This window comes from Pelagibacterium limicola (genome assembly GCF_015694405.1).
Lineage (GTDB): Bacteria > Pseudomonadota > Alphaproteobacteria > Rhizobiales > Devosiaceae > Pelagibacterium > Pelagibacterium limicola.
This window is the reverse complement of sequence record NZ_JADQDB010000001.1, coordinates 451,599-566,941: the sequence shown is the minus strand read 5'-3', so window position 1 is coordinate 566,941 and position 115,343 is coordinate 451,599. Positions and strand designations below refer to the sequence as shown.

Sequence of the window (115,343 nt, the reverse complement as noted above, 5' to 3'; positions counted from 1 at the left end):
GGCGCGAGCTCTTCCAGGCCCATGAACCGGCGTCCCATTTATCCGGGCGTTGGGTTCCGGTGGTGTAAATGATCGGGATGCCCTTGCCGCGGCAGGTTTCAATAAGGGTCTGGAGCACAGGCATCGCTTCCCAGGCATATTCGCCGCATGAGGTGCGCCACTTCTTGATGCTTTCGAGGATCGGTGTCGGTTTCTCGTCGCAAAAAGCGTAGTTCACATCGATGATGAGCAATGCGGGGCGCTTACCCCATTCGGCCAATGCGCCGAAACCCGATGCGGCAAACACCGCCTTGTCCTCTTCTTCGAGATATTTGTCCCAGATACGTTCAGTCATGGTCGTTCTCCTGGTTTGGTTGGGGTGGGAAAGTGCGTGCGGCCTTTTGAACAGCAATTCGCGTCCGGCAAGGATGAACACGGCGGCGAACGAAACGAGCAGGGCGGCGTTGAGAAGCAGGCCGCCGTCATAGCCGATGTGGCTGGCGCCAACGACAACACCGATGGCTAGCGGCCCGACGAGATATCCAAAGTCGCCGGCAAACCGCAAAACGCCCATTGTCATGCCTTGCTGGCCTGGTGGCGTGACGTCGACGGCGTAGGCTCCAATCGCCGGGCCACCGATACCCGTGGCGAGCCCAATCGCGACGAGGCCGACTAGCAGCATTGTGGGGTCGGGGGCGAGTGCGATCCCAACCAGCGCCGCCGCCGTGGCAAGCAGCGAAAAAGTAATGATTGCAGCGCGTGGCGCCCGGTCTACTAGCCATGCAGCAACCGGCAGGGCAGCAAGATTGGCTACTGCGGACATGGACATCGCAAACCCAAGTTGGTCGGGCCCTATCGCGTAGCGCTGATCGGCCAACAAGGGGATCATCTGCCACTGACCAGCCGTACGGGTCAGGAAGAAACCGAAATTGGCCAGCAGCACACAAAGAAATGGCAGGATGAGCATCAGGCGGAACATCGAACCCGTTGGTGGGTGAGCGGCGATCTGCTTATTCTCCACTTCTTTGAACAGCATGAGCGGCAGGAGGCCCGAGATCAGCCCGATCACGGCCGCCACATAGAAGGGGCCCGACAATCCAAAAAAGGCTGCCGAAAGTCCGCCCACGCTTGGCCCGAATGCCCCACCGATAAGCGTCGCACCCTGGAACAGGGACATCACCTTGCCACGGCTGCGGTAGTCGCTCCGCTTGGCCAGGTAGATCATGGCAGCGGTGATAAACAGGCCCGAGCCGATACCCTGAAGCGCGCGCCCCACCAGCAGGATCACATAGTCAGGCGCCAGCGCGCCCATCAACGCACCGACCGAGCACAGCAGCATGCCAAAGCCAAGCAATGGGCGGAAGCCGATGCGGGTCGTCGCGTGACCGGCTGGCAGATCTGCAGCTAGCCGTCCTGCTGCGAAAACCGTTATCATTAGTCCGATCTGCCAATCTGGTACCGCGAAGCTCTGGGCATAGAGCGCCATGACGGGCGTCAGCATGCCGAACAGCATCATGTGCCCGGCCACAGCAATCAGGGTGATCGGCAGATAGGGCATGCTTTCCAGCGTCTGTTTCCAGCTTGCAGGACCAGCCGCGGTATCGAATGACGCAGCGCTCATGGTTTATTCCGCCGGCTCGCCGGATTTCTCCACCGGCTTCAGCGGCCCGCGCCTGATCGTATAGGCGGAGAAGCCCAGCGCAGTGGCGACCAGCAACGCACCGCCGCTGTAAAATGCTGCAGTGAGGCCGAAAAGCTGCCCCAGAATACCGAACATCGCCGGGCTGAGGACCTGTGAGAAACGGTTGACGAGCAGCCTCAATCCCATGAGCTTGCCGCGTTCACCGTCCCCGACCGCATCGACCATGATCATGATGCTGACCGGAAGGTTGACCCCCACCGCGCCACCAATTGCCGTGGCGAGGATGAGCATGGCGGCCGGATGTGAAACAGCGAGGGGCGTCAGCACGACGCCGACGGCCGCAATCGTCCCGGCGGCAAGCAGGATGGCCTCAAGCGAATAGCGCTTCATGAGTCTGCCAAGGGCGAAACGGGACATCATCCCGGCAAATCCCTTGAGCGAGATTGTGAGCGATATGAGGAAAGTCGCAAACCCGGCCTGGGCAAGATAGAGCGGCAGAAAGCTCATATAGAGCGCCTGGATATACATGACGAGAAATGTGCCGGTCAGTCCGAACTGGATGGGGCGTGAGCCGGCAAGACCGATGCCACGCTTATAGCTTGCAACAATACCTGCAGGACTGAAGGTATCGCGGACCCGGATGCCGTTGGCGTCGGGATGAGGATAGCGGGCGCTGAGCCAGAACAGGACCAGTGTGAACACGATCGCTACAACCAGCGCCAGGGAAAAGGCCGCTCGGTATCCGTCAAAGGAGACCGGAAAAAGCGAGGCCACAACACCTCCGATGATGGGGCCGAGCATGCCTCCGCCCGACATCCACATCGAGTAGCGTTTAATAGCTTCGTTGCGCTCCGTGCGGTCACCCTGGGCGACGAGCACCTGGAAGGATGACGCCATGATGATGATAGAGGCACCGATCAGCATTTGCGAAATGGCCAGCATGACAATGCCGTTGGCAAAGACGATGCAGGCGAGCGACGCCAGCAGGAGCCACGACCCGAACTTGAGCATCTTCATCGGCCCGAATGAATCGATGAGCTGTCCGGACGGCATGGCAATGACAATAGGCAGCAACGCCTTGAGCGTTACCATCAGCCCGATGAGAAATGTCGATGCCCCAAGCTCGGTCGCATAGAGCGCGAAGAATGGATTGGCGAGGCCCTGAATGGTGAAATACACGCCGCCGCCGAAGACGCCGAACTGGGCGAAACGTCCGGCTCTATTGGCGTGGGTGGTCTCAGACTGCATAATGGCACGCTACCTGTCTGGAGAGTTCGTGAGTGGGCAGGGTTGGCTTTTCAGCCCGGCACAGATCGGTCGCGATCGGGCAACGCGAGGCAAAGGCGCAGCCCCTTGGCAAGTTGAGGGGGCTAGGCAATTCACCCTCGAGTGGCACACTGGAGCGTCGGCTTTCGATCACCGGGTCAGGCACGGGAACCGCATCGATGAGCGCCTTGGTGTAGGGGTGCCGGGGGTCGGCGAACACCTCCTCGGCGGCGCCATACTCAACCACTTCGCCAAGATACATCACCGCTATCCGGTCCGAGATATAGCGAACCGTCAGCAGGTCATGGGAGATGAAGACAAAGCTGATCCCCAAGTCATGTTTTAGATCGGCAAGCAGGTTGATGATCTGGGCACGCACCGACACGTCCAGCGCCGATGTCGGCTCATCGGCCACCACAACCGACGGGTTGAGCGCAAGGGCGCGGGCCACGGCCACGCGCTGGCGCTGGCCGCCGCTCAACTGATGCGGGTAGCGTTCAATAAAGCTCGCATCGAGCCCGACCTGGCCGATAAGGCGCCGCACAGCCTCGTCCCGCTCCAGCTTTGCGCCACGGGATTTTACGACCAGTGGCTCGGCCACAATGTCGCCGATCCTCATCTTGGGATTGAACGACGCCGACGGGTCCTGAAACACCATCTGGGCAAGTCCGGAAATGAAGATGTCGCCGGAGGTGGGCTTTTCCAGACCCAGAAGCAGGCGCGCGACCGTGCTCTTGCCGCATCCGCTCTCACCAACGATACCAAGGGTTTCACCCTTGTGAACCCTAAGATTCACGCCATTAACGGCGCGAACGGTGGTTTTGCGCGAAACATTGAACTGTTTCCACAGCGCATTAAGTTCGACAACCACGCTGCCATCCGGCTCGAACGGCTTGTTGGTGCGAGCTGATGATTTCGGTTTCAGGCTGATGCTGTCCGTTAGACCCTTGTCGGTCCAGCACGCCGCGCTATGGTCCGGTCCCCGTTCGCTGAGAACCGGCGGCTCAACGGCGCAGCGATCATGCGCCGCGCCGCAACGCTCCCTGAACGCGCAACCGACAATCGGCTTGCGCATGTCGGGCGGCAGGCCAGGAATTTGTGGCAACCGCTCGCTCTTGAGCATTTCAGTGCTGGGAATCGTGCCAAGAAGGCTTTGCGTATAGGGATGCGCAGGACGGGCGAAAATGTCTTCGACCCGACCGAACTCGACGATACGCCCCGCATACATAACCGCAACCTTGTGGGCGAAACGGGCTACCAACCCCAGGTCATGGGTGATGAACAGCATTGCGGCGCCAGCTTCGGCGGTGAGATTTTTCAGAACCTCAACGATCTGCGCCTGAATGGTAACGTCGAGTGCGGTCGTGGGCTCATCGGCAATGACCAGTCGTGGCTGGCACGAGAGGGCCATTGCAATCATTACGCGCTGACGCATGCCTCCGCTCATCTCGAAGGGAAAGGCTTCGATGCGCCGCTCGGGCTCCGGAATGCCGACCTTTCCAAGCCATTTGACAGCTTCGTCCCGCGCCTCCTGGCGGTTCAGCTTGAGATTGCGCATTATCGGTTCGATCATCTGCTTGGAGATGCGCATGACCGGATCGAGCGAGGACATGGGGTCCTGAAAGACCGTGCCGACAAGGCGCCCGCGCACGGCATTGAGTTGACCTTCGCTCAAGCGCGCAATGTCACGCCCATCGAGCCGGACTTCACCTGCCGCAAGCCTGCCTGGCCACGCGAGCAGACGCAGAATGGACATGGCCATGGCGCTCTTGCCTGAGCCGCTCTCGCCCACCACGGCGACGCGCTCACCGCGCTCCACAGAGAAGGAGACACCATCCACCGCGGTGACAGTTCCGGATGGCGTCTGAAATTCGGTGCGAAGATCACGGACTTCGAGAAGCGTCGTTCTGACGGGAGCCTGATAGTTCATTTACTTGCCCTCCTATTGGCGCGAACGCGGATCGAGCAGTTCACGCACGCCATCCGACAGAAAATGAAGTCCGACAGCGATGAGCAGGATGACCACACCGGGCAGGGTAGATATCCACCAGGCTTGTTCGAGATAGGTTTGGCCATCACGCACGATGTTTCCCAGCGAGGGTTGAGGAGGCATGATGCCCAACCCCAGGAAGCTGAGGCTTGCTTCAATCAGAATGGCATTGGCTGCAGCTATGGAGCCTGCCACGAGCATCGGCGCAATCGTGTTGGGCACGATATGCCGGGTCATAAGCCAGGATTGAGGAGCATTGATCGTCCTCGCCGCATCAATAAAGGCGCGTGAGCGCAGGCTGAGAACCTGTGATCGTTGTAGGCGAATGAAGCGCGGAACATCGGCGAGAGATATTGCGAGGATAACCGGCACCAGGCCCGTGCCCATCACCGAGACGAGCCCGATTGCGAGAAGGAGGGACGGAAAGGCGAGGAAAATATCCACCACGGTCATCACGGCCCGATCGATCATGCCGCCGTAGAACCCGGCAAGCGTTCCCAGAACCATGCCGGACATTAGCGCGATCATTGCCACGCTGAACCCGACGACGAGCGAGATCTGGACCCCCGCCAGCGTACGGCTCAAGATATCGCGGCCCATCTTGTCTGTGCCGAACGGATGTTCGATCGACGGCACCTGCATCATAGCGCGAAGATTGGTTTCGAGTGGCTTCTGGATCGGGAGAACCGGAGCCAGCGCCGTCAGGACGAGAATTGGGACAAGGATCAGCAGGGCCAGCCTGATCTTGGGGTGCCGCAGACCGCGATGCCGGCCAATGGCGGCAAAAAAGTCCTTGAAACCCGTCTTGCGTGTCGTTGTGGGGGGAGCGAGTGTAATGTCGGCCACGGGTCCGGTCCTTGCCTAGAATTGCACGCGGGGATCGAGGGCCTTGTAGACAAGGTCCGTCGCGAAATTGATGACCACAAAGATGAGCGCGTAGAGAACGATCAGCGTCTGGACGAGCTGATAGTCCCGGCTGTTGATGCCGGCGATGAGGAGATTGCCCAGACCGGGGATCGTGAAAATGAACTCCACGATCACGGTCCCTCCCAGAAGGTTGCCAAAGCTCAGCCCAACGATAGTTGCGACGGGGAGAGCGGCATTCTTGAGAGCATGTCGGAAAAGGACACGAAGTTCTGACCAGCCGAGGGATCGGGCTGTCCTCACATAATCCTCGTTGAGCACCTCGAGCACTGCGGTGCGTGTAATACGCGCAAGCATTGCGACCTGGGAGAGCGAGAGCACGATGATCGGCAGCGCGAGCCGCAGCGCCACGCCACCGGGATTGGACCAGTTGAGCTGACCCGAGGCCGGGAACCAGCCCAGTGCTAGCGAGAAGATCAAGAGCAGTACCAGTGCGGTCCAGAAGGATGGCATCAGGTCCACGACCATTGCCGTGCCGGTGAGAGCGTTGTCGAGCCAGCGCTTGCCCTTGTGCGCCATATAGGCGGCAAGCGTGCCGAGCGGGATCGAGATCAGAACCGACAAGACGATCGTGCCCAGCGCGATGGTCAATGTTATGGGCATCGCTCGCAGAATGAGTTCGGCGATCGGCACACGCGTCGTGATCGTCTCGCCGAGATTGAGAGTCGCAATGTCGAGCAGGAAGCCGAAATACTGGGCGAACAGTGGCTCATCGAGACCCATCTGTTCGCGCAGCCTTTGCAGCGCCTCACCCGAAAGGGTGTCGCCGGCCATGGCCGAGGCCGCGTCTCCGGGAATGAGCCGGAGGGTGAAGAAGACCAGAGTGATCACGCCAAGGACGGTAATCAGCATCTGAGCCAGTTTCTTTGTGGCGTATTCGGCCATGGTTGCGGCTCCTATTCCTCGATGTCGACGTCGTAGAAGTTGACCTGAGCGAGGTAATTGATGTTCACCCCGGTCACCTCCGGCTTGCCCGGCCAAAAGACGTTGTTCGAGTAGGTTGGCAGGTAGGGCAGTTCGGTTGCGACGATCTGCTGAACCTGCTTGTACATCTCGAATGCCTTGTCCTTGTCGGGCTCGGCCCGTGCGGCTTCGAGCAGTTCCGTAACTTCGGGATTGTCGTACCTAGCCCCGTTCAACCCATTCGGCACCATGTTGTCAGGATGCAGGTAGCTGAAGAGGATCATGTCGGGGTTGACCGCGGGGAGCAGGCGCGAGGCGAGGTCGAAATCGCCTGCATTACGGCGCTGGTTGAAGGTCGGTGTATCGACCAGTTCCATTTCCATGTTGATGCCGGCCTGGCTGAGGAAATCGATCTGGAACTGCTGAAGCTCGGTAACACCCTGGGCTGAGGTGCCCAGATTCTTGAACGTGAAGCCGTCCGGATATCCCGCTTCCGTGAGAAGCGAGCGCGCCAGTTCCGGATCGTATTCGTATTTGGGGATGTCGTCGGTATAAACGTCCATCCAGGGTAGCAGCATGGAATAGTGCGGCTGGGTCAGGCTGGGAGAAATCGCCTGCGTTATGGAGACATAGTCCACTGCATGAGCCATGGCGCGGCGGACAAGTGGGTTGGAAAAGGGCTCGAACTCTGGATTGAGCACCGCGAGTACCACCGCATAATCGGTGACCGTATTCATGGTGAACCCTTCGGCGGCCAATGTTTCGAGGTTCTCCTCGCGATTGGCGCGCATCACCAGATCGACTTCACCGTTGCGTAGTGCAATGGTAGCGGTCGCCTCGTCCTTGATGATGTTGAAAACGATCGTCTCTATGGGCGCCGGGCCCATGTAATAGTCTTCGAACCGCTTAAGCACGATCTGCGAGCTGACATCGATCGACTCAAGATAATAGGGGCCGGTCCCGACTGGCTGCCATCGCACCTGGTCGCCCGCGTCTTCGATTGCCTTCTGGCTGACGATCTGGCCCTGATGGTAATTGGCGACCGTGTGTAGGAAGTTGCCGTTGGGCGCATCGAGTTCGATGATGATCGTATAGGGATCAGGCGCCTCCATCGAGACGATGCCGGCCAGTTCGGCGGCATAAGGGGAGGCGGTTGCCGGATCCATTATGCGGTTGAAACTGTAGATGACATCCGCAGCAGTAAATTCCCCATAGCCCTTCTGGAAGATCACGCCTTCACGCAGCTGGAAAGTCCAGGTCTTGTTGTCGGCGGTTTGCCACGACGTTGCCAGGTCAGGGATGATTGCGCCTGTTTCGCCGTCATAGGTCGTCAGGCCGCTGAAGATGTTGAACGCGATGTTCTCGTTCTCAATGCGGAAAATGTTGGCCGGATCGAACCCTGCCGGATCGTCGTAGAACCGAACGGTCAGCGTCTTGCCTTCAGCAAAGGCCGGACCGGTCAACATTAATGTGGTTGCGAGACTGGCCAGCACGGCCACGCCGGTTATCAGCCGTCTGCGGAAATTCCCTGTCATTTTCTTTCCCTCGAAGAGGATGGAGTGCTTCTTGCGCCGCTCCCCCGCCTCCAGGGAGCGGCGGGTTTGAGTATCGATTAGCTGGCCAAGCGGGCCGGCTCTGCCGCCGTGCCGCAATCCCGCAGGTAGGCCTTGGCCATGTCGAGCGTGACCACATCCGCGTATTTCTGATGCATGTCGTAGAGGTTCATGTAGTGCGAAGCTTCGGTGCGATCGAAAACACATTCCGAGACCACACCCACCTTGAAACGGGCCGTCGCCGCATCTACGACGCTGGCGCGCACGCAGCCGCTGGTCGTCTCTCCGCACATGATCACGGTGTCGATACCAAGGGACTGCAGGTGAAAGGCGAGGGGGGTGCCCTGGAATCCGCTTGGCGCGGTCTTTTCTATCACGACCTCACCGGCAATCGGCGCCACTTCGGCGACGATCTCTCCGCCCTTCTTGCGCATTTCCGCCGACATGGTCGAGGGACCGCGCTTGCGGTGGACCCAGGGTTTGATGCCGCTGTCGAGGCCCTTGACATGAACGACCGGAATGCCGCTTTCACGGGCGACGGCCAGAAGCTCAGCTGTCTTGTCGACGGCAGCCCAGCCCTCGAGCCCGGTGCTTGAAGGCCAGGTTTTCATCGATTCAAAGATTGGCTGACGCTCCAGTCCGAGCACGCTGTAATAAATGTCGATCAGTATGAGCGCGGGCTTGGTGCCAAATCCCGAGAGCTCCTTCTTGCCCCACTGTTGATCGTGCAGCTTGTCGCGTTCGCTGAGAAAAGGTTCCCATCCATACATTTTCAGTCTCCTTGATCTGAACCGCGTTGCCAAATGCCGGTTTGCCTAAAAAATAATCAACACGATTTCAGTGATTAGACTATTGGCATTTCGGCTGCGATCAAGCAAAACTAACTACGCGTAAACATAAGTCGGGCTTATAGATGCCATTGCCGCTGCCTTCACTCGCCAGCCTCAGATCATTCGAAGCGAGTGCGCGCCTTGAGAGTTTTTCCAAGGCCGCAAAGGAGCTTAATCTCACGCAGGCCGCCATCAGCCAGCAGATAAGGATTTTGGAAGACCGGATTGGCGGTGCGTTGTTCTTGCGCGAGGCACGACAGGTGAGGCTGACGGAACTTGGGCGGCTTTATCTGAGCCTGACCAATGAAGCCCTGCAGGAAATGGAAAGCGCCTTTGAAACCGCACGGGCGCTCGCACGACCCAATGCGCTGGTCGTCAAGGCAACGCACACATTCGCGGCCTATTGGCTTCTGCCCAGGCTGAACCGGTTTCAGGAACTTTGGCCGAACGCCAGCCTTACCGTGACAGCCGTGGAATCAATCGCCCAACTCGACGGTGTTGGGGACCTCGCGATCACCACAGGTCAGGATCAGTGGCAGAATTTTATGTCCAGAAAACTTTTCGACATCAATCTCGTCCCTGTGGCCTCGCCGGAGGTCGCGCATCGCACCGATCTCGGACACTTTCTTGCCGGGCACACGGACGCGATCATACACACCTTGCGACGGCTGGATGATTGGACACTCTGGTGCAAGGGGGCAGGCGTACCCACGCTTACGCTTGATCGTGGTACGATCCTGTTCAATTCGGCATTGTCCTATGCGGCGGCCGAGCAGGGCATGGGTATCGTAATTGCGGAAGAAGCCATGATAGCCGACCGCCTTGAGAGCGGCGATCTCGTGGAAGTCCACTCAGCCCGTGTCGCGGCCGGACGGGGATACTTTCTGCTCGAAGCGCGGGACCGGGCACGAAAACCCATCGTTGATGCGTTCGTGAACTGGGTCTTTGAGGAAATGGCTCAGACCGAAGCGTTGCTGGAAAATCGGCGCGTGCTCGGGACAAGCATTCGAAGTTATCGAAGCTGACGCACAGCGGGTGTGGAGACGCTTTGAACGGCTTTCTGGGCTGCCCTGGGCGGCCTGGTAGCACCCGTAGCGCTGACCACTTGGTGCTTGCGGGCAGGTGCGAGGATTGGCCGCAGGAGTCCTCCGCCACCAAAAGTATCCGGCGAGCGCTTTTGGGGTGCGGCTATCGCGTTTCGACCGCGCTGATCCTGTCCTCGGCGCTTGGCCATGCGAGTTCCGTGGTCCGGGCGATGATTGCTTCGGACAACGCGAAGAGGGTCATGTTGGCGTCCCACGTCCGGTCGACCGAAATTGCGCAAGGCAACACGGTCTTGGCGACCCGAGAGATTGGCGAGAGCCATTCGTCGGTTATCAGGATCACATGGACACGGCGAGCCGCCAGGCTGCACGCCGTCTCAAAGAGCGTATCGTCGTATCGCCGCACGTCGAACAGCACGGCGGTATCGCCGGGACGAATATCGAGCATTTGGTCGGCGCGGCTTGCGGGCCGCCCGTCGAGCCGGCGGATTCCGGGGCGAATGATCCGCAGATGGGCTTCGAGATACCCGGCGATCCAATCGGTGAAGCGACCCCCGGCCAGATGTACCCCATGCCGCAGGTCCGCGAGGCGCTTGCAGGTTGACTCGAATTCGGAAACCGGCATGCCCGCTGCGGTCCGATGGAGATTTTGGCTGGTTTGCGCAAAATAGCGGTCGAGCAGGTGACCTTCTTCCCGTGCGGGCTGGGGAGCGCTGCGTTGAAGAGGGGATTTCGTGCGCTCCTCGAGTTCCTCACGCAGAGCGCGCTGGAAGTCGGGATAGGATTTGAACCCAAGGCGCGCGACGAAGCGCAGGACCGTGGCCGGGCTCGCTTCGGAAGCCTTCGCAAATTCGGCCACCGGCGCAAAGCCGAGTGTGGGATAATTGGCCAGCAACCCGCGCGCGGCGCGCTTCTCGGCCGAGGTCATCGTCTGCATGGATTCGTGAATACGTACCTCGACACCGGCTGTTGCCGCCGGTTCGGCTTCGTTTCTCGCCATCTTCTCTCCCGTCGGGGCCCGGCAATTTCTGAAACCAGTATTTCAGTATTGACAGATATCCCCATTCCCGAATTACTGTTACAGAAGTTAACGGCGATGTCACGAGGGGAATGTGATAGTGCCCGGCGATACGGCAGTGATGACCGTGAATGCGGAAGGCGGCTCTCCTTTCGTGCTGGTGTGCGATCACGCCTCCAACCGGCTGCCGGACAAATACGGCGACATGGGCCTGCCTGCCGAAGCCCTTGTCAGCCATATCGCCTGGGACCCCGGCGCCATGGCGCTCTGCGAGGCAATGTCGGCAATTCTCGACGCCCCCGTGGTGGCCTCCACGGTGTCCCGCCTGGTTATCGACTGCAACCGCGATCTTGAGGCTCCGGATCTCGTCTGGACCTTGTCGGAAGCAACCCCCATAACCGCCAACGAACACCTTGAGGTCGAAGAGCGCGCCTATCGCATCGCGCACTTCCATAAGCCGTTCCACGATGCCATCGACGCCCTGCTCGATCGACGGTCCGGCAGGGACACGGTGCTAGTGTGCATGCATTCGTTTACGCCCGTCTATCTCGGTATTGCGAGACCCTGGCAGATCGGGGTTATTCATGGCCGGGACCCGGCGTTCACAGCCCATCTGCGGGATACCGTAGCTGATCTGGCACCCGATCTCGATATCGGTTGGAACCAGCCTTATGCCGCGCAGGACGGGGTCACGCTGACCCTGGAGCGGCATGGCGATACGCGCGGCTTGCCTGCCACGATGATCGAAGTACGCAACAACGAGATCGCGGACGACGCAAGCGTTTCTCGCTGGGCGGGGCTGCTGTCCGAGGCGCTCATCGCTGCGTACGGCCGATACAGCAAGCTCCTCTCTCGACTGGCGGAGACGGGTCATGCCTAGGCCGGTCGTCCTTTACGTGCGTTATGTCGACGCCTTCAACCGGTTCGTCGGCCGGTTTGCAATGTACCTCTTTTTCGCGCTTGGCGCGGTGCTGCTCTATTCCACCGCTTCACGCGTCTTTCTCGGCCAGCCGGTCAACTGGTCGCTTGAAATGAGTCAGTTCCTTCTCTCGGCCTACTACCTCCTGGGTGGCGCCTATACGATGCAGAACGATGCCCATGTGCGCATGGACCTCGTTTATGGTCGCATGTCTCCAAGAAGCAGGGCCATCACAGACGCGGTAACGATCCTGTTCGTCATCTTCTATCTCGCGGTTCTGTTCAGGGGCGGGCTGTCGAGCACGGAATATTCGATCACCTACAACCAGACCAATTACACATCTTGGGCGCCGCCGCTCTGGCCGATCAAGGTGGTCATGACCGTCGGCATCTTCCTCATGCTGCTGCAGGCGATTTCCCAGTTTTTCAAAGACATCGCCCAAGCCCTCGGGAAGCCGATCACATGAGTTCGGAGTTCATCACGCTCTTCATGTTCTCGACCATGCTGGTGCTGCTTGTCACAGGCCAGCGCGTGTTCGGCATCATCGGGTTCGTCGGTGCGGCGGCCGCACTCTGGCTCTGGGGCGCCGGCAGCGCGGAACTGCCGTTCAATGCCGCCTTCAAACTCCTCAACTGGTTTCCGCTCATCACGGTGCCCTTCTTTGTCTTCATGGGGTTCATCCTCTCGGAAAGCGGCATCGCCTCGAACCTTTACCGCATGTTTCATATCTGGTTCGGCCCGGTGCGCGGAGGACTGGCGCTCGGAACGATAGGGCTGATGGTGCTGATCTCGTGCATGAACGGGCTTTCGGTCGCCGGCATGGCCATCGGCGCGACGGTGGCGCTGCCCGAACTTTTGAAGCGCGGTTACGACAAGCGCATGGTTACCGGCGTCGTGCAGGCCGGGTCCTCATTGGGCATTCTCGTGCCGCCCAGTGTCGTTCTGGTGCTCTATGCAATGATCGCGCGCCAGCCGGTGCTGCAGCTCTGGCTGGCCGGCATACTGCCAGGGTTGATGATGGCCGCTCTTTTTGCCGCCTATATCTACATCCGTTGCCGCATTCAGCCCGAACTGGCCCCTGCCATGCCCGAAGAGGAACGCGCCGCGATCACGCGTTCCGAAAAGATAAGAGCTCTGTCTGCAGGGTTGTTACCGCTCGGTGTGTTCGGCATCATGATGGGATTGTTTCTTGCCGGGGTGACCAGCCTTGTCGAAAGCGCGGCGGTGGGGGCCCTGCTCGCAACGCTCGCGGCATTCTTTTCGGGGCGTTTGACCAAGTTCGTCTTCGAGGAGTCCACGCGCAAGACCCTCAATATTTCGGCGATGTTCCTCTGGATCATCCTTGCAGCGCTCTGCTTCGGGGCGGTCTATGACGGGCTGGGCGCAGTGCGCGCAATAAGAACGCTCCTGCTCGATACTTGGGATCTGGAACCCTGGACCATCCTCATCATGATGCTGCTCAGCTTTGTGATCCTCGGGATGTTCCTTGACGACACGGCCATGCTCGTCATCGTCGCGCCGCTCTATATTCCGCTGGTCATTGCGCTCGGGTTCAACCCGATCTGGTTCGGCGTGCTCTACACCATCACCTGCCAGATCGCCTACATAACCCCGCCGTTCGGCTACAACCTGTTCCTGATGCGCGCGATGGCGCCGCCCGAAATCACGCTCGGGGACATCTATCGCTCCATCACGCCGTTCGTCGCACTGATGGTCCTTTCGATCATTCTTATCATGATTTTCCCCGACATCGCCCTTTGGCTGCCCAACCTCTATTCGGGCCGCTAGGGGAAGAAAGGAGGCCAGTCCGATCAGACCGAGACCGAATTGTGGATCACTGAGGGCCGGAGTGGGACCGGATATCCGGAATGGGCGCTCGAGGACATGTGAAATCCAAGTAAAAGGAAGGGAACTCCAAGTATGACCGACAAGATCATCAAGCCATCACGCCGCGACTTTTTCAAAAAAGCCGGCCTCGCGACCGCAGGTGCGGTCGGCACCACGACGCTGGCCATGCCGTATGTCAAGGCCCAGGCGCCGATCCGCTGGCGCATGCAGACCTATGCCGGCCCGGCGCTCGCCGAACATGTCATCAAGCCTTCGATCGATGCCTTCAACAAGGCGGCGAACGGGGAAATGGAAATCGAACTCTATACCGCCGATCAGCTCGTGAGCCAGGGTGAGCTGTTCCGTGCCGTCCAGCAGGGAACAATCGATGCTGCTCAGTCTGACGACGACTCGATGGCCTCGCCCGTCGATGTTTCCGTCTTCGGCGCCTATTTCCCGTTCTCCTCGCGTTACAGCCTCGATATCCCCGTGCTCTGGGAGTGGTATGGACTGCGCGAGATATGGGAAGAAGCCTATGCCGAAATCCCCGGGGTGCATTGGATTTCGACCGGCGCGTGGGACCCCTGCAACTTCGTCACCACCAAACCGATCCGCTCGCTGGCTGATCTACAGGGACTTCGAGTCTTCACATTTCCGACCGGCGGGCGTTTCCTTTCGCGCTTCGGCGTGGTGCCTGTCACCCTTCCCTGGGAAGACATCGAAGTCGCCATCCAGACCGGTGAAATCGATGGCGTCGCCTGGTGCGGCGCGACCGAAACCTATACGGTTGGATGGGCCGATATCACGAGCTACTATCTCACCAACAACATCAATGGTGCCTGGGCCGGATCGTATTTTGCCAACCAGGAGCGCTGGGACGAGTTGCCTGAGCATTTGAAGACAATCTTCAAGCTCACCATCGATTCCTCGCACTATTACCGTCAGCACTGGTACTGGTGGGGCGAAGCGCACTACCGCACCACTGGCGGCAAGCTCGAGTTGACCACTATTCCGGAAGCGGAATGGAAAACGGTCGAAGACGAGGCCCTGGCGTTCTGGGACGAGGTCGCGGAAACCTCGGACCGCAACCGGCGCGTCGTCGAGATCTTGAAGAAATACGCCGAGACAATGCGCGGTGCCGGCGCACCCTACCGCTACACCTGACCATCGGGAGACGGACGCGACGGCATCACACGTCGCGTCCGTTCGTCTTTCGCCAGAGGGGAACCATAAATGCCTGCATATTCGCTCGACGCTCTCAAGGCCGATATCGGTGCGGGAACCATCGATACGGTTCTTGTCTGTTTCCCGGACATGCAGGGGCGATTGATCGGCAAAAGATTCCAGGCCGAATTTTTCCTTGAGGGGGCGCTCGAAGAAACACATGGTTGCGATTATCTTCTGGCTAACGACATCGACATGGAGCCGGTGCCGGGCTATTCGGCAGCGAACTGGGAGAAGGGCTATGGCGATTTCGTCATGGTCCCCGATCTCGGGACGCTGATGAAAGCCGCGTGGCTCGAGGGCACCGCGATTGTTCTTTGCGATCTTGTCGATCATCACCATCACGAGCCGGTGCCGCACTCGCCCCGCGCGGTTCTCAAGAGACAGCTTGCTCGGCTCAAGGCGCTCGGCCTGTCGGCCAATTTCGCATCCGAACTCGAATTCTATCTGTTCGATGAGGACTACCGCACGATCTTTGAAAAGGGCTATCGCGGGCTCAAGGCGGCTGGCTACTACATCGAGGATTACCACATCTTCCAGACGACCAAGGAAGAAGGCGTCATCCGAGCAATGCGGCGTCAGTTGCAGGCTTCCGGTATTCCCATAGAGAATTCCAAGGGCGAATGGGGACCGGGACAGGAAGAGCTCAATGTCAAATATGCCGAGGCGCTCACCATGGCCGACCGGCATGTGGTGATGAAGAACGCGATGAAGGAAATTGCCCACGCCCAAGGCAAAGCCATTACCTTCATGGCCAAATGGGATTACGGGCTGGCCGGTTCCTCGAGCCACATCCACATGTCGCTGGCCCGTGACGGCAACAACGCCTTTATCGACGAGAGCGACGATTTGGGCATGTCGAGCCTGATGAAGTCGTTCGTCGCCGGCCAGCTCAAATATGCCGACGACATCACCGTATTCCTTGCGCCCTACGTCAATTCCTACAAGCGCTTCCAGTCGGGCACGTTTGCGCCGACCAAGGTCACCTGGAGCCGCGATAACCGGACAGCGGGCTTCCGGCTGTGCGGGGAAAACACCAAAGGCGTGCGCATCGAATGCCGGATCGGCGGCGCCGATCTCAACCCCTATCTCGCATATGCCGGGCTGATTGCGGCCGGGCTGAAGGGAATTGAGGAAAATCTGGTTCTCGAAGCCCCCTTTTCTGGCGATGCCTACGGGGCCGGCCAACTGCGCGATATCCCGAAAACGCTGCGCGATGCAATCGCGGCGCTGGAAGGCTCCTCGATGCTGCGCGAGGCGTTGGGAGAGGCTGTGGTCGATCACTACGTACACACTGCCCGATGGGAACAGCTTGAGTATGACCGCCGCGTCACCGACTGGGAACTCCGGCGCGGTTTTGAGCGGTACTAGTTTTTAACGACAGGAATTGGACATGGCCGACACGGTCAAGATCATCTCGCCCGTCAACGGGCAAGTTTATGCGGAGCGCAGGGTCGCCACCGGTAGCGAAATCGAGGCAGCGATATCGCGCGCCAGGGCGGCCCAGCGGGACTGGCGCCGGGCTTCGCTTGCCGAACGTGCTGATGCCGTGACAAAATTCATCGATGCGCTTGTGGCGGTGAATGACGAGATCGTTCCCGAACTCGCCTGGCAAATGGGCCGCCCGGTCCGATATGGCGGCGAGAAGCGAGGCGTTGAAGAGCGTGGGCGCTACATGATCGATCTCGCTCCTCATGCCCTGGCCCCCGTCGTTCCGGCGGAAAAACCGGGCTTCGTTCGGCGCGTGATCCGTGAACCAGTTGGAATCGTGCTGGTCATCGCGCCATGGAACTATCCCTTTATGACTGCGCTCAACTCCATCGTGCCGGGGCTGGTTGCAGGTAATGCCGTGATCCTCAAGCACGCAACGCAAACACTGCTCGTCGGCGAGCGCATTGCTGCCGCCGCCAAAGCGGCCGGGCTGCCCGAGGGGCTCTTCCAGAATCTCGTACTTTCCCATGCCGATACCGAGGCGCTGATCGGCTCAGGCCGGATCGATCATATCCAGTTCACCGGATCGGTCGAGGGCGGGCGCCGCATCGAGAAGGCTGCTGCAGGCACCTTTGCCTCCATGGGGCTTGAACTCGGCGGCAAGGACCCGGCCTATGTGTGCGCCGACGCCGATCTCGATGACGCCGTGAGCAACCTGGTCGATGGTGCGTTCTTCAATTCGGGTCAAAGCTGCTGCGGGGTCGAGCGCATCTATGTTGCCGCGCCGGTGTTCGAGAATTTCCTCGATCGGTTTGTCGAAAATGCCAAAGGCTGGACACTCGGCGATCCCTTCGACCCTGAAACGGTCGTTGGGCCGATGGCCCAGACGCGGTTTGCCGATCATGTACGCGGGCAGATTGCCGAAGCTGAACGCAAGGGCGCCCGCGCGTTGCTCAATTCGAGCGCCGGGCGGGGCGAGGGTTCACCCTGGCTTGCTCCGGAAATCCTTGTCGACGTCAATCACCAGATGTCCATTATGACCGAGGAGAGCTTCGGCCCGGTGGTCGGGATCATGAAGGTCGCTGACGATGAGGAAGCCATAAGCCTGATGAACGACAGCCCTTACGGGTTGACGGCTTCGGTGTGGACCGCCGACCTCGATGTCGCAGCGCGGCTGGCCAATGAACTCGAAACCGGCACCGTTTTTGCCAATCGCTGCGACTATATCGATCCCGCCCTATGCTGGACTGGGGTCAAGGACACTGGCAAGGGTGGTGCGATGGGCGAACTCGGCTATCACGCACTCACCCAGCCCAAATCCATTCACCTAAAATCCCTCTGAGATCCGCAAATGACCATCAAGGCCAATTGGAACTACCCGACATCCGTGCGCTTCGGCACCGGACGCATTGCCGAACTGCCCGAGGCACTCAAGGCTACAGGCATCGCCAAGCCGCTGCTCGTTACCGACAAGGGTCTTTCGGACCTGCCCGTCACGCAGAACACAATCAAGCTGCTTCGGGACGCAGGGATTGAGGTTAGGCTGTTCGCCGATGTCAAACCCAATCCCGTTGCAGCCAATGTCGAGGCCGGGGTCAAGGTGTTACGCGAGGGCGGGCATGATGGCGTGATCGCCTTCGGTGGCGGGTCGGGGCTCGACACGGCCAAGGTCATCGCCTTCATGGCGGGGCAGACCCGGCCGATGTGGGACTTCGAGGATATTGGAGACTGGTGGACCCGCGCCGATCCTAAGGGCATCCTGCCCATTATCGCAGTGCCGACGACAGCGGGTACGGGCTCGGAAGTCGGGCGCGCCGGGGTCATTACCGATGAGGAGACGCACACAAAGAAGGTGATTTTCCACCCCATGATGATGCCGAAGGTGGTGATCGCTGACCCGGAATTGACCGTCGGTATGCCGCGCTTCATCACCATCGGTACCGGGTTCGATGCGCTGGCCCATTGCCTCGAGGCCTATTGCGCGCCTGGATATCACCCGCTCGCGGATGGTATTGCGCTTGAGGGCATTAGGCTTTCGGTCGAAAATCTGCCAAAAGTTGCGGCCAATCCAAATGATATCGAAGCGCGCGGGCACATGATGAGCGCAGCGGCAATGGGTGCGACCGCTTTCCAAAAGGGACTAGGCGGCATTCATGCGCTCTCCCATCCGGTCGGTGCGCTCTATGACACCCATCATGGCATGACCAACGCGGTGTTCATGCCCTATGTGCTGGCTGCCAATCGGCGGGCCATCGAAGAGCGGATAGTTCGACTGGCTGCCTATCTCGGTCTCGAAGCGAGTTTTGATGCCTTCATGAAAGCTGTTCTGGATCTGCGCGCCGCGCTTGACGTGCCGCATACCCTGCCCGAGTTTGGAGTGGATTCCGGACGCCGCGACGAGATTGCCGACAAGGCCATCGTCGACCCCACGGCAGGCGGTAATCCGGTGGCGCTCACTCGCGAGTTGGCGCTCGATATCTTCGACCGGGCAATGGCCGGTAACTGACGTCCCTGCCCTTGGGAGCGTTGGCAATAAGTGCCGACCGGAATGCGATTGCGGTCACGTTTTCTGCGCCGCGGTGTCCCGACTTCTGGCGTGGCCGGGCGGATACCCCACGAAGCGTTTGTAGGCGCGGCTGAAGGCAGCGTGGGACTGATATCCGAGCCGCCGGGCGGCCTGATCGATCGGCACGCGGTCGCGCATGATCCATTGGGTCCCCAATCGCATGCGCAAGGCGGTCACATAGCGCAGCGGGGTATGTCCTGTGGCAGCCGCGAACCGTTCAACGAAAACCGATCGTGAACTGCCCATGAGTGCAGCCATATTCTCCAGCGTCCAGTTGTGCCCCGGATCACGGTGCACCGCGGAAAGGACGCGACCGAGCCGTTCGTCTCGCAGGGCGGCGATCCAGCCTGTCGAGTCGCCGCAATCACATTCGATCCATCCTCTTATGACGGACGCGGCGATCACATCGGCGAGGCGTGCGAGGATGCTCGCGGTACCAGCTCTTTCGGAAGCCATCTCGCGTTCCATTGCCGCAAGCAATGGCTGAATCTCAGGCTGGCGGTCCAAGAGTGAACTGACACGCAATACGTCCGGCATCAGATCGAGCAACGGATGCAGTGTTGCCATTTCAAATTCGAGGCGCGCGGTAAACATCAATATGTCCTGAGAGCGGCACGCCTCCTCCTTATGGGCATCGACCGTGCAAAATCCTTCGCAAAGCGACAACGACGGCAGACTCTCGAACGGCATCGGCCGGACGTCAGGACCTGACGCGATGGCATGCGCCCTGCCGCGCGGGAGCAACAAGGCGTCCCCGCACGAAATCGGCGTCGGTGACTCGTCCCCCTCAAGTTTGAGAAATGCCTTTCCGCTTACAAGAAAATGGAACTGGGCATCGCTGGTTGCCGGAAAGGCGAGACCAAATGGTGGAGAAAACAGGAGCTTGGAATAGCTGGCCCCCCGCAGTCGCATGCCGGAAAGAAGTTCACTGACGGGGTCGGCTGGGACGGCAACCATAGTTCCGGACTTTCAATCAAATAAAACGGAATTCATGTGATCGATCATCTGTCAGATTTTCCGTCCTGACAACCGCAAAAGGACGGACGTTGTTATCATGACCACCAATACCGACGCTGTGAAGGGTGAGGCCGTAACGGTTCCCGCCTGGGCGGCTGTTTTTTCACTCAGCCTTGGTGTCTTCGGCCTGGTCGGAGCAGAATTTCTGCCCGCCAGCCTTTTGACACCAATCGCCGCCGATCTGGGCATTACCGAAGGCCTCGCGGGACAAGCCGTGACCGCCACAGCAATAATGGGTGTCGTTTCCGGTCTCACCGTTGCCTCGGTTACGCGCTTGCTCGATCGTCGGCAGGTCTTGCTGGGCTTTTCCCTCATTCTTGTGATTTCCAATCTCATTGTCGCAAGTGCGCATACGCTGCCGGTCTTGCTGTTCGGACGCCTTCTGCTCGGCGTGTCGCTGGGTGGCTTTTGGGCCTTATCGACCGCACTCGTCATGCGGCTCGTGCCGCAGGCGAGCGTGCCGAAAGCATTGTCGATCGTCGTTTCCGGCGTTTCGGCGGCCACCATTTTTTCCGCCCCGGTGGGCAGCTACGCTGGCGACATATGGGGTTGGAGGACCGTCTTTGTTGGCGCCGCCGGTGTAGGCGTCGTCACTTTCCTCGTCCAGCTGGCTGTGCTGCCGTCCCTGCCTCCCAGGGGAAAGGTGAATTTGGGCACTCTGGTGCGACTGTTGGCCCGCCCCGGTATTGGCCTTGCCATGATTGCCGTCTTGCTCGTCTTTACCGGGCATATGTCCATGTTCACCTACGTACGTCCATATCTTGAGGACGTCACCGGGGCCGGCGTTGCCGCCATTGCAGCGGCACTGCTGGCATTCGGCATCGCCAACTTCGTGGGAAACTATCTCGGAGGTTTCCTTGTCGCGCGTTCCTTGCGCGCTACGTTGGCATCCATGCCTCTGGTCATCGCGGCAATGGCTTTTCTGCTCGCGGGTAGCGGGCCGGGCTACCCTACGGCTCTCGTACTTGTCGTCGTTTGGGGCCTGGCCTTCGGGACGGTCCCGGTGGCGTGGTCGGCATGGATCGCGCGGTCGGTGAACGATGAGGCCGAAAGCGGGGGCGGGTTACTCGTCGCGGCCATCAACTTCGCCATTGCGACGGGAGCTGCCCTCGGCGGCATTATCCTCGACCTAATTGGGATTGAAAGTGTCTTTGTCGCCAATGGGACGGTGCTGATCTTTGCCTCCGCTGTGGTGGCGCTGGGCGCCGGCGCAGCGCGTACAGCACCAGCACCGACCTGACGGTGCGCCGAGGTTGATCGGATAGGAAGGCGGTCCTTGGTCTTCGCCGTCTACAAAAGCAGCGGGGGGCGCGTTCGCTTTGGTGAAAACCCCCCGCAGCCAGTCCTTTGGAGCACATTCCAGACGGAGGTGCGGCTCGCCGCTTGGGGTCTTCGAACCAGCGGGCGACCTGGGGCCGCTCGCTGTTAGGCAGCGCTATATTAGCGGAAGACGTAGACGATCTGCCGGTCAGCCGGCGAGATCAGCACAGGTACACCGTTGATATAAGCGTAACTGTACTCATAGTCCGGAATGGGCGTGATGGTCACGGTTTCGGGAAGCCGGGCACCAACGACCACTTCACCTTCGAGATAGACCGTGGTGACGGGGTTGGAGGTCACATAGGTCCGCGCGGTTTCGGGTGGATCGATGACAATACCAGCGGTTGCTCCGATCGCCCCGCCTACAGCGGCGCCGATCGGTCCACCGATCAGGGCACCAGCCACCGCGCCACCGGCGGCGCCGGTCACTGCGGAGTTGGCGGTCGTATCGGCCTCAACCGGGCCAATCAATTCGGCCGGGCGCTGGGTCAGCACTATCGCCTGGCCCTGAGCATCGACGGTCAGATAATCGGAATATGCCCAACCGACAGTGCCGGCGTATTCCACCTGGCACCACATGCTTTGATCGAGGCACCCTTGGACAACGGCAGTGCTGCCGTTGGCGATTACGCCGACGACTGGGTGTTGCGGTCCAGGACCGGAGCGGATGTTGAGGTCGACCGTGGCGGTTGCGGTGGCTGTCTGCGCCAACGCTGCACCGGTCATGAGCAGGCCGGCAGTGCCGGCGAGAAATGCTTTTGCAAGAGCTGTCTTTTTCATTTGAGGTCTCCCTTTGCGGGGTTGGAGAAGAGCGGGAGGATAGTGCCGGTCGACGTGTTCGACGCCAACACGGTCGGCTATTCGCGGATCGTGACTTCCGGCAGATCGACCGTTACCGAGCCGTGCTCTCCAGCGCCGCCGATATACCAGAGCAGCAGCGATGCGAGCAGGATGGCCACTATGATGCCGGCGACGATGACGAACGGATCGGTGCCCGTCGTGACCACGGTCTCTTGCTCCAGTGGGCGTTCAACCATGGTTTCGTGTTCGATGGTCATAGCTATTCTCCCGTCTGACTAGGTGCGCACGGTGGCCGCGGGGGGCCAATTGGCCACCGTGCGCACATCGATCAATGTCGACCTCCCCATAACGGAGGCGCGCGCAGGCGGTTCCAATATAACTTGTTGATTTTACTGTGATTTTTCTGACGTGAATGTCAGCAGATTGTCAGGTTAGGCGCCGCCTTCGTCGGGGAATGCCCTTCTTTCCGGTGACAAGGGCAGCGCAAGGGTCGCCATGAGCCCTCCAAGCGATGACTTTCCAATCTCGAGGTGCCCCTCGTTAAGGGTGGCTATATCAAAAGCGATGGCAAGGCCGAGCCCTGTCCGGTCCCCTTTTTCGTCAAAGCGCACGCCACGCTCAAAGGCGGAAGCGATTTCTGCATCGCTCATGCCGGGGCCATCGTCGGCGATAACGACTTCAGCCATGGATTCTGTTTGCGACACGGCGATTTCAATTCTCGCCCGCGCGTGGCGGACGGCATTTTCGAGAAGGACGCCTATCAGCTCGATGAGGTCATGTCGGTCTATCCTGACCCAGAGGTCGATGGGACAGTCGATGTTCCATGCCAGCGCCTCGCCTTTCGTGGTTTTCTGCAACACGTTAGCAGCCTGGTCGATCGGTCGGCAGAGTTGGGTCTGGGCCTCTCCGGACGCCGCCCGGAGCCGCAATTGCGTGAGGCGGAGTTGATAATCTACGCGGTCCGTCATGACCGTGCACAAGGTCTCGACGGCGTGAGCCTCTTCGTGATCGCCTAGCCTTCTCAAGCGATCAGCCGTGGCCTGCAAGGCGGAGAGAGGCGTCCGCAGACCATGCGCCAAATCGGCGGCTCTTGCCCGCGCAAATTCCAGTGAGGTGCGCTGCTCGGCGAGCATGGCATTGAATTGGGCGGTCAAGGGCGCCAGCTCCAGGGGAAGACCGTCGTTTAGGCTCTGGGCACGGCCTGCCCTTATATCTTGCAATCCCACCCGCAACCTGTGGAGCGGAGCAAGGCCCAGGTGAACCTGGAGAAATGCGGCAACCAGCAGAAGCAGCCACACCAGAAGAATGGCGGGGACCATCTGGGTCGCAAAGCGCCGGACCGCCCGGTCGATGTCGGCTTGGTCCTGGGCTAGCGTTACCCGGAAAGAGGGCATGTCCGGATTTAGTGTGGATCGCACCACGCGGCTGAGGACAATCAGTTTTGAACCTGACGGGCCATCCAGCCAGGCGATTGTGCCATCCGCCGCTGGATCGGGAAACAAAGCCCAATCGAAAAGCGAGGGTGAGCGTAGCAATCTGCCGTCCAGCGTATTCTCGACCTGCCAATAAAGGCCGCCATAGGGTAGTTCGTATCGGGGGTCGGCGAGCGGCTGAACCAATGTGGCGAGAGCGGAAGGGTCGAGTTCGGCGACCACCCGGTTCAGGCTGGCCCGAAGATCTGCAGCGGCCCCGGCTATCACGTGTTCCCGGAACAGGCCGACCATGATCGCACCCAAGGCGATCAATGCCACTGCAATCCAGATGGCTGCCCCCAGCAGCAATCGCCAGCGCAGGGATGTCCCCGTCACCGCGGTCGCTCCTCGACATAATATCCAAAGCCTCTTTGCGTCTTGATTATCTCGGGTCCGAGGCGCTTGCGTACTCGAGCGACCAGCCGTTCGATGGAGTTGAAATCCCGGGGCGATTTGGTGTCGTGCAAGTATTCGGAAAGTTCGGATTGGGATACGACCTTTCCGGCTTTTTGGGCAAGATAGGCAAGCAGCCGGTATTCGAAAGGCGGCATGGGAACTAGGTCCCCATTGCGCCGAACCTCCTTGCCTTGCGTCTGAAGAACGAGATCGCCGATTTCAATCCTTGTGCGGGAGGGTTCGGCTGTTCGCCGCAGGATAGCCTTGATGCGTGCGAGCAGTTCTTCGGAACGGAAAGGCTTTACGAGATAGTCGTCCGCCCCCGCCTCAATGCCATCCACGCGCTCGGCCCAATGGCTGCGTGCGGTGAGCACGATAATAGGCGTGGACATTCCGCTCGCGCGCCATTGCCTGAGCAAGGTCATGCCATCGAGCCCCGGCAGCCCAAGATCGAGAACGATGATATCGAAGTTCTCTTCCATGGCGACCGGCCAGGCCTGTTCGCCGTTCGCGACTTGGCGCACGGAAAACTCAGCCTCTCCGAGGGCGGAAGTGACGGTGGCCGATATACGGATATCGTCTTCGACGATGAGCGCGCGCATTATCGCCTCACCACAGGGTTTCCCGTATTCGCATAATAGTAGAGGTATTCCAGGGTCCCGTCCTCAAGCAGCATAAGCACCTGATAAAGAAGGACACCCTCCACCGTGACGAGCCTGCCGTCTATGAAGTCCCCTCTAGCCGTTTTGCGGGCCTGATCGAGTACGACGCCGAAAGATACAGCTCGCCCGGTCTGGACCGCTTCCAACGCGAGGTCCTTCTGGTTGGGATTTCCAGCCTGGGGGAGCCCCGGGCCATCTTGGGCGGGTGGCGGACTGGCGGGCTGCGGCGTGCCGGCACCCGTTGCGTGGTCGGGCGGACCGTTCCCGCCGCTGGCTGCGTAGTCGGGCGGGGTCGCGGGGGAATTTTCCAATCCTGGGGGTGTCTCCGGAGGCCCGCCATTGCCGGGGTTTTGAGCGGAGGCCACCTCGGGGGCCAGCGTGGGCCCCAACAATGCCACCAAGATCCAAAATCTCGAAGTCACGTCAGTATCCAGATTTACCGTACACAGCCTAAAACGCTGCTGGCGCGTTTTTGTGCCCGCTATCCCCAACGGTCAGCTCGGTTGCCCGTTTGGAACACTGCCCTATGCTACCCTGTCGGCAAGTTGGAAGGCCTGGCCATTCCCGCGCGCCCAAAACACCGATGACCGCGACCTGACGGGCTTGCGCGAAGCTGCCGGGGAATTTCCTAGCTCGCCTTCCGAATCATGTCCGCAGCCTTCTCGGCGATCATGACGACCGGCGATGCGGTATTGCCCGAGACAATTTTCGGCATGACAGAGGCGTCGATAACCCGTAGCCCTGTCAGCCCACGCACCCGGAGCTCCGGATCGACGACCGCCCTGTCATCGGTTCCCATTCGGCAGGTTCCAGTGGGGTGGAAAATTGTGGTGGCAATATTGCCGATTTGTTCGAGCAGTTCGCTGTCGGAACTGTAGGCGGGTCCAGGCAGGATTTCCTCGGGACCATAGGGGGAAAGCGCCTTGGCCTTCATGATCTGGCGGGCCTGCTTTACCGAGCGGAGCGCTACGTCCTTGTCCCGAGGCGCTAACAGGTAGTTGAGGCGTATTTCAGGTTGCCGGTCGGGCGCAGCCGACTGGATGTGGACGCTGCCAGTGCTTTCGGGCCGCAGGTTGCAAACCGAGACTGTGATGGCCGGGAAGGTATGCAGTGGATCTCCAAGGCGGTTCGTCGAGAGGGGCTGGACGTGGTATTCGAGATCGGGCGTTGCGAGCGATGGATCGGACTTGGTGAACATGCCGAACTGGCTCGGCGCCATCGACATCGGCCCGCTCTGGCTCAAGGCGTATTGCAGGCCGATGGTCACCTTGCCCAGGGGGCTGTGAAACATCGTGTTGAGCGTCCTCGCACCGGTTACCTTATAGACGGTGCGAATTTGCAGGTGGTCCTGCAGGTTCTCGCCGACACCTGAGCTTTCGTGCAGGATCTCGACACCGTGCTGCGCGAGCACCTCTGCTTGCCCCACCCCGGAGCATTCAAGGAGCTTGGGGGAGTTGATGGCGCCGGCAGAAAGGAGAATTTCACCCTCGGCAAAGGCCGTCTGGCTGATGCCGTTGCTGGTGAACTGCACGGCGTTAGCACGCTTGCCCTCAAGCAGGATTCGTTCGACGAGGGCGCCTGTGATGAGGCGCAGGTTGCCGCGCTTGAGCGCTGGTCTCAGGAAAGCCTTGGCGGTATTCCAGCGGATTCCCTTGCGCTGATTGACCTCGAAAAAACCCGAGCCTTCATTGTCGCCGTCGTTGAAGTCGGCGCGCGGCATGATGCCGAACTCCTTGGCGCCTTCCTGCACCGCCAGCAGGATGTCCCACTTGAGGCGCTGTTTTTCCACGCGCCATTCGCCGCCGCTGCCGTGGTGGGGCGAGGGTCCGGCGTGGTGATCCTCGGATCTGAGAAAATAGGGCAGGACATCGTCCCAGCCCCATCCAACGTTACCCATCTGGCGCCAGCCGTCGTAATCGGCGGCTTGGCCGCGCATGTAGATCATGCCGTTGACCGAGCTGCACCCGCCCAGGACCTTGCCACGCGGATAGACCAGCGACCGGCCATTGAGGCCGGGTTCTTCGGCAGTCTTCATCATCCAGTCGGTGCGGGGATTGCCGATGCAATAGAGGTAGCCGACCGGGATGTGGACCCAGTGATAGTTGTCCGACTGGCCTGCTTCGATGAGAAGGACGCGGGTGCGCGGGTTCTCGGACAAGCGGTTGGCAAGGACGCAGCCGGCGGTGCCTGCACCCACGATTATATAATCGTATCGCCCTTCGAGCGTCATATATCGTTCTCCGCCGCGAACTCGCGCCAGAAGGGATCCAGCGCCGAGGTCAACCGCATCCAGAAATCATAGCGACGATCGTAGTGGGTCGCTATCGCCGGATCGGGTTCGAACGTACGGGCAGGTCGGGACATAGCCGCGACGGCTGCGGCTTCATCGGGGAACAAGTTCGCAGCGACGCCCGCCGCCATCGCGGCACCGAGGGCACCGGTTTCATGTGCTTCCGCCACGGTGACGGGGACACCGAGTCCATCCGCAAACATTTGCGGCCAGTGGGGGGAGCGTGCACCACCGCCCGACAGCGCCGCATGCTGGAAGGTCACTCCCGCTTGGGCGAGAACGGCAACATGACGCCGGTGCTCGAACATCACGCCTTCGAAAACCGCGCGCAGCATATGGCTTTCGTTATGCCAGCCGGCCAGACCGAAAAAGCCGCCGCGCTGATGCGCACCCGATCTGCCGCCATAAAGGAACGGATGGAAATAGGGATCGCTCGAAGCCGGGGCTATGCTGCCAACGCGATCGTTTACAAACCCAAAGGGGTCGTCGTGGTGGCCATCGCGCTCGAGGAGCGTGCGGACATACCATTCAAGATTGGCTGCCGAAGTGGCGCTGTTCTCCATATTGACGAAGCGGTCCTTGCCATAGGCTGACACCATGAATACCCGCTCATCGGCGACTGGGGTTTGGGAAAAGACCTGGTTGATCGACCAGCTTCCAACCACGATGGAAGCCGCGCCGGGTCCGACGGCGCCGGAGCCAAGCGCAGAGGCGACGACGTCGAAATATCCTCCGGCGACCGGTGTGCCCTCGACCAGTCCAGTGGCCGAAGCGGCTTGGGGCGTTACCTTGCCGACGACGCTCGTTGGCTCGAACAACGCTGGGAGGAGGGGGTCGGCATCCTCCAGCCCGTAAAGCGCGAGAAGTTCGCTGTCGTAACGGGACTCGGGCAACCGCAACAGGCCGCCACCCGACATATCGGAAATCTCGCTGACGCGCTCGCCCGTCAGATGGAATGCCACGACGTCCTTGGCAAAGAGAAGCGTCCCGGCACGCGCATATATGTCGGGGCGGTGATGCTTGAGCCAAGCCAGCAGAACCGGGGTTTGCGAAGGCCACGGGCGCTGCGCGTTGATCGCGTGCATTTGGCTGCCGGACGCCTGGTCGAGTGCTTCGGCCAGCGCGGCCCCGCGGGTATCGAGTGACTGGATGCCAATTAGCGCCTCATTGTTTCGGTCGAGAAGGTAGAGGCCATTGCCGTGCCCTGCCGTGCCGACGGCGGCAATTTCCCTGGCATCGATACCGGCGGAAGCGATGCAGCCGGCAATTGCGACCTTGGCATTTTCCCACAGCTCCGGCACGGATCGTTCCACCATGCCCGGTGCCGGCTTCGTGGTCGCGCCGTCGATTCCGTGGGCGGCGATCTGGCGGCCTTCGAGATCGAACAGCACGGCCTTGATGACCGTGTTGCCGGCGTCGAGGCCCAGCAGGTATGGACCTTTAGCCACGATTGTAAATATCCCAGGCTTCGTCGCCGCCTGCTCCATTGTGGATCATCGCCATCAGGGCATTGACCACGGCCTTGGGGTTGGCGTGCTGATAAATGTTGCGACCATAGACCATACCCTTGGCGCCCTGTTTCATAAGTGCCGCCGACTTGGAAAGGACGTTTTTCAAATCCTCCTTGCCGCCCCCGCGCACGAGCACAGGCACGCGCGCCGCTTCGACCACGCGGTGGAAATCTTCCGGATTGTCGGTGGGGTCCGCCTTGATGATGTCGGCACCCATTTCCGAAGCCAGCCGAACGAGCGTTACGATCTTTTCGGCGTTGCCATCGACCTGATACCCGCCACGTACCTCATTGGGCAGCATGACCAGCGGCTCGATCATCAGCGGCATGCCGTATTTGTGGCAATCGGCGCGCACGCGGCTGATGTTGTCGACGCAATGGCGGAAAAGCTCGGGTTCGTCGGGCAGCATGAACAAGTTGACGACGACGCAGGCGGCATCCATCTCGAGCGCGCCGACGATCGGCTCGTCACGGTTCTGAAGCATGGACCACATGACCCGGTGGCGCTGGGCATTGTAGGGATTGCCCATGTCAATGCGCATGACGAGTGCCGGCTTGTCCTTTTCAGGGCGGGACTGCAGCAGATCGGCCTGACCGTAGGCCATCTGAATGGCATCGGGTCTCGCACCGATCAGGGTATCGACGACGGCACCCATGTCCTCGAGGCCGACCATGAAGCTGGGCTCGTTGCACACGCCGTGATCGATGGCCACATCGAGACAGCCACCGTTGGTAAAGAGGCGGTTCATTCGTGCTTTAGTGCTCAAGCGCATTCTTAGGTCCTTGCGTTCCGTTACGTTTCAGCGCCGCTCGAGAGAGAGACGCCATAATAGGATGTGAGTTCATCGATGAAATACGCGATTTCCTGACGTTTACGGGCGTCGGTCCAGCCGAGGGCGGCAGCCAGTAGCTCCGCAACCTTCTCGATGTGGCCCTGCGTGATTTCGCCCGTTATCGCAATGGCGGTACGCCGCAGGAAAATATCTCCAAGGCGGCAGGCATGTTCGTTCAACGCCAGATAGGCGATCTCGGCCATGGTCGTTTGGCTGCCCGGCATGACCGGCGTATCATCGGCCCGGGCAGTGCAGAACTGCAAGACCTTGTGCGCTCCAGTGCCATATAGATCGATGAGATGGGCGGCGCGATCCGCTGTAATCCGATACGCAGCAGCCAGTTGAGCTTCAAGTTGTATCGGATCTTGAGGAAAATCCGCTCCGCCGCCTATGGCAAGTTCGAGCGTACCGGCAACTCGGGCATGGCCCAACTCCGCGAGCACCGCATCCGCCGTCTGCTCGGCAAAGGCGCGGAAGGTGGTCCATTTCCCGCCAACCATGCAGAATTGCGGAATGGGGTCTTCGACACGGTGGACATAATGGCCGCGCGAAATCCGACCGGTAAATTTGTGGTCGCTGCGGGGCAGGGGTCTTATGCCGCTATAGCTGAAGACGACATTGCGCTCCGAGACAACGATGCGCGGAAACGCAACCCGCAGGGCCTTCAGAATGTAGTCCCGCTCCTCTGGCTCGCATCGCACCCGGCCTGCCGATTTGACCCGTATGTCGGTCGAGCCGGCAAGCACTTTTCCGAGATACGGGAAAACAATGCAGACGCGGCCATCCGTATTCTCGAAGAAGATCATATGCCCGCCGAGTGCGGCATAAAGGTCCGGGCAATCGAGGATCAGGTGAGAGCCCTTCGTGCCGGACACGAAATTCTCGCCCCCGGAGGACCCGCCCCGCAGACTTGCCAGCGTGTCATCGAGCCATGCGCCGGTGGCATTGACGATCGCCCGGGCGGTCAACTCGATCCGCTCGCCTTCAAGGTGGTCGTGCACCGAAAACCTGCCCCGTTGAGCCGTCAACTCGGTGTAATTGAGAGCGACGCAATCGGGGGCCGCTGCCTTCGTGTCCATGATCAGTTCGATGGCCAGACGCTCGGGATGACTGATCCAGGCATCATAATATGTGGCTGAAAAGCGCAGCGACGGGCTGAGGTCCGGCCAAAGCCGCAATGTTTCTTCCCGGCCCCGAAAGGCGTGTTTGGGCAATAGCCGCCGGACGCGTGTTGTCCAGTCATAGAGCGCAAGGCCGATTTTGACGGGGAGGGCGCCGCGGCTCGAGGGCTTGGTGGAGACCCCCACGAAACTCGCTGCGCCATTGAGGAGACCCGAGAAGAGCCCGTTGATTGGGATGGTCGTGGGTAGCGGGCGAACCATGTGGGGCGCATTGGTGAGAAGGGCGTCGCGTTCGCGAAGGGATTCCTTGACGAGGTCGAACTCGCCATTTTCGAGATAGCGCAACCCCCCGTGGATCATGCGGGAGGGCGCTGCACTGCAGGCGGAGCAGAAGTCGTTTCGCTCAACAAGGAGGACGCGCAGCCCCTGCAAGGCGAGTTCGCGATAAACGCCGATGCCGTTGATGCCGCCGCCGATGACGATTACGTCGAAGGCGCCGTTCCGGCGGATCATCTCGAAATTTTCGTCGCGTTGACCAGGCATGACTCAAGTGCTCGTCCGCCGGGATGGCGGGGCTGAAAGGAGTGTTCGGTGTGGATAGATCAGGCGTCCAGATCGATCAGGTGCTGTGCTGCGGCCTCGCTTATTTGTTCGATTTCCTCGGGAGTCAGGCGGATACGCCCCGCCCTGGCATTTTCTCTGGCTTGTTGCGGATTACGAGCGCCGCAAAGTGCGAAGGTTATTCCCGGTTGCTGGATGGTCCAGGCGACAACTATTTGCGCTTCACTGGCATTTCGATCGGCGGCAACCGGCCTGATGGCGTCCATGAGGCGCGCGACTTTCTGGCGGTTGGCGATGGAGAAACGCGGACTATCCTTGCGCTGGTCGTCGCCTTCGAACACACGGTCAGGTCCGATCCGGCCCGACAGCAACCCGAGCGCGAGCGAGGAATAGCTGAGGATCGAAACGCCGGCACGTTGGCAGACCGGCACGAGAGTTGCGCCGATATCCGGCTTTACCATGCTGAACTCTTCCTGGATGGCATCGAGTCCGCCGCCGGTAATGTAGGCGTCGAGTTCAGTCGATGAGACATTGGATGCCCCGATCGATCGGATCTTGCCCTGATCCTTAAGCTTGAGGAGCGCTTCCATCGTTTCGGCGATGGGGGTGGTGGGATCCTGCCAATGCGTAATGTAATGGTCGATATAGTCGGTGCCGAGGCGCCTGAGGCTTTGCTCAACCTCATAGACAATTGCGTCGCCGCCCAGATACCGATGGACGGGCATCCCGTCATGATCAAAGAAATGATTACCCTTCCGGGTATGCCAAACCAGGCCGCATTTGGTTGCGAGTACCACCTGATCGCGGCGACCCTTGAGGGCCTTGCCAACGATTTCCTCAGCCACGCCGAACCCGTAGGCCGGAGCGGTGTCGATGAGGCTTATGCCTTCATCGATGGAGGCGTGGATTGCCGCGATTGAATTGGCCTCGTCCGTGCCGCCCCACATCCAGCCCCCGATCGCCCAGGTGCCGAGACCGACCGCCGAGGCCGTTATGCCCGAAGACCCGATCTGGCGTGTAAGGACATCATGCGACATTCTGCAGCTTTCCGAAGGACTTGAGGATTGCGGACGCCGTCTCTTCGTCCAGCACCAGGGAATGGAGGAACTGACCGTTGAGGACGGCGCGGATGGGCGGGACCTTTTCCGTGCCGGCGGCGACCCCGATGGTCCTTCTGCACTGGGAGAGTTCCGAGGGGTTGAGCGCGACCAGTTGCGAGTTGAGAGGATAGTCGGCGATTTGGCCGTCGTCCTTGATGAGATGGGCCATGAACTCACCGACGGCGCCGCTTCTGGCAAGCAGATCTCGGTCGGGGTTGGGCATGGGGTGAAGATCGTAATAGCTCGAGCCTGGCGTGTTGATCGAACCTATGCCCACAAGGGCAACGGCAGCTTTGCGGGCGAGGTCGAAGGCTTCACGGATCGAGGCCATGTCCATGACCATGTCACGCTGTTCGCGGCTTTCGGCAAAGAGCGGTGCATGGACCAGCATCGTCCTGCCGCCAAGCCGTTCAGCGAGTTGGGTAGCGAGGTGATTGACGTCGGTGAAAAACTTGCCCTGAACGCCGCCGGTCAGCGGTACGACCGTCACGTCGAAGGTGCGCTCGGGCTGCAACTGCTCGACAACGGCGCTTATCGCCTTACCCCCGGTGATGGCGATGACATCACCATCCCTGATCGTTTCGAGCAACTGGTTGGCCGCCGCGCGGCCGACCTGCTGGAGCGTGGTGTCCGGGCTGCCGGAGACCGTGGGGGTTACAACGGTTGCGCCGAGACTGGCGGTTTCCATAAGCAGTCGTTCGAGATCGACAAGCCGCTGGAACGGGCTTTGGATGTCGATCCTGACCATCCCCAGCTTCCGCCCCTGGGCAATGAGTCGGTTGACCTTGGAGGTTGAGAGATTGAGCGCTGTGGCAATCTCGGACTGTTTCAACCCATCCACGAAATGGAGCACGAGCACCGTGTAAATCTGGCGGAGGGATTCAAAGTCTTCTTTTTTCTCGGCCATGAGATGAATTCCTGGTTGAACCGGGTCGGGCGGTCAGCCGCGTCTCTTGTTGAGGTAATGATCGATCGTTACGGCAGCCAGAAGAATCGAGCCGCGGATGATATCCTGCCAATAGACCGAGACATCGAGAAGGGCGAGGGAACTCGAGACCACCGAAAGCAGGATAGTGCCCAGAATCGCGCCGAAGATTGTTCCCGTACCGCCTGCAAGGCTCGCCCCTCCGATCACGGCCGCCGCGATAACATTGAGTTCCATGCCGATCCCGAATGTGGGCTGTGCAGAGCCGAAGCGGGCCATGTAGATGATGCCGGCCAGCCCGCAAAGTGTCGAACAAAGCGTCGTCGTCAGGAATATGACTTTCTTGGTGTTGATTCCCGAATAGGTCGCGGCTTTCTCATTGCTGCCGGTGTAGAAGACTTTGCGAAAAAGGGTCGTGTGTCGCAAAAGGAAATCTGAAGCGACCACCACGACCACAAATATGACTATGACCACAGGGATAGGACCGATTGAGCCCTGACCTATGAATTTGAATGAGTCCGGCAGGGTAAAGAGCCCGATGGGCCGTCCGCCCGTGCCAAGAAGGCAAAGCCCTCGTGCGATCACCATGAGCGCGAGGGAAACGATGAAGTGGTGTAGGCCAACCTTGGTGACGAAAAAGCCCATTGCCGCGCCCAGGCCAGCGCATGAGGCGATAGCGATGGCTGATGCAACCCAGGGGTCGACGCCGTTGAGGAACAGAAGGCCCGCAATCACCATTGCCAGTGCCGTCACCGAACCGACCGAGAGATCGATCCCGCCCGAGATCAGGAGGATGGTCATGCCGACAACGACAATGCCTTCCACGGCGAAGGCCATCGACATCGCCCGCATGTTATTCCAGGTCAGGAAATAGGGGGAGGCAAAGGTCATGGCGATAAAGAGCGCGAGAATGATGAGGATCAATCCCGTTTCCCGCATCTTGAGCAGGCGCATGAAGGCGCTGCCGGCAGGCGTATAGTCGGTGGATCCTTCTTTGATCCTCGTCATGGGTTTTTCGGTCATTACGATGCCTGCCTTTGCTCCTCGCCGATCGAGGCGAGATACATGATCCTGTCTTCGGTCATGCCGATACCGGTGACCTCACCCGTGATCTGGCCTTCGCGCACCACCAGTACGCGGTCGCAAACGCCGATCAGTTCGGGAAGCTCAGACGAAATGACGATGACGCCGACCCCACGGTTGGCGAGGTCGCGCACAATGCGGTGAATTTCGGCCTTGGCGCCGACATCGACACCGCGCGTGGGCTCATCGAGAAAGACCACCTTGGGGCTGACGGAGAGCATCTTGGCGATGGCGACTTTCTGTTGGTTGCCACCGGAAAGCGCGGAAACCGGCTGGCCGACATGTCCGCATTTGAGGTTGAGGCTACGCCCCAGCCGCTCGGCCTGTTCGGTCTCACGCCTTTCGCTGATGATGCCACCCGCCGCCACCTGGGCCACATCGAGCGCGGAAACGTTGGCGGCTATCGCCATGTCGAGAAAAAGGCCGTCACCCTTGCGGTCTTCGGAAAGATAGACAAGACCTTCGGCAATGCTCTGGCCGTAGTTTTTGAGGTCGAGCTTGCGCCCATGCAGAAAGACATCCCCCGACACCTGGCCTTCGAGCCTGCATATGCCCTTAACGATCTCGCTGCGGCCTGCGCCGATCAGGCCCGCGAGCCCCAGGATTTCGCCTTTGCGTAGCTGGAAGGAGACGTCGCGGAAGCGCCGCACTTCGCAAAGATTGCGGACGTCGAGAATAACCTCGTCCGACTTTTGGTGTTCAGCCTGCTTGGGAGGATACAAATTGTCGATGACACGGCCGACCATGGCACTGACCACGGCACCCGGGGTGGTGTCAGCGACGTTCATCGTCGTGATATATTGGCCGTCGCGGAATACGGTCACGCGGTCGCAGTTCTCGAATATCTCCACCATGCGGTGGGAAATGTAGATGATGGAAATGCCCCTGGCCGCGAGGTGGCGCATGATTCCGAACAGGATTTGCGCCTCACGCTCGGTGAGCGCTGCAGTGGGCTCGTCGAGGATCAGCAGGCGACAATCAAGCGTCAGCGCCTTGGCGATCTCGACCAGTTGCTGCTGAGAAATCGACAGGGAGCGGACCAGCGCGGCAGGATCGATTTCGCCAAGCTGGCTCAGAATTTCGGAGGATTTCCGCTCGATCCCCCGGTAGTCCATCAGCGGTGTTCGGCTGGTGTTTGTCACGGACATGAAGATGTTTTCGGCAACCGTAACGTCGGGGCACAAGGCGATTTCCTGGTGCACGAAGCCGATGCCGAGCCGTTGCGCCATGGCCGAAGATTTGATCGTTACAGGTTCGCCATCGAGGAATATCTCCCCGCTGTCGGGTGCCAGAATGCCGTCGATGACATTCATGAGAGTCGATTTGCCCGCGCCGTTCTCACCGGCAAGCGCATGGATCTCACCGCGCCGCAACTCGAAGTCGACGCCGCGCAACGCGCGGATAGGTCCGAACGACTTGACGAGATTGGTGATCTTCAGAATTGGAACGGTATCCGTGTCCGCAGACATGGCGCGACCCTGGTTTTTGCATTTCGTTCATTGGGTGTCCGCGCGTTCGTGCGCGGACACCGGCTTGCCTTGACCGGATCAGTTAGGATCACGGCCTTCCATGTAGACATTGAGGTCGAACGAGTCGGCGTTGTCCTTGGTGATGACCGCGAAGCCGTTGTCGATGAACGGGATCTGCATCGGGTTGTAGCCGGAGACCTTGTAGTCGTTGAATGGATCGAACATGTCTGAATTGGCGGCCATATAGGTGGCGACGAACCCCACAAAGCCCTGGATGCCCTGATTGGGATTGAGCGCCATATGGATGTTGCCAGCCTTGATATGTTCGAGCGTGGTCGGGGTCACGTCGGCGTGCATGACAAGCACGTCGGCGCCCGCCTCGAGGATTGCCGCAACCGCGCCTTCCGCCGAGCCGGCTTCCGGAATCCAGATGGCGGCAAGGTTGGGATTGGCCTGGAGAATGGATGCGGTAGCCCGATAGGCCGCATTGCTGTCCTGATTGGTCGCCTGACGGCCAACCAGCTTCATGTTCGGATAATTGGCTTCCATGTAGTCGATCAGCGCGGTGACGCGCAGGTCGTGGTTGCTTTGTCCCGGGTTTTCGAGCACTGCATACTCCGCGCTGTCACCGACCTGTGCGACGATTTCCTCGGCAGCGAAGCGCGCTTCGGCCAGATTGTCCGAGGTAATGTACGCCGTACGGTTGGAGTCCGGCGAGTCGGCAGCGAAGGTCACGATCGCGACCCCGCTATCGATCGCCCGATTGATGGGCTCGATAAAGGGATCGGCCTGCATCGGGTGCAGCAATATTCCGGCGGGGTTCCGGATCAGATCCTGCTCGAACGAGGCGATCTGTTTGGCGATGTCATAGTCCGGGGTGCCCGAGAAGATGGTCTCGCAACCCATGGCTTCGGCCGCCTGTTTGAAACCCTGATAGACGGGCACCCAATAGGGGTGGGCCGAAACCATCACATTCATGATGTAGGTTTCACCGGGCTCGCACTGGAAGCCCGTCTGAGCCGAGGCCGTGCTCATTGACGCGAAGCCGGCCGTCATCATGGCCGCGGCAGCAAGCCCGGCCAGTCCAATCTTGTTCATATTCTCCTCCGCTTTCCCTCTGCTCCCGCGTGATCATTATCGTTGAGCGCGAACAGATTGCAAGAAATTTCATACTACGAATTTTTTCGCAGCAAGGGAATGAAAGCACGAGAAATTAGCGCGGTCAATCGAAATGAATAAAAAATCAATAGATGAAATAAATTTCAAATTTTGCCCTGAAGAGGGCCGGGAATAATCGCAGTCGACGCCCATTGGCTGGAAGGAAGGGCCTCCTGTATGGACGGGCTTGAACTGCGGGGCGGTGGCCTTGTCCGTCGCGACACTGGATTGTTTTTGCGATGCGGAAAAGTCGCCGGAATTTGCCGAAAACGGTGGGCAGAGCGCGCAATCCGTGGCACCGATTTCACATTGATCCAGATATGGTTGCAGGAGAGATCGTGAGCCCGGAAACCGTCCTCGATAGCGCATTCGAACCGGTGTTGCGGTCCATTTCAGATGGGCGGATACCCGGCGCGGCGCTGGGACTGGTAGACGCCTCGGGAACACACGCCGTGAGGGTTGGAGGAAAGGCGGCCTTGCTGCCCGTCGAGCGGGACGTTTCGCTTGGGACCTGGTTCGATCTGGCATCACTGACGAAAGTGATGTTCACCACCCCGCGTATCCTCGCACTGGCCGAAGAGGGCGTGGTGGACCTCGATGCGCCGCTGACGAGCGTTGTCCCCGATTTCGCGCAGCACAATTTGGACGCTTGGCAGCGTAAGGTGACGTTCCGGCAGTGCCTCGGGCATGAGACCTCGTTTCCCGGCGTCTTTCCGCTTTACGTCTACGGCACGGACCCCGTTCAGTTGCGCCATTTCGTCTTGCAGTACGCATGGCCTGCCGGGCCTGCCGTTTATTCGGATATCAATTTCATTCTTTTGGGCATCGTTCTGGAGAGGCTGGCCGGGAAGACCATACGCGGAATTGATCCGGGTCCCGGTTTAGCCTGGTCGGCCAACCCGGCAGAGGCCGCCGCGACCGAGAACGATCCTTGGCGGGGGCGGGTGCTGGTCGGGGAGGTGCATGATGAAAACTGCGCAGCCTTGCAAGGTGCAGGCCATGCGGGGCTATTCGGAACGATTACGTCGGTGCTCGATTTCGCGCACGGCTTGCTGACCTCGGACTCCGATGCAGTCCGGCTGATGCGAACGCCCTTGTCCGGCCGCCGTACCCATGGATGGGAACGGCCCTATGAGGGGTGGTCGGGCGGAGAAAACTGCACGCCCGATACCATCGGACATACCGGATTTACAGGCACCGGACTCTGGATCGATTTTGCAAGTCGCCGTGCATGGGCCCTGCTTACCAATCGCGTCCATCCAACCCGGCATTTCGACAGCGGCATCTTCGCGCTGCGCCGTGCAGTGGGCGATGCAATCAATCGTGGGATGCGTTGAGACAGCCGTTAGCCTGCGACGCGGGACTTTTGCCCGACCGCACGGCGCAGAAAGCCATCGGTGGCCTTGAGCGCAAGCCCGCCTTCGGTTGCGTTCATGCCGGTCAGCGCCATAAGGAGCGCAAGCTTCACGTTGTTGCCGCCAGCGGCGAGATAGCTTTCGGCCTCATCCTGTGTGCAGCCCGAGACCTCGACCAGGATGCGAGTGGCCCGAGCGGCGAGCTTTTCATTGCTCACGGAGAGGTCCACCATAAGGTTTTCGTATGACTTGCCGATGCGGATCATGCTGGCCGTGGTCAGCATGTTGAGCACAAGTTTCTGTGCAGTACCTGATTTGAGACGCGTTGAGCCTGCGAGGGCTTCGGGACCGACCACCGGGGATATGGCGATATCCGACATGTGGGCAATGACGGAACCGGGATTGCATGAGAGCGCGACCGTGGTTGCGCCGACGCTTCTGGCATACTGAAGGCCCCCAATCACGTAAGGTGTGCGACCGCTCACAGCGATTCCAACCACGACGTCCTTCGCCGACGCACTTATGTTTTCGAGATCCCGCCGGCCCTCGTCCGGATCGTCCTCAGCCCCTTCGACCGGGTGGCGCAGCGCGTGGTCGCCCCCGGCGATAAGGCCGACGACCATACCCTCGGGTACGCCGAATGTGGGCGGGCATTCGGAGGCGTCGAGCACGCCCAGTCGGCCACTGGTGCCCGCGCCCATATAGATCAGCCTCCCGCCGACCTTGAAGGCCTCGACGATGCGATCAACCGCTATTGCGACTTCGGGAAGCACCGCTTGTACCGCATAGGAGACCAGCGCGTCCTCCCGATTCATGGCGGCCAGGATTTGCGGAGTCGACATCAGGTCGATCTCCATGGTGTCCGGATTGCGGGCCTCTGAAACCAGCTGCCCCAGTTCTGCGATCAGGGTGCTTTTTGCCATGTTGCCTGTTCTCTGCGTCTTGGCTAAATGCTAGAAGTGAATATTCCTGATGTCAACGATGCCTGGAATATTGTATTCCTATATCAAAGGTACCTCGCGTAACCGCCTGGCCATGGCGGAAAGGCGGGAGGTGGAACGCAGTTGCAATCGGGCGCTCATCGGCAATAGTCCGACGTCCCCTGTCGCGGAAGCAAGCATGTCCATCCTGAAAGTTCTCAGCGCCAAGCTCGAATCCATGACCCAGGCTGATCGACAGATCGCCCAATTCATCATCGACTACCCAGAGCGGATGCTGACCCTGTCTTCGGCGGCGCTGGCGGAGGTGACGGGCCGCAGCCAGTCGAGCGTCGTCAAGTTTAGCCAGAAGATGGGCTATGGGGGCTACCAGCAACTCAAGCTTGCGGTCAGCAAGGCCAAGGCATTGGAATGGCAAGCGCCGGGGGGCATCATTCATGGAACGATCGAGGCCAGCGATTCCTATGTAACGATCCTGCAAAAACTCATCGGCAGCAAATTGCTTTCGATGCGCGAGACGCTGGCGGCGAACAACGAGAGCACCATCGATGCTGCGCTCGATGCCCTCGTGAATGCGCGAAAAGTGCAGCTTGCTGGGGTCGGCGCCTCTTCACTAGTGGCCAAGGATTTTTCCTACAAGCTCCTCAAGCTCGGCCGCATGGTGCTGATCGATAGCGACAGTCATATCCAGATTTCGAATGCATCCGGGCTTAATGAAGCGGATGTGCTGGTGGCGCTTTCCCATTCGGGCAGGAGTCTTGAAACATTGCGCATTGTCGAGATTGCGAGGCAGCGTGGCGCCAAGGTTATTTCGATGACGGGACTGCAGCCCAATCCGCTGCTCGATCTGGCCGATATCCACCTTTTCACGGTGGCCGACGAGGAGCGGGTGCGTTCCTCAGCCATTACCTCGCGCGACGCGCAATTGATGCTCATGGACATGCTGTTCATCCAGCTCATCCGCCGGCAGGCTGATGCGCACGATTATATCCATAACAGCGAAAGCGCCGTAACGGTGCTCAAGTCGCGTTAGGCGAAGGCGCCTTTGTCCATTACCTGTCCCCAGGAATCTGGGCGCAAGGCCGATTGTAATCATTAATTCTTGACAGAAGAATTTTTAGGAATTTAGTATTCCTGTGTCGACTGGGCGTGAGGGGCCTTTTCGGCCGTTATGGAGGGCGCCTTGGCTCAGTTGTTGCTTCGCGGCATCAAGAAACGCTTCAAGACCACCGAAGTGCTGCACGGGATCGATCTGGAGATCGGTGACCGCGAGTTCGTCGTTTTCGTCGGCCCGTCGGGTTGTGGCAAATCCACCCTGTTGCGGCTGATTGCGGGGCTCGATCCGATTTCCGACGGGCAGTTTTTCCTCAACGGCAAGCTGATGAACGATGTGGCGCCGTCTCGCCGCGGCATCGCGATGGTCTTCCAGTCCTACGCGCTTTATCCCCATATGGACGTCTATGAGAACATGGCGTTCGGTGCGCGTCTCATGGGGCTGGACAAGGCGGAAGTAGAGCGGCGGATCGCCGAGGCTGTGCGCATGTTGCGGCTAGGTGAACTGCTCAAGCGTCGCCCTCGCGAGTTGTCCGGCGGCCAACGTCAACGTGTGGCCATCGGGCGGGCGCTGGTACGCAAGCCGGATGTGTTCCTTCTCGACGAGCCGCTTTCCAATCTCGATGCGGCCTTGCGTTCGGACGTGCGGCTGGAGATCGCCCGCCTGCACCGCGAGATCGGTGGGACAATGATCTATGTGACCCACGATCAGGTCGAGGCGATGACTCTGGCCGACAAGATCGTCGTGATGAACGAGGGCCGGATCGAGCAGGTCGGTTCGCCCCGTGCACTTTACGAAACGCCGGCCAATACCTTCGTGGGCACCTTTATAGGATCGCCACGCATGAGCCTTGTCACTGTCACGCGCGAGGGGACGCGTCTGGGTATCGCCGATGGCGGCTCTCTGCCGATTGATACCAAGCTCGATGCGAGAGCGCTCAAGCTCGGCATGCGCCCCGATGCAGTGTCCCTGCATCGGGGGCAGGGCGGCGAAGGTTTCCATGCGCAGGTCGTCTATACCGAATATCTGGGCGACAATGCTTATGTCTACGTGCGCCTCGCCGACGGCACACTCTTGTCCGCGCGTACCGCTCCCAATGACGATTTCGCTCCCGACGAGAGGGTCAGTGTGACTCTCGCGCCGGGTACCGCGCATTTCTTTTCCGCCGAGGATGGCCGGCGGCTGGTGCCATGAGGCTCCGGGAGAAGACCATGCCAAGACACCTTGCAAGGAGAGGGAACACAGAATGAAAGCCAATCTTATCCGCACTGGCGCGGCCCTGGCGGCCGTGCTCGTGGCCGCTCCGGCGTTCACGCAGGACCTCACTTTCTGGAGCTGGCGCCAGGAGGACCGCGCGGCCTATCAGCAATTCATAGAGACGTTCGAAGCCGCAAATCCCGGCATTACCGTCAAGTTCGAGACCTTTGAGGCTGCCAATTACAACACAATCCTGTCCACCGCTCTCGCCGGTGGCACCGGGCCGGATGTGATGATGGTCCGCGCCTATGGCGGGCTCGAAAACGTTGCCGCGGCCGGCTATCTCGAGCCTCTTTCGACCGACACGGTTCCGGCGCTGGCCGACTTTGCAGCACCTGCACTGGCAGCCGAGAGCATGCGTTCGGACGGGGTGATCTATGCCGTGCCGTTCGCCAGCCAGACCCAGCTCGTCATCTACAACAAGGCGATCTTTGATGCCCATGGCCTTGAGGAACCGCAGACATGGGCAGAGCTCGAAGCGTTGAGCCAGACGCTCAAGGACGCTGGCATCATGGCTTTCGCCAACGGTACGGCGACAGCATGGCAGAACGAGACCGTTACGTTCGGCCTCGGGTCGTCGCTCATGGGCAAGGATTTCTATAACGACCTGATGGCCGGGGAGACCGACTTTACCGATGAGCGCTTCACCAATGCTCTGGCCGCAGTCAACGATCTCGCCCAGGAATACTTTCCCGAAGGCTTCATCGGCCTGGACTATCCTTCTGCCCAACAGCTCTTTTCCTCGGAAATGGCCGCAATGTTCATCGGCGGCTCTTACGAGTTGGCCAACTTCAGGTCCCAGAACCCCGGTATTGAGCTCGGTGTTTTTGCCGCTCCGGGCCTGGCAGCCGACGACGAAAAGCTGGTTGGCCTTTATTTCGACGGCGGCTATGCGGCCAATGCTGCGGGTACCCATAAGGAAGCGTCGATCACGTTCCTCAATTATCTGGCCAGCCATGAGTTCGGCCAAGCGTTTGCCAACACGTTGAGCAACATCTCGACGGTTCCCGGGGTCACCTTTGAAAACCCCCTGCTTGCCGAGGTCAATGAACTCAACCAGAGTTCTATTCCCTATCTGATGCTGGCACATTTCCGCTATGGCGAGCCTTCCGGTTCGGTGCTGATCCAGGGTGAAATGCAGAAGCTGTTCGCGGGCGAGACCACGCCGGAGGCCATCGGCGAAGTCCTGACCACCGGACTTGCCGCCTGGTACGAGCCTTTCCAGAACTGATACTCTCTGGCCTTCTATCCCTTCCCGCACGCGGGGAGGGACGTCTCTCCCGCACTCAAGCGCTAAGCGGTACCCATGCCAAAGCTCAGGATGACCGGACGGGGCCTCTGGATCACGGTGCTCGTGGTGCCGCCGCTGGCTTTTGTTGCCTTGTTTATCGTCTACCCGATCCTCTCGGCTTTTGCCTACGCCTTCTTTGACTGGCAGGGTCTGCGCCGTCTCGACTTCATCGGGCTGGAGAATTTCCACACTGTTCTCTTTGTCGAACCTTATCGGAGCTGGACGCTCAACGCCTTCCGTAACAACGTCATCGTCTTTTTCGCGCTGATGGTGTTGCAGAACGGGCTGGGATTTATCCTGGCCTACGCGCTCTGGCGCGAGCTGCCGGGCGCACGCTTCCATCGTGTCGCGGTTTTCCTGCCGGTGGTGCTCTCCACCATCATCGTCGCCTATCTTTTCAAGCTTTTCTACCACCCGCTGTTCGGGGTGGTGAATATCAGTTTGAGGAGTATCGGGCTCGGTTGGCTGGCGCAGCCATGGCTGGGGCAAAGCTCGACGGCGCTCTGGTCCCTGATCATCGCGCAGGCCTGGCACATGGTGGGTTTCCCCACGCTGGTTTTCCTTGCCGGCATGCAGCGCATTCCCGGGGAGATTCTGGATGCGGTGCGCATGGAGACGGAAAGCGAATGGGTGAAGATCACAAAGATTGTCTGGCCGCTGGTCGCGCCCAGCGCCACAATCGTCTTCACTCTGCTTTTCGTGGGAGCATTCAACTGGTTCGAGTTGCCCTACATCATGGCGGGGCTTGATGGCTCGCCCTTCGGCTCGACCGACGTTCTCGGGCTCTATTTCTACCGTACGGCTTTCGGCAACGTGTCGGCGGGTCAGCAGGATTTCGGCCTCGGCAGTGCGCTTGCGGTCCTGATCTTCATCTTTATTGCCGCCATTGCGACGGTGATCACATTGCGGCTACGGGCGCGGGAGATCCAGCTGTGAGCGCGGTGGCAGAGTCCAACTACTATGAGCGCCGGGGCCTGCTCGGAGCGTTGGGGCGCGACGGGCTGCTCCAGATCATTCTTATCGCCAATACGATCATCATGCTGGCGCCCATCGTCATCATGGTGTTCTCGGCGTTCAAGTCCACGTCGCAGATATTCCAATCGCCGTTCTCCATTCCCGATTTCACGCAAGTCGGGAATTTCGTGAAAATCTGGACTGAGACCAACTTCGTACGGTACCTGCTCAATTCCTTTGTGGTCACCGGCGCGTCGATGGCGCTGATCCTGACCTTGGGTACAATGGCGGCCTACGCGATTGGGCGCTATCGGTTCACCGGATCGGCGTTCATACTCATGTTCTTCCTGGCGGGACTGACGCTTCCCTTGAAGCTGGCCATCATCCCGCTTTTCATGCTTATGCGCGACCTCTCCATTCTCAACAATCAGCTCAGCCTGATCTTCGTCTATACGGCGATGGGATTGCCCACGACAGTCTTCATCATGACCGGCTTCATTCGCACCCTGCCCAGCGAATTGGAGGATGCGGCGCGAATGGATGGGGCAAGCGAGGCCCGGATCATGTGGTCGATCATGCTGCCCCTGGTGCGCCCGGCCATGGTTATCGCGGGTATCCAGAACGTCGTACCGATCTGGAATGACTTTTTCTTCCCGCTGGTCTTTATCCAGAACGATAATCTCAAGACCCTGCCGCAGGGCCTCACAACCTTCATGGGCGAATATACGACCGATTGGGGCGTTCTGTTCTCTGGCCTGACCCTCTCGGCGGCACCTATCATCATTATCTATATCATCCTCTCCAAGCAGTTCATCGCCGGAATGACCTCGGGTGCGGTGAAGTGAGGCTTGGAAAAGGGCTCGTCGTTTCCTGCCAGGCCCGTCCTGACAATCCACTGCACGGGCCGCAGTTCATGGGCGCCATGGCGCGCGCGGCGCGAGATGGCGGGGCGGTGGGCATCCGCGCAAATGGTCCCGATGACATTGCTGCAGTGAAATTGGCGGGATTGCCGGTTATCGGCATTCATAAGGTGTTTTCCGCAGATTATGAGGTTTACATCACCCCCGATTTCTCTGCTGCCCAGGCGATCGTTTCGGCGGGTGCCGAGATCGTGGCACTGGACTGCACGCCACGTCGTCGCGCCGGTGAGGTGCCTGAGTTGCTCGTGCGCCGCATCATTGAAGAACTTGGCGCCGAGGTCTTTGCCGATATCGCTACGCTCGACGAGGGTTTGGCGGCGGCCGACTGGGGTGCAACCTACGTTGCGACCACCCTGTCGGGCTATACCGAAGACACACAGTCCAGGCCGGAAACGCCGGACCTCGATCTCGTCGAATCGCTCGCGTCGCGCTTGTCGATTCCGGTTGTGGCCGAAGGTCGGTACACTTCTCCTCTACTCGTTCGCCAAGCCTTCGAGGCCGGCGCCCATGCCGTTGTTGTAGGGACTATGATTACCAACCCCCGCGAAATCACTCGTTCGTTCGTGCGCAACGGGGTGCCGTCATGACACGTCCGGCTCATCTGGGTATCGATGTTGGCGGTACGGCCAGCCGCTGGGTTGTCTGCGACGCGACGGGTGCGGTTGTTGCCCGCGGCGAAGCGGACGGTGCCACCGGTCATCTTTTCAATCCGGCGGAGAAGGAGCGTCTCTCTACGGCTCTGCGAACGATCGCCCGGTCCCTCGAACCGGCGGGGCTGAATGTTGCGAGCCTTGCAGCCGGCATTACGGGCTATGGATCCGCCGTTGGTGATGAATTGAAGGTTCTAGCCGGGGACATCTTCGATGTACCGTCCAATGCCATCATGCTGATGGACGATATCGTTCTCGCCTACGCTGCAAATTTTACGCCGGGCGAGGGGCATCTGATTTCCGCCGGTACCGGTTCTATCGGAGTCCATATCGGAGCGACGGGTCAGATTGTGCGGGTCGGTGGGCGCGGAATCCTCATTGACGATGCTGGCTCGGGCAGCTGGATCGCATTGAGGGCGCTCGATTGCATCTACAGGAGCCTCGATCATCAAGGTTCGTTCGCATCGGTTGAAATACTGGCGCGGAAACTGTTCGGGCAAGTTGGCGGAGACAATTGGAGCGACGTTCGCCAGTTCGTTTATTCGGGCGACCGGGGGCGTATTGGAGGGCTCGCCGTCGCAGTGGCCGCTGCTGCCGATGAGGGTGACCAAGCGGCACTTGCGATTTTGCGGGATGCGGGTGCCGAACTGGCGCAACTCGCAAAGGCGTTAATGGCGCGTGCAGGGGAGGCGCCTGTCCGGTTCGTCGGTGGTGTGTTGCGGTTACACCCAGTGATCCTCGAAGAAGTCAGACGGAATCTTTTCGACAAGGATGTTCGGCGGTCCGATACCGATGCGGCGCTCGCCGCCGCGCGACTGCAGGCTGGGAACACTCCCGCCTGGGCTCCTCTGCTGTCGGCGGGGCTCTCGATAGCACACGGCTAGACCATTGCGCCGTCTGCCAATCTGTCGGCGCAGCTAGTCGGCGGCCGGCGCGTCGCTGTCACCTTCGACCAGAACATGCGGCCAGATGCGACGGACGACCCCAAGGGGATAGGTCTTTTCATATGTGGGCATGGTCGCGAGCAAGGCTTCGGCGAGCGAGACTCCGAGGCCGTGCAAGTCCATTGCATAAGAGGTGAGGGCCGGTGTCAGGAATCTGGCCTGAGGGCTTTCGCGGAAGCCGATGACGGCAATATCCTTACCGGGCGTCAGGCCGGCATCGCCCAAACCCCGATAGAAGCCGATCGCAGTCTTTTCATTGACGAGGATCATGGCTGTCGGACGGTCTTCCATCCCGGCAATCGTTTGCGCCATCACGTAGCCTCCGGCTTCGTTCGGAGGGCAGCGCAGCAAATAGTCTTCTGGCAACCGGAGGCCATGATCGGCCAAGGCAGTTCGAGCGGCTTCAATGAAGACGTGACCCAGATTGATATCGTCCGCCGGGGCGGCAAGGGCAATTTTCTTGTGCCTTCTCGCCGTGAGGCGGGCAATCGCCGATCGGGCGAAGCCCTCGAAGTCGAGATCATACCAAGGGTGGCCAGCGTCTGAGAGGGACCGGCCTAGCGCAATAAACGGGATTCCCCGCTTGGCGAGAAAGTCGATCCGCGGGTCCTTGCGTCGCGTTGCGGAGATGATCAGTGCATCTGCGAATCCGCGGGCCACGGTGCGCCGAAGATAGGCGTCCGGATCCTCGCGTGAGGAACACAGCAGCACGACGAGATCCAGTCCGTGCCGGATGAGGACCGATTGCACGCCATCGAACACGCTCATGAAGAACGTGTCGCCGTCGCCGGTGATTTCGGAACCGGTTTGCATCATGAAGCCGACCACGCCTGTAGCGCCCTTGCGCAATGAGCGGCCGGCCTGGTTGGGGGCATATCCAAGGGCGGCAGCGGCATCGAGGACCCGCTGGCGGGTTTCTGGGTTAACGTCCGGCCGGTTATTGAGCGCGCGCGAAACGGTCCCGATGGAAATATCGAGATGCTCCGCAAGTCGCTTGATACCCACCATCCAGATTTCCCCTCCGCAGGTTTCCGGCTCGTATCACACGGGACAGGAAACATTTTTCCGTAATCGTTTACGGAATCGTCTTGACACAGATTATCGGCCGGCGCTACTCTCGTAAACGTTTACGGGATCGCGTGCGGTAATGCACCGCAAAGACGATCTGGGAGGATTTCAGGTGACATATACGGCTGTTTTGGCCGGGTGCGGAGCTATGTCGAAGGGCTGGCTCGAAGCGATCAAACGCGTGCCCGCGCTGAGCGAAAAAATCAAGGTTGTGGGACTCGTGGACCTCGATGCTGAACTGGCGGCGACACGCGCCGCCGAAGCAGGGCTGAGCGCTGCGACCGGCAACGATCTCGAGGCGATGCTCTCGGCAACCAAGGCCGACCTTCTGTTTGACGTCGTGCCCCCCTCGGCACGCAAAGACGTGGTATTGAGCGGCCTCGCTCACGGATGTCACGTGCTGAGCGAGAAGCCCATGGCGGTCTCGTTGAGAGACGCGGACGAGCTCATTGCAGCTGCGCGCGCCGCCGGCCGCGTGCACGCCATCGTTCAGAACCGCAGATACATTGAAGGTGTGCGTCGGATCAGGGCGTTCCTTGAGTCCGGAGCGATCGGCACGTTGACTTCGCTTCATTGCGACTTCTTCCTGGCGCCGCACTTTGGCGGATTCCGCGACGAGATGGAGCATGTGCTCTTGCTCGACATGGCCATACACACCTTCGATGCGGCAAGGTTCATGGCGGGACGGGTGCCGCTGGCCGTCTATGCGCAGGAGAGCAATCCCGCCGGTTCCTGGTACGCGCAAGGGGCTTCGGCCAACGCGATTTTCGAGTTTTCCGATGGTGTGATTTTCAACTATCGCGGCTCGTGGGCTGCCGAAGGGGCGCCGACGAGTTGGGAGGGCAACTGGCGGTTTATCGGTACCAACGGGACTTTGCTTTGGGACGGCGCCGAGCAGTTTACCGCTCACGTGGTCGATGGCGAAGGCAAGTTTCTCAGCGATCTGCGGCCAATCGAGGTGCCACCATCGGCCGACGAGAGCCAGACGCATGGCCATGCCAGCGTGATTGCGGAGTTTCTCGTGGCCATCGAGAACGGCACGCAGCCGGAAACGGTGGGGACGGACAACATCAAAAGCCTCGGCATGGTCCTTGCGGCCATCGAGAGCGCTACGACCCAGGCTCGGGTCGAAATCAACCATCAGGGAGCATAAGACGTGAGCGATCCAGCGAAATCGATCCGCATCGGAACGATGGTCAAGGGCAATGGTGGGAATGCCGCTGCCTCCATTGGCAAGCTCGCCGAACTGGGCTTCGAGAGTTTTGAGCCATATTTCTGGCAGAGCACGGAGGGGCAGGACCTTGCCGAACTGGGCAAGCGCTGCCGCGAGGCCATCGGGGATCGCGACATCACGATCTCGACGCTGGGCATGTTCGGTAACCCGCTGGAGGACAAGCCGCTCGATCTCGAAACGCTCGAAGGCTGGAAGCAGTGCATCGATAATGCGCATCATTTCGGTGCGACATGCGTTGCGGGTTTTACAGGTCGGGTCCGCGGCAAGCCGCTTGAGGAAAGCCTCGCGCGCTACCGGGAAGTCTGGTCCGAGCTGGCGCGACGGGCAGCCGACAAGGGCGTGAAAATCGCCTTCGAGAACTGCGCAATGGACGGGAACTGGCAGTCCGGTGACTGGAATATCGCCCATAACCCCGACGCCTGGGAGCTGATTTTCAACGAGACGCCGGACGAGCATATCGGGCTCGAATGGGAGCCCTGCCATCAGATGGTATATCTCATCGATCCGCTGCCTCAGATCCGCAAGTGGGCGCATAAGATTTTCCACGTGCACGGCAAGGACGCGACGATCCGGTGGGATGTCATCCGTGAACACGGCATCTTTGGCAAACATCCTTTCGTTTTCATGCGCTCGCCAGGCTTCGGGGACTCCAACTGGACCGACATCATCTCCGAACTCCGGCTGGCCGGTTGGTCAGGGTCGATCGACATCGAAGGCTGGCATGACCCGGTTTACCGCGATGCGCTCGAGATGACCGGACAGGTCCATGCGCTCAATTACCTGAAATCTTGCCGGGGCGGGACATTCGTTCCCGACCCCGTCTAGAGGCGTGATGCCGGGAAGGGAGCCCGGCTGACGCACGACACCAACCCAAGACCCAAAGAGGAGGATGACATGGGAATGGTACGGGGATTACTGGGAGCGGCGGCGCTTGCCGTTGGCTCAGCACTGATGGCCAGTACGGCGTTGGCCCAGACGACGATCACTGTGTGGTCGCTCGATGACGAAAATCAGCCGGCGCTCAATCTGGCGCGTGAATTTTCCGAAATGGATAACGGCATTACCGTCGTCTACCGCGAAATCCAGTTCGATGACGTGGTGAGCGAGTCCATGCGTGCGTTCGCTACCGGCCAGGCTCCGGATATCATCGCCGTGGACAATCCCGAGCATGCGCTTTTTGCTGCGCGCGGCGCTTTTCTCGATATTACCGACATGGTCGCCGAGTCGGATGTGATCGATCCGGACAGCTATTTCCCCGGCCCGCTCGCTTCGGTGATGTGGGAGGGGCGCCTGTTCGGTGTGCCCAAGGCGACCAACACGATCGCACTTTACTACAACAAGGACCTCTTCCGTGCCGCCGGACTCGATCCGGACAGCCCGCCTGAGACGTGGGATGAACTCGTCGAGACCGCCCGCACCCTCAACGATCCGGCCAACAACGTCTATGGACTTGCGTTCTCGGCGCGGGCCAACGAGGAAGGCACTTTCCAGTTTCTCCCCTGGGCGCAAATGGCTGGCGGCGGCTACGATAACCTCAACGCTCCCGGCGTCGTCGAAGCACTCGAGCTCTGGAAGACTATACTCGATGAACGTCTGGCATCGCCCGACACGCTGACGCGTGGGCAATGGGACTCGACGGGTACGTTCAACTCGGGCAATGCCGCAATGGTGATTTCAGGGCCCTGGGAACTTAACCGCATGCTTGCCGAGGCCCAGTTCGACTGGGGTGTGGCGCTGCTGCCCGTCCCTCATGAAGGGGCCGAACGGTCATCAGCTATGGGTGACTTCAACTGGGCTATCTTTGCCACGTCCAAACACCCCGAAGAAGCATTCCAGGCGCTCGAATACTTCGCGAGCCAGGACCCCCGGTTGTTTCCCGAATGGGGCCAGCTGCCGGCGCGTGCCGATGTGGACCTGCCTGAGACCGGCGATGCGCTCAAGGACGCCGCCCTCAAGGTTTTCCTTGAACAGCTCCAGTACGCCCAGCCGCGTGGACCTCATCCGGAATGGCCGCAGATTTCGCGTGCCATCCAGACGGCGATCCAGTCCGCGCTGACTGGACAGATGTCGGCCCAGGCGGCGCTCGATCAGGCTCAGGCCACGGTTGATGGCATTTTGAACTGAACGCCTTGAGCGTTCCGGAGCTTCCTGCTCATCGTGTTGGGGCAGGAGGTCCTCCCCAGGGCCCGGACAGGGGGTATTCCCCCTGTCCGATCGGGGATCGTCAGCCGGAGGTTGTGAAATGAAGCGCATCATATCGGGTTTGTGGGATGGAAAGGGCTTCGACATCGCTCTGGTCGTCGTAGCGCTCGGCTTTCTGATGATTTTCGCCGGGCTGCCGCTCATTTACAACGTGGTGATGAGTTTCCAGAAGGTCGACATTTTCAGTCTGGGCACCTTCGCCCGTCCATTTGCCGGGTTCGACAACTACCGCGCCATTTTTGCGGATCCGATTTTCGTGCCGGTGATGAAAAACACCGTGATCTTCATTGTGGCCTCCATCGTCGGGCAGTTCATCATCGGGTTTTCGCTGGCGTTGTTCTTTACCCTCGATTTTCCGGGTTCGGGCTATCTGCGCGGGTTGTTCCTCGTCTCGTGGGTCATGCCGGGTCTCGTCGTCGGGGCCATCTGGAACTGGATTTTTGCCGGCGATTTTGGCGTACTCAATTTCGCATTGCGTGAACTCGGCCTGATCGGTGGGAACATCTTCTGGCGCTCGGACACCAATTTTTCGCTCTGGGCGGTCATCATCGCCAATATCTGGCTTGGCACGTCCTTCAACATGATCCTTTTGTCGGTGGGGCTCGCTTCGATACCGCGCGATCTCTACGAGGCAGCCGAACTCGATGGCGCCAACGCGCTCCAGCGGTTCTGGACCATTACCCTGCCCATGATGCGCGCAACCATTGGTGCGATCATTGCACTGGGATTGATCTTCACGCTTCAGCAGTTCGATCTCTTTGCGGCAATCACCTCGGGTGGTCCGGCCAATTCCTCCAACGTCGCGCAATACTGGGCCTGGGAGCTTTCGTTCCGTGAATACGATTTCGCGAGGGGAGCAACCATTTCGGTGCTCATGATCGTGCTCGTCATGATTGCCTCGGTCGTCTACGTGCGCTCGACGCGCTACGAAGTGCGGGGCTAGGGCCATGACACTCGAATGGCGCAACCGCGTTCTCGTCGTTATCGCCCTAGGGCTTGCAGCGCTTTACCTCTTCCCGCTCTACTGGATGTATGTGACGAGCCTCAAGACCGGTTCGGATATCTTTGCGACACCCCCGGATTTCCTTCCGCGCGATGCGAAGTGGGGTAACTACGGCTATGTGTGGACCTCGCGTGGGATGGCGAGCTACATGTGGAATTCCATCGTGATCGCGAGCGGGACGACCGCGCTGACTGCGCTTCTTGGCACGGGCTGCGCCTATGTGCTGGCGCGGTACCGGAATGGCTGGATCGACGTTGCCTTGTTCCTGGTCCTGATGCTGCAGGTGCTGCCGGCCTCGCTGATGATCACGCCTATCTTCGTCGGGTTCTCGCAGGTGGGGCTGCTCGACACGCCACGGCTCGCGGTCATTCTGGCGCTGACGGCCAAGACCATGCCGTTCTTTGTCGTCCTGGTTCGCGCAACATTCATGAGCGTGCCCGCCGAACTCGAGGAAGCAGCGCTGGTCGACGGCAATTCGCGGATCGGCGCCTTCTTTTCCATCGCATTGCCGCTGGCCCGCAATGGTATCCTTGTTTCGGCGATCCTCATTTTCATGCAGGCTTTCGGCGAATACGTCTATTCGAAGTCCATCATCCAGTCACCGACCCTGCAGCCAGCGAGCGTGGGCCTCAACTCCTTCATGGGGCCGAACACGTTCGAATGGAACAATATCATGGCCTACGCCGCCATCTACGTAACGCCTATCCTGGCCGTCTTTGTCCTGCTTCAGCGCCGGATCGTGGCCGGACTTACTTCGGGAGCACTGAAATGAGCGACGAGCTCCAGATCGAACTCATCGACGTCGACAAGCACTACGGGGCGTTCCATGCTCTCAAGGCGGTCAATCTCTCGATCCGCAAGGGACAATTCGTTGCGCTGGTCGGACCTTCAGGTTGCGGAAAATCGACGCTTTTGCGTTCACTGGCCGGGCTGGAAACGATCACAGCCGGGACGCTCAAAATTGCAGGCGAGGTGATGAACGCGGTTCCGCCGCGCAAGCGCGACGTGGCCATGGTGTTCCAGTCCTACGCGCTCTATCCGCATATGCGGGTTATCGACAATCTCACCTATTCCATGCGGCTCAAGCGTGCGCCGCGATCGCAATCCGAGGCCGCCGCGAAAGAGGTAGCGGCGACCACAGGACTTGAAAAGCTGCTCGATCGATATCCTCGCGAACTCTCTGGCGGGCAGCGTCAGCGTGTGGCCATGGGGCGGGCGATTATCCGCCATCCCAAGGCATTCTTGTTCGACGAGCCACTGTCAAACCTCGACGCGGCGCTGCGCGTGCATATGCGCAAGGAAATCCGCTCGCTCCACGACCGGCTCGGGGCGACCTCGGTCTATGTCACGCACGACCAGATCGAAGCGATGACGATGGCCGACCATATCGTGGTCATGCGCGACGGGGTAATCGAACAGCAGGGTGCGCCGCTGGAGTTGTATGATCGTCCGAGCACCCGGTTCGTCGGTGGCTTCATCGGATCGCCGGCGATGAATTTCGTGGAAGCGGTTGTCGCCGAGGACCGCCGCACGCTGGTGATCGAGGACCTGGGTAGCGTGCCGCTCCCCGGCGGAATCATGCTTGGGGCGGGAGAGACCGTGACTGCGGGGTTGCGGCCCGAGCATCTCGAGATTTCGGCTGGTGACGGGCCGGGGTTGCATGCGAAAGTCGACTTTGTCGAATTCACCGGGGCGGCGAGCTTTGTCATCACGCGCGGCGCGCCGGGGCTGACCGTCTTCAATGTAGGCCGTACAACGCTCCGGCCTGATGAGGCCGTCCGGCTCACAATCGCAGCAGAAAACGTTCATCTGTTCGACAGGGAGACAGGTCGACGCCTTGGTGCATGAGAGGCTGATCTATATTATAGGCCCATTCGGCGTGGGCTTCATCGCCTGCCGTCGGTTCCTGGCCGGCACCGGACAGAATAGATCAGGCGGGGATGGATGAAATCCGATACCGTTTACAAGCAGACCTTCAATTCGACGATTGCGTGGCTTGCACGGATCGGCGCCGGCAACCCGCTCCCCTCGGAAAATGCGATGTCGGCGGAACTGGGGGTAAGCCGCACTACGGTGCGCAAGGTCATTTCCCGTCTATCCGAGGATGGATTTCTCGACGATTCCGGCCTGCATCGCATCGTTGCGAAAGTTCCGCCACCCGAAGCCCGATTTCCCGAGACCGAGACGCGTTCGGCCGCCGAACAGGTCGAAAGGCAGTTCTTTGAGTGGATATTGCGGGGCGACGCGCGCGCCGGATTTCAGATCAACGAACTCGAGTTGGCGCGCCAGTTCGGCGTCGGCACCAACGGCGTGCGGGAGTTTCTCAACCGTTTCAAGCGGTTCGGTCTTATAGAGAAACGCCCCAATTCCGGCTGGCGGTTCATGGGCTTTACGCGGGAATTCGCCACCGAACTTTTCGATATCCGTGAGCTTTTCGAACTGCGTTCAGCGGTGGCTTTTGCCGCGCTCGCTCCCGAGGATCCGGCATGGGCCGATCTCGACATGATCGAGGCCGAACACAGGCATTTGCTCGCCGATATCGACTGCCGATTTCACGATTTCTCCGATCTTGACAACCGGTTTCACCGCCTCATCAACAGGGCCCAGCCAAACCGCTTCATCGACGATTTCTACGATGTCATCGCCTTCGTGTTTCACTATCACTATCAATGGAACAAGAAAGACGAGCGTCAACGCAACGAAGCGGCGATCCTCGAACACCTCGAATACATCGAAGCGCTCAAGCAGCAGGACCCACGCAAGATCAAATCGGCCTGCCGCAGGCATCTGGCATCGGCTAGGCGTACGCTTTTGCTGGCGACCAATGTCGCCTCCGCATCCGACAAGTAAAAGCTGTCAAGAGTTCCTTGCGGATTACCGCTAACCCGTCCTTGTCGTGAGGACCGGCGCAGTGCGCCGGTCCTCGAAGATAACGGCTTATTGGAACTCTGCGGCGTTCTCCGCAGTCACCAATGCCGCGCCGGAATCGATCAGCGAAGGTACGTCTTCGCCACCGAGCGCGCGGACGAGAGCGTCCACGCCCAGTTCAGCCATCTTATAAGGGAACTGGGCAACTGTAGCGTCCTCGACGCCTTCGGCGATCTTTTCGAGTTCGCCACAGCAGGCGTCGAACCCGACCAGAACGATGGCATCATTGGCAATGCCGGCGTTCTTGATCGCTTGTGCGGCGCCGACGGCCGGAGGCCCGCACGCCGCATAAATGGCCTTGAGGTCCGGATTGGCGGTGAGCAGGTCTTCTGCGACCGACAGGCCAAGTTCCTCGGTGCAGTTGGTCGCATTGCGGCCGACAATCTGAACTTCCAGCCCGTCCAGGCCATCGAGCATGCCGTTTACGCGATCATCCAGCGCAGGAACGCCAGGAACGCCTTCAAGAATGCCGAGCGTGTCACCGGGCTGAAGCACCGATTTGAGGTAGGCGCCGGCGATGGTGCCAGCATTGTAGTTGTCGGTGGTCGCAAGGGCTGTAGCATTTTCCCAGCCTGGGATGCTGTTGTCCATCAGCACCACCTTGACGCCCGCCTCGATGGCGCGGTCAAGAGCGGGCGCTACGGTCGGATCGACGGGCGTTATGGCAATGCCCTGGACGCCTTGGGTGACCATCGATTCAATGAGCGCGATCTGCCCTTCGATGTCGGTGGCGGACTGACCCTGGCCGAAAACAATCTCGACCCCGGGATTTGACGCGGCATAGTCCTTCGCGGCCTGCTCCATGGTCCCGAAAAACGGCACCGGAAACTTGGTTATGAAGCCGAGTTTCACGTCCGCTGCCAATGCAGGGGCTGAGACTATGGCCGCGATGGCCAGCCCCCCCAGCAATTTAAGCAATTTCATATAAAGTCCTCCCTTGTGTCGGCCGTCATCGGACGGCCTCGAATTTGCTGGCGGCGATCCCGGCAGCAAATCTTCTGTCACTCAGCTCCCATGATCATGCTCACCATCTCTTTCTGATTGGAGCGATCGGGTCTGAGTTCGCCGACTTTGTGCCCTTGGCGCAGCACGATTGCGCGGTCGGCAAGATCGACGACGTGTTCCATGTTGTGTGTGATGAGAATTACGGCGTTTCCTTCATCGCGGAGTTGGTCCACGAGATCGAGCACCTTGCGCGATTCCCGCAGGCCAAGCGCTGCAGTGGGTTCGTCCAGAATGACGAGCTTGCGGGCAAAGACAGTGGCGCGCGCTACCGCAATCGCCTGGCGCTGACCGCCGGACATGAGTGCCACCTGCGCGTCGAATTTCGGCAGCTTCACCTTGAGCCGCTCGATGACGGCCGCCGCGTCCTTGTCCATCTGGCGGGTGCGCAGAAACTGGAGTCCTTTCGGAAGCCATGATGGGCCGGCAATTTCCCGGCCACAGAAGAAGTTCTGCGCTGGCGTCAGATTGTCGAACAAGGCGAGATCCTGATAGACGGTCTCGATCCCTGCGCTGCGCGCCGCCGCCGGCGAGTGGAGCGCGACCGGCTGGCCGTCGATGAGAATCTCCCCTTCGTCGATCTCGTGGACGCCGCTGATGCATTTGATGAGCGTCGACTTGCCTGCGCCATTGTCGCCGAGTAGCGCGAGAACCTCATTGCGGTATGCCTTGAGCCCGACACCCTTGAGGGCATGGACCGCGCCGAAGCGCTTGTGGGCGGCGCGGACTTCCAGAACGGGTGGGAGGCTCGCGGTCATTGCACCCTCGCTGCCTGCAGGACACGCATCCGGCCTTCAAGATGGTTGCGCAGGACATCGGATTGCACGGCGAGGACGATGATCACGCCGATGGCGATCAGTTGGTAATAGGCGTTTACGTTAAGGAGGTTGAGTGCGTTACGAATGACGCCGATCATCACCGCTCCAACAAGCGCGTGCCCGATATGACCCCGGCCGCCGAGGAAACTGGCGCCGCCGATGATGACCGCGGCGATGGTATCGAGTTCAAGAAGATTGCCGTAAAGAGGCGACCCCGCCTCGGTGCGCCCCGCAAGCAGTACTGCGCCCACGCCGGCACAGAGACCAGCGATGACATAGGTAGACACGATGACGCCGTTGACCGGAATTCCCATGCGCCGTGCGGCGTCAGGCTGTCCGCCCACGGCATAAATCCAGCGGCCCCAAACCATCGTTTTGGCGACAACGAAGAGCAGCGTAGCAACGCCTGCCACCACAAAGAAGGAATTGGGAATTCCGTAGGTGGTGCCGCCGCCTATAACCGCGATGGTTTCGGGCATCCCCCGCATGGTCGTGTGTCCGATGGACAATTCGAGAGCCAGTCCCCGCGCGATCGAGAGGGTTGCCAGGGTGATGATGAAAGGGTGGGGCAATCGGCCGTAGACGTAGACGAGACCGTTGATCGCTCCGACGGCACCTCCGGCCGCCAGCATGGTCGCCATGACAACGAACGCATTGTCGTTGACCCGGAACATGAGCGCGCCGAGCACGGTGGCCAGCGCAAGGTTTGAGCCGACCGAAAGGTCAATGCCGCGCGTCAGGATCACCAGGTGCTGACCGAGTGCAACCACGGCAATTACCGCCGTCTGAGCCAGAATATTGGACAGGTTCCGGGGGGTGAAGAACATCGGAACGCTCAGCGCCAGGACGCCTATGAGCAACAGCAGGATCACAATTGGCCCGGCGCCCAGCAGGCGAAGCCACAGAGACAACCCCGTTACGGGTTCTTTCCCGGACGCGACCGAGGTTGCAACGCCCGCGTTCCAAGCGAATTTTAATCGCACAAACTTCCTCCCCTTTGGCTCCGGCGCCCGAAAGTGCCAGCACCTTACTTATAAAAAGCAATTGCTAATATTATCGTCAACTCGTTTTTTATGACTAATAATTTTAGGAATGTACCGGCCTGGAGCTTGGCCGGGCGGGTGGCGGGAGAGCTAATTCCTGGTAATTTCGATCCGACGGCTGGATTCCATCAGGAATTCTGATACATGCTCGTTCTGGTGCTGTGCTTGGGCAGAAATTAGCGGAGAGGGCCGCCGAGTTTTTAATGGCAAGAAATTTTCTAGTCGTAGATCCTGAGGAGGGAATGGCGGTACTGAAGGGGCTGGCGTCACCCGTTCGTGTGCGTATCCTCAAGCTCCTGCACGAAAAAGGGGCGCAGAACGTCAACGACATCGCGGGAGTCCTCGATTTGCCACAATCGACGGTTTCCTCAAATGTCCAGATTCTGGAAGAAGCGGGCCTGGTCCGCTCGGAAGTCCAGAAGGCTCGCAAGGGTAATCAGAAAATATGCCATTCCGCCTTCGATGAAGTGCTCGTCGCATTCAAGGAGGACATCGCCAAGGTCAAGGGCGGGCATATCGAGGTGTCGATGCCCCTGGGACTTTATACCAGTTGCGATGTTACCGCGCCGTGCGGCTTGTGCACGCCTGACGGTATTGTAGGTTTGCTGGACGTGCCGGACACGTTTCTCGATCCCAATCGCATGCGCGCCGCATTGATCTGGTTCACGCGCGGGCATGTGGAATACCAGTTCCCCAACAACACCAAGCTTGCCAACGGCACGGCAAAGGCCGTCGAATTTTCGATGGAGCTGTCCTCGGAGGTGCCTGGTACCAGCGCGGATTGGCCCTCTGACATTACCATCTGGGTCAATGGCACCGAAATCGGTACATGGACGTCGCCCGGAGATTACGGGGACAAGCGTGGCGTCTACACGCCGGACTGGTGGAAGCTCAAGGGCTCGCAGTACGGCAAGCTCAAGAGCTTCAAAGTCGACAATACGGGTAGTTACGTCGATGGGCTCAAAATGTCGGACGTGACGCTCAAAAGCCTCGATATCGCCGCGCATCATTCCATCCGCATGCGGGTCGGGATCAAGGACGACTCCATTCACCCTGGCGGCATCAATATATTCGGTCGAGGTTTCGGCAATTACGACCAGGACATCGTGATGCGGATCTACCAGGCCTGACGGTCTGCCGGCGGGCGCCATTGCGCTCCATTCGGCGTTTTTTGGCCCGACGCCGCCACGGCGCATTGACAAGGTCCGATGTTTCAATCATCAATTCCGGTATAAATCCGAAATTCGGTAGGAAATGTGGAGGGGTCATGAAAGCGACGATCACGGGACATAAGAGCTTCACCATATCGAGGATCGATGACCGCCTCTATGGGGCGTTCCTCGAGCATCTTGGGCGTGCGATCTACTCAGGTATTTACGAGCCGGATCATCCGACAGCGGATGAAAACGGCATGCGCGGCGATGTGATTGATCTTGTCCGGGAGCTCAATGTCCCAGTAGTGCGCTACCCCGGCGGCAATTTCGTATCGGCGTATAACTGGGAGGATGGTATCGGCCCGAAAGAAGAGCGGCCGGTGCGGCTCGATCTGGCCTGGCATACTTCGGAAAGCAACGCGGTCGGCATTCATGAATTCGCCGACTGGTGCGATGCCGTCGGTACCGAGATGATGCTTGCGGTGAACCTGGGCTCACGCGGGCTCGATGCGGCGCGCAATTTCGTCGAATACGTGAATCATCCGGGTGGTAGCTACTGGAGCGATCTGCGCAAGAAGAACGGGCGCGAGGCGCCCTGGAATGTCAAGCTCTGGTGCTTGGGCAATGAAATGGATGGCCCCTGGCAAATCGGCCACAAGGATGCCGACGAATATGGAAAGCTCGCCGCCGAGACCGCCAAGGCGATCCGTGCGTTCGACAAGTCGCTTGAGCTGGTCGTGTGTGGTTCGTCGCACTCGTTCATGCCGACCTATCCGCAGTGGGAAGCCACCGTACTCGAGCATACCTACGACGTGGTCGACTACATTTCGCTGCACATGTATTTCGCCAATCGGGAGAAGGACACGGCCAGCTACCTTGCCCTCAGCCACCGGCTCGATGAGTATATCGGCACCGTCAAAGGCGTCATCGAATTCGTCAAAGCCAAGAAGCGCTCGGACAAGAACGTCTATATCTCGTTCGACGAATGGAACGTCTGGTACCACTCCAACCAGCAGGATCGGGCAATTCTCGACGGCAACGATGGTTGGCCTCACGCCCCCGCATTGCTCGAGGATGTCTATAATTTCGAGGACGTGTTGCAGGTCGGTCTGATCCTCAACACCTTTATCCGGCGTTCGGACGTGGTCAAAATCGGCTGCATCGCCCAGCTCGTGAACGTTATCGCACCAATCATGACGGAAAAGGGCGGCCCTGCCTGGCGCCAGACGATTTACTACCCCTACTACTATGCTTCGGTCTATGGCCGCGGCACAGCCCTCGACCTCAGGGTGGACAGTCCTTCCTACGATGTGGACAAGTTCGGCGACGTGCCCTACCTCGACGCCTCGGCGGTCCACGATCCGGACGCAGGGACGGTGACGCTCTTTGTTGTCAACCGCCATCCGAGCGAGGCGATTGACATCAGTGCCCGCCTAGACGGCTTTGATGATCTCAAGGTCATCGAGCATAAGATCATGACGCACGACGATCTCGAAGCGACCAACACCGGGGGTAACATGGACAATGTGAAACCCCGGGACGGGACCGGTGCAGCCGTGGCGAGCGGCGTGCTGAATGTCAGCGCACCGCCGTATTCCTATCAGATGATCCGATTGGGATAAGCGCCAGCGGGCTCTGGTGCTTCGCGCTCTCGGCCCGTTTCGTACTAACTATCAAAAATTCGGGTTCATATCATATAATGCGTTGACATCGCATTGCGATGCATTAGCATTATCGGAGTAGGGGAACGCGTGAGGTGCGTCCCTCAAAACTGGGAGGAAGACTAATGAAAAAGTGGAAGACGCTATTGGCGTCGGCCGGACTGTTTGCCCTCATGGCAAGCGTTCCCGCTGTCGCTCAAGACGTGCCACCGATCACCGAATTTCCGCGGGAACAGACGATGATCGTTCATAATCCCGAGAACCCTGCGATCAATCCCGACTGGTTCAATCTCTGGGTGGCGGGCCATGGCGGCGGTACCTCAACCGGCCTTCATCAGCTTGTCACCGACACGTTGTGGTACATCGATCCCAATGCAGGGATCGACGGTTCGCTTTATAGTTCACTAGCCGCGGAGCCGTGGTCGTATAATGACGATTTCACCGAAATGACGGTGAAACTGCGAGAGGGCCTCTACTGGTCCGACGGCGTCGAGTTTACGGCCGCCGATGTGGTCTACACGGTCGAAACGCTGAAGGCGCACTCCGCATTCGGTGCCAGTGCGAACCTCAATCGCCACGTCGCCAGCGTCGAGGCGGTGGACGACCACACCGTTCTGTTCAAGCTCAACGCGCCGAACTCACGCTTCCATTCTGCATTCGCCGTGCGCTGGAACGCGGCGTGGATAATGCCCAAGCACATCTTTGAGCAGCACGAAAATCCCACCGAATTTGATTTCAACCCGCCGGTCGGCCTCGGGCCTTATACGCTTAATAGCTACGACCCTAACGGGGCTTGGTATATCTGGGAGAAGCGAGAGGATTGGGAGCGCACGTCGGTGGCTCAGTACGGCGAACCCGGTCCGCAATACATTATCTATCGTTCGATCCCCAATATCGACAATCGCCTGATCGAAATGGTCAACGGCAATCTGGACATGATCCACGATCTGACGCCGGAAGCCATGTTCAGCCTTGTCCAGCAGGACGAGACGGCCCGGGGCTGGTTCCCCGGGTTCCCGTTTGCGCATCCTGACCCGACCTTGCCGGCAATCATTCTCAACAATCAGAATGAACTGTTCTCGGATCGCCGGGTGCGGTGGGCGCTTACGTTAATGCTGGATGCCCGTCAGATCTCTATGGCCTCCTACCGTGGGGCAGCGACCTTGTCGCCGATTGCCATCCCGCCCACCGGAACGCATCTGGACGATTACCATTCCCAGCTTCAGGATTGGCTCATCGATTTTGAACTCGACACCGGCTCGTCGGTCATCAAGCCCTACGATCCGGATATCGGGCTGCAGGTTGCCGAGATGGTTCGTCCGCAGTTCGGTGATCAGGTGCCGACCGATCCCAACGAAATCCGCCGCGCGTTCGGCTTCGGCTGGTGGGGTCAGAACCTGGAAGCCGCCGCCGAGCTTCTCGAGGATGCCGGGTTCACCCGTCAGGGCAACGATTGGTACACGCCCAATGGCGAGCGGTTCGCCTTTACGCTCAAGACGTTCGAATCGGGCGTAATCAACCGGTTCGGCACGATGGCCGCCCAGCAATGGACCCAGGCTGGCGTGCAGGTGGATGTCGAAGTCGATCCCGTGATCTTCCCGACGTCCATGCCCCTGGGCGACTTCGATGCCCTCACCGCATGGACCATCGAGTCCTGGGGTGGCGATCCGGACCTGTCGTTCTTCCTCGACAGCTGGCACTCGGAGTTCCTCGTGGAGCCGGGTGAACGGCAGTCGCCGCGCAATTTCCAGCGCTTCGAGCATCCCGAACTCGACCGCATCATAGAGGAGGTCCGCGTGACGGAATTCGGTACGCCGGAAAACCTTGCGCTTGGGCATGAGTTCGCCCGGCTGATGGTGGAGGAAATGCCGCTCATCCCGATGATGTCGTACAATGTGTTCGCCGCATATTCCGAGCGGTACTGGACCGGTTTCCCGGATGCGGTGGAACGGCCCTATGCCAACCCGGTCACCAACTGGGCAAATTCGCGGTATATTTTCACCCAGGTGGAACCCGCACAGTAACCCCTCCCTAGGGCGTTGGCGTCCGGCTTTCGGGCCGGACGCCCTTTCTATTGAATGGCAGGAGCGCCTGGATCTCGGTATGCGCGACTATCTGACGTTTGTATTGAAGCGACTTGTCCAATTGGCCGCCGTAGTGTTCGCGGGCATCTCTGCGGCGTTCTTCATTACCCATATGTCGCCCATCTCTCCGGTAGAGATGATCGTCGGCCGTGTAGCGGCGCAGGCCAGCTTCAGCCCTCAGGCTCTGCAGGATTTGCGTGAGGCGCTGACCGAATTGTTCGCTGCCGATCTGCCGCTGCACATCAAATATCTCAATTTCTGGGCGCGTTTCGTGGTAGGCGACCTCGGTCCTTCGCTCATTGCGTTTCCCACGCCGGCCATGCAACTGGTCATGCGGGCATTGCCCTGGACGGTGGGGCTCTTGGCCGTGGCCATAGTCATGTCCTGGACCATCGGGAATCTGCTGGGCGGGCTTGCGGGCTATTACCAGAACAACCGGTTCCTCAAGGCATTCGGCGTCGTAGCAATGGGCATACAGCCCATTCCCTACTACATCGTGGCCTTCCTGCTGGTGCTTATTTTCGGCTATTTCTGGCCCGTATTGCCGATATCGGGCGGCTTCGCAATGAACGTGCGCCCCGGCTTCACGATGGAGTACATCCTCTCGATCCTGCATCACTCCATACTTCCTGCTGCCTCGCTGGTGATCGTGGGGCTGGGGATTTCGTTCCTCGGTATGCGGGCGCTGGTCTCCAATATCGTGACGGAGGATTACGTGACCTATGCGGAACTGGCTGGCGTAAAATCCGAGCGGGTCGTGTTCTTTTACGTCATCCGCAACGCAGCGGTCCCGCAATTGACTGGACTTGCCATGGCCTTGGGCGGGATTTTCTCGGGCACCATCATCACCGAGCAGGTGTTCGGCTATCCGGGTCTTGGCACGCTTCTGGTCACCGCCGTCAATGGCGGCGATACAACGCTCGTTCTTGCGGTCTCCTCGATGGCCGTGGTCGCGGTTGCCTCAGCGATATTCGTGATCGACCTGTTGCATCCGCTTCTCGATCCGCGCGTGAGGGTGAAATAGCGATGTTTGCCGTTATCAGAGACCTCGCCCGTTACAATGTCGAATTTGCCGCCGGAACACTGCTGGTTGGCATCATCGTCATATTCGCCCTGGCGAGCTTCTTTGCGCCCGCGCCGCCGCATTTGATCTATGTCGTGCCGCCGGATATGCCGCCTTCGACCACCTACTGGTTCGGGACCAATTCCCGCGGCCAGGACCTGTTCTGGCAGTTGAGTTTTGCGTTCCGCAATACTTTGTCTTTCGGCCTGATGGTCGCCGTCATAAGCCGCATCATTTCCATCACAGTGGGCCTCCTAGCCGGCTATGTGGGTGGCTGGATGGACCGCGTGCTGATGTTCTTCAACGACATCTTCGTGTCGCTCCCGGTCTTTCCCATCCTCATCCTCTTCTACTTCGTGCTACGCTCCAATCTCGACATGTTCACGCTTGCGCTGATCATGGGATGCTTGGGTTGGCCGTTCGACGCGCGGCTGATCCGTTCGGTGGCTTTGGGTCTCCGGCATCGCGAGTTCACCCGCCATGCGGTGTTCTCGGGCATGAGCGCGCGCAAGATCATGTTCGAGGAGCATCTGCCCTATGTGATGCCGATCGTCTTTGCGACAGCGATAGCCAACATGATCTGGTCGATCGGGCTCGAAGTAACGCTGGCGGTTCTTGGCTTCACAAATATCAATGTCCCGACAGTGGGTACCACGCTCTACTGGGCCAATAACCACTCTGCGATGGTCGTGGGCGTGTGGTGGTGGATTCTCATCCCCGTCGTTCTCATCGTGATTTTGTTTATCGGCCTCTTCCTGCTGACGGTTGCGCTCAATGAATATATCGACCCGCGTTCCCGTCTGCGCCGGATTGGAGGCGCGTGATGGCAGAGTACAAGAACATCCTGACCGTCTCGGGCCTCAAGGCGTATTACAAGCTCGACCATTTCGGGATTACGCGCGAGGTCCGGGCGGTGGACGACATCACGTTGTCGATCCGCGAGAACGAGATTTACGGGATTGCCGGCGAAAGTTCCTCGGGCAAGACCACCCTCATAAAGGTGCTGGCCGCTGCCATCCGGCCGCCTTTGCGCATCGTTGAGGGGTCGATGACCTACCGGTTCGGGGACAAGGTGATCGACCCGTACAAGGCTGGCAAGGACGAGGTAGACGCGATCCGCTGGAAGAATCTTTCCTATGTCATGCAGGGCTCGATGAGCGTGCTCAACCCGGTGCGGCGGATCAGGAAAAGTTTCGAGGATTTCGCCTTCCGGCCTATGGGCTTGCCGACGCGGGAATTCTGGGGCCGGGTGGAAACGCATCTCAAGCGGCTCAATCTTTCTCCCGATACCCTCAACTCTTATCCCCATGAGTTGTCGGGAGGAATGCGCCAGCGCATGACAATCGCCTTGGCGACCGTCTGCCAACCCCAGTTCATAATCGCGGACGAGCCGACGACCGCGCTTGATGTGGTGGTGCAAAAGGACGTCCTGGTCATGCTCCGCGACGTGCAGAAGCAAATGGGTTCGTCGGTCGTTTTCGTTACGCACGACATGAGCGTGCACGCCAACATGGCCGACCGGATCGGCATCATGTATGCCGGACGTCTGGTGGAGGAAGGGCCGACACGTACGCTATTCACCGCACCCAAACATCCCTATACCGCACACCTTGTTGCCAGCCTGCCGCGCATCGGTGACAGGTCGCCCAAGGCGGCGCTCGAGGGGCGACCTCCCAATCTTTCGGATCCGCCGCCAGGCTGCCGGTTCCATCCCCGATGCCCCCTCGCCATCGACAAATGCAAGGTGAGCGTGCCGCCGCTCGAAATCGTCGGTGAAAGCCATCGCAGCGCCTGCTGGCGCAGCGATGATGTCAGGCCCCTTACCCGTTTCGAGGGCGTGAGAGAGGAAACGCTATGACGTTGCTGAATGTCGACAAGGTCGGCAAGCGCTTTCCGATGGGCGGAATCCTATCGCGCAGGCATGTCGATGCGGTGGTGGATGTGAGCTTCGCCCTCGAGGCAGGGCGGCCCGAGATATTGACGATTATCGGGGAATCGGGGTCGGGCAAGACGACGCTTGCGCGCATGATCCTGGGGTTGGAGACCCCGACGGAGGGTGCGATTGTATTCGACGGGCAAAGCGTCGCCGATATCAGGAGCCGGGCGGCGCGACTTGATTTCATGCGGCGAGTCCAGCCGGTATTCCAGAACCCGTTCGAGGCTTTCAATCCCCTAAAGCAGGTAGACCGTTATCTGGAAGCAACCGCGCGTACGCTGCTGGGACTAAAGGATCGGACCGCGATTGATGCTGCTATGGACGATGCCCTGCAGAAGGTCGGTCTAAGCCTCCGCGAGATCAAGGGGCGATTTGCCCACGAGCTTTCGGGCGGACAGCTTCAGCGCGTGGCCATTGCGCGGGCGCTTATCCCCAATCCTTCGCTCCTGATCGCGGATGAACCGGTTTCGATGGTCGATGCGTCCTTGCGCATGTCGATCGTCAATCTGCTGCGCGACCTGCGGACAAACCTCAATGTCACGGTGATCTATATCACCCACGATCTTGCGACGGCCTACTACTTTTCGGATCGCATCATCATCATGCAGAAAGGGCACGTGGTTGAGCAGGGGCCGGCCCGCGTGATCCTCGATACGCCCGAGCATCCTTATAGTCAGCTCCTCAAGGCTTCCGTCCTGGCCATCGATAATCCGGGGCGCGGCGAGTTGGAACTGGCGGACCGCAGCGTGGCTGAACTAGCCTGGTCGCAGACCGGCCAAGGCAGGCTGGTCGAGCGGGCGGATGGGCGATCGGTTCGCGTCGCGGGCTCAGGCTGAGCCTGCCGTTTAGAAAAGAGTGATCGCTCAGGTTTGAACCTCCGGCATCGGATATGGGAGGTATCCGATGAAACCGGTCAGCTTCCAACTTCCGCCCACCCGTGTCAGCGTATAGATCGATTGCCAATTGAGCACATCGGCTGTGCCGTCGCGCATCGGCACAAGGCCGTCGAACTTCTTGTGGGCAAGGGCGCGGTCGCCGGCGATCTCGATCTCGGTCAGGCGGGTTGCTCCGAACACCGAGGCTTTGGCGGTTTCGACCCGGGCACGCTTGCGGAAATCCTCCGCACCCGCAAGCCAGCTATCGCGGTAGGAATCAAGCGTGGGGAAGGTGATGCACCAATCGTCGGGGTTGCCGGATGCCTTGCCGTCTATACCGAGGAAACGATCGGCAGCGAAGTCACTTTCGACCATCGTCCAGTCGCAGGCGAGGAAGGCTTCGATATCCCGTGCCACCAACATCTCCCAGATGGGATGCCGGTGGGGATCGTCCGCAAACGGGTTGAGCGCGTAAAGATCCATTATCTCAACATACCTTTGTAAATGCCGGGCTTCGAATGGGGTATCTCCATGGCGTCGAGCTTTTTTTTATAGAACTCCACTGGACCGGGATCGCCAATTACCGCGTAGGCGAAGCCTTTGGCACGCAGGTCTTCAAGCGTTTTAAACAGCAGCGCTTCCCCGATGCCCCGGCCTCGTGCCGCCTCGCCAACGCCAGTGGGGCCGAAAAAACCGCGGGCAGTGACGTCGCCACAGGCAAAGCCGAGGAGACGCTCTCCCTCGATAGCCAACCAGACACCGACCGGCTGGTGGGAAAAGCCCACTTCGGTCTCCGAGCGCCAGATGCGCGAGAAATGGGCTTCGACCCAGTCGCACACCAATCCGCGCTCCAGCGGTAGGGCACGGCGGATCGTTACGCCCTGGCTGGTTGTCCGGCCATAGTCGTATTCGGGAAGATCGTAGAGTCGAACCAGAAGATCGGCCATCAGGCAGCGTCCATTTCGTCAAATCGATGCCGGACAAAATGGCCCGGTTCGATCTCGACCGGCAAGCCCGCCGGTTTGCGTGCCAGCGCACGAATCCGCTCGACCCCTTCGGAAAAGGCCCGACCGCTAGCCGGATCGGAAGCAAAACGGATGGCAGGATCGGGTACTGCCGAGAGCAGTACCTTTGTGTAGGGGTGTTGGGGATTGCCGATGACGCAGCGCGATGGTCCCCATTCGACGACCTGTCCGGCGAACATTACCGCGGTGTCCTCAGCGAGATAGTGCGCGGTGGCAATGTCGTGGGTGATATAGAGGAACGCGATGCCCCGCTCCTTTTTCATTCTGTCCATTAATCCCAGCACCGATTTGCGGATCGATACGTCGAGCATGGACGTCGGTTCGTCGGCCACGACCAGTTGAGGGCCGACGGCAAGCACCCGGGCAAGATTGATGCGCTGGCGCTGGCCGCCCGAAAGTTCGTGGGGATATTTGCCGAGCGCGATTTCAGCGTCGATTTCGACATCGGCCAATACACGTAGTAGTGCATCCTCGATCGCTGTGCCTGAGAGCCCGCGATGGAGCTTGAGCGCGCGCTCGATGTGATGGCGGATGGTATGGGCCGGGTTGAGGGCGGCAAAGGGATCCTGGAAGACCATCTGCACGGAACGCGCATAGGCGAGCTTTTCGGCCCGCCGCCGGAACTGCGCGATATCTCTGCCATCAAAGAGTACCCGCCCTTCGGAGAGCTTGAAGAGTCCGGTGACGGCCCTTCCGACCGTCGATTTGCCCGATCCCGACTCACCGACCACGGCCAGCGCCCGGCCCTTGCCAAGGGTGAGCGAAACATTGCGTATGGCGATGACCTCCTTGGCCGCGCCAAACATGGGTTTGAGGTGGAAGATCTTACTGACGTTCTCGATTTCGAGCAGCGGAGTAACGTTTATCGTGTCTCCCATCACACGCCTCCGATGCGGGGCATGGCGTCCCATAATGTGCGCGTATAGTCGTGCGCGGGGTTGGCGACGATCTCGGCGGTGGGTGCGACCTCGACGATCTGGCCTTTGAGCATGACGGCAATCCGGTCGGCGAACTGGCTCATCAGCGCCAGATCGTGCGTGATAAAGAGGATCGAAAAGCCGAACTGCGCCTTCAGCGTCATGATCTCCTGGAGGATTTCGCGCTGGACGACGACATCGAGCGCTGTGGTCGGCTCGTCCATGATGATGAGCTTTGGATTGAGGGCCAGTGCCATTGCCAGCACGACGCGCTGGCGCATGCCTCCCGAAAGCTGGTGCGGGTAATCGTCGAGCCGCGCCGCCGGAATGCCAACGAGCCCTAGCAGCTCCGCGGCCCGGGCACGGATTTCGGCGCGGCTCATGGACGTATGCCGGGCGAGCATGTCGCGGAATTGCTCGAAGAGGGTGATGACGGGATTGAGCGAATTCATGGCGCTCTGGAAAACCATTGAGACCTGCGACCAGCGCCATTTCGCCAGCTTCTCGGGCGGCATGGCGAGTACATCCTGGCCATCGATGATGATGGTGCCTTTCGAGATGATGGCGGGAGGGCGATGCAGGCGCATAAGGGAGAAGGCTATGGTCGATTTCCCGCAGCCGGATTCGCCGGCCAGCCCCATCACCTCGGAATGCCCGATGTCGAAATCGATCTGGCGGACGGCCGTGAACAGCCCCTTGCCAGTCAGAAAGTCGACCTGGAGGCCCTTGACATTAACGAGCGTCGTCATCGCACGGCCTCCTGTAACTTGCCTGCGGAGCGTGCCCGGTCGATCTTCTCCTGCGCTCTCGTCGCAGCGGCGATGGTGCCGAGGGTACGCAGGCGAGGGTTGGAAATTTCATCGACCCCGAAGTTGAGGAGCGAGAGGCCGACGCCAATGCCGGCAACGGCGGCGGCGGGCGCAACGACCTCCCACCACGCGCCGACAGTCATCGCCGAGGTGGTCTGTGCATGATAGAGCATGGTGCCCCAACTCACGGCCATCGGATTGCCCAATCCGAGGAACTCAAGGGTCGCCTGGGTGATGATCGTGTAGGTCACCGAGCCGATGAAATTGAATCCGATGATCGAGAGCAGGTTGGGGAACAGTTCGACAAAGATCATCCGGTGCGCCGGTTCACCCAACAGTTCGGAAGCCTGAATATACTCGCGGCGTCTGAGCGTCATGGTTTGAGCCCGCGTTACGCGCGCGCCCCAAGCCCATGAGGTGATGCCGATAATAATGGCGATGACGAACGGGCTGGTCTGGCCGAGGAAGGCCGCGATGACCAGCAACAGCGGAAGCTGGGGGATGACGAGGATGACGTTGGTGCAGAAATTGATGATCTCGTCGACCCACCCGCCGAAATAACCTGCCGCGATCCCGAGCACCGTGCCGATGGCGACGACGAGAAACCCGGCGAATAGACCGACGGCGAGCGAGGTGCGCGTCCCGTATATGAGCTGGGTAAAGACGTCGCGACCCATGCGTGTCGTGCCGAGCAGGTGATCGGCGTCGGGCGCCACATGGGGTCGCCCGACGCGGGCGATGGGGTTGGCCTCGATCAGCAACGGGGCGAAAAGCGCAATGATGACGTAGGCGAGAACGATCGACAGACCGATTGCGGCCTTCTTGTTGCGCAGGAAAACCTTCAGCGTATCGCGCATGGATCAGGCCCTCCTCAAGCGGGGATCGAGAAGGACATAGGCGAGGTCGACAATGAGGTTCGCCGTCAGGATGGCCAGTGTCATGATGAGCAACTGGCCCTGGATGAGCGGGTAGTCGCGGGTGACGATGCCAATGTAGAGCATCTGGCCTAGGCCCGGATAGTTAAAGACGACTTCGGTCACCAGCGAGCCTCCGAGAATGGCACCGAGCGTGAGCCCAAGCGAAGTCACCGACGGGAGCAGGGCATTGCGGGCTGCATAATTAAACTTCACCCGCCGCTCCGAAAGGCCCTTGGCGAGCCCCATGATCACATGGTCCTCACCCAGTTGCCCGATCATGTTGTTACGCATCGTCACGAGGTAGCCGCCGATGAAAACGATCATCAGCGAAAAGACCGGCATGAGGGCGTGAAAGAATACGGAGCCGATGAAAGTAAGGTTGAAGCCCGGGTCGAGGCTGGGGTTGTAGGCATAGCCCGTGGGCAGCCATCTCAGGACGAGCCCGAAGGTGAAGAGCGCAAGGATCGCGATGACCAGGGGTGGAATGGCCTGCAGCGCCAGCGAGGCCGGCGTGACCAGGGCATCGAAGCCACCGCCGCGTTTCCATGCTGCGAAAACGCCGATCAGCGAACCTAGGGCAAAGGCGAGCACGGTCGCCGTCCCGGCGAGCAGGAGCGTCCAGGGCAGGGCCCAGCCCAGCCGCTCGTTGACGGTCTGGGGATAGTAGCGGATGGAATAGCCTAGATCCCCGGTGAAGACCGATTTGAGGTAGGCGAAGTATTGCTCGTGCAGCGGGCCGGTGGCAAAGCCGAAGGTCTCGATAAGCGCGGCCCTGGCTTCGGGCGGAATGGTGGTGGTCGCCTGGGCGAACATGATGTCGATGGGGTTGCCCGGCATGAGGCGCGGAAGAATGAAGTTAATGGTGGCCGCAATGAAAAAGGCGGCGATGTAGAAGCCCAGACGACGTAACACGAAGGCCATGATCTTCGCTCTCCTGCGGTACAGCCGGACGGCCCGATGGGCCGTCCGGTCATTGTCGGAAGTCGCTTACTGTGCGACCGGGCGCAGGCTGAGCAGATGCAGCAGGCGCTCGGGCACACCCGCATAGACCACGGGGCGCGCGACAGGATTGTCCGCATTGAAGAAGCCGGTGAAGCGGCTGGTGTTGTATTCGTACCAGAGCGGGTTGTTAAAGACGTTGATCAGGGGCATGTCCGCCGCGATCAGCATCTGGATTTCGTTCATGATTTCCGTCTGTTCCTCGGGGTCGACGGTCGAGTTGAACGAGTCGAGCGCAGCATCGAGCGCGGGGTTGGCGTACCGCGCCGACTGGAAGCGGCTCTGGCCGATGTGGCGCGAGTGCAGCGATTGGTCGAGGAAGTAGTGCGGAGACACGCCGGTCGTTACAGAGTTGATCGCCGCGTCGTAGTCGCCGGCAATCAGTGCATCGGTCCAGGCCGGGCTTTCGGGCGTTGCAACTGTGGCGTCGATACCGATCTCATTGAGGCCTTCAACCGCGAGCTGGACGGTGTTCACCCAATCGGTCCAACCGTTCGGAACGATGATGTTGAAGCGGATCGGATGACCGCCGGGGCTCTCGATAAAGCCATCGCCATTGGTGTCGGCATAACCTGCGGCTTCGAGTTCGGATTTGGCGCCGTCGATGTTGAACTCGGTATATTTGCCGTACTGAGCCTCGACTTCAGGGTTGTTCCAAGAGTGGTAGGCGCGGCCCAAGCCCGAGGGGTAATCGTTGACGGTCGGATAGCCGTAGCCCGCGATATCGACCATGGCTTGGCGATCCATCGCCATCGAGAAGGCACGGCGGAATGCGAGGTCGTTGAAGGCTTCGTTAAGACCGGGATCCTGATGCGCAAGATTGAGTGAAAAAAACACGGGCGAGCCGGCAGGGAACCAATAGCCGTGGTTGTCCGGATCGGCGCCGACATAGGTACGTTCGATGTCTGGGATGAACGACCCGAACCAGTCCAGTTCTCCATTGGCGGCGGCCGTCAGGACCTGGTCGTTATTGGCCAGTTGCGGCATACGCATGCAGTCCACATGCAGGCTCTCGGCATCCCAGTAATGGGGATTGCGGCACTGGATGTATTCCTGGGGTGTGAACCGGTCGATCTCGGTGAGGGGGCCGGAACCGACCGAGGTTGGGTTTGTATAGGTCACCGGATCATCGATATCGGCCCAGATGTGCTCGGGAACGATTGGCACCTGAACGATCTGATAGATGAGGCCGGCATCGACAGCGGCAAGCTCCAGCGTGAACGTGCGGTCGTCGACCTGATAGACGCCGCGCAGCTTGGGCCAAACGGCACGTTGGTCGAGGGCGGGGAACTCCTTGACGAGATTGAACGAGAACACCGCATCGGCAGCGGTCAACCGCTCACCGTCCGACCAGAGAAGGCCATCGCGCAGAGTGAAGGTAAGCGAAAGCATGTCGTCGGAGTAGGTATGGGATTCTGCGAGCCGGTAATGCGGTTCGCCGCCCTGCATGGCGTTGAACACCACCAGCGGCTCATACATGAAATCGAGAATGGTCGGCAGGACAGTTGTGTTGTTGAACGGGTTGTAGTTTTCGACCCAGCTCGTCAATTGCTGGGGAACCGCGGTCAGAATGGCGTGGTTGCCATCCTGGGCCTCGGCTGTCGCGAGCGCGGGCAGGACCAGCGCGCTGGCGAGCAACACGCTTTTGAATTTGAATGCCATGATAATCTCCCTCCTTTGAGCACTATCGCCGAATATGGTCCGCGATATCCTGCAGTCGGCATCGATCCGATCCAGCAGGTGTGTAGACGGGAGTATCGAGAGCAAAAATGGGCCTGCGCTGTCTTGGCCCATTACCGTAAAAAAGGCAGCCAAAAACTGCAAAACCGTCAAAATCGAAATATCGGGCGGGGATGGCTTTATGAATTCTGCGCCGTGAATATGAATACCGTGTGTCGCAGCGTGGCTGCGCGTCGCTTGTCCTTGTCTCTGTCCAGCGCCATTGTCGCCGGAGACCAGGGCGTGGCTGGGGAGGAACGGGAACCATGCTGCCAACCGGCCTTGCGCCATCCGGCTTTCGCGGACGTCTCTTTGTCATACTCATTTGCATCACGACGCTGCCGCTGGTCCTTACAGCATACGTCTTCTTTTCGATCCTCAACACCAATGTCGCGGAAGAAACCACAGCCAAGCTTGCTTTCGTGCGGGACGCAAAGCGGTCCGAAATTGAGCAGTATCTGACCTTCGCCTTCCGCCAAGCCGAGGCACTGACGAAATCGAATGCCGTCCGGTATTCGATCGGCGATTTTTATGGCTTTTCCTACGCTTTCCGTCAGATCGACGAGGACGCCGATCAGGCCCGATCGGTGCTCCAACGCATCTTCGGAATCGGGGGAGAGCCAGCGCCAGATGCTGGGCCGCTGACGATGGACAGGGACGCGTTGCTCCGCAACGCGCTCGAATACTCCAATGCCCATCAGCGCTTTCACGAAGAATATTCGAGCTTTGTACGTTCGGCCGAATTCGACAATCTCTACCTCATCAATACGGATGGTCGGGTAGTCTACTCAGTCGAAAAGGATCTCTACCTCGGCGGAGACGTTACCGACACGCTGGGCAATACGGTGCTGGGAGCGCTCAACAAACGACTGCTTGCGAACGAGGGGACCATTGCCGTCGCCGACTTCGCTTTCGACCCGCTCACTGGGGTTTACGCTGCCTATGTCGCGGTGAGGGTCGAGTTTTACCAGCGTCCGCGGGGGGCTGCAATTTTCAGGCTGCCGGGGCGAGGTTTGGACGCAATCGTCCAGACCCAGGATGAGCAGAGCGGCAGCTTTTTTCTTGTCAGCAGCCAAGATGCGCTGGTGTCGGCCCCCGAAACGATGCCGCTTGGCATCGGTCAGCACGTGGATGCCAGCGATTTCGCGGAAGGGCGGATGGAGACCGCGCTGATTTCCAACGGGTTGACCGACGGGGCCGCGCTGGCGGCCTGGACGCCCGTCGGCTTTCACGATCTCGAATGGAAGCTCATTGCCGAAGTGCCGACGCGGATCGCATTCGCCAAGGCCGAAGCGCTGACGCAGTTCGTGCTTATCATCGCCGCCGTCGCGCTACCCGTCCTGTTCTGGCTGGCGTTCATGCTTTCGCGCACCATGACCGCGCCACTCCAGACACTGACCGAAGTGGCAGAGTCGATTGCCGCCGGCGATCTCGACAGGACCATGCCTAACATCGAACGCCCGACCGAGCTTGGCCGGCTCAATGAGAGCTTCAAGCGGATGCGCGATGCGATCCGCGGGCAATTGGGTCTGATCGGGCAGAAGAATGTGGAGCTCGAGCGACATCTCAAGCTCATTGAGGAAAAGAACGCCGCGCTCGAGGAAGCCGACCGGCTCAAGGATACGTTCGTCGCCAACACGAGCCACGAACTGCGCACGCCGCTCAACGGCATCATCGGTATTTCGGAAACCCTGTCGGCGGGGGCGGTTGGAGACGTCACCCCGGCCCAGCGCAGCCAGCTCGAACTCATTATCTTCTCGGCCAGGCGGCTATCCCGGCTGGTCGACGACCTGCTCGATCTCTACCGGATCCGGCAGGGGCGGATGCGGCTCGATATTCACCCGGTGCATGTGGCGACTTCGATTCGCAACGTCCTTCACCTTTCCGAGCCGCTGGTGCGGAGCGAGCCGGTAAAGCTCGACGTCGATATCCCCGAGACGCTGCCTTACGTGATGGCCGACCCCGTGCGGTTCGAGCAAATCCTCTACAATCTTCTGGGCAACGCCATCAAATATACCGATCAGGGTTCGATCACCATGAAGGCCTGGCGGGCGGGAGATATCGTATCGGTCGCCGTGATCGATACCGGGATCGGAATCGCGCCGGAAAATCTCGAACGCATTTTCCAGCCGCTGGAGCGTGGGGATGCCGCTGAGATTGTCCATACCCCCGGGGGTGCAGGGTTGGGCCTGACCATCGCGCGGCAGCTTGCGACCGTCATGAACGGTCGTCTTTCGGCGCAGTCGAATGTCGGAGAAGGCTCGCGGTTCGTTCTGGAAATTCCGGTCGCGGAGGGAGCGCTCATCGAGGCCGAGATGATGACGCACGGCGACCGGACCGAGGGAATCCGAGAGTCGATCGGCATGCTCTTTGCCGATGCAGCGGAAAATTACGGGCCGTCGCCGGACGATGCCCCACTCATCCTCGTGGTCGACGACGAGCCGATCAATATTCAGGTTCTGCGCAATGTTCTGGTTCCGCAGGGTTACGCGGTCCGGTCGGCTGAAAGCGGTCTCGATGCGCTGGCAATGGTGGAAAAGAAAAAGCCCGATCTCATCGTGCTCGACGTTATGATGCCGCAGATGGGTGGGCTGGAGGTCGCGAAACGTTTGCGGGACCGTTATGGATTGCTCGATTTGCCGATCATCATGGTCACGGCGCGGTCGCGTACCCGCGACGTGATTGCCGGTTTCGAGCACGGGGCCAATGATTACGTGGTCAAGCCTTTCGTCAAGGACGAACTCCTGGCCCGTATCGCCACGCTGCTCGAAGCCGGTCGCGCGCGCGGCGCGGCGCGGGAGAATGTCGAGCTCAAGCACGAGATCGAACGCCGCGTACAGGTGGAAGATGCCTTGCGGCTTTCCCAGCAGCGGATGACGCGGCTGCTCGACGCGCTTGGGGCGGGGCTCGTCTGTGTCAATGAGGCGTGGCGCGTGACCTATGCCAATCAGGCAGCTGCGGTTTATGCCGGGCGCGTCATCGAGGCCGGCGCGACCGTCTTGACCGATATACTGACGCCGACGGTAGCGGATGCGATGACGCGCACCGTTGCCAGCGAAGGCCGTGCGACGCTGGAGGACGTGCCTCTCGGTCATGCTTCCCGCACGTTTCTCCTCAACGCTTTCGAACTCGAGGCCGATGCCGGGGGCGGTATCGCGCTGATCGTCGCGCCCGATACCGACGAAACGCGCAGGGCGAGCGATCAGCTCGTGCGGTCGGTTCAGGGCGTCATCGACACTGTCGGCTCCGCGCTGATCGAGAGCGGCGCCAAACCGCCCGTCCCAGCCGCAATCACCGAGGACGCCGATCCGTCAGGCCGTCAATATTATCGCGAGACCATCGTCAGCGTTGTTACCCAGAGTCTCGCGCTCTGGCGGCGTGTGACAGGGAAATCGAAGTTCGATTTTGCGGAACTGAGTGGCGTCTGGCGCGTCAACCTCGACCGTTCGTCGCTCCAGGCGCGAACCTTCGACAAATACCTGCTCATTGAAACGCTGCCTGCCAATCCTCGCTGGCGGGACGTGATCCAGACGGCGGAGTTCGCGCTCTCGGAGACCGAAGCCAGGCTCACCGATCCTGAGATTGCTGCACTTCACGCCGAACTCAAGTCCACGGCCACGCGGCTGCGCGATTACGTTCGGGAAAACATCCTGCCGCGGCCAAAGACCGAAACCACTGACGTAACACTTCCCCGGACCTGATGTCGGCCTCTCGCCGTTTTCCACGCGGGGCTTGCCCCGGCCGCAGGCGGATTTTTGCCTGCTTCACCTAAAACTGACGGAAATCCAATATGTCCACCTACGCCTTCCGCCTCGATTCCGACTGCAATCCTGATGCCGCCGCGCATGGCCGGCTGCAATTGGTCCTGACCAATACCGGAGCCTCGCCGGTCTCCGATTTTGTGCTTGAAGTGACTTCACTTTTCCGCATCAAACCCGGGAGTCAAATCGAAGGCGCGAGACTGATCGAGCAACTTTCAAATTATCACAAGCTGGCACCCGAGGAGGGATTTGTACTGGCTCCGGGAGCGTCGTGGACTATCACCGCGACCGAGATCAGCCACACATTGCGCCATTACACCTATGGCCCCAAATCGGCGGTCATTACGCTCAAGGATGGCACAAAGATCGGCCCCGAGATTACGCCGATGACCTTGCGCGGCGAACGGGGAGACCCGGTCATGGCCGCCCCGGCGCGCGGTCAATTGCCGAGTGGCGAGGCTCCCATAAGCGTCATTCCCTGTCCCGAGCATGTCGATGTCCATGGCCGCCGCGCGGTGGACCGAGTTTTGATGCTGGAGTCGGCCACCGATGAGGCGAGTGCGGCTTTCACGGCAGTGTCGGCGCTGGCGGAAAGGCTGTTTCCCGGCGAGGCGCTTTTTGGCTCCGAAGGGATAGCCATCACCTGCGTCGCCGACAGCGCAATCCGGGAAGCCGGGTATTTGATTGCTTTCCAACCCGATGCGGTGACCCTTTCGGCGGCCGATATGGCCGGTTTCCGGTATGGGCTTATCTCATTGGCCCAGATGCTGCGCGGGGCGCGGCAGCATCCGGAGGATTTCGTTTTTCCGGCACGGGGAACGATCTCGGACGCGCCACGGTTCGGCTGGCGCGGCTCGCATCTCGATGTCGCCCGGCAGGTCTATATGATCGCGGAACTCAAGGCCTTTCTCGACACGATGGCTTGGAACAAGCTCAATCGTTTCCATATCCATCTCAATGACGATGAGGCCTGGCGCCTCGATATCCCGGCTTATCCCGGACTGGCGGAAAAAGCGGCGTGGCGCGGGCCGGGGGAAATCCTGCCCCCACTCCTGGGCACGCCATTTGCGCGCCATGGCATCGTCTATCGCGCTGCGGACATTTCCGAACTTGTCGATCACGGGCTGGGTCTCGGGATCGATATCGTGCCGGAAATCGACATTCCCGGTCATTGTTATTGCGTGCTGCAGGCTCTGCCGCAATTGCGCGATCCGGGGGAAAATGAACTTTATCGCTCTATCCAGTACTTCCCCAACAACGCTCTCAATCCCGCGGTGGAGGAGACCTACGTGTTTCTGGAAGCCGTTATCGAGACGCTCGTTAGGCTCTTTCCCTCCAAATGGATCCATATCGGTGGGGATGAGGTTCCCGAGGAGGCCTGGACCGGGTCGCCGCGCGCTCGGGCGATGGAGAAAGTCGAGGGGCTGCAAGGTAGTCATCAATTGCAGTCCTATTTTCTCAAGCGCGTCCAGTCGCTTCTCGCGCGACATGGCAAGATCGCCGGAGCGTGGGAGGAGGGGGCCCTTGGTGGAGGAATTGAAGCTGACGGCGCCTATCTCGTGGCGTGGAAGAAATCCGAGAGTGGGCGCCAGCTTGCCGAATGGGGATACGACGTCGTTTTGGCGCCGGCTGAGCATACCTATTTCGACATGGCACAGTCTGCCGATTGGTGGGAACCCGGCGCAAGTTGGGCGGGCGTCGTGACGCTGGAAGCCTGTTACGGTTTCGACCCTGCGGGCGATTGGCCCGAAGCTGCGCGAGGCAGGCTCTGGGGCGTTCAGTCATGCCTGTGGAGCGAAAACCTCTGCGACCGCAAGCTGTTCGATCATCTTGTCTATCCTCGGTTGTCGGCCGTTGCGGAAACGGCATGGTCGCCGCCCGCACGGAAGAACTACTCGCGCTTCATGGCGATCCAGACACTTATGCCAAGGGCCGGTCTAGGTTGACGATACCCGTCCGGGGCGCGGTTATCGAAACACCCGGCCAAAGGGTCAGACGAGAAGCGCAGCGTTCCTTCGGAAGATGTAGGCGCCATGCGGGGGCAAGGTCTACCGCTCGGATCGTCCCGGCATCAGCCCCAGTTTTTTCAACCGGTATTCAAATGCGGCGCGGCTCAATTTGAGGCTTCGGGCCGCGGCCGATATGTTGTTTCCGTGCCGCTCCAGCGCACCGAGATAGGCCTTTTTTTCAATTGCCGAGAAATCGGTGTCGCCGGATTGATCGAGTGCGGGGGCCATGGGCTCGGTGGCCAACCGCCCCTCGTGGGAAAGGGTCACGGTGAACGGCGACATGGGTTCTGCGCCAATGAAGAGATGGATTACATCGATCATGCTGCTGTCGTCGGCATAGACCACGCCGCGCTCGACGAGATTCTGCAACTCGCGGATGTTGCCGGGATAGTCGTAGCGCAGAAGGGCGCCCGTGGCCCTTCGCGAGAAACCGAGCAGGTTCTTGCGGTGGCGTTCGCAGTAGAGCTTGAGGAAATGTGCCATCAGAAGCGGGATATCGTCCCGGCGCTCGCGCAGGGGTGGAATGGCGATGGGGAACACGCAAAGCCTGAAATAAAGATCCTCGCGGAAGCGTCCAGCCTGAACTTCTTTGGCAAGATCGACGTTGGAGGCGGCAACGATGCGCACATCCACCGGGATCACGCGTGCGCCGCCCACCCGTTCGATCTTGCGCTCCTGCACGGCGCGCAACAGCTTGCCCTGCGCGGCATAACCGAGTGAGGCGATTTCATCGAGAAAAAGCGTGCCGCCCGAGGCGCGTTCGAAATAGCCGGCGCGCGAACTCACGGCGCCGGTAAACGCGCCCTTCTCGACCCCAAACAGTTCGGATTCCACGAGGTTCTCGGGTATGGCCGCGCAGTTGATGGCAATGAACGGCCCGTTGGCGCGGGCGCTCATTTCATGGAGTTGGCTCGAGAACATCTCCTTTCCCACACCGGACTCGCCCGAGAACAACACCGTGGCATCTGTCGCGGCGACTTTTTCGAGCAGGTGGCGGGTGCGGACAAAGGCGGCGGAGGTGCCCACGGCGACGCTGTCGCCAACCGCAGGTTCCGGAACTTCGGGTTCGGCGCGCCGGGCGGGCTTGGTGCGCACAGGATGGCTGCGCCACTTGAGCCCCAGCCATTCAAGTTCGGGCGCATCGTCTTCCCAAGCCTCGGCATTCTTGCCGATCACGCGGCATCGGCTCGCGCCCATTCCCATGCACTCGACTTCGCGGAAGATCACCGGTTTGCCGAAAAGACGTGTCGTATAGCCGGATGGCACGCCGGTTTGGAGCCAGCAAACCGGTTCGGTCGAGACGCCGTAATTGGCGAGGTGCTCGCCGGCTTCCGAAGAGTCGTCCCAGAAAAATTCGCCCCAATAGGTTCCCCGATCGCGATCGAATTCGAAGTGCTTGGTTGTGACCTTGACGAATCCTTCGAGCGTATGGACACGCGGGCCGGCTGCAAGAGCATGGGTCAGATCTTCTTCTGGCCACCGCTTCTGGATGAGCTCGGCAAGGCGCATCCCCTCGAAATAGCCGATGCGCATGAACATGGCGCGCGCCGTTTCCATGCCGAAGGCGTCGATGATTTCCGCCCGGATGCGTCCCAAGACCACAGACTGGATCAGGAGCATGCGTTGGTCGTTGAGCCAGATGCGTCCATCGCCGAGCGCGAAGTGCAGGGCCTCGGTGAGATCCGCAAGCGTAGGCGGGGCACCGGTTTCCAATTCACTACTTGCGCCGCGGGCAAGAATGCCCTGCGCCCGGCGGGAGGCTTCTGCGAGAGAAATGCGATTCTTCATGGACTTCATCATTTGCTGAAATATAATAATTAATATCATTATATAATGAAACTCAGCCTTTGCCCATCGCGCCCGTCGCCGCAGTGCCCACTGCTACAAGCCATTGAAATAAAGGCGTTAACCTGCGGAGATCCCCAGCTTGGCACGGCGTTTGCGTTAGCTCTCGGTGCGCAAGCCGGAGGAGGAGTGCGCGGGAGGAATTTTCTTGGAGTTCCTTGAACGGGAGCATGGTGCAGCACGTAAAAGTGCTTTCGCGCCAACGGATGTGCCTTGCCCGAAATCTCCCCGGCTTAACGGAAAAGGGATGAGGAACGGGAATATGAACGTCCAAAATGCAAATTTCATCGCCGTCGAGAATTGGCAGGGAAAGATCCTTATTGGGGACTGGACAGCAAGCGCTGGCGGCACGCTCGAAGTTCGTGATCCGTCGACGCAGGCCGTGGTTGCAACGGTCGGGGTGGGAGGGGCTGCCGACATCCGGGCGGCTGCCAAGGCTGCGAAGGGGGCACAGGTTGCCTGGGCGAAGACCTTGCCCACCGAGCGCGCGAAGATTCTGAACAAGGCTGCTGACATTCTCGAGCAGAACGGAGCGGAACTGATCCCGTGGATCATGCGCGAGAGTGGATCGATCCAGCCCAAGGCAGGTATCGAGATCGAACATGGAGCGCTCTTCCTTCGCCATGCTGCGACGCTGGCGACTCAACCCACCGGTATTATGCTGGCCGGCTTCGACAATCGCACCAACTATGCCAAGCGGGTGCCGCACGGCGTCGTGGGTGTCATATCGCCTTTCAACTTCCCGCTCGTCCTGTCCGTCAGGGCAATCGGCGCGGCGCTGGCTGTCGGCAATGCGGTGGTGCACAAGCCCGATCCGCGGACGCCGATAGCAGGGGGCGTCATCATTGCGCGCATCTTTGAGGAAGCCGGGCTGCCCAGGGATGTCCTGCAGATCATCCCCGGCGGTGCCGAGCCCGGAGAGGCGATCTGCACCGACCCCGATATCGCTATGGTCTCGTTCACCGGCTCAGCCCGTGGTGGCCAGCGCGTCGGTGAGTTGTGCGGGAAGCACCTCAAGAAGGTCCAGCTCGAATTGGGCGGCAAGAATGCGCTCGTTGTCCTCGAGGACGCGGATCTCGATGTGGCTGCCTCCAACGCTGCCTGGGGTGCCTTCCTGCACCAGGGCCAGATCTGCATGGCGACCGGCCTGGTTTTCGCGCACAATTCCATTGTCGATGCGCTGGCAGAAAAGATCGCTGTGAAGGCGCAGCATCTGCCGGTTGGCGACCCGGCGAGCGGCCAGGTGGCGCTCGGGCCGATCATTTCCAGCAATCAGGTGGAGATCATCCAGGCCATCGTCGATGACGCCGTGGCCAAGGGGGCTACGCTCATGGCGGGGGGGACCCATGACGGGCTCTTCTACAAGGCCACGGTGCTCAAGGACGTAAAGCCCGGTATGCGGGCCTTCGAGGAGGAAATCTTCGGTCCTGTCGCCTGCATCGCGGGTTTTGCCGATGACGGTGAAGCCGTTGAACTCGCCAACATGTCCGATTACGGGCTGGCCGCCGGTATCCTGTCCCGCGATGTCGGCCGCGCCATGGCTATTGGCGATCAGCTCAATGTCGGCCAGCTCCACATCAACGACCAGACCGTCAATGGCGGGCCGTTTGCGCCATTCGGCGGGCGGGGCAAATCCGGCAATGGCACGCGGATCGGCGGGCCGGCCGATCTTGAGGAATTCACGCAGTGGAAGTGGATTTCGATCAAGCCCGAAGCGACCGCCTATCCATTCTGATCTCCCCTGGGAGGCCCGCTCCCGTTCATCCTTTCTCCCCGGGAGCGGGCACTTTTCCTCTTGAAACAACCCACGGTGTGGAGCCTATCCATGAATCTCAATAACAAGACCATTATCGTCACCGGCGCGTCGTCAGGCATCGGCGGAGAAGTCGTTCGGTTTGCCCGTTTCCATGGCGCAAAGGTCATCGGGGTGGACCGTAACGACCCCATGATTACGCTCGATGGGTTCGTGAAGGCCGACCTTTCGAGCCCGGAAACGATCGATGCGGCGCTTGGGAGCTTGCCCGATCGTTTCGATGCGCTGGTCAATGCGGCCGGTGTGCCGGGTACGGTGGACAAGGACATCGTCGCCCGCGTCAATTATCTCGGCCTGCGCCACTTCACCGAAAAGCTGATCGACCGATTGCCCGCTGGCGGCTCCGTCGTCAACTTTGCCTCTATCCTGGGTGGCGATTGGCAGGCGCGGCTCGATGCACACAAGGCACTGGCGGGCACCACGGATTTCGCCCAGGGCCTCGCGTGGCTAGCGAGGAACCCTGTCCCGCAGGAGACCTGTTACCAGTATTTCAAGGAAGCACTGATCGTTTGGACGTTTATGCGCTCGAAAAGCCTGTTCATGGAGCGCGACATTCGTATGAATGCCGTAGCGCCCGGTCCGGTGTTCACGCCGATCCTCGGCGATTTCGTCACCATGCTCGGTGAGGAACGCGTACAGGCCGATGCCGCGCTGATGAAGCGCCCTGCCTTTGCCGATGAAATCGCGCCAGCCGTCGCGTTTCTCTGCTCGGACGATGCCCGCTGGATCAACGGGATCAACCTGCCGATCGATGGCGGGTTGGCCGCCGTCTACATCTGAACGAGGGATCCGATGTCCAAGGAACAACTCCACGCCGTTCTAGCCGCAGGGGCGGAATTTCCGCCGCCCCAGAATGGAAGCCTCGATGATCTAAGGGCCTGGTTCGAGGCCATCAATGCCCAGATACCTATCGCTGAGGGTATAGGGATCGAACACGTGTCCTTCGGCGCTGCGCAGGGCGATCTCATACGCCCTGGAAGCGGCGGCGGAGATGGGCTGATCGTCTATTTCCACGGCGGCGGCTTCATCTTCGGCTCGGCACGCTCTCACCGGGTGATAGCATCCCATCTGGCGGACAGGTCAGGTTGTTCGGTACTTGCGGTGGATTACCGGCTCGCACCCGAGCATCCCGCACCAGCGGCCTATAACGACGCGATCGCCGCGTTCCACTGGGCACTGGACAGGGGTTATCGATCCGAAAAAATCGTCTACGCAGGGGACTCAGCGGGTGGCAACATTGCCTTGCAAGCGACGCTCGATCTATGCGGGGACGGTGGAAAAGGGCCTGCAGCGCTTGTTCTGATGTCGCCCGCGCTCGACTTCGCCAATGAGGGCGACTCGCACACTTCACTTTCCGACGCACCGCTTTTAACGCCCGAACTTGTTGGGCTTTACACCTCGATCCATGTGGGAGACCGCGACCCTCGTTCGGCGGCGGTAACCCCGCTCTATCGCGACCTTTCCAGCCTGCCACCTGTGCTGATCCATGTCGGCACATGGGAACGCCTGCGCGACGACAGCCTGATCCTGGCCGAGCGGCTCAAGGCGGCCGGGGTGCCCGTGGAAATCAAGGTCTGGGATGGAATGGTCCATTCCTGGCAACTCTTCGCGCCGATGCTTGATGAGGGTATGGCATCGATCGCCGAGGCTGCAAATTTCGCCAATCACGCCCTCGGGCACTGAGACCGGAGGAGTCTCGCCGAGGGTATCGCCAACGCTCAAAAGGGAGGAACACTATGAGCAAATTGGTACGAAACGCGGGTAACGGCCTTACACGCCGCAACCTGCTCAAGGGCGCAGCACTCGGGGCGGCCGCCCTGAGTGTACCGGCAACGGTGCGCAGCGCGTTCGCGCAAGGAGATGGCACCGTAAGGGTCGGCTTTATCGGGCCGCGGTCTGGCCCACTCGGGATATTCGGCGAGGGCGACAGCTTCCTCGTGGAACAGGTGGGCAGACATCTTGCCGACGGTATACAGTCGGGCGACCGCCGCTATGGGCTGCAATTGGTTCTTGGCGACACGCAGTCAGATCCGGTACGCGCGGCGCAGGTTGCCCGCGACATGATCAATTCGGAAAACCTCGATCTGGTCATCACCTCATCGACGCCCGAAACCGTCAACCCGGTTGCTGATGCGTGCGAAGCCGCGGGCATGCCGTGCCTTTCGACCACAGCGCCTTGGGAATCCTTTTATTTCGGGCGTGGCGCTCGGCCGGGCGAGCCCTCGCCCTTCCGCTGGACCTATCATTTCTGTTTCGGCGTAGGCAATTTCACGCGGCTTTATGCCGACCAGTGGAGCCAGGTCGAAACCAATCGCCGCGTCGGCATTCTTGCCCCCAACGATGCGGACGGCAACGCGATCCGCATGATGTTGTTGCCCGAACTCGAGGCTGCCGGTTTTACCATCATCGATGCTGGTCCTTATGAGAACGGTACCACCGACTTTACCCAGCAGATCAACCTGTTCCGTTCGGAAAACTGCGAGATATTCAACTGCTTCCCGTTCCCGCCCGATTTCCCCGTGTTCTGGCGGCAGGCGGCACAGCGGGGCTATGCCCAGCAGGTCAAGGTTTGCCAGATGGCGAAGGCCGGGCTGTTCGCGGCCGAGCTAGAAGCGCTGGGCCCGCTCGGATATGGCCTGCACGCTGGGGCCTATTGGCATCCGCTGTTTCCGTTTACCTCCAGCTCCACCGGTCTCACCTGCGAAATGCTTGCGGCGGCGCATGAAGGTGTCGTCGGCAAGCAGTGGAACCAGCAATTGGGCGCCAATGCCTCGCTGCTCGACGCTACCGTTGCCGCTATCGCTTCGGCGTCCGATCCCAAGGACAAGACAGCCATGGCCAGCGCCTTGTCGATGCTCAAGTGTGACACTGCGGTCGGCGAGATCGATTTCACCAGCGGGCCGGTCGCCAACTGCGCGACGACGGGGCTTGTCGGCGTGCAGTGGGTAAAGGCAGAAAGCGGGCCTTATGAGTTCGATCTCAACATCGTCTCGAATGCGGACCACCCCTTCGTGCCGGTCACGGGCCAGATGACGTCGTATACGGTGCAAGGGTAATGAGCGAGCCTGCCATTCTTTCTTGCGCGGGATTGCGCAAGTCGTTCGGCCGGTTTCAGGCCCTTTCCGCGGTCGACATCAGCGTCGGCCGCGGGGAGGCCCTTGGTGTGGTGGGACCGAACGGTGCGGGCAAGACCACGCTGTTCGCCATCCTCGCAGGCGCACTGAGGCCGAGTGATGGTTCCATTGCATTCGAAGGACGGGATGTGACGTCGATGGATGCAAGCCAGCGGTGCCGCTACGGCATCGTACGGACGCACCAGATTCCGCGCCCCTTTCTGGGCATGACGGTGATCGAGAACGTTCTTGTTGCCGCGATGAATGGCGGCGGTCTTTCAGGAGAGGCGGCATGGGCAGCAGCGGAAGCGGCGCTTGAGCAGACCGAGTTGGCGCAGCATGCCGCCAGGCCTACGCAGACGCTTGGGCTGCTCGATCGCAAACGGCTCGAACTGGCCCGGGCACTGGCCATGAACCCAAGGGTGCTGTTGCTCGATGAAATCGGCGGAGGGCTGACCGAGGCCGAGCTAGAGGGACTTCTGGAGCTCGTCGCGCGGCTCAAGCGCAGTGGCATGACCATCGTGTGGATCGAACATGTGCTGCATGCTCTCGTGGCGTCCGTCGATCGGCTCATCTGCATGAGCGAGGGTCGGGTCATCGCCGAAGGCGCGCCGGCAGCGGTCATGGCGGACAAGGCCGTGGCACAGACCTATCTCGGTCGGGGTGTCCAATGAGCGCATTGGCCGTCGAAGCGATCACCTCCCGCCACGGACTGCTTACGGCTGTACACGGGGTATCTCTGACAATCGAGCCCGGTGAGGTCCTGGCGGTTGTCGGCGCCAACGGGGCTGGCAAAACGACACTCTTCCGCACTATCGCAGGATTGCATCGACCCGCCGAGGGCGCTGTGTTTCTGGGGGGCATAGACATAACCGACGTTCCGGCCTACGGGCGCCCCCATCTCGGGCTGTCGATGGTGCCCGAGGGACGCAGGCTCTTCACCAATATGACGGTGAGAGAGAACATACAGATAGCATGCGAGCAGACCGGCCGGAGCCGGAAGACGTTCGGGGCGGTGCTCGATGCGTTGCCTGTCGTGCGCACGCTTCTGGGCAAACCTGCTGGAGGGCTTTCGGGTGGCCAGAGGCAAGCGGTCGCTATTGCGCGCGCATTGGTGACGGCACCCAGGGTGCTGTTGCTTGACGAGGTTTCGCTCGGGCTTTCGCCTGCCGCCATCGATACGGTCTACGAAACTCTCGCTGCTCTGAAGTTAGGCGGCGAGGCGGCAATGGTTGTGGTGGAACAGGATCTCGACCGCGCGATGGGTTTCTGCGACCGGCTTGTGTGTATGCTCGAAGGAAAAATCGTTCTTGAAGGTAAGCCCAAGGATCTGACGCGCGAAGAGGTGAGCCAGGCGTATTTCGGCCTGCATAAGGGGAGCAATGCCCATGCTTGAGGCCATTGTTCAGGGCGTTTTGCTCGGCGGCTACTACGCCGTTATCGCAGCGGGCCTTTCCCTCATGCTGGGGGTTGTCCGTTTCATCAACCTCGCGCATGGCGACCTTGCCGTGCTTGGCGCCTATCTGGCGCTGGCGGCTATTGCCTTTCTGGGACTACCTGTCTGGTGGGCGTTTGCGCTCGTCCTGCCGGTCATGGCGGGCATAGGCTGGGGACTGCAGCGCTTCCTGTTTGCGCGGACCTTGGAGGGCGGATTTCTGTTGCCGCTGCTAGCAACGTTCGGACTAGGAGCTGTGCTTCAGAACGGGATGCAGGGGATCTTCGGGTCCGAGACCAGGTCGCTTGCCAACTATATGGGAAACCTCTCCTGGGCGGGATGGCAATTGCCGTTCGGCCTCTATGTTGGCGTGTTGCCGGTCTTGACCTTTGCCGCCGCAGTCATCGTGCTCGGCGGCCTGCAGGTCATGCTTTCCTTTACCAAGATCGGGCGGGCAATGCGTGCGACCTCGACGGACCCTGAGGCTGCCGAACTTCAGGGGGTGGACGCGAGGCGAGTCCAGCGCGTGGCAACCGCTATCGCCTTCATGCTGGCAGGACTGGCCGGGATGTTCCTTGCGATGCGGGCGCAGGTGACGCCCTATGCCGGGCCGGCGCAGCTGATCTTTGCCTTTCAGGCGGTCATCATCGGCGGCATCGGCTCTCTTTGGGGGACGCTGATTGGCGGTATCGCGCTTGGCGTCGCCCAGAGCCTGGGCGCGTCGATTTCGGCGCAATGGTTTCAACTGGCGGGGCACTTCCTATTCTTCGTGGTTCTTGCGATCCGAATGTCCAGTGCAGGACCGACGCGAGAGCGGGTGCTGGTCTGGTTCGATCGCATCGCGGATGCACTGAGGCTCAGAACGAGGGGGGAGCGCAAACATGCTGACTGATATCGGACAGCGCCGGGAGCGCCTTGCGATACCGGGGGAGGCCTACGCGGCATTTGCCATCCTTGCCTTGTTGATCGCGGTCCCGCTTTTTGCGGGCAACGCGGCCGTGGACAAGCTGACGACGCTATTCGTCTATCTTTTGCTTGCTGTGATGTGGAACCTTCTGGCGGGCTATGCGGGCATCGTCTCGGTCGGCCAGCAGGCCTTCTTCGGGCTCGGAGGCTATTTCGCTGTCAGGCTCGTGGAAGCGGGATTGCCGCCCTATTGGGCCTTCTTTGTCGGTGCCCTGGGTGTCGCTATTGTTGCGATACCGATCTCAGCGGCCATCCTTCGCTTGAAAGGAGGCGAGTTGGCCATCGCCTTGTGGGTGCTCGCGGAAGTGCTGCGGCTCGCTGTGATGTTTGATCCTTTGGTGCAGGGCGAAACAGGTATTTCGCTGCTGGCGATGAACAGCTTCGATCCGACGTTCCGGCGCAATCTCAACTACTGGCTTGGGCTTGCCGCGGTCAGTGGAATGCTAGTCGCGGCCTATTTCCTCCTGCGCTCCAAGATCGGGCTTTCCGCCAAGGCCATCCGCGATGATGAGGAGGCGGCAAAATCGATCGGCATCGACGCAATGCGGGTCAAGCAGGTGTTTTTCGTGATCGCTGCGTTCGGTTGTGCAATTGCCGGCATGATCTGGCTGGCCAACACCATCACCTACCAACCGCGCACCAATTTCGGCATCCAGTGGACCGTCTTCATGCTGTTCATGGTTCTGGTGGGCGGGTTGGGAACGTTCGCCGGTCCCATTGTCGGCGCGGTTGTGTTCTTCCTGCTTCAGGAGATTTTCGGCAATTATGGCGCGTGGTATCTGGCTGGCCTTGGACTGATCGCGATCCTTTTTGCTTCCATGCTGCCGGGAGGCATCATGGGGTACGTGCAATCGAAAACCGGGTTCGTCCCGTTTTCGGATGGCATGACTCAAAACAATCGAAAGCGGCCCTGAAACCTGTCAGGGCCGTTCGCCCAGTTCGATCTCGATCCCAAGGTTTCCGGCATTCGCCAGGCTCTCTATGCTGTCGTGAAGCACCTGAATGGCGTAGTGCGGGTTATGCGAATAGGCGCCCTTGTCCTTTGAGATGAACTGGAAGTTGTATGCCGCACGCAAGAGGTTCGGGGTCCAGGCGTTGTAGCGGTTGGCCGGGGTCATCTCCGTGCCGGCGTTAAAGAAATAGGGGAACCTGTCGGCATAGACGATCGGGGTCCCCGAAATCTCCGACGCATAGGCCTCGATCGCTTCACTTAGTCGCGCGGTCAGATTGGCGATTTCGAGGTATATACCAGTCGATGTGTCGCCATCGCCGTCGTAATCGCCGCGCGACGTGCGGATAGCCCGCACATCGTCGGTCTGGTGGCAGCCGACGCAGGTTACGGCAACCACTTCGAGACTATGTGGATCGTGGCAATCCGCACATGTCGAGAAGGCAGGAACGTGGGCGAACCGACCCATATAGTCCTTACCGGGATATTCGTAGGCGCCCTTGACCTCGCTGCCAAATTGCGTTGCCGCGGCCACCGCATAGTGCGGGTTGAGGAAGGTCAGCTCCGGATTGACGGTATCGTCGTCCATCCCGTCTGTCGCGCGGGATATGTTCACGCCCGATTGCCGACCCTGATGGCAGGTGAGGCATGTCGCGACCGAGCCGGGCGTAGCGATTTCGATACCGGACGGAAAGCTAACGGCGGCTATGTCCTCAGCGCCGTCTTCATGACACGTCGCGCAGTCGATGACCCCCCCGGTCGGTATTGGATGGGCAATTTCGCCGACCGGTGAGCCGTCGAGGCCGTAAAACTCGCGAAATCCTTCTCCCGAATGGCAGACAGCGCAATTCTGGGGAATGGCGCCTTCGGCGTTCCAATGGGTGAAAGAGGGCGAGTCGCGATCGGCATGTCCCGAGCCTAGCCATTTTTCGACAATCGTCAGCTCCGGAGAGGACTGCTGCGCATAGGCGCCACTCGCTGGACCGAATGCGAGAAATGCTGAAATTCCGGCAATCACAATCGTGCTGGTCCGCATGGCACCGATGCTCCCCTTGGCTGTTCCGGGTTTTTGACTGGCCAAAAAACCCACCCTAATGTTGACCTGAGTCAACGTCCTCGTCAAATTTGTCCGCCAAAGCTCTTGGCATCATTTCCGATGAGGCGACATGAAACTCCATTTCAGCCGCGGACTGTCGATACCATCAGGTGCCAAGCCTGTTGCGATGGTTTCTGAAATGTCGCGACCGGTCCAGGCTGCCATCCTTGCGTCCGATTTTCCTTCCATTCGGTGGCAAGCGCAGATCCCGGAGGGGCAGGTCGTTGCGCGAGGGGAAGCCCTGGTTAGGGATCGCAAGTGTCCCGATATCGTCCTTACCTCACCGATCAGCGGGCGCGTTTCCGAAATTGCCATTGGCGCACGGCGGCGCTTGCAGTGGGTCACGATCGAGCCCGAGGGGGACGAGCGGCTCGACTTTGGTCCGGTGGATGGCGCCAGCCCGGAGGGTTTGCGCGCGCTTATGTTGCGGGCGGGTCTCTGGCCGGCCTTGCGTACACGCCCCTTTGATCGGATCCCAGACCCTGCGGCCGAGGCGAGCGCGGTGTTCGTCACCGCAGTAGATACCAATCCCAATGCTGCCGATCCTCTTCTGATACTGGCCGGTCGCGAAGACGAATTTTCGCGCGGTGTGCGCGCGATGGAGTTGTTGACACAAGGTCCGGTATACGTGTGTCAGCCTGCCGGTGCCCGGCTCTTTGAACCATCGGGGAGGATTGTTGCGGTCGATGTGAGCGGTCCGCATCCGGCCGGGTTGCCGGGCAGCCATATTGCGCGGCTTCATCCAGCGACCATCGAGAAGCCGGTGTGGCACATCAACTATCAGGACGTTATCGCTTTGGGGGGGCTACTCGCAACCGGTGAGATGGAAACCTTCCGGGTGATCGCGGCAAGCGGACCGGGAATGCGCAATCCACGTTATCTCCGGGTTCCGCTCGGCGTCGATCTCCATGCGCTCCTTCGGAATGAACTCACTCCCGGTCAGAAAATTATTCTCTCAGGTTCGGCGCTATCGGGTTGGGAAAGCCGATTCCTCTGTCGTCATCACCTGCAGGCTAGCGTGCTTGAGGCGCCCCGGCCCAAGCGGAGCCACTGGTTCCTGGCGGCGCTCGCGCGTGCGGCAAAACCGGCCGCCTTCATCCCTACGCAGGCGCTCGAGCAGGCGCTTGGGCCGGACCTTCCCGTCGTTCCTTTGCTGCGTTCCCTTTCAGTTGGGAATATCGAAGCGGCCGAAAAGCTCGGCGGCCTCGGACTAAGCGAAGAGGACATGGCACTGGCCACCTATGTCACGGGGGCGGAGATCGACTTTGGCAAGAAGCTGCGGGCGGTCCTTAATGAACTGGAGGAGGGAGCATGATCGCCGGGGTCTGGCAGCGCGACACGATAGGCTGGGTGATACTCGCGGCGACGCTGCCGGTGGCCGGCGCCGCCTTTATTGAGCTCGGCCCCGCGGCGCTATGGCGGGGCGGATTGGTGCTCGCTGTCATCCTCGTGTGGCAGATCGTGTTCCTTTTCACGCGCGCCCAGCCGCTCACGCCGATCGCCTTCGTCACAGCGCTTTCGGTCGCGCTTCTGGCGCCCGGTCTGCAGGATCCCTGGCAATTGGCATTGGCGGTGTCGTTCGGGGTGGTAATCGGTGAGCAGGTGTTCGGTGGCTGGGGCCGGAACGTCATAAGTGCCGGCGTGGCAACGCTTGCCTTTATCTATTTCGGCTTCCCCGAAACTCTGCATGCGGGGACGGGGCCGCTTGTCGCCGCCGCGGTGCTGCCCGGCGGCCTGATGCTGATCGTTACGGGGATCGTTTCCTGGCAGGTGATCGTGTCGGCGGTCCTCGGTCTTTCGGCGGTCAGCCTCGCACTCGGCGAGGATCCGTTGGCGTTCGCTGTGCAGGGCAGCCTCGTATTCGGGCTGATCTATCTCGTTGGCGATCCGGTCGCGTCGGCCGCCACGCGGGGCGGGCGATGGGTCTATGGCGCGCTTGCCGGTGCACTGACAGCGTTGTTCGGCTGGGTCGATATCGGAATCGATATGCCACAGGCGATCGTCTTTGCGGCGCTGCTGGCCTCTCTTTTCGCTCCCCTGATCGATGCCGGAGCGGTCGCTGTGCAAACCGCATCATGGAGACGTCGCAATGGTTGATCTCAACCCGTTTTCGCTCTGGCGCCGCCTTCTGGCCCTGCCCAACGAGAGCCAAACCAAGACGATCGCCGTCGCCTTCATCGTGGCGACCGTCTGTTCGGTGCTGGTGTCGTCCGCTGCGGTGCTTCTTGCACCGATGCAAGAAGCCAATCGCGCCGCCGAGCGTCAGGCGCGACTCGATGCGATGATCGCCTCCATGCCCGCCATGGCCGAAATCCTGGAGGCTTCGGGCGTCGACACACTCGAAACCGTTGTGGTCGATCTGCGTTCGGGCGAAGTAACCGATATCGATCCGGGGACGTTCGACGCCCGTGCCGCGGCGACCGATCCTGCCATGTCCAGCGAAATCCCACGTGAACTCGATGTCGCCGGTCTGGGGCGGCGGGCCGATTTCGCCCCGATCAATATTCTACGCGAAGGCGATGTAGTGCGGCTTGTCATTCTGCCCATTTCTGCCTCGGGCTATCAGTCCACCATCTACGCAAACATCGCGCTCGAAGACGATTTCAACACGGTCGCAGCGCTTTCGATTGTCGAGCAGGGCGAAACCCCCGGATTGGGCTCGCGGATCGAAGAACCGGCATGGCAGGCGCTTTGGCCGGGCAAGCAGATCGCAGACGAGTCCGGCTCGATCCGCCTGTCGGTTGTGCGCGGCCGCGCGTCCAATGCATTCGAGGTCGACGGCATCACCGGCGCGACGCGCACAGGATCTGCCGTCAGTGCAGCGGTGCATTTCTGGCTCGGGGAATACGGGTTCGGACCGGTGCTCGCGCGATTGCGCGAAGGGACGTTCGCGCCATGAAGACTCTTCGCCATCTTTATGGGCCGATTATCGACAACAACCCGATAACCCTGCAGATCCTGGGCATCTGCTCGGCGCTGGCGGTGACCACCTCGATGACCACGGCGCTGGTGATGTGTATGGCGCTGACGGGCGTTCTGGTCATGGCCAGCGCGGTCATCAGCACCATCCGCCGGCACATTCCTGGCTCGATCCGCCTCATTATCCAGATCACCATCATCGCCTCGCTGGTAATCGTCATCGACCAGGTTATTCAGGCCTACGCGTTCGATATCAGCCAGCGACTCTCGATCTTCGTCGGGTTGATCGTCACAAATTGCCTTGTTCTGGGCCGTGCCGAAGCCTTTGCTATGCACAACCCTGTCGGGCCATCGATGCTCGATGGCCTCGGTAACGGGCTCGGCTATTCGCTGATCCTCCTGATTGTTGCATTTGTCCGCGAGTTGTTCGGCGCGGGCACCCTGTTCGGACGGATGGTGCTGCCCACAATCTACGAAGGCGGGTGGTATACGCCGCTCAATCTCATGCTGCTCGCACCCAGCGCGTTCATCGTCCTCGGCCTCCTGGTTTGGGCCGTTCGGTCGCTGCGCCCGGCGCAGATCGAGCAGGCCGACTACGAGATCGATGCCGACAAGGAGCGGCAGGGGCCATGATGGATCTGTTCCTGCGCTCGGTTTTTGCCGAAAACCTGATCCTCAGCTACTTCCTCGGTGTCTGCACTTTCCTTGCCGTCTCGAAACGACTCGATACGGCGGTTGGTCTGGGGATCGCGCTGATCGTCGTCCAGACAGTCACGGTCCCGATCAACCATCTGATCCTTGCCCATCTGCTCGCGCCGGGGGCATGGGGGTGGATTGGCCTCGGAAACGTCGATCTCACCTTTCTCGCCCTTATCGCCTTTATCGGTGTCATCGCCGCCGTCGTGCAGGTGCTTGAGATGTTTCTCGACAGATATGTTCCCGCGCTTTACCGGGCGTTGGGGATCTATCTCCCGCTCATTACCGTCAACTGCGCCATTCTTGGCGGTAGCCTCTTTATGGAAGAGCGCAATTATACGTTTGCCGAAAGCGTCGTCTTCGGGCTCGGCAGTGGCGTGGGTTGGGCGCTAGCCATCATGGGGCTGGCGGCCATCCGCGAGCGGCTCAACTATGCCGATATCCCGGACGGGCTGCGCGGGCTCGGGATAGCCTTCATCGCCACCGGTCTGCTCTCGATGGGCTTTACCGCGTTCGCAGGGGTGCGGTTATGATCGAGATCGTCCTGGGCAGCGCGCTGATCGTTGTTCTGATCCTCTTGCTCTCCGCCATCGTCATGGCGGCGCGGTCGGTGCTTTCCCCGTCGCGGCCCGTGGAAATCACGGTCAACGGTACGACGACAGCCCGTGGCTTGACAGGCGCCAAATTGCTGCAGACGCTCAACGATGCCGGGATAGCGGTGCCTTCGGCCTGCGCGGGAGCGGGCACCTGCGGGCTATGCAAGGTCAGGGTCATGAACGGCGGCGGAGAGGTTTTGCCCACGGAGGCCGCGCGTCTCTCCCGCGGGGACCTGCGCGAGGGGCAACGGCTTGCCTGCCAGGTTGTTATTCGTGGACCGGTAGCGGTGTCGGTGCCCGACGACATTCTGGCCGCCGAAAGCTGGTCCTCGCGCGTAGTGTCCAATGAAATGGTCGCGCCGCTGATCAAAGAACTGGTTCTCGAAGTCCCCGAGGGGGTGAATTTCGAGTTCCATGCCGGTGGCTACGTCCAGATCGAGGCCCCGCCCTACGAGTTGGCGTTCGGGGACATCGCCGTCGATCCACGGCACGAGGCGGTCTGGCAAAGCATGAGTTGGCGCGGGATCCGCGCGATCAGCACAGAAAACACCCACCGCGCTTATTCGGTCGCCAGCCGACCGGAAGACACGGGACGGATTGTGCTCAATATCCGGCTCGCAGTTCCACCTCCGGGCCGGGAGCAGGAGGTGCCGCCGGGAATCGTTTCCTCTTATCTTTTCGCGCTCGAACCCGGCAACGAACTGGCGGTGTCGGGTCCTTTCGGGGAATTCCGCGTTCAAGATACGGAGCGAGAGATGCTGTTCATCGGTGGTGGGGTCGGTATGGCGCCGTTACGTGCGATGATCCACGAGCAGTTGGGCAAAGGCACCGGGCGCAAGATTTCGTTCTGGTACGGCGCCCGCAGCGGGGCGGACATCTTCTACAAGGAAGAATTCGATGCCCTCGCCGAACGGTATGCGAACTTTTCCTGGACCGTCGCACTCTCCGAGCCGATGCCGGAGGACAACTGGGATGGGCCGCAGGGCTTCATCCATGAGGTTGTCCTTGCCAATTACCTCAAGGACCATCCGGCACCCGAGGACTGTGAATACTATCTGTGCGGGCCACCGCTGATGATCCAGGCCGTGCTGGCGATGCTGGACGGCTGCGGAGTGGAGCCAGGTTCGATCTTCAACGACGATTTCGGGATATGACCATGCTGACGCGACGCCAATTCATTCATCTGACCGGTGCGGGACTGACAGCCGCTGCGTTCCCCGCATGGGCGCGGGAATTGGTGACAACCGGTGGCGATGCCTTTGGCTCCTATTGGCGGCTTACAATGCCGCGTGGCGCAGACGTGCCACGCGCAATGGCAGAGGTCATCGAGATGATCGACGGTGTCTTCTCGCCTTACCGGACCGACAGTGACCTTTCGCGGGTCAACCGTTCGCAGGATACCGATTGGCAACCGGTTCCGCCCGAGATGGCGCGACTGCTGCTAAAGGCCGCCGATATGGCGCGCGGGAGCGAGGGCGCATTCGATCCGACTGTCGGGCCGCTTGTCGCTCGGTATGGCTTCGGGCCGATCGCGGGCGGCGAGGGCCGGTTTGCCGGGATAGATGTTGCCGAAGGGGCTATGCGGAAGATAGCGCCGGATCTGACGCTCGATTTGTGCGGCGTCGCCAAGGGACGGGCGCTCGATCTGATGTGCGAGGCGCTTGAGGCGGCGGGCATTGAGGATTTCCTGCTCGATCTCGGCGGTGAGGTTGCGGCGCGAGGGCTCAACCCCGCCGGACGGTCCTGGCAGGTTGGGGTCGATGTTCCGGGATATCCGATGACGTTCGGGATCATGCTGGAAGGGGGAGCGGTGGCAACCTCGGGCAGCCTCTCCAATGGCTACAGGATCGGTGACCGGCTCTTTAGCCATATTATCGATCCATCTTCACGCGAGCCGGTGGAAACACTCGTGAGGAGCGTTTCAGTTCTGGCTCCGACAGCGGAGATCGCGGATGCATGGGCGACGGCCCTGATGGCGGTGCCGATGGAAAAGGCGCTCGATATGGCCGAAGCCAACGCGCTCGACGCGTTGATATTATTTGATGACGGTGGGGCATTACGGCCCGTCGCCACTGGAGCAATGCCCGGCGTGATGCTGGGCTAGACGGCGATCATGGAAACCATCGTATTGTCATTGCTGATCGTAGGGCTGGCCGTGCTGGGGCTTGCGACGGGCGTGGTTTTTGGCCGTCAGCCGATCAAAGGGAGTTGTGGTGGGCTCGCCTGCATCAAGAAGCTCGATTGCGAGGATTGCCCGCACAGGCTTGCCGAGGGAGATAGGCAATGAGTGCGCCGCAAACCATTGCCGACTACATGGTCACCGAACTTGTGTCGCTGCCGATCGATCTCGAGATCAACCGGGCGGTGGCACTGCTTCTCGATAAGCGCATTCCCGGAGCGCCGGTGGTAGACGAGACGGGAAATCTCACCGGCATTCTCACCAAGAAAGATTGCTTCAAAGCCGCGCTTAGCGCCAGTTACTACAAGCAATGGGGTGGAACGGTCGGGCGCTACATGACGCGCGAAGTTCAGACGCTCGCAGCGGGCACTGATATCGTATCCGCGGCGGAAGCCTTTCTGGCGTCGCCCTACCGCCTCTTCCCGGTGATGGAGAATGGGCGGCTGGTCGGGGTGTTGAGCCGTTCGGATTTGCTCCACGCCTTCCGCGATATCGCCTAGGCCGTCGAGAACCAGGCGACGAGTTCGGCGGCATTCCGAAGGCCGAGTGACCTCGTCAGGCGGTAACGATGGGTTTCGACGCTGCGTGGCGAAAGGCCCAATTCGGCCGCGATGGCGGCATTGGTCTTGCCTTGGGCGACGAGGGCCACGATCTGGCGCTGGCGGTCGGTCAGGGTGGCGGGCCCTCCGCTGACCGGGCGGGGTAGGACGTCGAAGCAGTAGATCGCCTCGGAGAATGGGTCGGCTTCGATCATTGAGCGGCCTCGGACGCGGCACCAGAACAGGGTGCCGTCGCGTCTGCGCATGATGCGCTCGTCTTGGTAGCTGCGCCCGCCCGCGAAATTGGTACGCCAGAGGTCGCCGACCATCACGAAATCCGACAGGCGCGGGTAAAGCAGGTTGAAGCTCTTGTTGCGGAGATCGTCGGGCTCATAACCGAACAATTGCGCGAACGCGGCGTTGACCTCACGGATGATGCGGTGGGTCGCATAGACGAGAGGTACAGGTAGAGCTTCGAGGGCAAATTCGCGATGGGGACCGGATGCATCCATGACGTATAAATACGTCTACACGGTCCATCCGTGCAAGCGGTACAAATTGCCAATGGAGGAGGATCGCGATGACGGACAAGGATGTCTTCATTGTCAGCGCAAAGCGCACGCCGATCGGCGTCGTCAATGGCGCGTTGGCGACACTCCACGCGCATGAACTTGGCGCTCTTGCCATAAGAGGGGCGCTTGACTTGGCCGGTATACCTCCTGCTGTGGTGGATGAGACGATCATGGGGCAGGTGCTGTCGGCTGGAGCGGGCATGAACCCCGCGCGGCAGGCGGCACGCCAGGCGGGTATCCCAGATGCCTCGACGGCCTTTCTCGTCAACCAGGTCTGCGGATCGGGACTTCGCGCGGTGGCGCTCGGCTATCAGCAGATCGCTTGCGGCGATGCCGCGGTGATTGTGGCCGGGGGGCAGGAGTCTATGAGCCTTGCACCGCATGTGGCCAGCCTGCGTACGGGCAAGAAGCTCGGCAATATCGAACTTGTCGATACCGTCATGCGCGATGGGCTCACGGATGCTTTTTACGGATATCCGATGGGCGTGACGGCTGAAAACATTGTCCGCCAGTGTGGCCTCACACGCGAAAGCCTGGATCAGTTTGCACTGCGCTCGCAGCAGCGGGCATCGGCGGCAGCGCGAGCGGGGAGGTTCTCCAGCGAAGTCGTGTCCGTAACGGTTGCCGGGCGCAAGGGCGAGACCATCGTCACGGAAGACGAGTTCATCCGGCACGATGCGACGCTCGAGAGCATGGCGAAACTGCGTCCCGCCTTCGAGGAAAACGGGACGGTGACGGCCGCCAACGCGTCGGGTGTCAACGATGGTGCCGCGGCTCTGGTCTTGATGTCGGGTGCAGCGCTCAAGGCCAACGGATGCGCCCCGATGGCCCGGATCGTGAGTTGGGCGACGGCGGGGCTCGATCCGCAGGTGATGGGGCTGGGCCCGATCCCGGCCTCGCGCAAGGCGCTCGAAAAGGCCGGGTGGACAGTGGGAGATGTCGATCTCTGGGAAGCCAACGAGGCTTTTGCGGCGCAAAGTCTAGCCGTCGCCGGTGAATTGGAGATCGACCCCGGAAAGGTCAACGTCAATGGTGGTGCGATTGCCCTGGGGCATCCGATCGGGGCTTCGGGTGCGCGCGTGCTGGTTACGCTCATCCACGAGATGGTCCGGCGCGACGTGCGGCGGGGCGTTGCTACCCTTTGCATCGGCGGGGGCATGGGTATCGCCATGTGCGTGGAGCGTTAGATGGAAAGCGATATCCTCTGGACGCCGCCTGAGGCGCGCAAGCGTGACTCCGCCATGTGGCGCCTTTCCGAGCGCGCCGCCCGTCTCCATGGCGGTGCAGCGGGTGATTATGCCGCGTTGCTCGAGTGGTCAATCCGAGACCCGGAAGGCTTTTACGAGGCGCTGTGGGACGAGTTGGGCATCGTCGGGGAGAAGGGCGAGGCCGCTTTTGCCCCCGGGCAAACGATAAGGGATGCGAAGTTCTATCCCGGTGCGCGGCTAAATTATGCCGAGAACATGTTGGCCAGGCGCGACGGAACGCTGGCGGTCGTCGCTCATCGGGACGATGGCGAGCGGCGAGAGATCACGCGGACTGCGCTCTACGATCTCGTTTCGCGGATGGTGCAGGCGCTGCGGTCCGAGGGCGTGGGCGAGGGCGATCGGGTCGCCGCCATCGTCACGCACGATATCGAAGCCATTGCCGGCTATCTCGCGGCCTCGGCCATCGGCGCTATATGGGCTTCGTGTTCGCCCGATTTCGGCCCGGCGGGGGCGAGTGACCGGTTGTGTCAGATCGATCCGACGGTGCTGCTCGCGGTTCCGGGTTACGGCTATGCGGGCAAAAGGATCAATGTCGCTCCGTCGATCCGCGCCGTGGCCGAGGGGGCTCGTCTCAGACGCATCGTCCTCCTCGGGGAGGAGGTTTCTCAAGCACTGGGCGATCTGCCTTGCGTGACATTGGACAACTGGATCGCACCGTTCGAACCGGCCGAAATCGACTTTAACCGGATGCCGTTCGAGGCACCGCTGGCGATCCTTTTTTCCTCCGGCACCACGGGTAAACCCAAGTGCATTACCCATTCGGCCGCTGGACTGCTGATTCAGCATCTGAAGGAACTCGTCCTGCAATGCGATATCAAGCCGGGCGAAAAATTCTTCTATTTCACCACCTGTGGGTGGATGATGTGGAACTGGCAGGTTTCGGGGCTGGCCACGGGGGCAACGCTCGTCACCTATGACGGCAATCCGTTCTATCCCGAACCGGCGCGGCTCATCGACCTGATCGATAGCGAAGAGATCACCATATTCGGCACCAGCGCGAAATATATCGATGCCTGCCTCAAGGCGGGACTAAAGCCGCGCGAAACGCACCGGCTCGACCGGCTCAAGCTGATCCTTTCGACCGGCTCGCCGCTCATTCCTTCGAGCTTCGATTATATCCACCGAGAGTGGAAGGCCGATGTGCATCTGGCCTCGATTTCGGGCGGGACCGATATCTGCGGATGTTTCCTCGGGGGAAACCCCTTGTCGCCCGTCCGGCGCGGGGAATTGCAGGGGGCAATGCTCGGGATGGACGTCGATACGCTTGATGACGAGGGCAATCCGGTCTCGGGCGTCCCGGGCGAATTCGTTTGCCGGAACGCCCACCCTTCCATGCCGGTCAGGTTCTGGGGCGACCTCGAAGGCTCGCGCTACCGGGAAGCCTATTTCGAGCGTTTTCCTGGTATCTGGGCGCATGGCGACTATGTGGAAAAACGCCCCTCCGGCGGCTACGTCATTCATGGCCGCTCGGATACCACGCTCAACCCCGGCGGGGTGCGGATCGGCACAGCGGAAATCTACCGGCAGGTCGAAACGATATTTCAAATCGAGGAAGCGATTGCGGTCGGGCAGGATATCGAAGGGGATCAGCGGGTGATCCTGTTCGTCAAGATGCGCGGCGACGCCATGCTGGACGAGGAGACCGAAAAACTGATCCGCACGAGGATACGTTCGGGTGCCACGCCCCGGCACGTCCCCGCCAAAATCATCGCTATCGGCGCAATCCCGCGGACCCGTTCGGGCAAGATCTCCGAGATCGCGGTGCGCGACGTGATCCACGGGCGATCGATCAAGAACACAACGGCCTTGTCCAATCCCGAGGCTCTGGAACTCTACAGGGACCTGCCGCAGTTGCGAGAGTGAGCGGGGAGGATTAGGCTTCTCCATAAGGAGTGTCCGCATGATCGAGCAGACAAATCCCATTGGTGCCACTCCCCCCAGGCTGGTCGAAGCGGCCATGGGGGTATTCGGGCTGCTGCGGGAATACTTCGAGGGCGCCATCATGGTGGATGCGCAGGCGCGCATCTCATGGATCGACCGGCGCTATCGCACGCTTCTGGGCCTGCCCAGGGACTTCAATCCCATTGGGCGGCCCGTAGAGGAAATTCTGCCCAATTCCATGTTGCGGAAAGTTGTCGAGACCGGTCGGCCGATCCTGCTCGACATCATGCTGATCGCCGACCGCCAGCTTGTCGTGTGCCGCATACCGCTCAAGGACGAGGATGGGGTCGTGCAGGGGGCCATTGGGTTCGTCTTTTACGACAATGTGGACTATCTCGAGCCCATTCTCAAAAAGCTCGAGGCATTGCAAAAGCAGCTCAGCCGCGCACAAGCGGCATTGAGCCGGGAGCGGCAAACCAAGTATTCGCTGTCCAATTTTGTCGGGGTGAGCGAAATGGTGACCGAGCTCAAGAGCCAGATTCGCCGCTTCGCCCTGCGCGACGGGCCGGCCCTCCTTCTGGGGGAAACCGGAACCGGCAAGGAATTGCTCGCCCACGCCATCCATCAGGCGTCTGACCGGGCGGAGGGGCCGTTCGTTGCCGTCAACATGGCAGCGGTGCCTGAAGCGTTGCTGGAATCGGAATTTTTCGGGGTGGCACCGGGCGCTTACACCGGTGCCGACCGGAAATTGCGCAAAGGCAAGTTCGAGCTTGCGCATGGCGGGACGCTGTTTCTCGACGAGATCGGCGACATGCCGCTTTCGATCCAGGCAAAGCTGCTGCGCGTATTGCAGGAGGGTGAGATCGAAGCGCTCGGATCGAACGCGCTGCGGAAGGTGGACGTGCGGATTATCGCCGCCACCTCGCAGAACATCGAGCGGATGGTGGCCGAGCGCGCTTTCCGCGCTGATCTTTATTACCGGATAGCCGTCCTCACGATCAATGTTCCTGCATTGCGGGACAGGGTCGAGGATATCGGGCCGATCTGCGAACGCCTGCTCGAAACAATACCCCCGGCGGGAGAATTGCCTGGCTGGGTGCTTGAGCCCGAAGCGGTGAGTTTGCTCGAGCGCTATGATTGGCCGGGCAATGTGCGCGAGTTGCGCAATGTGCTCGAACGCGCTGCGGCCATAGCGCCCAGCGAGGTTCTGGATGCCGCCGTCATCGTCAAGGCGATGCCCGCTCTGCGGGAAATGGTCGGGGATGCACCGGCTCCTGTCGCGGACAGCGGCGCGCTTGCCGAGACGCTTGCACGCGCCGAGCGCGAGGCGCTGCTCGACGCATTGCGGCGGGCCGACGGGCAAAAGGCGGTCGCCGCACGCCTGCTGGGCGTCTCCCGCAGTCAGTTTTACGAAAAGCTCAAGCGGCACGATCTCGGCGTCTAGGGAATCCGGATAATCGGATTGTTGTGTCCGGGTCTACGGACGCATTGGCGCAAGAGCCTTTCGCACGTTGGAGGCCGTGTTTGGCAAGGCCTTGGAAGGCTTTACCAATTTTATTTTTCTGCGATCTGGCACGCAACTTGAAACAATGTCTTCAACGACAGCCGGCACGCAACTGATGCCGGGGTAAAAAAGGGTGGAGACAGGGTGTCTGACGACGTCGCAGGGAAAGTTGCGCTTGTTACGGGTTCAACCTCCGGCATTGGGTTAGCGATTGCCTGCAGGCTGGCGCGTGCGGGGTTTCAGGTCGCCGCGCACGGGCTCGAAAGCGCGGCCGATGCGCAGGAGGCGCTCGATCGGATCGGCGCCGAAGGTGGTCCTGCTCCGGTTTACTTTCATGCCGACCTTTCGCGCTCCGAGGAAAGTCACGACCTGACAAAGGCGGTCATCGATCGGTTCGGCCGGATCGACATCCTCGTAAACAATGCCGGCATACAGAAGGTCGCGGCCATCGACAATTTTGCCCAGGAGGACTGGGACAGGATTATCGCTGTCAGCCTAGACAGCGCATTTCAAACCATCCGGACCGCTCTGCCCGGGATGAAGAAGAGAGGCTGGGGGCGGATCGTCAATATCGCTTCGGCGCATGGATTGCGCGCTTCTCCGTTCAAGTCTGCTTATGTGGCGACCAAGCATGCGGTCGTGGGACTTACAAAGACGGTGGCGCTTGAGGTCGCCGAGGCCGGCATTACCTGCAACGCGATCTGCCCCGGCTATGTCTGGACGCCGCTTGTTGCCGCGCAGGTCGCCGATCAGGCTCGTGTGCATGGGATGAGCGAGGAGGACGTGGTGCGCAAGGTCATGCTCGCTCCACAGCCGACCCGGAAGTTCGTGCAACCCGAGGAGGTGGCCGAACTTGCGCACTACCTGACGCAGGAGCTTGCGCGGTCCATTACAGGCGCAGCGCTTTCGATAGACGGGGGGTGGACCGCCAAGTGAGGCGTCCGCCGGAAACTGAAACACCACGATCTTTTCAATGGGAGGAACCAAATGAAGATCAACACCGGTAAATATCTTGCATCGACCGCGCTTGTTGGTGCGCTTGCCTTCACGGCGACGACGGCCAATGCGCAGGAGAATGTGCGCTGGCAGGTGCCGATGGCGTTTGCATCCACGCTAACGGCGCTCGGCGATACCATGCCCTGGGTGGCCGACCAACTTCGTGCCATGTCCAATGGCGCCATCGACCTTCAGGTCGCCGAACCCGGGACAGTCATCCCGGCGCTCGCGATCTTCGAGAACGTGTCGGACGGCAATATCGATGCCGGCTTCTCATGGATGGGGTATGAATGGGGCACGGTTCCAGCCGCGGCATTGTTCGGGGCCACTCCGTTCGGGCTGGAGTCGATCGAGTTCATGGCGTGGATGCACTTTCACGGGGGCAAGGAACTTCTGGCGGAGGTTTTCCACCCCTACGACGTCCACCCGATCCTGTGCGGAACGATCAGTCCAGAAACGGCTGGTTGGTTCCGTGAAGAGATTACTTCGGTCGACGACTTCCAGGGTATCCGCTTCCGCGCCGCCGGGATCGGTGGAGAGATCATGGCCGAGTTCGGCATGTCGGTTACCGTCATGCCGGGCGGTGAGCTTTATCAGGCGCTCGAAACCGGCGTGCTCGATGGCACCGAGTTCTCGCTGCCGACGGTCGATGAGCAACTGGGCTTCTATCAGGTCGCGCCCTATCTCTATCTGCCGGGTTGGCACCAGCCTTCGACGAACCAGTTCCTGTACGTCAATCTCGGAGTCTGGGAGGGGCTAGGCGACCAGACCAAGGCAATGATCGAAAACGCCTGCTGGGCTGGCACCGCCTATTCGATCGCTCGTGCGGAAGCCCTGCAGGGCGCGGTGATCCAGCGTTTCGAGGAAAGCGGCACCAATGTCGAGACCTATAGCGACGAGATCATCGCCGCCTTCCACGAAGCGACCAAGACGGTGATGGAGCGCCGCTCGGCTGCTGACGAGTTGTTTGGAAGAGTCTATGCTTCGATGATGGAATATCAGGCCGAGCTGCGCCCCTGGAAGGAGAAAGGCTACCTGCCACGCGATTGGCAGTCCCGCATCGGGGAGTAACGGCTTACGGCTGTTTCGAAAAAAGGGGGGCGCCCTTCCCGGGGCGCCTCCTTCGGCTGAGCGTGGGAGGGGTAGCCAATGAGCGAACCGGGTCAGGAGATCGAACTGGATCTCGAGCAGATCGAGAGCGCAGCTGCGCGCGGGGGAACGCTCGACTTTCCACGTACCGCGCTTTCGGATGTGATCGAAGCCGTGTTGGGCGCCATCGGCGCCGTCATCAACTGGATCTGGATCGTGCTCGTGCTGGTGATCGTCGCCAACGTGATCGGGCGCTACATCTTTTCGGTCAACTTCATCTGGGTGGAGGAAGTCCAGTGGCACCTTTATGCCATCGGCTTCATGATCGGGATCGGATACGCGATCCTTCATGACACCCATGTACGGGTCGATGTGATCGCAGGCTCGCTTTCGCCCCGCAAGCGGGCCGTCATCGAGTTCCTGGGCATCGCGCTTTTAATACTGCCGCTCGTCTACCTGATGATCACCTATTCGATTCCATTCGTCGAGCGATCCTTCACGCGTGGCGAAGGGTCGCCCGCGGTCGGTGGGCTTCCCTCACGCTGGATGATCAAGTCGGTGCTGCTCATCGCCTTTGCCTATATCGGCCTTGCGGCCCTTGCGCGGCTCGTCCGCGTGAGTGCGTTCCTGTTCGGCTTTCCCAAAGCAAAAGCCCAATAGGAGGCTGACCCGGTGTTTGCAGCAAACGAAATCCTCGTCATGGCGATGCTCGTCTCGTTCATCGCGATCATCTTCACCGGCTTTCCGGTCGCATGGGCGCTGGCCGGGGTGTCGGTGGTCTTTTCCTTCATTGCCATCCTCGGTTCGGACTGGTTCGGTTGGAACACCTATTTCCTCACCGACATGCGCATTTTCGGGATCTTCGTTCAGCGTGTCTACGGGCAGATGTCGAACTGGCTTCTGGTCGCCCTGCCCATGTTCATTTTCATGGGGCTCATGCTTGAGCGTTCCGGCGTCACTGAAAAGCTCATGTCCAACTTCATCCAGCTGTTTGGACGGTTCCGGGGCGGTCTGGCGCTCGGGGTGGTGCTGATCGGCATCCTGCTCGCAGCATCGACGGGCATTGTGGGGGCGTCGGTGGTCCTGCTCGCCATGCTTTCGATGCCGATCATGCTCCAGCAGGGCTACAACAAGGGGTTTGCCTCGGGCGTCGTCTGCTCGGCGGGAACGTTAGGCATCCTCATTCCGCCGTCCATCATGCTCATCATCATGGCCGACCAGATGTCGGTCTCGGTGGGCAATCTCTTCATGGGCGCGCTGTTGCCGGGGCTGATGCTGGGCGGCATTTTTCTCGTCTATATCGTGGTGGCGGCCAATCTCTCCAAAACGCTGGCGCCGGCGCCCAAGGACCTGCCCCCCGTTTCGTTCAAGTTGATCGCCAATACGCTGCTCGCAGTCGTGCCGCCCTTGCTGCTGATCCTTGCGGTGCTCGGTTCGATTTTCCTGGGCCTTGCAACGCCGACCGAGGCTTCCGGCGTGGGGGCGCTTGGAGCGACCCTGCTGGCAATTGCCAACGGGCGGTTTTCGCTCGCTCTGCTCAAGGAAGTGGGCATGAAGACGACGCTCACGACCGCGTTCATCTTCGGAATTTTCCTTGGCGCGACGATGTTTGCCGTGGTCATGCGCCAGCTGGGAGGAGACGAATTCATCAGCGGGCTGCTGCGCTCGCTGCCCTTTCCCCCGGGTGGGATCGTACTGGCGATCCTGTTTATCGCGTTCCTGGCCGGGTTTTTCCTCGACTGGCTCGAAATCTCGCTGATCATGCTGCCGCTGGTAACACCGGTGGTGTTGGCGCTCGGGTTCGACCCGATCTGGTTCATCGTGCTGTTTGCGGTGACGCTGCAGACATCGTTCCTGACCCCGCCTGTGGGGTTCTCGCTCTTTTACTTAAAGGGCGTCGCACCCAAGGAGGTCACGATCCTCGATATCTACAAGGGGATCATACCGTTTGTTCTGTTGCAACTCCTTGCGGTACTGCTGGTGTTCTTCGTACCTGGCCTCGTACTCTGGTTGCCGTCGCAGATGCTTTGACCGGGGTGGGCCGGACGTGTTAGCTCATTGAGTGAACCCGCAACCGGAACATCGATGCCTCACAAAGAGAACCTCATTGCCGGCATGGTCGAGACGGCGGTCTCGGCAGGCCAACGCATCATGGACATCTACTGCCGCGATTTTACTGTGGTCACGAAGTCCGATCAATCACCGCTCACCGAAGCCGATCTTGTGGCCGAAGAGCTGATCCTTTCCGCGCTTGCCGGTCAGTTCCCCGGTCTGCCGGTGATCGCCGAGGAGGCGGTGGCAAAAGGGGAGGTCCCCGCGGCCAGCGCGCGCTTCTTTCTCGTCGACCCACTGGACGGATCGAAGGAGTTCATTTCCAAAAACGGGGAATTCACCGTCAATATCGCGCTGATCGACGATGGGGTGCCGGTGGCCGGGGTGGTTTACGCTCCGGCACTAAAACGCATCTGGTGGGGCGGGCTGGGGCAGGGTGCTCAGGTGGCGATGGTCGAGAACGGACACTGCCAGACCCCGCTTGCGGCCGAAACCCGGGAGCCGGAGAGGGAAGGAATCATCGTCGTGGGCAGCCGCTCGCACGGTGATGGGGAACGCAAGGCCCGATACGGCGACTGGCCGGTCGCCAAATTCATGGCGCTGGGGTCCTCGCTCAAATTCTGCATGGTTGCCGAAGGGCAGGCCGATCTCTATCCCCGCAATGGGCGCACGATGGAATGGGACACCGCCGCCGGTGACGCCATCCTGCGCGCGGCGGGAGGGGTTGTGCTCGCGCGTGACGGGCAGCCCCTGCGCTATGGGAAGCGCAATCAGGGTCACGACGCCGACTTCGCAAACGGGCCGTTCGTCGCTTATGGACACCCCGCCTTGGCCGCTCTGGAGGCGGTCGGGTAGAGGCGGAGGTTTGCCGGTGGATAGCGATTTTTCGTCGCGCGCGTTTCTCGTTGCCCTCTTCGATGCGGCCGTGCGGGCGGCCGATCCTCTCGACGCCATCAGGAAACATCTCCCGGAAAGACCAAGGGGTCGGGTTGTCGTCGTGGGCGCTGGCAAGGCTGCCAGTCAAATGGCAGCGGCGTTCGAGGCGCTGTGGGACGGCCCGTTCAGCGGCGTGGTGGTCGATCGGCACGGACCGGTGGCCAAGACCGAAAAGATCCGCGTGATGCAATCGGCACATCCGGTGCCCGATGAAGCCGGACTTGCCGGAAGTCGTGCACTGCTCGAAGCGGTTGCGGGTCTTGGCGAGAACGATCTGGTCGTTGCGTTGATCTCGGGTGGAGGCTCGTCGCTTTTGCCGTGTCCTGCAGGGGCTTTGAGCTTTGCCGACGAGGTTGAAGTCAACAAGGCGCTGCTCAACTCCGGTGCCCCGGTTTCGGCGATGAATGTGGTGCGCAAAGCGGTGTCAGGGATCAAGGGCGGGCGGCTGGCGCTGGCAGCCCGGCCGGCGCGGGTGGTGAGCCTTGTGGTGTCAGATGTTGCCGGAGACGATCCTGCGGCTGTGGCGTCGGGGCCGACAGTGCCGGGGGCCGGGACGGTGGCCGATGCGCTGGCGATTATCGACGAATACCGGATGGCGTTGCCGCAGGCGGTGATGGCGCATTTGCGGAGCGGTGAGGCGGAAGCGCCTTCAATGGACGATCCGCGGTTTGCGCGCAATGAGGTGCATGTGATTGCCTCGGCCGGCGTATCGCTGGGCGCGGCCGCGGCTAAGTCGCGGGAGATGGGGGTGGAGGCCGTCATCCTTTCGGATGCGATCGAGGGCGAGGCACGGGACATCGGGACGATGCACGCCGCCATTGCGCGTGAGGTCGCAGTCAAAGACCAGCCATTTAGAAAGCCCGTCGCGATCCTTTCGGGCGGGGAGACGACGGTAACAATCCGCGACGGAATTTACGGCAAGGGCGGGCGGAATACCGAATTCCTGCTTTCTTTTGCCCACGGGATCGAAGGGATTCCCCGGATCGAGGCGCTGGCGGCCGATACCGACGGGATCGATGGGTCCGAGGACAATGCGGGGGCGTTTGCCGATGGGCAAAGCCTGGCGCGGATGCGGGCGGCGGGGGTCGACCCCCGATTGCTGCTGGCGCGGCACGATGCGTGGAGCGCCTTCAATGCGGCAGAGGATCTGTTCGTGCCGGGGCCGACAGGGACCAATGTCAACGACTTTCGAGCTATTTTGATTCGTTAATTGAACGAGTTGAACGAAATTCGTATAATTCGTTCAGAAATAAATCAGAAGAATCGCTGCCTTCCGGCTCGCCCGCCCGCCGCAAATCGAAAAGCATACTTCCCGATGGAGCCTCGGGAATATCAGGCCTGATCGCCTAGGTGCGACCAAGGCTCGAGGATTTCGCGTGCGGTGGCACGACCTTTTTCAGTTAATTCAAGCAGATTGCCGGTGCGGATCACGAGGCCCTGATCGAGGGCGCGGAGGAGAACGTCGCGGGCGCGCGGTTCGCTCCAATGCAGGTGCTCCCTCAGGGCTTCAGCAACATTTTCCTCGGACCGCGAGGGGCTGTCCTCGTGGTTATAGAGGTGGACTGCGAGGGCGCGGCAGGCATTGGCCGCGGTTTGCGCATGACGGCGCCGCGACTGGGCAATGAGTCCGTATCGCGGACCGAAGAGGAAGGCGAGGAGCAGTGCCACGCCGGTCATCACAGCCATCATGCCGGCGATCGAGACGTTGAGCCAGACAGCAAGCCAATAGCCCGTGAGGCTGGAGGCGATGGCGATGAGGGCGCCATAGACGAGCATCAGTGATAAGCGATCCGTCAGGAGATAAGCGGCAGAGGGCGGGACGATAACGAAAGCGATGAAAAGGATCGCGCCGACGGCATCGAAAGCTGCAACCGCAGTGCCGCTGGTCAGTGCGAGAAGGCCGTAGAACACGGCTACCGGCGCGAAGCCGAGGGCCTTGGCCAGCGCCGGATCGAAGGTCGCGAGTTTGAGCTCTTTGTAGAACAGGCTGATGTAGAGGAGATTGGCCAACGTCAGTACGCTCATCCAGATGACGGCTTCTGGGACATGCAGGCCGAAAAGTTCGGTCGTGTCGAGCCAGACGAAGCCGATTTCGCCCAGGAGCACGGTGTGCTCGTCGATGTGGACATCGCGGGCGTAGATATTGATGAGCAGGACGCCGATGGAAAACAGGGCAGGAAAGACGAGACCGATGGCAGCGTCGGACTTGACGCGGCCGGTGGCGCTGAGGGTTTCTGTCAGGAAAACGGTGAGAACCCCCGTAAGGGCGGCGCCGGCGATCTGGACGGGACCAGCGGTCTGCCGTGTCAGTAGCCAGACAATGATGATGCCAAAGACGATGGAATGGCTGATGGCGTCGGAGAGCAGCGAGGTGCCGCGCAGGACAAGGAAGGTACCGACCAGCGAAGCCGCGATTCCGACGAGTGCGCCGGTGAGAACGATCATCGCCCCGGGATCGGCAAAGAAGGCGGCGATCATTGGTTCTCGTCCTCGTTAGGGTGACCGAGTAGCGCTTCGGCTTCGGTTATGCCGGAAGGGGTAAGGACCCAATGGGGCGTGAACTCGGGTGCGTGGGCAGCACGGGCGACCAAACCCCGCGCCTTAAGCCGTTCAAGGCCACGTGCCGTCGAGGTGCCGTGATAGGCGTCGAGCATCGTCTGTTCGGCTGGATAGGCGGGATTGCCATGTTCGGCGGCAAGTCGATAAAGCGTCGAGAGGACGCGGCGGGAGGGCAGAGCGCGACGGTCCTTAAGGCGCTGGAGCCATTCCCATACCATGCCCCGGCCAGGGGCAATCGCCAGCGAAACCAGAACGATTGCCGAGGCCGCGAGCACGATCAGCGGCCCGGTGGAGAGGCCACGTGCCGTGGCGCTGACGAGCGCTCCGAACAGGCCCGAGGCCATGCCGAAAAGTGCCGCGAGCGCGACCATCGTGCCAAGGCGGTTGCTCCATTGGCGCGCAGCGGCAGCCGGGGCGACGACCATGGCGGCCATGAGCACGACACCGACCATCTGCAGGCCGATGACGACCGCAAGCGCTATGGTGACGGTGATTGTTACATCGAGCGCGAGGACGGGCAGGCCGAGCGTGCGGGCGTAATCGGGGTCGAAGGATACGAGCTTGAATTCCTTCCAGAAGGCCATGACGAGTGCCAGGGCGACTGCGCCGATGGCGGCCATGACATAAATGTCCGAGCGCAGGATGGCGGCGGCTTGGCCGAAGAGGAAGGATTCCAGCCCGCCGTGTCCGGCGCCGCCAGTGGCCTGAATGTGGGTCAGCAGCACGATGCCGACGGCGAAGGAAAGCGAGAGGGCGATCCCAAGTCCAGCATCGGTCTTGAGGCGCGTGGTGCGCGTCAATGCGACCATGAGAAGGGCGGCAACAGCACCCGTGACGAGGGCTCCAGCGAGAAGGACGGGCAGGTCGCGGACGCCGGCGATGAGAAAGCCGATGCAGATGCCAGGAAGCGCCGCATGGGAAAGGGTATCGCCAAGAAGGCTTTGCTTGCGCAGTACGGCAAAGCTTCCAAGCACGCCCGAAACGATGCCGAGCAGGGCGGCTCCGGCCATGACATTCTGGATCGTGAAGTCCGAGAGAAAGGCCAGCATGGTCATGCGGAGGCAAGGTCGTTGCGGAGTGGCGTGGAACCAGGGGCGCCGACCTTTGCCGCCCTGCCAAAGCCGCACTTACCTTTCAACGGGGCCATTCGGCGGAGCACTTCAAATATCGCAGGCATCTAACCGGTCTCTCCGAGCACCTTGTCCCGATCCAGCAGCGCAACCTGTCCGCCGTAGGCGCGGCGGAGGTTATCGGCGTTGTAAATATCGCGGACGGGGCCTTGGGCGATGACACGAACGTTGAGGATGACCATCCAGTCGAAATAGGTGCGCACGGTCTGCAGATCGTGATGGACGACGATCACGGTCTTGCCGGCATCGCGCAGGGCGTGAAGGATGGCGACGATGGCGCGTTCGGTGGTGGCGTCCACGCCCGCCATGGGCTCGTCGAGGAAATAGACCTCGGCATCCTGGACCAGTGCACGGGCCAGGAATACACGCTGCTGCTGGCCGCCGGAAAGTTGGCTGATCTGACGGTCCGCAAAATCGAGCATGCCGACGCGGGCGAGAGCATCGCTTGCCTTTTGACGCTCCTTCGTTCCGGGTCTGCGGAACCAGCCGAGCTGGCCGTAAAGGCCCATCATCACGACATCGATGGCGGTGGTGGGGAAGTCCCAATCGACACTCGATCGCTGCGGCACGTAGCCCACGCGGCGGCGCTGGTCCTTGTAGGGGCGCCCGAGGATGGTGATGTGTCCGGCAGTGGGGCGGACAAGGCCAAGGATGGATTTGATGAGCGTCGATTTTCCCGCGCCATTCGGGCCGACAATGGCCGCCATGACGCCCGGGGGAATGTCGACATCGATGTCCCACAAAACCGGCCGCGCAGCGTAGCTGACCGTCAGGTCCTCGCAGTGGACGGCTAGGCCGGGTTCGTGGAGGTTTGAACTCACGGATCGATGCCTGTTCGAGCAGCCCAATCCGAAAGGGCGGCGGGGAAGGGTGCGGGGTCCCCGCCGAGTGCTTGGGCGATGGCCAGAGTGTTGGAAACGATCATGCCGATATAGGTCCCCTCCGGCGTTCCGGGATCGCCCATTGCATCCGCGAACAGCTCGCCGCCAATAGTTACAGTGTGGCCCTGCCGTCCGGCAGCGTCAATGACGGCCTGGATGGTGCGGGGGTTGATGGTAGACTCCACGAAGATTGCTGGGATGCCTCGCTCTATGAGCAATTCAGCCGTTTCGCGGATGTCGGCAATCGAGGCTTCCGCGCTGGTGGAAATACCTTGAATGCCTGCAACCTCGATACCATAGGCGTGGCCGAAATAGGAAAAGGCGTCATGGGCTGTGACAAGCACGCGCTGTGTCTCCGGAATGGAGGCGATGGTCTGCGCCACCCACTGGTCGAGCGCGATAAGTTGACCTTCGTAGCTCTGGGCTCGGTCGGCGATGGCTTGGGCGCACTCCGGGGCACTTTCCGAGAGGGCGTCAGCGATGACACTCACGGTTTGCGCCCAGAGGCCGGTATCCATCCAAACGTGTGGATCGACGCCGTAGCTGTCGTCGGTGGCGAGTAAATGTTCCTCGGGGATCGCAACTTCGCTGACGGCAAGCGCGGGTTTGCGTTCGCCGAGCCGGGAGAGGATGTCGGCCAATTGGCCTTCGAGGGTCAAGCCAGAATAAAGGATGAGATCGGCGTTGCCGAAGGTCTGAACGTCGCGGGCAGTGGCCTGATAGAGGTGCGGGTCCGTGCCGGGGCCCATGAGGGTCGTCACCGACACGCACTCCCCACCCACAGTTTCTGCAATGTCGCCGATCATGCCCACTGTCGCAACGACATTAGGCTGTGCATGCGCAGCGGCGGGGAGTACGATGGCAAGAAGGGCGGTGAGGGCGCCGGGAAGGCGGAAATGCATCGTAAGGCCATATTCGTTTGTAGTGCCGGAAATGAATATGACAATCATTCGCAATTTGTCAATGCTAGTTGAAAATGGTTTGCAATAGCCGGTGGGTATGCCATAGCGCATTCGCTTGGAATGAGCGTTGCGCGTCCCACGTCGTCACTCCGCCTATCGGGGCGGTAGGACGGCAACTGCTCATGGGATGCTGAAGAGTCTCCCGCGCTAGGGCTGCCGGATCATCCGGGCGAGAGACGGAAAAGACCGAAGGGTTGGGTCTAAACCGCGATGGAGTGCCGACCGGCGCCCTTGTTCAAGTAGGCGTCGAAGACTGCGGCAATGTGGCGGACGAAGGGCCGGCCGCGGGTTGTGACGCGGTAGAAATCGCCTTCGCGGACAAAAAGGCCGTCCTTGTGGGTGGCAAGATAGAGATCGGCGCGCTTGAAGATCGCGTTTGCCTGGGCGCCGAAGCGGTTCATGAGCTCGGCACGCGAGAGGGCGAAGTCGCACATGATGCGTTCGATTGCATAGGCATGAATGTGATCGGAAGCGGTAAGGGCGACGCCCTTGGCGATGGCGAGTTCACCCCCTTCCACCGCGCGCATGTAATTGGCCGTAGCGACGACATTCTGCGCGTAGCCTTGGGGGAGGCGACTGATCGAAGATGCACCCAAACCGATCAGGGCTTCGGTGGCGTCGGTTGTGTAGCCTTGAAAGTTGCGGCGAAGCTCGCCGTTCCGGGCTGCGACGGCGAGGGTATCGTGGGGACGCGCGAAATGGTCCATTCCAATAGGAGCAAAGCCGTTTCCGCCAAAGAAGGTAGCAGCGGCCTGGGCTTGCGCGAAGCGTTCGTTGGCGTCGGGCAGGACTGTTTCGTTGATGAGCCGCTGGTGCTTTTTCATCCACGGCACATGCGCATAGCCGAACAATGCGATGCGGGTGGGGTCGAGGGCAAGCACCTGCTCCGCGGTCATGAGGACGGAGTCTACGGTCTGGTAGGGCAGGCCGTAGAGCATATCGACGTTGATGGCCGTGATGCCCGCGGCGCGCAGGCCATCGATGACGGTCTTGGTCTGCCCGAAGGTCTGGATGCGGTTGATGGCAGCCTGCACGGTGGGATTGAAATCTTGCACGCCGAGGCTCGCACGATTGATCCCGGCGGCGGCGATGGCGTCGAGCTTGGCGGGCGTGATATCGTTGGGGTCGATCTCGATGCTGATTTCGGTCCGGGGAGAAATGATGAAGTGGTCCCCAATGACCGTCAGCAGGCGCTTAAGGTCGGCAGGCTCGAGCATGGTTGGCGAGCCGCCCCCGAGATGGATCGCACTTGCCGCCAGACGGTGTCCGATCCGGCCGGCGACAAGCGCGACTTCCGCGAGCAGCGCCTCGAGATAGGCGGCGATGGGCGCATATTGCCGCACCTGCTTGGTGTGGCAGCCGCAGAACCAGCACATGCGGTCGCAATAGGGAATGTGGAGATAGAGCGAAACGGGCTTGTCCTGCGGGAGCGCGCCAAGCCAGTCGGAAAACACCGCGGGCGTCACGCTTTCGTTGAAATGCGGGGCTGTCGGATAGCTGGTGTAGCGGGGGACGGGCGTGGCGTAGGCAGCCACCAGAGGTTCGCGCATCAGAGGAGTCTCGCCGGTATCATTGGACGCGACATTATTGCCGGGAAGCGGAATTCTCTTTGATCGAGGTCAAGTGCGACGTTTTCCCAGCTTACCGCCGCCTTTGCCGCGGCATATGTTGGCCGCGGCGGTTTGGGAAAGGCCGGCAAATGGACCGACTGGACATACACAATTCGGAAGTGCCTGCATTGTGCCGGAGTTGTGAAGTCAGGCACAAGGGCATTTGTGGGGCTTTGGATGCTGCGCAACTGCTGACTCTTTCAAAGCACACACAGCAGGTTCGGCAGTCCGCCGGGACGGAATTGATCGCTGACGATAGCGAGATCCGGTCCTATGCCAATGTGATGCGTGGCGTCGTCAAGCTCTCCAAGATGCTCGAGGACGGTCGCCAGCAGGTTGTGGGGCTCCAGTTCGCGCCCGATTTTCTTGGTCGGCTTTACGGCAAGCAGAACACCGTATCCGCGGAAGCGGCGTCCGATGTCGAATTGTGCAGGATCCCCAAGCCCGCGCTTGAGCGGTTGGTGCAGGACTGCCCGGAACTCGAACACAAGCTCCACGAACAGGCGCTGCGAGAGCTCGACGACGCGCGGGGCTGGATGCTGACCCTGGGACGCAAGACGGCGGCGGAGAAGGTGGCCAGCTTCCTCTGGCTGATCGCAACCCATATCGATCCTGCCGCCGAAGCCAGCCGGCAGATGGAAACGGCGAGCACCATCAAGTTCGACCTGCCGTTGAGCCGGGCCGATATCGCCGATTTTCTCGGGCTGACCATTGAGACGGTGTCTCGCCAACTCACCAAGCTGCGCCGGGACGGTGTGATCGAAGTGATCAACAACCGCACCGTGGTCGTGCCCGATACCGAGCGGCTGGAATTGCGCTGCGGCTAGTTGAGCTTACGTGTTGGCTGAGGAGCGCCGCGCTCGAGCAGGGGGGCGATGACATCCTGCTCAAAGGCAATATGGCGCCTCAGACCCTCGAAAAATCCACGCAGCATATAGCCGAATGCGTCGGGCGCCGGCTGGCCCACGCCTCGCCCGTAGGCCATCAGCGCATCGTAAAGTTCTTCGGAAAAACAAATGTCCTCGAGGTGCTCGTATTTCAGCCGTTCGATGGTTTTGGTCATGTCGGGCAGCATGGCCCAACGCTTTTCGATCTCCGGAAAGATGAACTCTTCCTCCATGTCCTGGGCTCGGGCAATGAGCGGGCCCAGGATGCGAGCGGCGTTAATGCAGACGGTGCGGTCGATGTCCGCCGGAAGGGAATCCGCGATCATCTCCAGCGTCTGACACAGCGCAAGCATCTCGCGATGGGTTGCGTTGAGGATATCGATCAGGTGCCCGGTATCCGGGGCCGGCTTAAACGCGACTGGCGACGTCATTGTTTGGGCTCCATAA

105 protein-coding genes and 1 pseudogene (2 of these 106 cut by a window edge) are annotated in these 115,343 nt (G+C 60.5%); 60 read left to right on the top strand and 46 right to left on the bottom strand.

What is annotated here, in order from left to right; translation table 11 throughout:
- The 7 genes from I2G20_RS02735 to I2G20_RS02705 all read right to left on the bottom strand — a co-directional run.
- A protein-coding gene (locus I2G20_RS02735; protein WP_196258133.1) for an MFS transporter crosses the window boundary here: on the bottom strand, positions 1-1,600 show its 5' portion. It extends 440 nt beyond the left edge of the window; 1,600 of the gene's 2,040 nt are visible here — the first part of the coding sequence; it begins with the start codon at positions 1,598-1,600; its stop codon lies off the left edge, out of view.
- 3 nt (positions 1,601-1,603) lie between these two features.
- Positions 1,604-2,869, bottom strand: coding sequence for an MFS transporter (locus I2G20_RS02730; RefSeq protein WP_196258132.1), 1,266 nt, complete (start codon positions 2,867-2,869; stop codon positions 1,604-1,606).
- Positions 2,859-4,817 carry a dipeptide ABC transporter ATP-binding protein gene (locus I2G20_RS02725; RefSeq protein WP_196258131.1) on the bottom strand — a complete coding sequence of 653 codons (1,959 nt, stop codon included), beginning with the start codon at positions 4,815-4,817 and terminating at the stop codon, positions 2,859-2,861. The genes I2G20_RS02730 and I2G20_RS02725 overlap by 11 nt, the downstream gene beginning before the upstream one ends.
- A 12-nt stretch (positions 4,818-4,829) precedes the next feature.
- Positions 4,830-5,723, bottom strand: a complete 894-nt coding sequence (locus I2G20_RS17430) for an ABC transporter permease subunit (RefSeq protein ID WP_196258130.1) — start codon at positions 5,721-5,723, stop codon at positions 4,830-4,832.
- Positions 5,724-5,738: 15 nt separating this feature from the next.
- On the bottom strand, positions 5,739-6,686 hold the full coding sequence (locus I2G20_RS02715; protein WP_196258129.1) for an ABC transporter permease: 948 nt from the start codon (positions 6,684-6,686) through the stop codon (positions 5,739-5,741).
- An 11-nt stretch (positions 6,687-6,697) separates the two neighbouring features.
- Positions 6,698-8,239: an ABC transporter substrate-binding protein gene (locus I2G20_RS02710; protein ID WP_196258128.1), complete on the bottom strand. Its 1,542-nt coding sequence runs from the start codon at positions 8,237-8,239 to the stop codon at positions 6,698-6,700.
- Between the two features lie 77 nt (positions 8,240-8,316).
- Positions 8,317-9,027: an isochorismatase family protein gene (locus tag I2G20_RS02705; protein ID WP_196258127.1), complete on the bottom strand. Its 711-nt coding sequence runs from the start codon at positions 9,025-9,027 to the stop codon at positions 8,317-8,319.
- 143 nt (positions 9,028-9,170) lie between these two features.
- Between I2G20_RS02705 and I2G20_RS02700 the strand changes: the two genes are divergently transcribed.
- Positions 9,171-10,112: a LysR substrate-binding domain-containing protein gene (locus tag I2G20_RS02700; RefSeq protein ID WP_196258126.1), complete on the top strand. Its 942-nt coding sequence runs from the start codon at positions 9,171-9,173 to the stop codon at positions 10,110-10,112.
- Between the two features lie 163 nt (positions 10,113-10,275).
- Here I2G20_RS02700 and I2G20_RS02695 read toward each other — a convergent pair whose 3' ends face one another.
- Complete coding sequence (locus I2G20_RS02695) at positions 10,276-11,130, bottom strand: MurR/RpiR family transcriptional regulator (protein ID WP_196258125.1); 855 nt, start codon at positions 11,128-11,130, stop codon at positions 10,276-10,278.
- Between the two features lie 118 nt (positions 11,131-11,248).
- Between I2G20_RS02695 and I2G20_RS02690 the strand changes: the two genes are divergently transcribed.
- From I2G20_RS02690 to I2G20_RS02660, 7 genes are all read left to right on the top strand, one after another.
- Entirely contained in the window at positions 11,249-12,028 is a 780-nt protein-coding gene (locus tag I2G20_RS02690; protein WP_196258124.1) for an N-formylglutamate amidohydrolase, read from the top strand.
- Positions 12,021-12,533, top strand: a complete 513-nt coding sequence (locus tag I2G20_RS02685; RefSeq protein WP_196258123.1) for a TRAP transporter small permease subunit — start codon at positions 12,021-12,023, stop codon at positions 12,531-12,533. Before I2G20_RS02690 ends, I2G20_RS02685 begins: the two co-directional genes overlap by 8 nt.
- Entirely contained in the window at positions 12,530-13,855 is a 1,326-nt protein-coding gene (locus tag I2G20_RS02680) for a TRAP transporter large permease (protein WP_196258122.1), read from the top strand. The genes I2G20_RS02685 and I2G20_RS02680 overlap by 4 nt, the downstream gene beginning before the upstream one ends.
- Before the next feature lie 132 nt (positions 13,856-13,987).
- On the top strand, positions 13,988-15,058 hold the full coding sequence (locus I2G20_RS02675) for a TRAP transporter substrate-binding protein (RefSeq protein WP_196258121.1): 1,071 nt from the start codon (positions 13,988-13,990) through the stop codon (positions 15,056-15,058).
- Positions 15,059-15,127: 69 nt separating this feature from the next.
- Positions 15,128-16,489, top strand: a complete 1,362-nt coding sequence (locus tag I2G20_RS02670; protein WP_196258120.1) for a glutamine synthetase family protein — start codon at positions 15,128-15,130, stop codon at positions 16,487-16,489.
- A gap of 22 nt (positions 16,490-16,511) precedes the next feature.
- On the top strand, positions 16,512-17,891 hold the full coding sequence (locus I2G20_RS02665) for an aldehyde dehydrogenase family protein (protein ID WP_196258119.1): 1,380 nt from the start codon (positions 16,512-16,514) through the stop codon (positions 17,889-17,891).
- Positions 17,892-17,900: 9 nt separating this feature from the next.
- Positions 17,901-19,055, top strand: a complete 1,155-nt coding sequence (locus I2G20_RS02660; RefSeq protein ID WP_196258118.1) for an iron-containing alcohol dehydrogenase — start codon at positions 17,901-17,903, stop codon at positions 19,053-19,055.
- A gap of 54 nt (positions 19,056-19,109) precedes the next feature.
- Here I2G20_RS02660 and I2G20_RS02655 read toward each other — a convergent pair whose 3' ends face one another.
- Positions 19,110-20,072, bottom strand: coding sequence for an AraC family transcriptional regulator (locus tag I2G20_RS02655; RefSeq protein WP_196258117.1), 963 nt, complete (start codon positions 20,070-20,072; stop codon positions 19,110-19,112).
- A gap of 97 nt (positions 20,073-20,169) precedes the next feature.
- Here I2G20_RS02655 and I2G20_RS02650 point away from each other — a divergent pair, with 97 nt between their 5' ends.
- On the top strand, positions 20,170-21,372 hold the full coding sequence (locus I2G20_RS02650; protein WP_196258116.1) for an MFS transporter: 1,203 nt from the start codon (positions 20,170-20,172) through the stop codon (positions 21,370-21,372).
- Between the two features lie 200 nt (positions 21,373-21,572).
- Here the strand turns inward: I2G20_RS02650 and I2G20_RS02645 are convergent, their stop codons facing one another.
- The 14 genes from I2G20_RS02645 to I2G20_RS02580 all read right to left on the bottom strand — a co-directional run bounded on the left by I2G20_RS02645 (position 21,573) and on the right by I2G20_RS02580 (position 36,773).
- On the bottom strand, positions 21,573-22,232 hold the full coding sequence (locus tag I2G20_RS02645; protein WP_196258115.1) for a DUF1236 domain-containing protein: 660 nt from the start codon (positions 22,230-22,232) through the stop codon (positions 21,573-21,575).
- A gap of 77 nt (positions 22,233-22,309) precedes the next feature.
- Complete coding sequence (locus I2G20_RS02640) at positions 22,310-22,510, bottom strand: hypothetical protein (RefSeq protein ID WP_196258114.1); 201 nt, start codon at positions 22,508-22,510, stop codon at positions 22,310-22,312.
- 174 nt (positions 22,511-22,684) lie between these two features.
- On the bottom strand, positions 22,685-24,061 hold the full coding sequence (locus I2G20_RS17425; RefSeq protein WP_196258113.1) for an ATP-binding protein: 1,377 nt from the start codon (positions 24,059-24,061) through the stop codon (positions 22,685-22,687).
- A complete protein-coding gene (locus tag I2G20_RS02630; protein ID WP_196258112.1) occupies positions 24,058-24,723 on the bottom strand; it encodes a response regulator transcription factor in 666 nt (221 codons plus the stop codon). The genes I2G20_RS17425 and I2G20_RS02630 overlap by 4 nt, the downstream gene beginning before the upstream one ends.
- Positions 24,723-25,094 carry a PepSY domain-containing protein gene (locus I2G20_RS02625; RefSeq protein ID WP_196258111.1) on the bottom strand — a complete coding sequence of 124 codons (372 nt, stop codon included), beginning with the start codon at positions 25,092-25,094 and terminating at the stop codon, positions 24,723-24,725. The genes I2G20_RS02630 and I2G20_RS02625 overlap by 1 nt, the downstream gene beginning before the upstream one ends.
- 317 nt (positions 25,095-25,411) lie before the next feature.
- Positions 25,412-27,013, bottom strand: a complete 1,602-nt coding sequence (locus I2G20_RS02620; RefSeq protein ID WP_196258110.1) for a GMC family oxidoreductase — start codon at positions 27,011-27,013, stop codon at positions 25,412-25,414.
- Positions 27,010-28,521 (bottom strand): FGGY family carbohydrate kinase, encoded by a 1,512-nt coding sequence (locus I2G20_RS02615; RefSeq protein WP_196258109.1) that lies wholly within the window; start codon positions 28,519-28,521, stop codon positions 27,010-27,012. Before I2G20_RS02615 ends, I2G20_RS02620 begins: the two co-directional genes overlap by 4 nt.
- Positions 28,514-29,356: a class I fructose-bisphosphate aldolase gene (locus I2G20_RS02610; RefSeq protein ID WP_196258108.1), complete on the bottom strand. Its 843-nt coding sequence runs from the start codon at positions 29,354-29,356 to the stop codon at positions 28,514-28,516. The genes I2G20_RS02615 and I2G20_RS02610 overlap by 8 nt, the downstream gene beginning before the upstream one ends.
- A gap of 20 nt (positions 29,357-29,376) precedes the next feature.
- Complete coding sequence (locus I2G20_RS02605; RefSeq protein WP_196258107.1) at positions 29,377-31,080, bottom strand: glycerol-3-phosphate dehydrogenase/oxidase; 1,704 nt, start codon at positions 31,078-31,080, stop codon at positions 29,377-29,379.
- 59 nt (positions 31,081-31,139) lie between these two features.
- Positions 31,140-32,135: an aldo/keto reductase gene (locus I2G20_RS02600; protein WP_196258106.1), complete on the bottom strand. Its 996-nt coding sequence runs from the start codon at positions 32,133-32,135 to the stop codon at positions 31,140-31,142.
- Positions 32,125-33,105 (bottom strand): sugar-binding transcriptional regulator, encoded by a 981-nt coding sequence (locus I2G20_RS02595; RefSeq protein WP_196258105.1) that lies wholly within the window; start codon positions 33,103-33,105, stop codon positions 32,125-32,127. The genes I2G20_RS02600 and I2G20_RS02595 overlap by 11 nt, the downstream gene beginning before the upstream one ends.
- A gap of 33 nt (positions 33,106-33,138) precedes the next feature.
- Positions 33,139-34,077: an ABC transporter permease gene (locus tag I2G20_RS02590; RefSeq protein ID WP_207747524.1), complete on the bottom strand. Its 939-nt coding sequence runs from the start codon at positions 34,075-34,077 to the stop codon at positions 33,139-33,141.
- Positions 34,078-34,145: 68 nt separating this feature from the next.
- Positions 34,146-35,675: a sugar ABC transporter ATP-binding protein gene (locus I2G20_RS02585; protein WP_196258103.1), complete on the bottom strand. Its 1,530-nt coding sequence runs from the start codon at positions 35,673-35,675 to the stop codon at positions 34,146-34,148.
- Positions 35,676-35,753: 78 nt separating this feature from the next.
- Positions 35,754-36,773 (bottom strand): substrate-binding domain-containing protein, encoded by a 1,020-nt coding sequence (locus tag I2G20_RS02580; protein WP_196258102.1) that lies wholly within the window; start codon positions 36,771-36,773, stop codon positions 35,754-35,756.
- A gap of 380 nt (positions 36,774-37,153) precedes the next feature.
- Here I2G20_RS02580 and I2G20_RS02575 point away from each other — a divergent pair, with 380 nt between their 5' ends.
- Entirely contained in the window at positions 37,154-38,170 is a 1,017-nt protein-coding gene (locus tag I2G20_RS02575; RefSeq protein WP_196258101.1) for a serine hydrolase domain-containing protein, read from the top strand.
- Between the two features lie 8 nt (positions 38,171-38,178).
- Here the strand turns inward: I2G20_RS02575 and murQ are convergent, their stop codons facing one another.
- Positions 38,179-39,111 carry an N-acetylmuramic acid 6-phosphate etherase gene (gene murQ, locus I2G20_RS02570; RefSeq protein ID WP_196258100.1) on the bottom strand — a complete coding sequence of 311 codons (933 nt, stop codon included), beginning with the start codon at positions 39,109-39,111 and terminating at the stop codon, positions 38,179-38,181.
- A gap of 196 nt (positions 39,112-39,307) precedes the next feature.
- On the opposite strand from murQ, the gene I2G20_RS02565 reads away from it, so the two are divergent.
- From I2G20_RS02565 to I2G20_RS02535, 7 genes are all read left to right on the top strand, one after another.
- The gene (locus tag I2G20_RS02565) at positions 39,308-40,159 is read left to right on the top strand and encodes a MurR/RpiR family transcriptional regulator (RefSeq protein ID WP_196258099.1); all 852 of its coding nucleotides are present in this window, start codon (positions 39,308-39,310) and stop codon (positions 40,157-40,159) included.
- Positions 40,160-40,297: 138 nt separating this feature from the next.
- Positions 40,298-41,374: an ABC transporter ATP-binding protein gene (locus tag I2G20_RS02560; protein ID WP_196258098.1), complete on the top strand. Its 1,077-nt coding sequence runs from the start codon at positions 40,298-40,300 to the stop codon at positions 41,372-41,374.
- Positions 41,375-41,426: 52 nt separating this feature from the next.
- On the top strand, positions 41,427-42,668 hold the full coding sequence (locus I2G20_RS02555; RefSeq protein WP_196258097.1) for an extracellular solute-binding protein: 1,242 nt from the start codon (positions 41,427-41,429) through the stop codon (positions 42,666-42,668).
- 75 nt (positions 42,669-42,743) lie between these two features.
- Positions 42,744-43,664 carry a carbohydrate ABC transporter permease gene (locus I2G20_RS02550; RefSeq protein WP_196258096.1) on the top strand — a complete coding sequence of 307 codons (921 nt, stop codon included), beginning with the start codon at positions 42,744-42,746 and terminating at the stop codon, positions 43,662-43,664.
- On the top strand, positions 43,661-44,527 hold the full coding sequence (locus I2G20_RS02545) for a carbohydrate ABC transporter permease (protein ID WP_343070293.1): 867 nt from the start codon (positions 43,661-43,663) through the stop codon (positions 44,525-44,527). Before I2G20_RS02550 ends, I2G20_RS02545 begins: the two co-directional genes overlap by 4 nt.
- Entirely contained in the window at positions 44,524-45,189 is a 666-nt protein-coding gene (locus tag I2G20_RS02540; protein ID WP_196258095.1) for a putative N-acetylmannosamine-6-phosphate 2-epimerase, read from the top strand. Before I2G20_RS02545 ends, I2G20_RS02540 begins: the two co-directional genes overlap by 4 nt.
- Complete coding sequence (locus I2G20_RS02535; RefSeq protein ID WP_196258094.1) at positions 45,186-46,136, top strand: N-acetylglucosamine kinase; 951 nt, start codon at positions 45,186-45,188, stop codon at positions 46,134-46,136. Before I2G20_RS02540 ends, I2G20_RS02535 begins: the two co-directional genes overlap by 4 nt.
- Before the next feature lie 33 nt (positions 46,137-46,169).
- Here the strand turns inward: I2G20_RS02535 and I2G20_RS02530 are convergent, their stop codons facing one another.
- Entirely contained in the window at positions 46,170-47,204 is a 1,035-nt protein-coding gene (locus tag I2G20_RS02530; RefSeq protein ID WP_196258093.1) for a LacI family DNA-binding transcriptional regulator, read from the bottom strand.
- A 172-nt stretch (positions 47,205-47,376) separates the two neighbouring features.
- Between I2G20_RS02530 and I2G20_RS02525 the strand changes: the two genes are divergently transcribed.
- From I2G20_RS02525 to I2G20_RS02495, 7 genes are all read left to right on the top strand, one after another.
- Positions 47,377-48,417: a Gfo/Idh/MocA family oxidoreductase gene (locus tag I2G20_RS02525; protein ID WP_196258092.1), complete on the top strand. Its 1,041-nt coding sequence runs from the start codon at positions 47,377-47,379 to the stop codon at positions 48,415-48,417.
- Between the two features lie 3 nt (positions 48,418-48,420).
- The gene (locus I2G20_RS02520) at positions 48,421-49,323 is read left to right on the top strand and encodes a TIM barrel protein (protein WP_196258091.1); all 903 of its coding nucleotides are present in this window, start codon (positions 48,421-48,423) and stop codon (positions 49,321-49,323) included.
- 69 nt (positions 49,324-49,392) lie between these two features.
- The gene (locus tag I2G20_RS02515; RefSeq protein WP_196258090.1) at positions 49,393-50,622 is read left to right on the top strand and encodes an ABC transporter substrate-binding protein; all 1,230 of its coding nucleotides are present in this window, start codon (positions 49,393-49,395) and stop codon (positions 50,620-50,622) included.
- 118 nt (positions 50,623-50,740) lie between these two features.
- Complete coding sequence (locus I2G20_RS02510) at positions 50,741-51,643, top strand: carbohydrate ABC transporter permease (RefSeq protein ID WP_196258089.1); 903 nt, start codon at positions 50,741-50,743, stop codon at positions 51,641-51,643.
- A 4-nt stretch (positions 51,644-51,647) separates the two neighbouring features.
- The gene (locus I2G20_RS02505; RefSeq protein WP_196258088.1) at positions 51,648-52,475 is read left to right on the top strand and encodes a carbohydrate ABC transporter permease; all 828 of its coding nucleotides are present in this window, start codon (positions 51,648-51,650) and stop codon (positions 52,473-52,475) included.
- Positions 52,472-53,551 (top strand): ABC transporter ATP-binding protein, encoded by a 1,080-nt coding sequence (locus tag I2G20_RS02500; RefSeq protein WP_196258087.1) that lies wholly within the window; start codon positions 52,472-52,474, stop codon positions 53,549-53,551. The genes I2G20_RS02505 and I2G20_RS02500 overlap by 4 nt, the downstream gene beginning before the upstream one ends.
- Before the next feature lie 96 nt (positions 53,552-53,647).
- Complete coding sequence (locus tag I2G20_RS02495; RefSeq protein WP_196258086.1) at positions 53,648-54,553, top strand: GntR family transcriptional regulator; 906 nt, start codon at positions 53,648-53,650, stop codon at positions 54,551-54,553.
- A gap of 87 nt (positions 54,554-54,640) precedes the next feature.
- On the opposite strand, the gene I2G20_RS02490 is transcribed toward I2G20_RS02495, so the two are convergent.
- From I2G20_RS02490 to I2G20_RS02480, 3 genes are all read right to left on the bottom strand, one after another.
- The gene (locus tag I2G20_RS02490; RefSeq protein WP_196258085.1) at positions 54,641-55,555 is read right to left on the bottom strand and encodes a sugar ABC transporter substrate-binding protein; all 915 of its coding nucleotides are present in this window, start codon (positions 55,553-55,555) and stop codon (positions 54,641-54,643) included.
- 77 nt (positions 55,556-55,632) lie between these two features.
- Positions 55,633-56,391, bottom strand: a complete 759-nt coding sequence (locus tag I2G20_RS02485) for an ATP-binding cassette domain-containing protein (protein ID WP_196258084.1) — start codon at positions 56,389-56,391, stop codon at positions 55,633-55,635.
- Positions 56,388-57,323 carry an ABC transporter permease gene (locus I2G20_RS02480; protein ID WP_425502605.1) on the bottom strand — a complete coding sequence of 312 codons (936 nt, stop codon included), beginning with the start codon at positions 57,321-57,323 and terminating at the stop codon, positions 56,388-56,390. Before I2G20_RS02480 ends, I2G20_RS02485 begins: the two co-directional genes overlap by 4 nt.
- Positions 57,324-57,697: 374 nt before the next feature.
- Between I2G20_RS02480 and I2G20_RS02475 the strand changes: the two genes are divergently transcribed.
- The 7 genes from I2G20_RS02475 to I2G20_RS02445 all read left to right on the top strand — a co-directional run bounded on the left by I2G20_RS02475 (position 57,698) and on the right by I2G20_RS02445 (position 66,228).
- Positions 57,698-58,624: an ArsR/SmtB family transcription factor gene (locus tag I2G20_RS02475; RefSeq protein WP_196258083.1), complete on the top strand. Its 927-nt coding sequence runs from the start codon at positions 57,698-57,700 to the stop codon at positions 58,622-58,624.
- A gap of 137 nt (positions 58,625-58,761) precedes the next feature.
- Positions 58,762-60,270, top strand: coding sequence for an arabinosylfuranosidase ArfA (gene arfA, locus I2G20_RS02470; protein WP_196258082.1), 1,509 nt, complete (start codon positions 58,762-58,764; stop codon positions 60,268-60,270).
- A 164-nt stretch (positions 60,271-60,434) separates the two neighbouring features.
- Positions 60,435-62,333, top strand: coding sequence for an ABC transporter substrate-binding protein (locus I2G20_RS02465; protein WP_196258081.1), 1,899 nt, complete (start codon positions 60,435-60,437; stop codon positions 62,331-62,333).
- A 79-nt stretch (positions 62,334-62,412) separates the two neighbouring features.
- On the top strand, positions 62,413-63,417 hold the full coding sequence (locus I2G20_RS02460; RefSeq protein WP_196258080.1) for an ABC transporter permease: 1,005 nt from the start codon (positions 62,413-62,415) through the stop codon (positions 63,415-63,417).
- Between the two features lie 2 nt (positions 63,418-63,419).
- Positions 63,420-64,280 carry an ABC transporter permease gene (locus tag I2G20_RS02455; protein WP_196258079.1) on the top strand — a complete coding sequence of 287 codons (861 nt, stop codon included), beginning with the start codon at positions 63,420-63,422 and terminating at the stop codon, positions 64,278-64,280.
- Complete coding sequence (locus I2G20_RS02450; RefSeq protein ID WP_196258078.1) at positions 64,280-65,314, top strand: ABC transporter ATP-binding protein; 1,035 nt, start codon at positions 64,280-64,282, stop codon at positions 65,312-65,314. Before I2G20_RS02455 ends, I2G20_RS02450 begins: the two co-directional genes overlap by 1 nt.
- Positions 65,311-66,228, top strand: a complete 918-nt coding sequence (locus tag I2G20_RS02445) for an ABC transporter ATP-binding protein (RefSeq protein WP_196258077.1) — start codon at positions 65,311-65,313, stop codon at positions 66,226-66,228. Before I2G20_RS02450 ends, I2G20_RS02445 begins: the two co-directional genes overlap by 4 nt.
- Positions 66,229-66,255: 27 nt before the next feature.
- On the opposite strand, the gene I2G20_RS02440 is transcribed toward I2G20_RS02445, so the two are convergent.
- The 8 genes and pseudogenes from I2G20_RS02440 to I2G20_RS02410 form a co-directional block, all read right to left on the bottom strand.
- Positions 66,256-66,750 (bottom strand): hypothetical protein, encoded by a 495-nt coding sequence (locus tag I2G20_RS02440; RefSeq protein WP_196258076.1) that lies wholly within the window; start codon positions 66,748-66,750, stop codon positions 66,256-66,258.
- Complete coding sequence (locus tag I2G20_RS02435; protein ID WP_196258075.1) at positions 66,750-67,214, bottom strand: GNAT family N-acetyltransferase; 465 nt, start codon at positions 67,212-67,214, stop codon at positions 66,750-66,752. The genes I2G20_RS02440 and I2G20_RS02435 overlap by 1 nt, the downstream gene beginning before the upstream one ends.
- A complete protein-coding gene (locus tag I2G20_RS17520; protein WP_425502604.1) occupies positions 67,214-67,471 on the bottom strand; it encodes an ABC transporter ATP-binding protein in 258 nt (85 codons plus the stop codon). Before I2G20_RS17520 ends, I2G20_RS02435 begins: the two co-directional genes overlap by 1 nt.
- A 192-nt stretch (positions 67,472-67,663) precedes the next feature.
- Positions 67,664-68,098: pseudogene (locus I2G20_RS17515) on the bottom strand (ATP-binding cassette domain-containing protein); the annotation flags it as partial.
- A 71-nt stretch (positions 68,099-68,169) separates the two neighbouring features.
- Positions 68,170-68,958: an ABC transporter ATP-binding protein gene (locus tag I2G20_RS02425; protein WP_196258073.1), complete on the bottom strand. Its 789-nt coding sequence runs from the start codon at positions 68,956-68,958 to the stop codon at positions 68,170-68,172.
- A complete protein-coding gene (locus tag I2G20_RS02420) occupies positions 68,955-69,863 on the bottom strand; it encodes an ABC transporter permease (RefSeq protein ID WP_207747522.1) in 909 nt (302 codons plus the stop codon). Before I2G20_RS02420 ends, I2G20_RS02425 begins: the two co-directional genes overlap by 4 nt.
- A gap of 15 nt (positions 69,864-69,878) precedes the next feature.
- A complete protein-coding gene (locus I2G20_RS02415; protein WP_196258071.1) occupies positions 69,879-70,856 on the bottom strand; it encodes an ABC transporter permease in 978 nt (325 codons plus the stop codon).
- A 66-nt stretch (positions 70,857-70,922) separates the two neighbouring features.
- Positions 70,923-72,596 carry an ABC transporter substrate-binding protein gene (locus I2G20_RS02410; protein WP_196258070.1) on the bottom strand — a complete coding sequence of 558 codons (1,674 nt, stop codon included), beginning with the start codon at positions 72,594-72,596 and terminating at the stop codon, positions 70,923-70,925.
- A 323-nt stretch (positions 72,597-72,919) separates the two neighbouring features.
- Between I2G20_RS02410 and I2G20_RS02405 the strand changes: the two genes are divergently transcribed.
- Both I2G20_RS02405 and I2G20_RS02400 read left to right on the top strand, forming a co-directional pair.
- Complete coding sequence (locus I2G20_RS02405; RefSeq protein WP_196258069.1) at positions 72,920-76,354, top strand: hybrid sensor histidine kinase/response regulator; 3,435 nt, start codon at positions 72,920-72,922, stop codon at positions 76,352-76,354.
- 89 nt (positions 76,355-76,443) lie between these two features.
- Positions 76,444-78,360 carry a beta-N-acetylhexosaminidase gene (locus I2G20_RS02400; protein WP_196258068.1) on the top strand — a complete coding sequence of 639 codons (1,917 nt, stop codon included), beginning with the start codon at positions 76,444-76,446 and terminating at the stop codon, positions 78,358-78,360.
- 102 nt (positions 78,361-78,462) lie between these two features.
- Here the strand turns inward: I2G20_RS02400 and I2G20_RS02395 are convergent, their stop codons facing one another.
- Positions 78,463-80,211, bottom strand: a complete 1,749-nt coding sequence (locus I2G20_RS02395) for a sigma-54-dependent Fis family transcriptional regulator (RefSeq protein ID WP_246472760.1) — start codon at positions 80,209-80,211, stop codon at positions 78,463-78,465.
- A gap of 319 nt (positions 80,212-80,530) precedes the next feature.
- Here I2G20_RS02395 and I2G20_RS02390 point away from each other — a divergent pair, with 319 nt between their 5' ends.
- The 8 genes from I2G20_RS02390 to I2G20_RS02355 all read left to right on the top strand — a co-directional run bounded on the left by I2G20_RS02390 (position 80,531) and on the right by I2G20_RS02355 (position 88,509).
- Positions 80,531-82,003: a benzaldehyde dehydrogenase gene (locus I2G20_RS02390; RefSeq protein WP_196258066.1), complete on the top strand. Its 1,473-nt coding sequence runs from the start codon at positions 80,531-80,533 to the stop codon at positions 82,001-82,003.
- Between the two features lie 90 nt (positions 82,004-82,093).
- Positions 82,094-82,861, top strand: coding sequence for a coniferyl-alcohol dehydrogenase (locus I2G20_RS02385; protein WP_196258065.1), 768 nt, complete (start codon positions 82,094-82,096; stop codon positions 82,859-82,861).
- A 12-nt stretch (positions 82,862-82,873) separates the two neighbouring features.
- Entirely contained in the window at positions 82,874-83,764 is an 891-nt protein-coding gene (locus I2G20_RS02380) for an alpha/beta hydrolase (protein ID WP_196258064.1), read from the top strand.
- A 53-nt stretch (positions 83,765-83,817) separates the two neighbouring features.
- Complete coding sequence (locus tag I2G20_RS02375) at positions 83,818-85,137, top strand: ABC transporter substrate-binding protein (RefSeq protein ID WP_196258063.1); 1,320 nt, start codon at positions 83,818-83,820, stop codon at positions 85,135-85,137.
- Complete coding sequence (locus I2G20_RS02370) at positions 85,137-85,868, top strand: ABC transporter ATP-binding protein (protein ID WP_196258062.1); 732 nt, start codon at positions 85,137-85,139, stop codon at positions 85,866-85,868. Before I2G20_RS02375 ends, I2G20_RS02370 begins: the two co-directional genes overlap by 1 nt.
- Complete coding sequence (locus I2G20_RS02365; RefSeq protein ID WP_196258061.1) at positions 85,865-86,590, top strand: ABC transporter ATP-binding protein; 726 nt, start codon at positions 85,865-85,867, stop codon at positions 86,588-86,590. The genes I2G20_RS02370 and I2G20_RS02365 overlap by 4 nt, the downstream gene beginning before the upstream one ends.
- A complete protein-coding gene (locus tag I2G20_RS02360; protein WP_196258060.1) occupies positions 86,583-87,521 on the top strand; it encodes a branched-chain amino acid ABC transporter permease in 939 nt (312 codons plus the stop codon). The genes I2G20_RS02365 and I2G20_RS02360 overlap by 8 nt, the downstream gene beginning before the upstream one ends.
- Positions 87,511-88,509 (top strand): branched-chain amino acid ABC transporter permease, encoded by a 999-nt coding sequence (locus I2G20_RS02355; RefSeq protein WP_196258059.1) that lies wholly within the window; start codon positions 87,511-87,513, stop codon positions 88,507-88,509. Before I2G20_RS02360 ends, I2G20_RS02355 begins: the two co-directional genes overlap by 11 nt.
- A gap of 6 nt (positions 88,510-88,515) precedes the next feature.
- Here the strand turns inward: I2G20_RS02355 and I2G20_RS02350 are convergent, their stop codons facing one another.
- Positions 88,516-89,580, bottom strand: a complete 1,065-nt coding sequence (locus I2G20_RS02350) for a cytochrome c3 family protein (protein WP_196258058.1) — start codon at positions 89,578-89,580, stop codon at positions 88,516-88,518.
- 130 nt (positions 89,581-89,710) lie between these two features.
- On the opposite strand from I2G20_RS02350, the gene I2G20_RS02345 reads away from it, so the two are divergent.
- The 9 genes from I2G20_RS02345 to I2G20_RS02305 are packed head-to-tail and all read left to right on the top strand — an operon-like array spanning position 89,711 to position 96,530.
- On the top strand, positions 89,711-90,955 hold the full coding sequence (locus I2G20_RS02345; RefSeq protein ID WP_196258057.1) for a Na(+)-translocating NADH-quinone reductase subunit A: 1,245 nt from the start codon (positions 89,711-89,713) through the stop codon (positions 90,953-90,955).
- Complete coding sequence (locus I2G20_RS02340; RefSeq protein ID WP_196258056.1) at positions 90,952-91,737, top strand: RnfABCDGE type electron transport complex subunit D; 786 nt, start codon at positions 90,952-90,954, stop codon at positions 91,735-91,737. The genes I2G20_RS02345 and I2G20_RS02340 overlap by 4 nt, the downstream gene beginning before the upstream one ends.
- Positions 91,730-92,539 carry an NADH:ubiquinone reductase (Na(+)-transporting) subunit C gene (gene nqrC / locus I2G20_RS02335; protein WP_196258055.1) on the top strand — a complete coding sequence of 270 codons (810 nt, stop codon included), beginning with the start codon at positions 91,730-91,732 and terminating at the stop codon, positions 92,537-92,539. Before I2G20_RS02340 ends, nqrC begins: the two co-directional genes overlap by 8 nt.
- Positions 92,536-93,192: an NADH:ubiquinone reductase (Na(+)-transporting) subunit D gene (locus tag I2G20_RS02330; RefSeq protein WP_196258054.1), complete on the top strand. Its 657-nt coding sequence runs from the start codon at positions 92,536-92,538 to the stop codon at positions 93,190-93,192. Before nqrC ends, I2G20_RS02330 begins: the two co-directional genes overlap by 4 nt.
- Positions 93,189-93,788, top strand: coding sequence for an NADH:ubiquinone reductase (Na(+)-transporting) subunit E (nqrE, locus tag I2G20_RS02325; RefSeq protein ID WP_196258053.1), 600 nt, complete (start codon positions 93,189-93,191; stop codon positions 93,786-93,788). The genes I2G20_RS02330 and nqrE overlap by 4 nt, the downstream gene beginning before the upstream one ends.
- Positions 93,785-95,005: an NADH:ubiquinone reductase (Na(+)-transporting) subunit F gene (gene nqrF / locus I2G20_RS02320; protein WP_196258052.1), complete on the top strand. Its 1,221-nt coding sequence runs from the start codon at positions 93,785-93,787 to the stop codon at positions 95,003-95,005. The genes nqrE and nqrF overlap by 4 nt, the downstream gene beginning before the upstream one ends.
- A 2-nt stretch (positions 95,006-95,007) precedes the next feature.
- On the top strand, positions 95,008-95,955 hold the full coding sequence (locus I2G20_RS02315; protein ID WP_196258051.1) for an FAD:protein FMN transferase: 948 nt from the start codon (positions 95,008-95,010) through the stop codon (positions 95,953-95,955).
- Positions 95,956-95,964: 9 nt separating this feature from the next.
- Entirely contained in the window at positions 95,965-96,138 is a 174-nt protein-coding gene (gene nqrM, locus I2G20_RS02310; RefSeq protein ID WP_196258050.1) for a (Na+)-NQR maturation NqrM, read from the top strand.
- The gene (locus I2G20_RS02305; protein ID WP_196258049.1) at positions 96,135-96,530 is read left to right on the top strand and encodes a CBS domain-containing protein; all 396 of its coding nucleotides are present in this window, start codon (positions 96,135-96,137) and stop codon (positions 96,528-96,530) included. Before nqrM ends, I2G20_RS02305 begins: the two co-directional genes overlap by 4 nt.
- Here I2G20_RS02305 and I2G20_RS02300 read toward each other — a convergent pair.
- Positions 96,527-97,081 (bottom strand): helix-turn-helix transcriptional regulator, encoded by a 555-nt coding sequence (locus tag I2G20_RS02300; RefSeq protein WP_196258048.1) that lies wholly within the window; start codon positions 97,079-97,081, stop codon positions 96,527-96,529. The two genes, I2G20_RS02305 and I2G20_RS02300, sit on opposite strands and share 4 nt — an antisense overlap.
- Positions 97,082-97,149: 68 nt before the next feature.
- Here I2G20_RS02300 and I2G20_RS02295 point away from each other — a divergent pair, with 68 nt between their 5' ends.
- From I2G20_RS02295 to I2G20_RS02255, 9 genes are all read left to right on the top strand, one after another.
- A complete protein-coding gene (locus tag I2G20_RS02295; RefSeq protein ID WP_196258047.1) occupies positions 97,150-98,328 on the top strand; it encodes an acetyl-CoA C-acetyltransferase in 1,179 nt (392 codons plus the stop codon).
- Entirely contained in the window at positions 98,329-100,272 is a 1,944-nt protein-coding gene (locus tag I2G20_RS02290) for an acetoacetate--CoA ligase (protein ID WP_196258046.1), read from the top strand. It begins immediately after the preceding gene.
- 37 nt (positions 100,273-100,309) lie between these two features.
- Positions 100,310-101,734 (top strand): sigma-54 interaction domain-containing protein, encoded by a 1,425-nt coding sequence (locus tag I2G20_RS02285; RefSeq protein WP_196258045.1) that lies wholly within the window; start codon positions 100,310-100,312, stop codon positions 101,732-101,734.
- Between the two features lie 204 nt (positions 101,735-101,938).
- Positions 101,939-102,730 carry a 3-hydroxybutyrate dehydrogenase gene (locus tag I2G20_RS02280; protein WP_196258044.1) on the top strand — a complete coding sequence of 264 codons (792 nt, stop codon included), beginning with the start codon at positions 101,939-101,941 and terminating at the stop codon, positions 102,728-102,730.
- 51 nt (positions 102,731-102,781) lie between these two features.
- Positions 102,782-103,861, top strand: a complete 1,080-nt coding sequence (locus tag I2G20_RS02275) for a TRAP transporter substrate-binding protein (protein ID WP_196258043.1) — start codon at positions 102,782-102,784, stop codon at positions 103,859-103,861.
- 78 nt (positions 103,862-103,939) lie between these two features.
- Positions 103,940-104,539 (top strand): TRAP transporter small permease subunit, encoded by a 600-nt coding sequence (locus I2G20_RS02270; protein WP_196258042.1) that lies wholly within the window; start codon positions 103,940-103,942, stop codon positions 104,537-104,539.
- Positions 104,540-104,551: 12 nt separating this feature from the next.
- A complete protein-coding gene (locus I2G20_RS02265) occupies positions 104,552-105,910 on the top strand; it encodes a TRAP transporter large permease (protein ID WP_343070292.1) in 1,359 nt (452 codons plus the stop codon).
- 54 nt (positions 105,911-105,964) lie between these two features.
- Positions 105,965-106,786 carry a 3'(2'),5'-bisphosphate nucleotidase CysQ gene (gene cysQ / locus I2G20_RS02260; RefSeq protein WP_196258041.1) on the top strand — a complete coding sequence of 274 codons (822 nt, stop codon included), beginning with the start codon at positions 105,965-105,967 and terminating at the stop codon, positions 106,784-106,786.
- Positions 106,787-106,802: 16 nt separating this feature from the next.
- Positions 106,803-108,077, top strand: coding sequence for a glycerate kinase type-2 family protein (locus I2G20_RS02255; protein WP_343070291.1), 1,275 nt, complete (start codon positions 106,803-106,805; stop codon positions 108,075-108,077).
- Between the two features lie 122 nt (positions 108,078-108,199).
- On the opposite strand, the gene I2G20_RS02250 is transcribed toward I2G20_RS02255, so the two are convergent.
- From I2G20_RS02250 to hemN, 5 genes are all read right to left on the bottom strand, one after another.
- A complete protein-coding gene (locus I2G20_RS02250; RefSeq protein ID WP_196258039.1) occupies positions 108,200-109,345 on the bottom strand; it encodes a metal ABC transporter permease in 1,146 nt (381 codons plus the stop codon).
- Entirely contained in the window at positions 109,342-110,481 is a 1,140-nt protein-coding gene (locus I2G20_RS02245) for a metal ABC transporter permease (RefSeq protein ID WP_196258038.1), read from the bottom strand. Before I2G20_RS02245 ends, I2G20_RS02250 begins: the two co-directional genes overlap by 4 nt.
- A 122-nt stretch (positions 110,482-110,603) precedes the next feature.
- Positions 110,604-111,377: an ATP-binding cassette domain-containing protein gene (locus I2G20_RS02240; protein WP_196258037.1), complete on the bottom strand. Its 774-nt coding sequence runs from the start codon at positions 111,375-111,377 to the stop codon at positions 110,604-110,606.
- Positions 111,374-112,387 carry a metal ABC transporter solute-binding protein, Zn/Mn family gene (locus I2G20_RS02235; RefSeq protein ID WP_246472757.1) on the bottom strand — a complete coding sequence of 338 codons (1,014 nt, stop codon included), beginning with the start codon at positions 112,385-112,387 and terminating at the stop codon, positions 111,374-111,376. The genes I2G20_RS02240 and I2G20_RS02235 overlap by 4 nt, the downstream gene beginning before the upstream one ends.
- Positions 112,388-112,599: 212 nt before the next feature.
- Positions 112,600-113,949, bottom strand: a complete 1,350-nt coding sequence (gene hemN / locus I2G20_RS02230) for an oxygen-independent coproporphyrinogen III oxidase (RefSeq protein ID WP_196258036.1) — start codon at positions 113,947-113,949, stop codon at positions 112,600-112,602.
- A gap of 149 nt (positions 113,950-114,098) precedes the next feature.
- Here hemN and I2G20_RS02225 point away from each other — a divergent pair, with 149 nt between their 5' ends.
- Positions 114,099-114,836 (top strand): Crp/Fnr family transcriptional regulator, encoded by a 738-nt coding sequence (locus tag I2G20_RS02225; protein ID WP_196258035.1) that lies wholly within the window; start codon positions 114,099-114,101, stop codon positions 114,834-114,836.
- Here the strand turns inward: I2G20_RS02225 and I2G20_RS02220 are convergent.
- Both I2G20_RS02220 and cydC read right to left on the bottom strand, forming a co-directional pair.
- A complete protein-coding gene (locus I2G20_RS02220) occupies positions 114,833-115,327 on the bottom strand; it encodes a hemerythrin domain-containing protein (protein WP_196258034.1) in 495 nt (164 codons plus the stop codon). The two genes, I2G20_RS02225 and I2G20_RS02220, sit on opposite strands and share 4 nt — an antisense overlap.
- Positions 115,324-115,343, bottom strand: partial view of a thiol reductant ABC exporter subunit CydC gene (gene cydC / locus I2G20_RS02215; RefSeq protein WP_196258033.1) — the final stretch only. The gene runs 1,645 nt beyond the window's last position; only the last 20 of its 1,665 coding nucleotides appear in the window; its start codon lies beyond the right edge, outside the window; its stop codon occupies positions 115,324-115,326. The genes I2G20_RS02220 and cydC overlap by 4 nt, the downstream gene beginning before the upstream one ends.

Bases quoted from the DNA above. Each gene is read 5' to 3' on its own strand.
- I2G20_RS02730 (WP_196258132.1), bottom strand. From the start codon at position 2,869: ATGCAGTCTGAGACCACCCACGCCAATAGAGCCGGACGTTTCGCCCAG.
- I2G20_RS02725 (WP_196258131.1), bottom strand. From the start codon at position 4,817: ATGAACTATCAGGCTCCCGTCAGAACGACGCTTCTCGAAGTCCGTGAT.
- I2G20_RS02715 (WP_196258129.1), bottom strand. From the start codon at position 6,686: ATGGCCGAATACGCCACAAAGAAACTGGCTCAGATGCTGATTACCGTC.
- I2G20_RS02710 (WP_196258128.1), bottom strand. From the start codon at position 8,239: ATGACAGGGAATTTCCGCAGACGGCTGATAACCGGCGTGGCCGTGCTG.
- I2G20_RS02705 (WP_196258127.1), bottom strand. From the start codon at position 9,027: ATGTATGGATGGGAACCTTTTCTCAGCGAACGCGACAAGCTGCACGAT.
- I2G20_RS02700 (WP_196258126.1), top strand. From the start codon at position 9,171: ATGCCATTGCCGCTGCCTTCACTCGCCAGCCTCAGATCATTCGAAGCG.
- I2G20_RS02695 (WP_196258125.1), bottom strand. From the start codon at position 11,130: ATGGCGAGAAACGAAGCCGAACCGGCGGCAACAGCCGGTGTCGAGGTA.
- I2G20_RS02685 (WP_196258123.1), top strand. From the start codon at position 12,021: ATGCCTAGGCCGGTCGTCCTTTACGTGCGTTATGTCGACGCCTTCAAC.
- I2G20_RS02680 (WP_196258122.1), top strand. From the start codon at position 12,530: ATGAGTTCGGAGTTCATCACGCTCTTCATGTTCTCGACCATGCTGGTG.
- I2G20_RS02675 (WP_196258121.1), top strand. From the start codon at position 13,988: ATGACCGACAAGATCATCAAGCCATCACGCCGCGACTTTTTCAAAAAA.
- I2G20_RS02670 (WP_196258120.1), top strand. From the start codon at position 15,128: ATGCCTGCATATTCGCTCGACGCTCTCAAGGCCGATATCGGTGCGGGA.
- I2G20_RS02665 (WP_196258119.1), top strand. From the start codon at position 16,512: ATGGCCGACACGGTCAAGATCATCTCGCCCGTCAACGGGCAAGTTTAT.
- I2G20_RS02660 (WP_196258118.1), top strand. From the start codon at position 17,901: ATGACCATCAAGGCCAATTGGAACTACCCGACATCCGTGCGCTTCGGC.
- I2G20_RS02655 (WP_196258117.1), bottom strand. From the start codon at position 20,072: ATGGTTGCCGTCCCAGCCGACCCCGTCAGTGAACTTCTTTCCGGCATG.
- I2G20_RS02650 (WP_196258116.1), top strand. From the start codon at position 20,170: ATGACCACCAATACCGACGCTGTGAAGGGTGAGGCCGTAACGGTTCCC.
- I2G20_RS02645 (WP_196258115.1), bottom strand. From the start codon at position 22,232: ATGAAAAAGACAGCTCTTGCAAAAGCATTTCTCGCCGGCACTGCCGGC.
- I2G20_RS02640 (WP_196258114.1), bottom strand. From the start codon at position 22,510: ATGACCATCGAACACGAAACCATGGTTGAACGCCCACTGGAGCAAGAG.
- I2G20_RS02630 (WP_196258112.1), bottom strand. From the start codon at position 24,723: ATGCGCGCGCTCATCGTCGAAGACGATATCCGTATATCGGCCACCGTC.
- I2G20_RS02620 (WP_196258110.1), bottom strand. From the start codon at position 27,013: ATGACGCTCGAAGGGCGATACGATTATATAATCGTGGGTGCAGGCACC.
- I2G20_RS02610 (WP_196258108.1), bottom strand. From the start codon at position 29,356: ATGCGCTTGAGCACTAAAGCACGAATGAACCGCCTCTTTACCAACGGT.
- I2G20_RS02605 (WP_196258107.1), bottom strand. From the start codon at position 31,080: ATGCCTGGTCAACGCGACGAAAATTTCGAGATGATCCGCCGGAACGGC.
- I2G20_RS02600 (WP_196258106.1), bottom strand. From the start codon at position 32,135: ATGTCGCATGATGTCCTTACACGCCAGATCGGGTCTTCGGGCATAACG.
- I2G20_RS02595 (WP_196258105.1), bottom strand. From the start codon at position 33,105: ATGGCCGAGAAAAAAGAAGACTTTGAATCCCTCCGCCAGATTTACACG.
- I2G20_RS02590 (WP_207747524.1), bottom strand. From the start codon at position 34,077: ATGCGCCTGCTCAAGATGCGGGAAACGGGATTGATCCTCATCATTCTC.
- I2G20_RS02585 (WP_196258103.1), bottom strand. From the start codon at position 35,675: ATGTCTGCGGACACGGATACCGTTCCAATTCTGAAGATCACCAATCTC.
- I2G20_RS02580 (WP_196258102.1), bottom strand. From the start codon at position 36,773: ATGAACAAGATTGGACTGGCCGGGCTTGCTGCCGCGGCCATGATGACG.
- I2G20_RS02575 (WP_196258101.1), top strand. From the start codon at position 37,154: ATGGTTGCAGGAGAGATCGTGAGCCCGGAAACCGTCCTCGATAGCGCA.
- murQ (WP_196258100.1), bottom strand. From the start codon at position 39,111: ATGGCAAAAAGCACCCTGATCGCAGAACTGGGGCAGCTGGTTTCAGAG.
- I2G20_RS02565 (WP_196258099.1), top strand. From the start codon at position 39,308: ATGTCCATCCTGAAAGTTCTCAGCGCCAAGCTCGAATCCATGACCCAG.
- I2G20_RS02560 (WP_196258098.1), top strand. From the start codon at position 40,298: ATGGAGGGCGCCTTGGCTCAGTTGTTGCTTCGCGGCATCAAGAAACGC.
- I2G20_RS02555 (WP_196258097.1), top strand. From the start codon at position 41,427: ATGAAAGCCAATCTTATCCGCACTGGCGCGGCCCTGGCGGCCGTGCTC.
- I2G20_RS02550 (WP_196258096.1), top strand. From the start codon at position 42,744: ATGCCAAAGCTCAGGATGACCGGACGGGGCCTCTGGATCACGGTGCTC.
- I2G20_RS02535 (WP_196258094.1), top strand. From the start codon at position 45,186: ATGACACGTCCGGCTCATCTGGGTATCGATGTTGGCGGTACGGCCAGC.
- I2G20_RS02530 (WP_196258093.1), bottom strand. From the start codon at position 47,204: ATGGTGGGTATCAAGCGACTTGCGGAGCATCTCGATATTTCCATCGGG.
- I2G20_RS02515 (WP_196258090.1), top strand. From the start codon at position 49,393: ATGGGAATGGTACGGGGATTACTGGGAGCGGCGGCGCTTGCCGTTGGC.
- I2G20_RS02510 (WP_196258089.1), top strand. From the start codon at position 50,741: ATGAAGCGCATCATATCGGGTTTGTGGGATGGAAAGGGCTTCGACATC.
- I2G20_RS02505 (WP_196258088.1), top strand. From the start codon at position 51,648: ATGACACTCGAATGGCGCAACCGCGTTCTCGTCGTTATCGCCCTAGGG.
- I2G20_RS02500 (WP_196258087.1), top strand. From the start codon at position 52,472: ATGAGCGACGAGCTCCAGATCGAACTCATCGACGTCGACAAGCACTAC.
- I2G20_RS02495 (WP_196258086.1), top strand. From the start codon at position 53,648: ATGAAATCCGATACCGTTTACAAGCAGACCTTCAATTCGACGATTGCG.
- I2G20_RS02490 (WP_196258085.1), bottom strand. From the start codon at position 55,555: ATGAAATTGCTTAAATTGCTGGGGGGGCTGGCCATCGCGGCCATAGTC.
- I2G20_RS02485 (WP_196258084.1), bottom strand. From the start codon at position 56,391: ATGACCGCGAGCCTCCCACCCGTTCTGGAAGTCCGCGCCGCCCACAAG.
- I2G20_RS02475 (WP_196258083.1), top strand. From the start codon at position 57,698: ATGGCAAGAAATTTTCTAGTCGTAGATCCTGAGGAGGGAATGGCGGTA.
- arfA (WP_196258082.1), top strand. From the start codon at position 58,762: ATGAAAGCGACGATCACGGGACATAAGAGCTTCACCATATCGAGGATC.
- I2G20_RS02465 (WP_196258081.1), top strand. From the start codon at position 60,435: ATGAAAAAGTGGAAGACGCTATTGGCGTCGGCCGGACTGTTTGCCCTC.
- I2G20_RS02460 (WP_196258080.1), top strand. From the start codon at position 62,413: ATGCGCGACTATCTGACGTTTGTATTGAAGCGACTTGTCCAATTGGCC.
- I2G20_RS02455 (WP_196258079.1), top strand. From the start codon at position 63,420: ATGTTTGCCGTTATCAGAGACCTCGCCCGTTACAATGTCGAATTTGCC.
- I2G20_RS02450 (WP_196258078.1), top strand. From the start codon at position 64,280: ATGGCAGAGTACAAGAACATCCTGACCGTCTCGGGCCTCAAGGCGTAT.
- I2G20_RS02445 (WP_196258077.1), top strand. From the start codon at position 65,311: ATGACGTTGCTGAATGTCGACAAGGTCGGCAAGCGCTTTCCGATGGGC.
- I2G20_RS02440 (WP_196258076.1), bottom strand. From the start codon at position 66,750: ATGGATCTTTACGCGCTCAACCCGTTTGCGGACGATCCCCACCGGCAT.
- I2G20_RS02435 (WP_196258075.1), bottom strand. From the start codon at position 67,214: ATGGCCGATCTTCTGGTTCGACTCTACGATCTTCCCGAATACGACTAT.
- I2G20_RS17520 (WP_425502604.1), bottom strand. From the start codon at position 67,471: ATGTTCGCCGGACAGGTCGTCGAATGGGGACCATCGCGCTGCGTCATC.
- I2G20_RS02425 (WP_196258073.1), bottom strand. From the start codon at position 68,958: ATGACGACGCTCGTTAATGTCAAGGGCCTCCAGGTCGACTTTCTGACT.
- I2G20_RS02415 (WP_196258071.1), bottom strand. From the start codon at position 70,856: ATGGCCTTCGTGTTACGTCGTCTGGGCTTCTACATCGCCGCCTTTTTC.
- I2G20_RS02410 (WP_196258070.1), bottom strand. From the start codon at position 72,596: ATGGCATTCAAATTCAAAAGCGTGTTGCTCGCCAGCGCGCTGGTCCTG.
- I2G20_RS02405 (WP_196258069.1), top strand. From the start codon at position 72,920: ATGCTGCCAACCGGCCTTGCGCCATCCGGCTTTCGCGGACGTCTCTTT.
- I2G20_RS02400 (WP_196258068.1), top strand. From the start codon at position 76,444: ATGTCCACCTACGCCTTCCGCCTCGATTCCGACTGCAATCCTGATGCC.
- I2G20_RS02395 (WP_246472760.1), bottom strand. From the start codon at position 80,211: ATGAAGAATCGCATTTCTCTCGCAGAAGCCTCCCGCCGGGCGCAGGGC.
- I2G20_RS02390 (WP_196258066.1), top strand. From the start codon at position 80,531: ATGAACGTCCAAAATGCAAATTTCATCGCCGTCGAGAATTGGCAGGGA.
- I2G20_RS02385 (WP_196258065.1), top strand. From the start codon at position 82,094: ATGAATCTCAATAACAAGACCATTATCGTCACCGGCGCGTCGTCAGGC.
- I2G20_RS02380 (WP_196258064.1), top strand. From the start codon at position 82,874: ATGTCCAAGGAACAACTCCACGCCGTTCTAGCCGCAGGGGCGGAATTT.
- I2G20_RS02375 (WP_196258063.1), top strand. From the start codon at position 83,818: ATGAGCAAATTGGTACGAAACGCGGGTAACGGCCTTACACGCCGCAAC.
- I2G20_RS02370 (WP_196258062.1), top strand. From the start codon at position 85,137: ATGAGCGAGCCTGCCATTCTTTCTTGCGCGGGATTGCGCAAGTCGTTC.
- I2G20_RS02365 (WP_196258061.1), top strand. From the start codon at position 85,865: ATGAGCGCATTGGCCGTCGAAGCGATCACCTCCCGCCACGGACTGCTT.
- I2G20_RS02360 (WP_196258060.1), top strand. From the start codon at position 86,583: ATGCTTGAGGCCATTGTTCAGGGCGTTTTGCTCGGCGGCTACTACGCC.
- I2G20_RS02355 (WP_196258059.1), top strand. From the start codon at position 87,511: ATGCTGACTGATATCGGACAGCGCCGGGAGCGCCTTGCGATACCGGGG.
- I2G20_RS02350 (WP_196258058.1), bottom strand. From the start codon at position 89,580: ATGCGGACCAGCACGATTGTGATTGCCGGAATTTCAGCATTTCTCGCA.
- I2G20_RS02345 (WP_196258057.1), top strand. From the start codon at position 89,711: ATGAAACTCCATTTCAGCCGCGGACTGTCGATACCATCAGGTGCCAAG.
- I2G20_RS02340 (WP_196258056.1), top strand. From the start codon at position 90,952: ATGATCGCCGGGGTCTGGCAGCGCGACACGATAGGCTGGGTGATACTC.
- nqrC (WP_196258055.1), top strand. From the start codon at position 91,730: ATGGTTGATCTCAACCCGTTTTCGCTCTGGCGCCGCCTTCTGGCCCTG.
- I2G20_RS02330 (WP_196258054.1), top strand. From the start codon at position 92,536: ATGAAGACTCTTCGCCATCTTTATGGGCCGATTATCGACAACAACCCG.
- nqrE (WP_196258053.1), top strand. From the start codon at position 93,189: ATGATGGATCTGTTCCTGCGCTCGGTTTTTGCCGAAAACCTGATCCTC.
- nqrF (WP_196258052.1), top strand. From the start codon at position 93,785: ATGATCGAGATCGTCCTGGGCAGCGCGCTGATCGTTGTTCTGATCCTC.
- I2G20_RS02315 (WP_196258051.1), top strand. From the start codon at position 95,008: ATGCTGACGCGACGCCAATTCATTCATCTGACCGGTGCGGGACTGACA.
- nqrM (WP_196258050.1), top strand. From the start codon at position 95,965: ATGGAAACCATCGTATTGTCATTGCTGATCGTAGGGCTGGCCGTGCTG.
- I2G20_RS02305 (WP_196258049.1), top strand. From the start codon at position 96,135: ATGAGTGCGCCGCAAACCATTGCCGACTACATGGTCACCGAACTTGTG.
- I2G20_RS02300 (WP_196258048.1), bottom strand. From the start codon at position 97,081: ATGGATGCATCCGGTCCCCATCGCGAATTTGCCCTCGAAGCTCTACCT.
- I2G20_RS02295 (WP_196258047.1), top strand. From the start codon at position 97,150: ATGACGGACAAGGATGTCTTCATTGTCAGCGCAAAGCGCACGCCGATC.
- I2G20_RS02290 (WP_196258046.1), top strand. From the start codon at position 98,329: ATGGAAAGCGATATCCTCTGGACGCCGCCTGAGGCGCGCAAGCGTGAC.
- I2G20_RS02285 (WP_196258045.1), top strand. From the start codon at position 100,310: ATGATCGAGCAGACAAATCCCATTGGTGCCACTCCCCCCAGGCTGGTC.
- I2G20_RS02275 (WP_196258043.1), top strand. From the start codon at position 102,782: ATGAAGATCAACACCGGTAAATATCTTGCATCGACCGCGCTTGTTGGT.
- I2G20_RS02270 (WP_196258042.1), top strand. From the start codon at position 103,940: ATGAGCGAACCGGGTCAGGAGATCGAACTGGATCTCGAGCAGATCGAG.
- cysQ (WP_196258041.1), top strand. From the start codon at position 105,965: ATGCCTCACAAAGAGAACCTCATTGCCGGCATGGTCGAGACGGCGGTC.
- I2G20_RS02250 (WP_196258039.1), bottom strand. From the start codon at position 109,345: ATGATCGCCGCCTTCTTTGCCGATCCCGGGGCGATGATCGTTCTCACC.
- I2G20_RS02245 (WP_196258038.1), bottom strand. From the start codon at position 110,481: ATGACCATGCTGGCCTTTCTCTCGGACTTCACGATCCAGAATGTCATG.
- I2G20_RS02235 (WP_246472757.1), bottom strand. From the start codon at position 112,387: ATGATTGTCATATTCATTTCCGGCACTACAAACGAATATGGCCTTACG.
- hemN (WP_196258036.1), bottom strand. From the start codon at position 113,949: ATGCGCGAACCTCTGGTGGCTGCCTACGCCACGCCCGTCCCCCGCTAC.
- I2G20_RS02225 (WP_196258035.1), top strand. From the start codon at position 114,099: ATGGACCGACTGGACATACACAATTCGGAAGTGCCTGCATTGTGCCGG.
- I2G20_RS02220 (WP_196258034.1), bottom strand. From the start codon at position 115,327: ATGACGTCGCCAGTCGCGTTTAAGCCGGCCCCGGATACCGGGCACCTG.